This window comes from Halopseudomonas laoshanensis (genome assembly GCF_008365385.1).
In the GTDB taxonomy this organism is placed as follows: Bacteria; Pseudomonadota; Gammaproteobacteria; order Pseudomonadales; family Pseudomonadaceae; genus Halopseudomonas; species Halopseudomonas laoshanensis.
In genome coordinates this window covers 400,511-515,853 of record NZ_QOVF01000003.1, presented here as the reverse complement: position 1 = coordinate 515,853, position 115,343 = coordinate 400,511, and the positions used below count along the sequence as shown (strand labels likewise).

The window sequence follows — 115,343 nt, the reverse complement described above, 5'->3', positions numbered from 1 at the left end:
GATCAGTCAATCTACGCCTGGCGCGGTGCACGTCCGGAAAACCTGGCGCAGCTCAAGGAAGATTTCCCGAACCTGAAGGTGGTGATGCTTGAACAGAACTACCGTTCAACCAGCCGCATCCTCAAAGCCGCCAATACGCTGATCGCCAACAACCCGCACGTGTTCGAAAAGCAATTGTGGAGCGAGCTGGGCTACGGCGAGCCGATCCGCGTGATCCGCTGCCGCAATGAAGAAATGGAGTGCGAGCGCGTCGCCACCGACATTCAGACCCAGCACCTGAAGCACAAGCGCGACTGGAAGGACTTCGCCATCCTCTACCGCGGCAACCACCAGTCCCGCCTGCTGGAGCTCAAGCTGCAGCATCATCAGATCCCCTATCACCTCTCTGGCGGCACCAGCTTTTTTGCCCGCCAGGAGGTCAAGGACCTGATGGCCTACTTCCGCTTACTGGTCAATCCTGATGACGACAACGCCTTGCTGCGCGTAATCAACGTGCCGCGCCGGGAGATAGGTCCGGCCACGCTGGAAAAGCTCGGCACCTACGCCACTACGCGGCAAATCAGCCTTTACAGGGCCTGCAGTGAACTGGGTCTGGCCGAGCAGTTGGAGCCGCGCTATTGCGAGCGTCTTCAACGTTTCGGCCATTGGCTCGATGGCGTGCGCAAGCAGTGCACCCAGGGCGATCCGATCGAGGCGGTGCGCAGCATGGTCAACGATCTGGACTACGAAAACTGGTTGAGACAGAACTGCTCCAGCGACGACGTCGCCGCCAAACGCATGGGCAACGTCTGGTTTCTGGTCGAGGCACTGAAAAACACCATCGAGCGCGATGAGACGGGCAAGACCGACATCGAAGATGCCATCGCCAAACTGGTACTACGCGACATGCTCGAGCGGCACGAAGAAGAGGAGGACACCGATCGCGTGCAGTTGATGACCATGCATGCATCCAAGGGCCTGGAATACCCGCACGTCTTTATCATCGGCATGGAAGAAGAGATCCTCCCGCACCGCTCAAGTATCGAAGCCGACAGCGTAGAAGAGGAGCGACGCCTGGCCTATGTCGGCATTACTCGCGCCAAGCGCACGCTGACCTTCACCTACGCCGCGCGCCGCCGTCAGTTTGGCGAGGTGATCGACTGCCTGCCCAGCCGCTTTCTGGATGAGCTGCCCAGTGAAGATCTGGAGTGGGAAGGCACTGACGATGCCCCGCCCGAACAAAAGCAGGCCCGGGGCAACTCGGCGTTATCGGACATTCGCGGCATGCTTGGCCCGAAGAGCTGAACAGCAGCCACAAAAAAGCCACCCGCAGGTGGCTTTTTTCTTGGACAGCGCCAGACTTATCCGCAGCGCTGTTAGAGACCAGACATATGCTGAATGGCCGCCATGATTTCATCATCGGAGCAATCAGCACAGGTGCCCTTGGGCGGCATCGCACCCACACCGGCAATCGCCGATTGAGTCAGATCTTCCATACTACCAGCAGCCGCCAGACGTGCTTCCCATGCTGCAGTGTCGCCAGTCTTGGGTGCATCGAGAATCCCCGAACCATGGCACGCAGTGCAGTACTGACCGTATACAGCATCACCTGAACGCGGCTCGCCACCGCCAGCAGAAGCTACAGTGCCCGCTTCTTCAGCACAGGGGTCACCTGCCATGCACACAGTACCGACTGGCTTGAGGCGCTCAGCAATGGCGTCATTGATCGTGTTTGCAAAAGTACCACCGGTCACCAGAACAAGTGTGGCTGCACAAGCAACCAGGATTTTTTTCGCAGTTATCACTTAAACATCCTCATCATGGCTAATCCGTCGGGCTTGATAGTGATACCCGTATAGTGCGAGCGAGTATACCGGTAAACCCGCAGCCAACAAAATAGCATCTGTAACCGGCGACAACAGGCCGCAGTGCAACGGCGTTCCAGATGAAAATGCCCGCCTGTAAGCCGGGCATGGACGCCGACCTAATCAATGCGTATTATTGCGCCCCTGAAACGCACCCGTAGCTCAGCTGGATAGAGTACTGCCCTCCGAAGGCAGGGGTCACTGGTTCGAATCCAGTCGGGTGCGCCATACAAACGACAAGGCCCAGCAAATGCTGGGCCTTGTCGTTTGTATGGTGGATCGGATTGCAGATGAGAACCAAACGTTCGACAAATCCCACCGCGATTTTAGCGGTCCGCCAGCGACGGGGAGCAAAGCCAAAAGGACAGCTGGGAACTAAGGACGCAACGGCAGCGCAACGCCAATGGCAATAAACGCAGCACCACAACCTTGATTGAAACGACGTCCAACCTTGGTAAGCCACTTGCTGATGCGATTGGCCAGGCTGGCTACCACCAGTTCGATGCTGCATTCGACGATAGCGAAAGTGCCCGCCAGGACAACAAACTGAACCAGCAGGCTGCGAGACGGATCGATGAACTGCGGCAGAAAGGCGGCAAAAAACAGAATCACTTTGGGGTTACTGATGGCCGCCAGTGCGCCCTGGCGAAACAGCGAACCTGGAGATCTGGATGCTACAGCGATGTGGTCGGTTATACCGATGGGCGGTGAGCGCCAGACCTGTATTCCGAGCCAGACCAGATAAGCGCCGCCGACCCATTTGAGCACGGTGAGCCAGGCCAGGGATGCGTTGAGCAGGGCACCAATCCCGAACATCGACAGGGCAATGACGATGATAAAACCAATGCAACTGCCGAGGATGGTGTAAAGCGTCATGCGGCGGCCATGCAGCGCGCCATGCGTCAGCGCCAGCAAACCGTTTGGGCCGGGCGACAAGGACAAGCCAATAGCCGCCAGCAGGTAGATTAACCAGGTTTCAAATGCCATGGCCCAGTGGTGCTCCAAAGGTTGCTCATATGCAGGTTGCCAGTTCGCTTACCCATCACTCTCTGCGCTCAGCCAGTGCCTTCAGCTAAGCACAGCGTTGGAGCTGAGAGTCTGGCCGTTTCGGATCAAGACCTTGGGCATTTGAAGCGTGAACTCACTGCCCATGTTCGGGCCATCGCTTGAGGCTTCAATACTGCCACCATGTAACTCTATCAACTGTTTGACCAGCGCAAGACCAATACCCAGCCCGCCATGAGAGTGCGCGAGGTGACCTTCCACCTGTTCAAACATCCGGAAAATCGCGGCGGAGGCTTCAGGCGTCAACCCCAGGCCATTGTCAGCGACGGTGACGCGGAAAGCATCAGGCGTGTCTTCGACGGTGACATCGATGCGGCCGCCAGGCGGCGTGTATTTGGCGGAATTATTCAACAGGTTGGCGATGCATTGGGTGATACGCACCTGATCGGCCAACAGCTCGATGCGGTGATCTCCTAGGTGCAGGCTGAGAGCGTGGCCCTGCGCCTCGATCACTGGCCGGGCCATTTCTACTGCGGCCAGCACGGCATCGCGCAAGTCGAATGGCGCGGTGCGCAGCTCGATCTTGCCCTGGGTAATGCGCGAGGCGTCCAGGAGATCGTCCACCAGACGGAAGAGGTGCGTCATCTGATCCTGCATCAGGTTGCCGATGCGGTCTGCCTGCGGTCCTTCAGGCTTGCGCAGCAACAGTTGCAATCCGCCCTGCAGGGCAGCAATGGGGTTGCGCAGTTCATGTGCCAGCACGGCCAGAAACTCGTCCTTGCGCTTGTCAGACAGCTGTAACGCCTGCGCCTGCGCCTGAAGCAGGTCACGCTGCTCGGCAATCATCTGCCGCTGGCGGAAAATCTCGAAAAAGACCTCGGTCTTGCTGCGCAGAATGTCGGGCTCAATCGGCTTCTGAATAAAATCCACCGCCCCAGCTTCATAACCCTGAAAGCGGCGCTCCGCGCTATGCGTGCCTGCGGTGACGAAGATGATCGGGATACGTCGCGTACGCTCGTTGCCGCGCATCAGTTCGGCCAGTTCGAAACCGTTGAGGCCCGGCATCTGTACGTCGATCAGTGCCAGCGCAAAGTCGTGATGCAGCAATAGCTCCAGCGCTTCGTCACCGGATTTGGCCATCAGCAGTTCGAGATCATCGCGGCGAAGTAGCGCCTCTAGAGAGAGCAGGTTTTCCGAGAGATCATCAACGAGTAGAAATTTGACCGGCATCGTCATCCAGAGACACTCATCAGGTAGGCGGAAATGTCCGCGATAGACAAGACCTGCGCCTGCGGAGAAAACGCAATCGCAGTCTCGGGCATCGCCTTGGCGTAGGCATCCTCGGGATTCTGGACGATCACAGTACCGCCCGCTTTTGAAATGGCTTGCAAGCCTCTGGCTCCATCCTGGTTGGCTCCGGTGAGGATGATCCCGATCAACTCGGTACCCCATACCTCGGCCGCGCTTTCAAAGGCCACATCGATCGAGGGGCGCGAGAACAGCACTTCATCCTCATTCGAAAGCGCCAAGCTCGACTGGTCTTCGAACAGCATATGATAGTTGGGCGGAGCGAAGTAGATGACTCCGGGCTCTATCGGCTCCTTGTCTTCCACCTCGATCGCCCGGAGCCGGCATTTGGCATTGAAGATATCTGCCAGCACGCTGGGCTTGTGTGGCGGCACGTGCACAACCACGAAAATCGGCAACGGAAAAGTGGCTGGCAGCGCCGGCAGGATAAGTGACAGCGCTTCTAACGCGCCTGCTGAAGCGCCAATGATCACTGCGCCCTTGGCCGTGCTTGTCATGAGCCGGTCCTCTGGTAAATTTTCTCTTCTCGCACAAAATCGCGAAACGCGTCGGCATGCTCGGAGAACCTCAGGCTTTCCTTGGCGCCAAGCCCCAGAAAGGCGTTGCGCGGCAGGGAGTCCTTGAACAGGCCCACTGCACGGTCCTGCAAAACGCGGTCAAAATAGATCATGACGTTGCGGCAGGAGACCAAGTGCATCTCGCCAAACACCTGATCCGTCACCAGACTGTGGTCGGAAAACACCACATTGCGACGCAGGCTTTTGTCCAGCACGCAGCGGTTATAGCCGCTGTGATAGTAATCTGACAACGAGGTCTTGCCGCCGGCCTGCCGGTGATTTTCGGTGAACAGGCGCATCCGCTCGAGCTCGTAAACCCCGGCCTCGGCTTGGGCCAGAGCTTCGGAATTGATATCGGTAGCATAGAACAGCGTGCGCTCTTCCAGGCCCTCTTCGCGGAACAGAATCACCAGAGAATAGAGCTCCTCGCCGGTACTGCAGCCGGCAATCCAGACCTTCAACGAAGGATAGGTGCGCAGATGCGGCACTACGGTTTCGCGGATCGCGCGAAAATAGCTCGGATCGCGAAACATCTCGCTGACCTGCACGGTGAGGTAGCGCAACATGATCGGCAGCATCTGAGGATCATGCAGCACCCGCTCCTGCATGGCGGAAATGGTCGCAAATCCCAGATTATCCCGTGCCTGACGCAGCCGCCGCCGGATCGATGACATCGCATAGCTGCGAAAGTCATAGTGATAACGATGGTAGAGCGCTTCGAGCAACAGACGTATCTCGATGTCCTCGACCTTCTCAAAGGCCTCGGTCATTGCGGCATCCATACCCGTACCAACGACAGCAACTTCTCCACATCCAGTGGTTTGGCCATGTAGTCGTTGGCGCCCGCATCGATGCAGCGCTGTTGATCGTCCGGCATGGCTTTAGCCGTCAGCGTGATGACCGGCAACTTCTTCCAGTCCGGATTGTTGCGGATATGTCGGGTGGCTGTGAGGCCGTCCATGACCGGCATCATCACGTCCATCAGGACCAGGTCGATACGGCCATCGAGCTTGCTCTGCGCCTGCTCGAGTTTCTGCAAAGCCTCTTCGCCATTGCGGGCAATTTCAATGAGGGCGCCACGGGGCTCAAGGATATTGGTCAGCGCATATACGTTGCGCACATCGTCCTCGACGATCAGGATGCGCCGGCCTTCCAGCAGCGCATCGCGATTGCGCGCCTTACGGATCATCTTCTGCTGTTCGTCGGGCAGCTCAGACACCACCTGATGCAGGAACAGCGTCACCTCATCCAGCAGCCGCTCCGGCGACTTGGCACCCTTGATGATGATCGACTTGGAATAGCGGCGCAGCTTCTGCTCTTCTTCCCGCGCCAGCACCCGGCCGGTGTAAACGATCACCGGCGGGAAAGAGTGGGCGCTGTCCTGGCTGATGGTTTCCAGCAGATCAAAGCCGGAAGCATCCGGCAGAGAAAGGTCGAGCACCATACAGTCGAAGGTCTGCTCCTTGAGCAGCGCCAGGCACTCGACGGCCGTGCCTGCACAGATGGTTTCCACGTCATGCGAGGCAATCAGCTTGCTCACCGCTTCACGCTGAACTTCGTTGTCTTCGACGATCAGCACGCGCCGCAGGTTCTGCGAGACCTTCGCCTCGAGTGATTTCAGCACACCCACCAGCTGGTCGCGATGCACCGGCTTCAGCGCATAGCCAACGGCGCCCAGCGACATGGCGCGCTCGGAGTAGTCTTCGGCGGAGATGATGTGAACAGGTATGTGGCGGGTGCGCACGTCGCGTTTCAGCCGATCAAGTACCGACAGACCCGACTGATCCGGTAAACCCACATCCAGCACGATGGCACTGGGCATGAACTGCAGGGCCAGCTCCAGCGCTTCCTGCGCCGTGCCGGCGACCAGCGCCTGGAAGTTCGATTCCCGCGCCAGGTCGCGCAAAATCATCGCGAAGGAGCGGTCATCCTCGATGATCAACAGCTTGCGCGCAGTATCATCCAACCGCAGGCGGTCATCGTCGACCACGCCCGCCCGTGGCTGCCGCGCGGGCTCTTCTACAACTCTGGCCGCGGGCGCGGGCGCTGCTGGCAATGGCGATAGCGGCTGAATGTCCGGTGCCGGTATGCGCAACGCTGAAGAATCGTATAACCGCGGAATGATGACGGTAAAGGTACTGCCCGAGCCAAGCCGGCTTTTCAGCTGCAAGCTACCGCCCAGCAGACGTACTACTTCGCGGGAGATCGAAAGCCCGAGGCCGGTGCCGCCGAACTGGCGGCTGATGGTGCTATCGGCCTGATGGAAGGCCTGGAAGATTCGCTGTTGCTGATCATCCGCAATACCGATGCCGGTATCGGTCACTGATATGGCAATCTGATCGTCACCAAGCGGCCGCACCGTCAGCGCTACACTGCCCTTGGCGGTGAACTTGATAGCGTTGGCGAGCAGATTCTTGAGTACCTGTTCCAGACGCTGCGGGTCGGTTTCAATGACAGGCGCGACATCAGGCTGGACCTCAAGCGAAAACGCCAGACCCTTGTCGTTGGCCACGGGGTCGAACAGATGGCGCAGCGAGTTGACCATGCGCTCGACCAGCACCGGCTCGGGATGGATATCAACATGGCCTGCCTCGATTTTCGACAGGTCGAGAATGTCGTTGATCAGGTTCAGCAGGTCATTGCCAGAGGATTGTATGGTCTGCGCGTATTTCACCTGCTCGGCGGTGAGGTTTTCTTCAGAGTTGTCTGCCAGCAGCTTGGCCAGGATCAGCGAGGAATTCAGCGGCGTGCGCAGCTCGTGGGACATATTGGCCAGGAAGTCCGATTTATACCGACTGGCCTGTTCCACTTCCTGCGCCTTGAGCTGGATCGCCTCGTTGGCCTTCTCCAGATCATCGCGCTGGGTTTCCAGCTCCTGCGCTTGCTCTTCGAGCTGCGAGTTGGTCTGTTCCAGCTCGACCTGCTGCTGCTCCAAGCGCGCCTGAGACTCCTTGAGCGCTCTGCCTTGCTCTTCCAGTTCCTCGTTGGAAACGCGCAACTCCTCGCCCTGCACCTGCAACTCCTCCGCCTGACGCTGCATTTCATACAACAATGTGCGCAGACGCGTACGGTACTCGGCCGAGCTGATTGCCGTTGCAATAGTGTCCGACACCTCTTCCAGCAAAGCGAGAACGTGATCGCCCACCGGATACAGGAAGCCAAGCTCGAACAGCGCTTTGACCTCGCCATCCATCATCGCTGGCGCCAGCGCCAGATAGCGCGGTTTCTGCTGACCCAGGCTGGAGCCGAAGGCGATATAGCCATCCGGCACCTCGCCTACAGTGATCGGCCGGTGATCCTGCAGCACATGGCTGAAGAGACTGTCATGCTGATCGAAATGCGCCGGAAGGTTTACGTCGGTTGGCACACCGTGGCCGGCCAGTAGCGCATAGCGATCACCGTCCTTTACATAGAGAGCACCGGCCACCGCGCCCAGGTGGCTGGTGAGAAAGCGCAGAATATTCTGGCCCAGTTCCTGGGTGGACTGCTCCCCGATCACCTCAGACCCTAGACCCACCTGAGCACCTTGCAGCCACTGCTCGCGTCGACGCGCGAGTGTCGCGCTGCGCACCAACAGCGTAATGACAATCGTCAATACGAGACCCAGCGAGCCGGATAGCGCGCTGGTAATGAAGGCTACCGTGTAGGCATTGTTCATCTCCTCTACGCGCCGCGTTCGCACTTGAGTTTCCTCGTTGCGAAGTTCGGCAATCACATCGCGGATGGCATCCATCTCGGTCTTGCCGCTATCGGAATTGACCAGGCCAAGCGCTGCAATTTGCCCGTCGTCCCGGTACACGCTCAGTGTGCGTGCCAGCTCATTGAACTTGGAGGTGACGTAGCCGCGAAGCGTTTCAAAACGCAAACGCTGCGACTCATTATTGGCGACCAGCCCCTCAACCAGCGTAATCCGGCTCTGCACCTGGGATACCGCGCGGTGATAGGGCTCCAGATACTCCTCATCGCCGGTCAGCAAATAGCCGCGCTGCCCGGTTTCGGCATCCTGCACGTCCGCCAGCAGAAGGTCGATGGCGACGATGACATTGTGCGTCTGCACGACGCTCTGGTTGCTCGTTCTGAGCAGCTGGGTGGTATAAACAGCGACCACCGTGCCCAGTATGAAGATGACGAAGGCGACTGCCAGGCCGAGGGCAACTGTCGGATCGAGGCCAAGTGTGCCCTTGTTGTTCACGCTCGCGTTTTTTCTGTGCATTTGACTCACGCGTTATCAATATCAGCGTCAACGCACCAGGCGCTCCTTCGCAGCCGGGAAAAAGGGGCTGTTTAACGGAGCGGCACACCGCGCTGTCGATTTAGGTTTGTTTGCTGGACATTCCAGAATTGATTGACGCAGTCAACTGCTCCCGGCCGGCGGGCACAGTCTATCATCTAAAATCACCTGCAGAAGCGAGATTAGCCAGTTGAAGTCCACGCATTCCGACCTTGTGGCCTGGCGCAGAGCCTCAGCAGGCTTGGCTGGTTGATGATCAACCCTGGCTACGCGCGAAAAAAGCTCGGCGCTGATCCGCCGGCCTGATACAGCGATTTGACTACGCGCGATCGCTGACAGAACCGGGTCCGAGCACTTTCGCATACACCGATCTGTCAACATTGCCTCCGGACAGAATCACGCCGACCCTTTTCCCCACCATAGTTTCACGCTCTTGAATGAGCGCGGCCAGTGCCGCCGCACCGGCACCTTCGGCCAGGTTGTGGGTATCGGTGTAATACACCCGCATTGCTTCGGCAATCTCGCTCTCGCTCACTGATACGATCCGCGCCGCCGCTGCGCCGTAGATGGCGAAAGCGTCTGCAACTGGCTTGCGAACGGCGAGGCCGTCAGCGAAGGTATTCGCCGAGGCGGTTTCGCGTATGACGCCTGCGTCAAAGGACAGTTTTGCGGCCGCAGCTTCACTGGCCACCACGCCTACCACCTTGGTGTTCAGGCCCAACGCGTCGCGGGCGGCGATCACCGCGCAAATACCCGAGCCACAACCAATCGGCACGTAGAGGGTATCCAGGTCTGGCGCGGCCTCGAATAGCTCAAGCGCATAGGTGGCCACGCCTTTGACCAGCTCGATATGGAACGGCGGCACCAGGTAGAGATCATGCACATCCGCCAGGCGCGCAGCCTCTTCGCGCGCCTCATCAAAATCACCGCCGTACTCAACCACTTCTCCACCGAAGCCGCGCATGGCGTTGTTCTTTTCCAGCGAATTACCTTCCGGTACGACAATCAACGCCCTTAATCCCAGTGCACTTGCTGCCAGCGCCAGGCTTTGGCCATGGTTCCCGCGGGTAGCTGTGACCACACCCTTCACGTCTGGGTATACATGCTTGAGCCAGTGCATAAAGGTAATGCCGCCGCGCACCTTGAAAGCACCTGTAGGTGTGTGATTCTCATGCTTGACCCACACCGTACAACCCAACCGCTCAGCCAGCAAAGGCCAGGCGTACTGCGCAGTGGCAGGCATTACTTGGTATATGCGGCGAGCAGCTTGCTCGATATCGTCGCGATTCAGTCTGTGCATGAGAACCCTCCCTGAGGTTCTGTCCAGTCTAGGCAGGGGTGCGCAATGCTGGCTTTCAGAAAACCGACCTGACTTTTGTCGTCGCTCTCTACTACTATCATCTGCATGAGTCATCACAACCGTCTAAAGCCACAACGCCCAACTGAATCGGTACGTCGTATCGAGGCCGGGCCCTGGGCAGTTGAATTGCTGCCCGCTGCAGCCTACTCGACCCACTATGTAGCGGCCCAGTCTGCTATCGGATTTGCCTTTGACAGCCAGCGTGGGTTACACGCCATCGGTAGCGACCGTGTGCAGCCTTTCGCGGCGCGGCCCAACAGTCTGGCGTTCGTTCCTGCCGGCTGTGATGTGTTGTCAGAATCACCTGAAGGCGGTGAATACCTGCGGCTAATGCGCATAGACGGTACGCCGCTGGTGGGCGACCGTGCGTTCAACAATCGGATTGATCGGCAGGCGATTAACTTGGCGCAAACAATGCGCGGCGCGCTACTGCAGGCCCGCGTTGACGACGACTGGGAGGCATGGGCTCACGCACTGGCTGAACGGGCAAACCGCAGCGAAATCCCGGCTGCACCGCTCCAAGGCTCCATAACCAACAGGCGGATGCGTCTGCTGGATGAGTTCATTGACGCTGGCCTGGAAAGCACCCTGACGGTAAAGGCGATGGCGGATTTGCTGGGGCTATCCGAAGGTTATTTTATGCGCGCATTCAAGCAGGCCACGGGCAAAAGCCCGCATAGTTACCTGGTCGATCGGCGCCTGGCCAGAGCCCGCGCAATGCTGCTCGACTCAACCGCCAGGCTGTCGGAGATCGCCAACAGTTGCGGTTTCAGCTCTCAGGCGCACATGACGAGCGCCTTTAGGCAACGGCTGGGAACAAGCCCGGCAGAACTACGCAGAACCTGAAGTCGCGTCAGGGTGCTGCGACCGCAAACTCCAGCAACGCCGCATTCACCTGCGCGCAAGCTTCGCTCTGAATCCAATGGCCTTTACCAGGCAACATCAGAATCTGCAGGTCAGGGATGCGCCGACTCATCCTGTTTTGCAGCTGCTCTTTGCTGGCACCACGGATAACACTGTCGGCGCTGCCGACCAGAAACAGCACTGGGCAAGTGATCTGCGTGTCGCGGTATGGCTGCATCAAGCGCCAGTTTTCATCGAGGTTACGGTAATAGTTGATGCCGCCCGCAAAACCGCTGTGCCGGTAGGCGGCAACGTAATACGCCAGCGCCTCATCGGCCAGCCAGCTCGGCTGCTCCTGCGGCTTGCCCAACCGACCTATCCACCCGCCACCCTCATCTATTGAGCGGCCAAGCACGGGTGGATCTCGCGGTGTATCCGGTGAGCAATAGAGGGCGCGGAGAATACCCTCTGGATCGGCATCAAACTCGGCTTCCGCCACACCCGGCTGTTGAAAGTACAGCTGGTAGAAAAAGTTATCCTTGAAGTGCTCGCGCAACAGCGCAGTGGGAGGCTGGTCCGCTATCGGGTGTAGCGGGACGCTCATGTTCACCAGCCGGGAAACCAGGTCAGGGTGACGCAGGGTAAATTGCCAGCAATTGATCGCGCCCCAGTCATGGCCAATCAGCAATACTGCTGCTCCGCCGCTGGCCTCAATGAGTAATTCGCGCATGAAGTCGCAAATACGTACCACGTTGTAGTCGGCGATATTCGGCAGAGCCTCCGTCTGGCCAAACCCCGGCATATCCGGCGCGATGGCACGGTAACCGGCGTTGGCCAAAGCGACCATCTGTTGCCGCCAGGTAAACCAGCATTCAGGCCAGCCATGAATAAACAGCGCCACCGGTCCTTGGCCCAGGCTGGCAGCACGGGTGCGCAGGCCGGTGACGGTCCAGGTTTCATGGGTGATGTCTTCAACGGTGTACATACTTACTCCCAGACTGGTACTGGTGCTCAAAGTCTCAATGCTTGATCCGCTTCGTGATATCCCCAAGATCAGCCGATAGCGTGTGCAGGAGCTCGCTCGCCCGGGTAGTCCGTCCAACGTTCTCCTGGTTGGTCACGCCAATCGCGGTGATCTCGGTCAGATTGCGCGATATATCATTCACGACGGCATTTTGCTCCTCTGCGGCGGTGGCGATCTGGCGGTTCATGTCCCGAATGGCCTCAATGGCTCGGGTGACGTCATGCAGCATTTCCCCGGCTTCGGTGACCATGCGTACACCTTGATCACTGCGTTCCTGGCCCGCTTCGATGGCTTTGGCCGCTTCAATCGCGCCGCGTTGTACTGTATCAATAATCTCGTTGATCTCGGCGGTGGAAGCAGCCGTACGTTGAGCAAGCGTGCGTACCTCGTCAGCCACCACAGCAAAACCGCGCCCGGCTTCGCCGGCACGCGCTGCCTCGATGGCGGCATTCAAAGCAAGCAAGTTGGTTTGCTCTGCTACACCGCGGATCACGTCCAGCACTTTACCGATCCGGCCGCTGTCATTAGCCAAACGATTGATCACCTCAGCGGTATGCGTGATCTCACCGCGCATATCGGTAATGCTACGGATGGTCGTCTGCATAACGACCTCACCTTTACGCGCGGCCATATCTGCCGCATCGGCTGACTCAGCGGCAGTAGCCGCATGGGCGGCAACCTCGGCGGTAGTAGCGGACATCTCTTCCATCGCGGTGGCAACCTGGTCAGTACGAGTGAACTGCTCGCGAGTCCCGCCCGAAATAATGGTTGCTACGCTGTTGAGTTCGCCGCTGGCTTGGTCGAGCTCACGCGTACTGATCTCCAACTGGGCAAATGTAGCCACAAGAAAATCATCTAGTGTATTCGCTGCATCCGCCAATCTACCCAGTTCGTCTTCACGCTTGATGCTGGACTTGGCTCCCAGCCGACCTTCACTTAAAGCCGTGACCTGGTCGATTAGAGTTCGCACCGGGGCAACCATACTGCGGTCAATGCGCCAGATACTCAGGAAGGTCAAGGCAATACCGGTAAAAACAAGCATCAGGGTGCCGATCAGCACTGCGCGTGCAGCGCTCCTGGCGATATCCGCTGAGTCCTTCTCGGCTTGCTCTCGCAACCCGCTGACCAGCGAGTTCATCTGCTCCGAGGCTGCTCGGTCAATGCCTTTTACCGCCAAGTCACCGGCTTGCGGATCCTGACCCGAGGCCACGAAAGCCTGATAACCACTGCGGTATGCCTTACCCAGCCTAAGATGCTCTTCGCTTAGCGCCTCTACGCTGCCACGAGCTCCTTCCGGGAGACCTTCCAATGTGCTCAGCTTACTAAGCGTCGATTGAACCTCCCGCTCCTGTTGCTGGAAAGCCGTCCAATACTTGTCCAGCGCCGCTGGGTCCTTGCCCCGCAACAAGACATTCTTCCATTCCTGAACCTGAGTCTTGAACTGGCTATTAGCTCGCTCGATCAGCAGTGATGCCTGGACCGGGCCCGCAACGAGCTTGCCATATGAACCTACGCTCGAGGACAAAATACTTTGGCTTAATAAAGCGATGGCCGTAAGCAGCAGCAAACTGCCGGCAATCAGCGCTAATGTCTGTGCGCGGATAGATTTTCTGAGCATATGTTTCCCGGGTTAATCGTGGAGGTCTAGGGAGTTTTGCAGGCACCGCCGGCACGCGAGGATTATCGGCGCATGCTGCCCAAGCTTTAGAGCGTTTGTGATGAGAAAGACAGACGGTCGAGAAGATTTCCGAGGCACACTTGGTCCTGGCTGCGCACTGAACCGCCAATCAGTCTGCCCGAAATCCCCAGACCAACTGCACCATTCTTACTGCCACGATCAGATAAAAAGCCCATACCGCTAGCAGCAACAGCTTGTGGTAACGCATGCTGGCGACGCGGCGCAAGCCGTCGGTGACATTAAGAAACATCAGAAGCGCGGAAATCAGAATTAACCCCGCGCCGGCAACCTGCGTACCCAACAGGCCAACAAAAATCGTCTTTTCCGAATGCAGGGCGCTGGTACCCGCGGCAAACAACAGCGCACACACCAACAAATTTTTTACGTTATCGAACACCTTGGCGCAAAGGTCCTGCTCCAACAGATCAATGTATTTGTGCCATAGTTTTCTCATGCTCTACCTTTGCGCAACTGCAGGAAAAGAACGACGGAGATAGTTCAGGGTACTGCGCTGGTGGCGTCAACCCTCCAGCCTCCCCGAACCCTGTAAAGTGACTTAACGTGATCTGGCCTCAGGCTAGTTGTTGATGAAGGCGTTCAAGTCAGCAGCCAACCCTCTTATCGCCAACTTGAAGTCATTGGTGGTAATGGCCTGGGTGCTGTCCTCCAGGTTTTCGCCCCGCACTTTGCGTACGGTTTTCACCACCGCCTGGCCAGTGGATGCGTCGACCAGATTGGCCTCCAGAAACAGCTCAGTATTCTGGTCGCGATAGCCGGCTGCCCGGGAAACCGCGCCGGCGACAGCCGTTACCGGTAGTGCCTCATACCACTGCATACCTTCATTGGTGGCCGATACACCAGTTATCGCGGCATTCAGAACCAGGGTCCGGGATGCCGCAGGAGCGGTATTTGCGCTGGGCACCACGTTGTACTTCTGCGCCAATACGCCTTTTACGCTCGAGCTGGTGAGTGCCTGGAGCTCCTGCAGGGTCTGCAGGTTAACCCGGTCATCTGGCCTTGGAGCCGGGTAGAGCTCGAGTTGATCAAAGGCCACTGTGTCGTAGTTGTTCGGGCTGAAACCGTCGGCTACCCAGCGCATGACCGGTTGGCCATTTGCCGAAGTGGTTTCGCGCAAACCTTCATAGCTTGGCAAGAAGCCGGAGTATTGTTCCTCTTTGGTCACTTGCGAAGCACAACCACCAAGCAACATGCTGCTCAACCCAACGCCAATCAGAAACGTCCTTGAAATATTCATGCAGGTATCTCCAATGTATTACAGCTTTAACTGCAATCGCGGAAGACGGTTACCTGGAGCGTCGCTTGCTGTTGAAACAGCGAATTACTACCAACAGAGTGGCGTTCAGTCGTAGCCGGCATGTGCCGCTCAACTTCACATACCGCACCGGCGTACCTTCTGGCACGCCGCTGCGGGCTCGTGAAAACAAGTGTAGCTGGTCCGTTTCGTCTATCCAGAACTCACCCTTTACCCGCTACGATGGCCTGCTCAACCACCCGCGGCCGCGGCCAGAGCACAGCAGCCAAAACGATGGTGTAAACAATCGCGAACAGCACATAAGCGATGCGCGTGGAGAACAGCTCCGGAGTACTGGTCGGCAATGGCGACACACCCAGCCCGAACAGCACCAGAAAAACAATAAGCCCGCCGCCAAACACCTTCCCTTTGATACCGCCCAGAGCCGCATTGCCGGCGAACAGCAGGCTGACCAACAGCACGACGAGCGCGACCAGCCACAGGGCAGGACGCAGCTCGAACAGGATATAAGCCAGAGACGCCGCCACCCCGCCGAGCAAGTTGACCAGCACCAGACCCAGCGCGGCGCGCGGGCCCATATCCAGCTCAAGCTGACCGAGCAACGAGGAAACAGTGATCGGAACGACCAGCGCCGTGGCCAACCGTGAGTCGCTCAAACAGAGGGTAACGATGGCCAACAGAATCCCCGCGCTGGCCATCGCCTGGCGGATTACCACAGTAGCCGTATGGGGAGCTGCGATCGGCGCATTGGCCTGTTCACCGCCCGGGTCTGGCAACAATGCATGGGCTACCCACGCCAGCAATATGCCCAGGCTGATGGCTTTGGCCAGTAACAGCACGATTGACTCACCCAGGTCAGGATGCAGGATATCCAGCAACGGCACAGCAATGGCGATCACCAGCATCAGGGCCGGCCCGGCACCGCCCAGTTGCCGGCCCTGGGCGATAAAGCAGGCGAAGTAAAACAGCCAAAGCAGCGGTAACAGGATCCATGGTCGCTCTCGTAGCACGCCGGTCAACAACACCAATAGCGCGCCGGCAAGCAGAACAATCACCACTGTCATCAACCCTTGACGCAGGGTTAAGGGGCGGCGGCTGGCCAGCAGGAATTGTGTCGCAAACAAGGGGGCGAGTAAGGGTAACGGCCCGCCTAGAACCAGCCCCAGGCAAAATCCCCCGGTCACCGCCAGGGCGACGCGCAAGCCCTGGCGCCTGGCCCGCCTGAGTTCCAGCTGCGGTTGGCGGTCAGTTGACATAGTTGAGCCAGGCCCCGAGGCGCGCGGTGAACGCGCCCAGCCAATTGGTCAGAGGGTTGTCATCAGTATAAATCACCACAGTCACCTGCGATCCGTAGCGCGGGCCAACGGGATGAGGTTCTTCAACTATCAAGCGCACCGGAAAACGTTGCGGGTCGCGCACCCAGCCGCTTTGGTTACGCACCGACGGCAGCGCGGTGTGGCTACTGCCTTCCTGCGACACGCCCCAACCGACGCTTTCAACGCGCCCCTTGAAAACACGGCCGGGTAACACATCAAACACCAGCTCTGCAGGATCATCGGCCTGCACGTGCTCCAGGCTGTTTTCCTTGAAGGCGGCTGATACCCAGACAATGTCGGTGTCGATAAATGTCAGAGACGGCTGACCCACGCTGACCACCTGACCCACCGCAAGTTGCAGGTTGGTCACCACCCCATCTGACGGCGCGACGATGTCGGTGCGCCCCAGCTCGAGCCGGGCTTTTTCCAATGCAGCCAGGGCCTGCTTAAGTTGCGGGTTGTCGCTGCCTTCCGCCCCTAACTGTTGTCGCGCGCGCTGCAAGTCAGCCTGGGCTTTGCTGACTGCGGCCTCGGCGGAACCCAAGGAGGCGTCGGCATCATCCTGGCGCGCTGTAGCAAATACACCACGCTCGACCATCTGTGCCACGCGTTTGGCTTGCTCGCGTACGTTATCGCGCTGGGCACGGGCAGACACCAGCATCGCCTGGGCAGCATCCACTGAAGCCGTGTTGGCGCCGATTGCCTGACCCGCCTCCTCCAGCCGCGCCTCAGCCTCCCTGACAGCCAGTCTGTAGGGCAGAGGGTCTACACGAAACAATAATTGGCCGGCCTTTACCCGCGCGTTGTCGAGCACTGCTATTTCGGTGACTCGACCCGATACCTCGGGAGCCATGTTGACCACGTAGGCCTGCACCACTGCCTGTGACGTCGATGGCGTGCGCCGCTCCATGACGATGGACACGGCGAATAACAGCACAATCAGGATCACCACGGTCAAGGCAACGCCTCGTAGCGGGTTGGCTGGAGCCGCTTTCTTGGGCGGAGGCTCGTGGGCAATCGCAGTCTCCGTAGGGTCGGGCGCATTCAGTGTGTCGGCCATATATACACCTGCTAGGCATACAAAAATGGGTAATGCGGTTGGCTTCGGATCTGACCGGCGCAGACTCAGACCGCATCGGCGTTGATCACCCGTGCCTTACGGATAAACAGCGCGCGCAGCTTTTCCCAGAAGTTGCCACCGAGCACAAAGAAGCTGCTGATCAACAGCACATCACCTAACAGCTGCAATGCCCAGCTATTGGGCCGCAGGCCAGGTGCCAGGGCGTCAATATAGGGTTCGAGAAACGACGACACCAAAGGCAGACAAAACATCACCAGGCCAATCCGGTAGCGGGTTGCACTGACCTCGACATCGCTACTGGGAGCGAGATCGGAGACGTAACCGAACAGATGCTTTTTCAGCTCCTGAAAACCGGCCTTGCCCATGACCGCGATCACCAGCAGCAGAAGCACCTTGTTGATGATGAACAGCGCTCCAGTCAGAGCGGCAATGCGCGAGCCTGGCGCATCCGCCATCGCCGCGAGCGGCACCAACAGCCACAGGATGGGCATTAAACAGAGAAAGCCAATGCCTAGCTTGAAGCGCCACTTAGCGGATTTTGGCGCTTCCGAAATATGTGCCGTGATCATGATGTATTACCTGTTAAGTAAGGGTTGTAGATAACTGATCTTTCCCCCAGCACCTCAAAATGCACCGCGCAAAAATACGCTCACTTTTTCTTATGAGCTTGATGAACAGCGCCAGGCTGTGTTGCTGGCCGCTTGTGTGATTTCCGCGGCCAGTTGCCGCAAATTCTGTTGATGGGCGATCACGATCTCGTCAATGCTTACGCCCGCAGCTGTCTGCAGCCTGCTGCGGCAATACAACAGTGGCCTGGCATCAGTGTCCAGATCTCGCAGACGCCAATTGACGTCAATCAGCGCGTACTGCCCGGGGAGCGAATCCAGACGCTGGACATCCAGGCGTACCGAAACCTTGCGTGCGGCGCCTTGATCGGGTAATTGCTGCGCCAGGGCACTGCGCATTTCATCCACCAGGCTCGCCCCCCACCAGTGGCCCTCCAGAATGGCCAGACTGCTGTCGCTTTGGCGCACGACAATCTGCTGCCGGTCCACCTGAGGCGGTATACTGATGGTTTCGATCTGCACCTCAACATTGCCCCTCTGAACGGCGCTGGCTGACTGGGCCGAAGTCGAAGTGGGCGACAGGGTGTGGAACTGAATAGGATCACTGCGGCAAGCAGCCAGCAGCAGCACCGCGGCGGCGAGCATGATCTTCCGTGGAAAAGCCATGGGCGATGCTCCTTCATTCAATTGGACGGCGCTCGCAGCGGCGCCGCATTCTCCGGTCGGCCACGAATCAGCGACTCCGGATGACGTCCCAAATACTCCGATAGCTCACGCAGGGAGCGCGAGGTACGACCTAGCTCCTCCAGCATTTGCGTCAGCTGTTCCCGTTGCGGAGAGTCCTCGGCGAGGGTCGAGCTGGCCGACTCCAGGGCTTTGCTGGCTTCGGTCAAGGTGGAGGTAACTCCAGGCAAGGTGCTGGCGTTGATCTGCGCCAGCACCTGGCGCAACTCGACCAGGCTGCTATCGAGGTTCCCCGCAATGCGGTCCAGCGGCAGATTGCTGATCTTCTCGACCACAGACTGCAACTGTTCCTGCACCTGTTCGAAGTCGCCTGGAATGGTGGGGATGGTCACCGGACGTGCGCTCGGATCAAACACCACTTTCTCTGCATTCGGATAGAAATCGAGCGAGATAAACAGCTGACCAGTCAGCAGGTTTCCGCTACGTGCCTGCGCTCGCAGCCCGTTATCAATAAAGCTGCCCATAAGCCGAACACCGGCGGCTTCATCGTTGGGGTCATGATTGAGCGCCTTAAGCATTTTTGCGTGTGCCAGGCCAAGGCGCTGCGGATAAATCACAATGCCTACCTCTAACGGAAAGCTGCGTTCTGACGGGTCGAAGTCCAGGTTGACCGTCACCACTCTGCCGATGTCGATGCCAAGAAATTCGACCGGAGCACCCACCTTTAGTCCGCGCAATGCCTGGTCGAAACGCAGGCTCAGATACTGAGCTTTGCCGTCGGGTGGAGCCAAAGCAGCCTGTTGGTCATCGAACAGCTCAAAGCCGCTGTTTTCTTCGGCCGGTTGATCATTGGGGCTGTAGTCTGGAGCGCGGAAGGCAATGCCGCCCATCAAAATGGACGAGAAGGATTCGGTTTGTACCGCAAAGCCGTTGGCATCCAGCCTGACGTCGATACCACTGGAATTCCAGAAGCGGGTGTTTTTAGTCACATAGGCATCATTAGGCGCATGCACAAACACTTCGATGCTGACGCTTTTGCCGTCAGCGTCCAGAGCGTAAGCCACCACCTGACCGACCGGAATCTTGCGGTAGTAAACCGGTGAGCCAATGTCCAGCGAGCCCAGATCTGTGCTGCGCAGGGTAAAGCGCTTGCCCGGCTCACCATAGGTAATGGGCGGGGGCGTTTCCATGCCTTCGAAGTGCTTTACCAGGGTAGTCGACTGGCCGATATCGGCGCCGATGTAGTCGCCGGAGAGCAGCGTATCTATACCGGAGACACCGCTGGCACCAATGCGCGGTCGCACTACCCAGAACTGTGAGTCCGCGCGGGTAAAGCTCTGTGCTTCCTTGGCCAGTTTAATGGTGGCATTGACGCTTCTCTGATCCTCACTCAACGCCACATCCGAGACGTAGCCAATCACCACATTGCGGTATTTGACCTGGGTCTTGTTCGCGGTCAGGCCGCTGCCGGTTTTGAAGGTCACCGTGATCGTGGGCCCAACCTGCAAGACGTTATGCACCACCAAGGAAATACCCACCAGTACCGCCACTATGGGCACGATCCACACCAGCGACACCCTGAAGCGGCGGGTTTTGACGACAGCATTGCCAGGGGGGCGAGATTCGTCAGTGGCTTGCGATTCCATTCGCGACCTCCCGCTGTGTCGGATTTTCCCAGATCAGGCGTGGATCGAAACTCATGGCCGAGAGCATGGTAAACACCACTACCAGGCCAAAGAACAGGATGCCCACGCGTGGTTCGATATCCGCCAGGCCGTGGAATTTCACCAGCGCAGCAACCAGCGCGACCACGATCACATCGAGCATCGACCAGTAGCCAATCAGCTCGATAAAGCGGTACAGCCTGGAGCGTTCCCTGCGCGCCCAGTAGCTGCCCCGTTGCGCCGTCACCAGTAGAAGCGACAGGACGGCGAACTTGACCCCCGGCACGGCAATACTGGCGATAAAAATGATCAGCGCAATATCCCAGGCGCCATGCTGCCAAAAGTCCAATACCCCGCTCATGATGGTGCTGTCGGCGCCATTGCCGAGCATGGTGGTGTTCATCACCGGCAGCACATTGGCCGGGATGTAAAACACCAGTGACGCCAGCAAGAACGCCCATGAGCGCGACAGTGAGTTGGTCTTGCGTGCGTGCAGCGGGGCGCCGCAGCGCTCACAGAACAGGGGTAGCCCGGACATGTCACAGCTCTTGCCGCAGCTATGGCAGAGGCAAAGGTTCAGGTCGCTGGCTAGCGTCGGCGTGTTCAAGGCAGGTCCCAAAGCTCGCGCACATCGCGACCGGCAACCGGGATCAACAACACGCTGAGCGCGGCCAGCGCAAACAAGCCGACGCCTGGCAACACGTCCAGCATGCCGGCGAGTTTGAATACCGCTACCAACGCGCCCAGCAAACACACCTCCAGCATGCTCCAGGGCCGCAGCGATTCGAGCCAGCGCATGCACAGCTTGAAGCCCGGAGCACGCTTGCGGGCCAGGGCGAAGCTGAGCACCCAGGCCAGCCCGAGCAATTGAAAGATGGGGGCGATGATGATGGAGATAGCGGCTACCAGCGCGATGAACGTAATCGGCCCGACGCTGAGCGCCAGCACCGAATCCCACAACGTGGCACTGTTTTTCTGCCCTTGCAGGCTGATGGTCATGAGGGGATAAAAGTTGGCCAGGATCCAGAGCACGCCGGCGGTAATCGTCAGCGCAAGCCGCTGGTCGATCGGCATACCACTGGCACGCTGCAGCACGCCACCGCAGCGCGAGCAAAGGGCGGTCTGATGCTTGGCGAGAGCAACCCTTTCAAACACGCAATCGCAGTGTTCACAGATGATCAACTCGTCGCAGTTCGCCATGGATATCACCCGCAAGCGATGTCAAGCAACAGGGGCCGCGATCGTCGTCTCAAAGGGAAAAGGCGCGCACTGCTTATGCGGGTAAAATAACAGTAGACCCTGGAATTGAATTCGTCGAATGGTGCCCGGAAGATTTAATCCAGGCGTCATGAAACCGGCTTTCGAAGCCTTTACTCGCTCATACAAATTGCGAGCCTCAGCCGCGTCGCCTTAGTCGCGCAAAGTATTTGGACAGAGTTTGTCAGCCATACAAGCTTAACTCTCAGACCGCCCCGTCCCTTCCCGATCACGCAGATACCTCTTCGCCAACGGAAAGGTCGGCAACCATGACTCACGGCGAATAGCCCAGCTTTCCTAGGTAGGCGTCAGCTGGTCAGGTTTATCCAGACAACCCAGATGCACTTCGATTTCGTCATCGCTGCGCGCGAAAACAGAGGAGCCACAACGGGGACAAAAGAATCTTCCGGCATAGTCGCGGGTTTCGCCCTCGATCGTTACCGCCTCTGCCGGGAACACCGCCGAGGCGTAAAACAGCGCGCCATGATGCTTGCGGCAATCGAGGCAGTGACAAATCCCAACTCGATAGGGCCGTCCCGACGCCAGGATGCGAACGTCGCCGCACAGGCAACCGCCAGTGAATTGCTCCATGCTGCGTCTCCTCATGAACTGGATGGAAGCTGAGCCTTACCTGAGCTTAGCCGAAGCTTGACGACCCCCGGAGAGCTTATTGCGGAGAGCGACGACTGCGCACCTGCGCCAGACGTCCGTCTACAAAGCGCAAGTGATAGTACATCCCGTTCTGCGGTCCATAGACCCAGCGTTCGACCGGCACCGCGTTGGGTACCAGTGCGCCATAACCATCCACTTCGGCAGGCTCGCGGGCGCGGCTGTCGGGTTCACCGCACTTGCTCAGTACGCTCTGGATGTCTTCCGCAGTGCTCAGAATGCCGTCCGCACAGCGCATCGACGCCCAGGCGGATGACGCCAACAGCATGCCAACGACAACAGCCATCGTTCGTAAAATAAGCACCGGTTATTCCCCTTGTCCTGAACGTTGAACCCATGGCGATAGTCTATCCTGATAGTAAGCGCGCACTTTCACCACGACGCAACATAACAAAAAGGATGTCGCCGATGAGTAATCCTGTAGCGGTCAAGTTCGAGCGCGTACTCGCGCGCAAGGACGTACTCGCCCTGGCTTTTGGCGCGATGATTGGTTGGGGCTGGATTGTGATGACCGGATCCTGGATTCAGTCTGCCGGCAGTTTGGGCGCTATCACCGCCTTCGTGGTTGGCGGCATCGCGATTCTGCTGGTGGGCCTGACGTATGCGGAACTGGCTTCGGCCATGCCCCAGGTGGGTGGCGAACATGTGTATAGCTATCGTTCATTGGGGCATTTCCCCTCCTTTCTCTGTACCTGGAGCATCGTGCTCGGTTACATCAGCGTAGTGTCTTTCGAGGCGGTGGCATTGCCCACAGTAGTCGAGCATCTGTTCCCCAATTATTCAGTCGGCCATCTGTGGACCGTCGCCGGCTGGGAGGTGGAGGCAACATGGGTCGCCGTCGGGGTCGTCGGCTCACTGGTGATGATGTGGATCAACTACCTGGGCATTCGCATGGCGGCGCTGGTGCAGAAGGTGGTGACACTGCTGATTCTGGTCGTGGGCATCATGTTTATCACCGGCGCCATGTTTACTGGTGACAGCGCGACCATGGACCCGCTGTTCAGTGTAGAGAACGGCGTGGTGGGCGGCATCATGATGGTGATGATCATGGTGCCGTTCATGTTCGTTGGCTTTGACGTGATTCCGCAGGCGGCCGAAGAGATCAATCTACCCTTCCGGGAAATCGGCCGCGTGCTGATGTTGTCGGTATTGATGGCGGTATTCTGGTACGCGCTGATCATTTTCGGTACCTCGATGATGCTGACACCGGCTGCGCTGGCGCAGAGTTCATTGGCCGTGCCGGATGCAATGCAAGCGGTATTCAACGCACCCTGGGCCGGTAAACTGATGGTATTTGCCGGGATTGCCGGGATCATCACCAGCTGGAATGCGTTCTATATCGGAGGCTCCAGAGCCATTTATGCCCTGGCGCATTCGGGCATGCTCCCGGCGTTCCTGGCCAAACTGCACCCCAAATACAAAACCCCCGTGAATGCGATCCTGATGATCGGTGTGCTATCAAGCATCGCACCCTTCTTCGGCCGCCCGGCACTGGTTTGGCTGGTCGATGCCGGTGGGTTGGGTATCGTCATTGCCTACTTCTTTGTCGCGCTATCTTTCCTGGCGCTGCGCCGGAAAGAGCCGAACCTGGATCGCCCCTTCAAGGTACCGGCGGGCATGCTGGTCGGCAGCATTGCCTTGATTGCCTCTCTCGGGATGATCACTCTGTACATGCCCGGCAGCCCGGCGGCCTTACTTCCAGTGGAATGGGTGGTGTTTGCCGGCTGGATGCTGCTCGGTCTGGGCATGTATGCCTGGTCCCGCAAGCGTTATGGCGTGGCTTACTCGGATGCAGCGATGCGCCGGGAATTGGAGCAGTAACGGCGCAATATCAGTCGCTATCTACGCGATGGTGTGCCTTGGCACAGGTGAGACTGGTCATATCGGGCAACGCTTCCGCACTGGTCGCTGCTTGCCCGATACTCTATGCTCCGAGCTGATTTTTCAGCGATCCGCAGATACTGCCCATGACCAGAACATCCATCCAGAATGAACCGCCCGGCAAAACCAGCCGCACCCCCCAGCAAACACGGGGCCGTGCGCGGGTGGAGGCGGTGCTGGATGCCTGTGCGATTTTGTTATGGGAGGAGGGACCGGGTGAGCTGACGATGCACAAGCTGGCCAAACGGGCCCAGACCTCGATCGGCTCGCTGTATCATTTCTTTCCGGATAAAGACGCAGTGATAGATGCCCTGTGTCAGCGTCATCTCACCGCAATGAACGGCATTACCCGCGAACTTGACCAGATTTCATCAGCTCAGTGGCGCGATATGAGCCCTCAGGCGGTAATCGAAAGCCTGGCCCGGCCATACTTTCAATATGTCGATACCTACCCTGAGATGCTGGTCATCATCAGCAACTCCCTGGGCAGCAAGATTGAAGGCGCGCCCGACTTGCGGCTATCGATTCTGGCCAACTATGAAAAGGTACTGGAACTGCGCATGCCCAAACTGGACACCGCGCTGCTGAAGACGATCAGCTACGTGCTTTTCAACATCCCGGTCGGGGCGTTGCAATCACTGCAGGAAAATAATCAGTACCGGGAGCGCGTACTGCGGATGGAATTGATTCATGCCATGGTCGCTTACCTGCAGACCATTGAAGCCCAGCACGCTGGCGTTTGCTAAAGCTTCAGAGCTGCGGCCGCTCAGGCCGTCTGCAACGCAGGGCTCAACCGCAACATATCCAGAATACCGTCGGCCAGGGTTTCCGCCTTGGCGCCCAGATCCAGGCCCACCGGCACCAGCAACCACTGATCCAGTACGCCGGTAATAAAGGCGTGAACGCAGCGGCTGGCGACTACCAAATCCAGTTTTTCAGGCAACTGCCCCTTGGCCACCGCGTTGCCCAGACTTAACTCAATATTGTGGTTATATTCCCGGCGGAAGTCCTGCATCCATTGGCGCAGGTTACCGAGATCTTCGGTGTACTCACATTTGTGAAATAGAATCTCGCTGACGCGGCGTACCTCCGGGTCAGTCGCGGCGCGGCGGAAGACGGTGACCAACAAATCACGCAGGCGCCCCAGAGGGTCGGGTTCGTTGGGGCTGCGGCTGGCTTCACTGAGCGGCTGCAAGGGTATGTTGACGCGTTCGAGCAGCGCTCCAACCAGTTCGGATTTGTCTTGAAAGTGCCAATAAATGGCGCCGCGCGTCACCCCGGCCGCAGTGGCAATCTCTGCCAGCGAGGTGCGCGAAAGACCCTTGCGATAAAAGCACAGCTCCGCCGCGGACAGTATCTGGTTCCGGGTTTCCTGCGCCTCTTCTTTCGTCCGCCTTACCATCTGCTTTGTCATCCAGTCATCATTGATGCTCGTGTAGCCTGATTTACCGGGGCTGCCACGCAAGCGATTTATGTTAACTAATGTTATGGGTATTTACAAACATTCATGTACGTAAGTATATTACCCATCAACTCGGCCTGACTTTTTTCTGGCCACCAGTACACGCACTGCATCCTTCGAGGATTTTTTTCATGCTTAGCCCGATTTCTGCGCGGACCGCGCTCTTTCCACTGCTGGCGGTCATTGGGCTGTTGAGCGCCTGCGGGCAGCAGGACACCCCGGCTGCCGAGCAGCCCGACGCAGCGCAAGTTGTGGAAGTAGGCGTGGTGACGCTGGCGGCCGAACCCTTTGAGTTGACGACGGACCTGCCAGGCCGAACGGCGGCCTTTCGCATGGCCGAAGTGCGCCCCCAGGTAGACGGCATCATCCAGAAGCGTCTGTTTGAGGAGGGCAGCGAAGTCAAGGCTGGTGAGCAGCTGTACCAGATCGATGCGTCGGTCTACCGCTCCGCCCTGAACAGCGCAAAAGCCGCCCATTTATCCAGCAAAGCGCTCAGCGACCGTTACGAGCAACTGATCGAAGATCACGCGGTGAGCCGCCAGGAGTATGACGAAGCCCGCGCCAGCAGCCTGCAAACCCAGGCCGCGCTGGAGCGTGCCGAGATCGATTTGCGTTATACCCAGGTCAGAGCGCCCATCGATGGGCGTATCGGCCGCTCGGCGGTCAGCGAAGGCGCGCTGGTGAACAACGGCCAGGCCGCAGCAATGGCGACTATTCAGCAGCTGGACCCTATCTATGTGGACGTAACCCAACCCGCCCGCGACTTGCTGGCGCTGCGCCGTGATCTGGACGAAGGTCGCCTGCAGAAGGCCGGTGACAACGCGGCCCAGGCGACCCTGCAAATGGAAGACGGCAGCGTTTACCCGCATCAGGGCACGCTGGAATTTTCTGAAGTATCGGTCGACGCCGGCACCGGCTCGGTGACCCTGCGCGCAGTATTCCCCAACCCGGACAATATGCTGCTGCCGGGTATGTTCGTGCACGCCCAACTGGTTGCCGGTACCCGCTCGGAGGCCATTCTGGCGCCGCAGCAAGGGATTACCCGTACACCCAGAGGCCAGGCCACGGCGCTGGTAGTCAACGCCGACAATATCGTCGAGCTGCGCGAAGTACGCACCGAACGCACGGTGGGTAATCGTTGGCTGATCAGCGAAGGGCTGAATGACGGTGATCGGCTGATTACCGAAGGCCTGCAGTTCGTCAAACCTGGCGCCGAAGTCAAGGTGGTGCCGGCAGGCAATGTGTCTGAGCCCGCACCTGCCGCTGGCCAGGAAGGATAATCCGCATGCCACGTTTCTTTATTGACCGTCCGATCTTCGCCTGGGTGATCGCCCTGGTGATCATGCTCGCTGGCGGCCTGGCGGTGCTCAGTTTGCCAGTCAACCAGTACCCGAGTATCGCCCCGCCGGCGGTAGGCATCTCGGTAAGTTACCCCGGCGCATCTGCACAAACGGTACAGGACACAGTGGTTCAGGTGATCGAACAGCAGCTGAACGGTATTGATGGTCTGCGTTATATCCGCTCGACCAGCAACTCCGACGGCAGCATGGAAATCACCGTGACCTTCGACCAGGGCGTGGACCCGGACATCGCTCAGGTGCAGGTGCAGAACAAGCTGCAGCTCGCTACACCACTACTGCCGCAGGAAGTCCAGCAACAAGGCATCCGCGTGACCAAGTCGGTGCGCAACTTCCTGATGGTCATCGGCGTTGTCTCCACCGATGGCAGCATGAACCGCGACGACCTGGCCGACTACATCATTTCCAACCTGCAGGACCCGGTATCGCGGACGGATGGCGTGGGCGACTTCCAGGTATTCGGCGCGCCTTATTCCATGCGCGTCTGGCTGGACCCGGCCAAGCTGAATAACTTCCAGCTCACGCCCACCGACGTCAGCGCCGCGATTCAGGCGCAGAACGTACAGATTTCCTCCGGCCAGTTCGGTGGTCTGCCAGCCGTGCCCGGGCAACAATTAAGCGCAACCATCATCGGCAAAACCCGCCTGCAAAGTCCGGAGCAGTTCCGTGAGATATTGCTCAAAGCCAATCCAGACGGCTCGCAAGTTCGTTTGAAAGATGTCGCCCGCGTCGAACTGGGCGCGCAGAACGCGAATATTTCCGCCCAGTTCAACGGCATGCCGGCCTCCGGTCTGGCGATCAAGCTGGCCACCGGTGCCAACGCGCTGGACACCGCTGCGGCGGTCAAGCAGACCATTGCCGATCTGGAGCCGTTTTTCCCGCCCGGTATGAAGGTCGAATACCCCTATGAAACCGCGCCGGTTGTGTCAGCGTCGATCACAGGTGTGGTGCATACCCTGCTCGAAGCGGTAGTGCTGGTGTTCCTGGTGATGTATCTGTTCCTGCAGAACTTCCGCGCCACGCTGATTCCGACGCTGGCGGTGCCGGTGGTGATTCTTGGCACCTTCGGTGTGCTTTCGGTATTCGGCTTTACCATCAACATTCTGACCATGTTCGCCATGGTGCTGGCCATCGGTCTGCTGGTGGATGACGCCATTGTGGTGGTCGAGAACGTCGAGCGCGTGATGGCCGAGGAGGGCCTGTCGCCGGTGGAAGCGACGCGCAAGTCGATGGATCAGATTCAGGGTGCGCTGGTGGGTATCGGCCTGGTGCTCTCGGCGGTATTTATCCCCATGGCTTTCTTTGGTGGCTCAACCGGGGTGATCTATCGCCAATTTGCGATCACCATTGCCTCGGCGATGACGCTCTCGGTGCTGGTGGCAATGATCTTTACCCCAGCGCTCTGCGCGACCATGCTCAAGCCGATCCCCAAGGGCGGCCACCATGAGAAACGCGGTTTCTTCGGCTGGTTCAACCGTACCTTCAATCGCGGCGTCGGCCGTTACGAGCGTGGCGTCGCCAGCATGCTCAAGCGCAAGACGCCCTACGTGTTGTTGTATCTTGTCATCGTCGCGGTCATGGCCGTGCTCTTCACCCGCATTCCCACGGCTTTTCTGCCGGACGAGGATCAGGGCGTGCTCTTCGCCCAGGTGCAGACCCCAGCCGGCTCTACCGCCGAACGTACCCAGCAGACAATCGACACCATGCGCGATTACCTGCTGAACGAAGAAGGCGATGTAGTGAACTCGGTGTTTACCGTCACCGGTTTCAACTTTGCCGGCCGCGGGCAGAACTCGGGCATGGCCTTTATCGGCCTTAAGCCCTGGGATGAGCGTACGGACCCCGAGCTCAGCGTATTTGCGCTGGCTGAACGGGCGCAGGCGAAATTCAACACTTACCGTGATGCCATGGTTTTCGCCTTCGCCCCCCCCGCGGTGATGGAGCTGGGTAACGCCACCGGCTTCAACCTGTTCCTGCAGGACAATGCCGGGGTCGGTCACGACACCTTGATGCAGGCGCGCAATCAACTGCTCGGCATGGCCGCACAACATCCCGCACTGATGGCTGTGCGCCCCAACGGCCTGGAGGACGAGCCGCAATATCAGTTGACCGTGGACGACGAAAAGGCTCGCGTGCTCGGCGTGTCACTTGCCGAAGTGAACAGCACCCAATCGATTGCCTGGGGCTCCAGTTACGTCAACGACTTCATCGACCGCGGCCGGGTCAAGCGCGTGTATTTGCAAGGCGAGGCCAGCGCGCGCATGGGCCCCGAGGATCTGGGCAAATGGTTTGTACGCAACAGCAGCGGCGAGATGGTGCCGTTCAATGCCATCGCCAGTGGTGAATGGATCTACGGCTCACCCAAGCTGTCGCGCTACAACGGTGTCGCTGCGATGGAAATCATGGGTGAGGCCGCGCCCGGCTACAGCACCGGCGACGCCATGGCGGCGATAGAAGAGATCGCCCAGAAGTTGCCGCAAGGTATCGGCGTGGCCTGGACCGGCCTTTCCTACGAAGAGCGTATCTCCGGAGATCAGGCGCCGATGCTTTATGCGCTGTCCTTGCTGGTGGTATTCCTCTGTCTGGCAGCGTTGTACGAGAGCTGGTCAATTCCGCTGGTGGTGATGCTGGTGGTGCCGCTGGGTGTGATTGGTGCGCTGATGGCCACATTGGGCCGCGGCCTGACCAATGACGTGTTCTTCCAGGTAGGACTGCTGACCACCGTCGGTCTGACGGCGAAGAACGCGATTCTGATCGTCGAGTTTGCCAAGGATCTGCACGAGCAGGGCATGAGCCTGTTTGACGCCGCCGTGGAAGCCTGCCGCATGCGTCTGCGACCGATCATCATGACCTCGCTGGCCTTCACCCTCGGCGTCGTGCCCCTGGCCCTGGCCAGCGGCGCGGGAGCCGGCAGCTCACATGCTATCGGTACTGGCGTGATCGGCGGCATGATCACCGCCACGGTGCTGGCGATCTTCTGGGTGCCGCTGTTCTTCGTAATGATTTCATCGCTGTTCGGCGGCAGAAAAGCCAAGGCCGATGACACCGAGTCGACCACCCAGGAGGTCGCGCCATGAAGCTTATTCTGATGGCCAGAAACCTGGCGGGCGCTAGCCTGATTCTGGCGCTGGCTGGCTGCTCAATGATACCCGACTACCACCGCCCGGAATCTCCGGTAGCCAGCGGCTGGCCGCGGGGTGAGGCCTACGCCACCGCCTCCAACGAAGCGCTGGTCGCGCCGCCATTATGGCAAAACTTCTTCCGCGATCCGCAGTTGCGCAATCTGATAGGGGTAGCGCTGGAAAATAACCGCGACCTGCGCGTGGCCGCCTTGAATGTGGAAGCCACCCGCGCGCTGTACCGCATCCAGAGCGCCGACCGGCTGCCCAGCTTGAGCGCCGACGCTGCCGGTAGCCGCACGCGTACACCGTCGGACCTCAGCGGCACCACGCAAAGCGGCATCACCAGCCAATACAGCGCCACACTCGGTGTTGCCTGGGAGGTCGATCTGTTTGGCCGAGTCGCCAGCCTGCAGCAACAGGCACTGGAAGAATATCTGGCCACCGAGGCCGCACAGCGCAGCGTGCAGACCAGTCTGATCGCCAGCGTGGCCAATACCTACCTGCTCTGGCAGGCGGATCAGGCTTTGCTGGAAGCTACCCAGGACACCTTGAAGACCTATGATGAGAGCCTGCGGGTGACCCAGCGCAGCTTCGATGTCGGCATCGCCTCGTCACTCGAGCTGACCCAGGCTCGCACCGCGGTGGAAAACGCGCGCAGCAGCCTGGCCCGCTACACCCGGCTGGTGGCCGAGGACCGCAACGCTCTGGCGCTGCTGATAGGCCAGCGCATACCGGTGCTGCCCGCCGAGCGCCCGCAATTGAACACAGACCTGCTCGCCGAGGTACCGGTCGGCCTGCCCTCAGATGTGTTGCTGCAACGCCCGGACATCCTCCAGGCCGAGTACGCCCTGCGCGGCGCGAACGCCAACATCGGCGCCGCACGGGCGGCCTTCTTCCCCAGCATCAGCCTCACCGCCAATGCCGGCAGCGCCAGCAGCCAGCTGTCAGGCTTGTTCGACAGCGGCTCAGAGTATTGGAGCTTTTCACCCAGCATCAGTGTGCCGATTTTTAATGCCGGGCGCCTGCAGGCAAACCTGAACTACGCCGAAGTAATTCGTGATGTGCGCGTAGCCGAGTATGAAAAAGCCATCCAGATCGCCTTCAGCGAAGTGGCTGACGGCCTTGCCGCACGGGAAACCTATGTAGATCAGGTCGCCTCGCAGCAGCGCTTGCTCGACGCCAGTGAGGACTACTTCCAGATCGCCGAACGCCGCTACCGCAGTGGCGTAGACAGCTACCTGACCCTGCTCGATGCGCAGCGCCAGCTCTTCACCGCTCGCCAGCAACTGATCACCGACCGGCTGAACCAGCTGGCCAGTGAGGTTGATCTGTTTCGCGCGTTAGGCGGGGGCTGGGCAGGCGAAGGCGACCAGCCCGAGTAAATCAGCGCACGCACCAGGCAACCGCCTGCTCACGGCATTACCCTGAGCAGGAGGCCTGTCAACCGACTGATCGACCGGTCATTCAGGCACCAAGACCAGCGCCAGCCAATTCAGGGCGTTTTTCTCGAATGGGCATATGCACCACCGCGGCTCCCACTGCCAATGCAATATCGGCGTACCAGACCCAGTTGTAGCTGCCGGTCAGTTCGAACACATAGCCACCCAGATAAGCGCCCATAAAGCCGCCAACCTGATGCGCGAGCATCAGCACGCCGAACAGCATGGCCATATTCGCCGTGCCAAACATCTTGGCCACCAAACCGGCGGTCGGCGGCACGGTAGAGAGGAAAGTGACCCCCATCACGGCAGCAAAAATCAGGATGGTGGCAGGCGTCATGGGCGCAAACAGAAATCCCAGCACCGCAAAGCCGCGTGTCATGTAGATCAGAGACAGCAGTGATTTCATGCGCCACTTGCCCACCGCCCAACCTATGGCAAGGCTACCGACAATATTGAACAAACCTACCATAGCCAGTGCCCAGCCACCGACGGCGGGTGGCATACCACAGGCTTCGATCACTCCTGGCAGGTGGGTTGCCAGAAACGCCACGTGAAACCCGCACACCATAAAGCCGACCCCCAGCAAGCAGTAGCTTGGCGTTGCCAGTGCCTGACGCAAAGCTTGCCGCGCAGTTAGCACGGCTTTGCCTGATGCCGCTGCCGCCGCTGCGGCCATCGCGTTGGAGTTACCCTTGAGCACCCAGATCGCCGGCAGTGCCAGCAACGCAAACACACCCAACCACTGCATCGAGGACGCCCAGCCAACTGTCGCGGTCAGCCCAACGGCAATCGGGGCCATGGCAAACTGCCCAAAGGAGCCGCCGGCGTTGACGATACCTGTCGCCAGGCCGCGTCGGTTTTCAGGCACCAGCCTGGCACTCGCCGCCATCAATACCGAAGGGCCAGCCATGCCGGCGCCCCCGGCAGCCAATATACCGATGGCCAGTATCAGGCCCAGCGTTGAGGTCATCAGCGGGGTGATCACCGTTCCAACAACAATCAGCAGCAGCCCGAGACAGATCACCCGCCCGGTACCGATACGATCTGCTACTGCCCCGGCAAAGGGTTGCGTTAACCCCCACCATAGCTGCCCAAAAGCAAACGCCAGACTGATGTTGCCAATGCCCAGACCGGTGGCGGTATTCATTGACGATAGATAAAGCCCCATGGTCTGGCGCACACCCATGGTCAGGGCGAAGGTACCGGCGGCGGCAAGCAGGACTAACCAGAAGATCTTTTCTGATGAACCGCCAGGTTTTGTCTGACCGCTGCTTTCGTTCATTGATGCCCCCTTTATCGACCTGCCGGCCCGGCTTTGGCCGCGCTTGCTATGTTAATCGTGAGCGGCAACGCCCGCTATGTGTAGGCGCGTATTTGTAAGCGCTTATACGTAAACCCCAATGCCGACGATGGCCACGCCAAAGTATCAGCGAGCATCTTATGATTTCTGGATTATATTTGACATCCTGTTAGGATGTTAACTAACATCCAATATGTTCGAGCGTTCCATCAGAGGAGTAACCCCCATGAGCCTGCAATTCATTTTTGATTACCGAAGCCCCTATGCCTATCTGGCCAACAGCCAGCTCAAAACCCTGCCCGTACCAGCTGAGTACATATCAGTGGATATCGTCGCGGTGATGGATATTGTCGGCAATCAGCCGTCGCCAAAATGCCCGGCCAAAGCGCGCTATTCCCGTATGGACGCCGGCCGCTGGGCGCGTATCTATGGCGTTCCAATGAACCCCAACGCCGCAGCGATGCAAGCCATGAGCAGCGGCCAGATCGAGCCGGACCTGTTCTCGCGCGCCGCCCTGGCGGCGGCGGATCTGGGCGTGTTCGATACCGTCCATGACGCGCTCTTTACTGCCTACTGGGGTATCCCGGTGGACCTTGCTACGCCCGAAGGCCGCATTGCATTCCTGCGCGCCAACAGCGTTGACGCTGATATCTGGCAGCGTGCCGAGGAGGAAGATATTCGAGGCCGTCTGAGTGACAACGTTACCAACGCAGCACAACGCGGGGTATTTGGTGCACCGACCTTCTTTGTCGGTGACGACATGTTCTTCGGTAATGATCGCCTGGCATTCGTGCGTGATGCTTTGGCACAAAACACGCTCAACGAGGAGAATCACCATGAGTAAGCCACTTGCCATCGTAACCGGCGTAGGCCCAGGCACCGGCTCGGCGATTGTGCGGCGCCTGGCTGCAGCGGGCTATCGCGTTGCCATGCTGGCACGTAATCAGCAACGGCTGGACGAGCTCGCAGCGCAGGTCCCTGACAGCCACGCCTTTGCCGTCGATGTGACCGATACCGCGGCACTGGAAACCGTCTGCGCTGCAGTTGAAGCCCAATTCGGCAGCCCCGAAGTGTTGGTGCATAACGCCGTGGGCGGCGCCTTCGGCAATTTTATGGAGGTGGAGCCGACGGTGCTGGAGGCCAACTTCCAGACCAACGTGATGGCCTTGATGCATCTTGCCAGACGCTATGCACCCATGATGCTCAGCGCTGGCAAGGGCAGTATCATCGTGACCGGCAATACCTCGGCGCTGCGAGGCAAAGCCCACTTTGCCGGGTTCGCCCCGACTAAGGCGGCACAACGCATTCTCGCCGAATCGATGGCACGGGAGCTCGGGCCCAAGGGCGTGCACGTCGCTTATGTGATCATTGACGCCGTCATTGATGTGCCCTGGACGAGGGAGCGATACCCAGCCAAACCGGATGATTTCTTTATCCAGCCTGACGCTATCGCAGGTGAGGTGCTACACCTGATTCAGCAGCCGAAAAGCGCCTGGTCATTCCTTGCGGAGGTACGTCCCTATGCCGAGCCCTGGTAGCAAATAGCCCTTGTTGCCAGGGACGGCAGCCCTTACCCTCCCTTTTATTTCAGCCAAGGACAACCCTATGGGACATTCGCGCGCCAGCAAACAGCAGAGCCACGAGCACATCGTTTCTACCGCCGCGAAGCGTTTTAGAGAGTCCGGCGTCGACGGGGTCAGCATTGCCAATCTGATGAAAGAAGCCGGCTTGACCCATGGCGGCTTTTACAAGCATTTCACCTCGCGGGATGATCTGGTAACGGAGGCGCTAGAGGTTGCGCTGGCCAGCTCCCGCAAGCGTTACAGCTCTGGCGGCGATGCCGCGTTCGAGTCCTTTGTAACGGGGTATCTGAGCATAAAGCATCGTGACAATCCTGGCGAAGGTTGCGCAGTGGCCGCCCTTGCCAATGATATTCCGCGGGCGCGAGGCGACAGCAAAGCACTCTTCACTACCCATCTTGAACGCTCTTTCGATTGGATAGCTGATCTGCTGGGTGCGGAGCATCCCGATGCGCGAGCGCGCGCTATAGTCGCCTTCAGCACCATGGTAGGCGCCCTCGGATTCGCCCGCGCGCTGGATAATGAAGCGCTTTCGCAAGAGGTTCTGGACACGGTAAAGGATTATCTGCTCCGCCATCTACAGGCTGAATAGAGCGGCGAAGCAACAGGCTCACGAGCGCTGTTAGCCCTCCCGCTCATGTTTTTCAGCCACCGCTAAAGCGGCACCCGCTCCCACGCCCAAACCGAGCCCGTCAACGCGACAATAACAACCCCGGCCGGCATCACTACCCGCTGGTAAAACCAATGCCTGCGCAGCAAAAAAATTACCGGCAAGACCGCCAGCACCACTACCAGTTGGGCCAGCTCCACGCCTATATTGAAGCTCGCCAGCGCAATCAGGCGTGAGGAGGTGTCACTCATGAAGTCCGCGAGCACACTGGCAAAGCCAAAGCCGTGGATCAAACCGAAACCGAAGCCCACCAGGTACCTGCGCTGGCCCAGGAAGGGCCAGACGATATTGACTGCGGCGGCAACAATAGACAACGCGATAAAGGTTTCAACCCACTCGATAGGCAACCGGACGACGCCCAGGGTGGCGATTACCAGAGTGACTGAGTGGGCGACAGTGAACGCGGTAACAATCAGCGCGACGTCCTTCACCGCTTTACTGAGCTTGTCTTCTACTACCCAGCGACCCCTTTCGCGCCGCACCGCGGCCGGCAGCAGCAACGCCAGCAGAAACAGCATGTGATCATAGCCAATCCACAAGTGCACCATTCCTTCCCAGATGAATTCCGCGGCGGTTTGCCAGATACCAGGCTCATGGGCAAACGTCAGCGTTCGTTGGTCTGGGCTGAGTACTGTCAGTCGATCACTGCCCTCGATACGCGTCATGACCAGAGCGCGATGTAATGGGTCCTGGTCAAAAAACAGGTTGTAGTTCAAATCCGAGGCAATGATGGCTGAGCTAAAACAGTCAGGCCGAAACGTCACAACCAGATAGTTGCCGTCGCTGTGTTGCGTCATACCAGCCATACGCCAGTCCACCTGGCATTGCAGATCGCCTGCCATGATCAGCAGTTGTGTTGTCAAGTAGCGCTTTATACTGGCTTGGCGATCCAGCACTTCGCCCCAGCGCACTTGTCCGTCGCCATCCCCGTCAAGCGTCACAGTCCGGGCCAAATCTACCAATGCGATATCCAGCCGGCCAGGGGCATCAGCTACAGCCGGCTGCCAATACAGAAAGCTGTCGCTTGCCTTGTGGGCATGTGCGCTACCGGCCATGAGGAAAGCCAGCAGCGCTATGATGATGGCACTTTTCATAATGTACCTCGGTCGTCGTCGCTCAGGGCATCGAGAACCACTGGCTCATCCGCAACAGCTGCCGCGCGCACCAACAGCTCGCGATCCGGCTGGGCGCGCTGAGTCTCCCAGTTGGCTCGAGCCACGACAAGCGCAGCATCAGCATCGCCTTTCACATCAAGCAGAAAACGGCCGTACTCCCAATGGTGCAAAAAGTCCCCGCGCCAGCGTGCTTCGGCAAACCGGTCCTCCAGTTCGGCTACCAGCGTTTCCTGTTCCGGATGGTCCAGACGCGTCATGGCGATAGCGTGCAGCACTGCAAGGGTGTCGACGTCGTTAAATCCACGGGTTAGCTCAAGTGCTTGCTCATGCTGACCCTCGGAGAGCAGCCAGTCGGCATACCGCGCACGTCGATAGAGATCATCCGGGTTTTGCAGAAAACTGCGTTGCCAGTAGGCTCCGGCCTGTGGCAGCTCAAGGCGCTCGGCCATTTCCGTCAGGGTGAGCAGAGCGTAATCACGCTCAGTAGCGCTGGCACTGGTGGACTGCTCAAGTGCCTGACGCAAACGGTCAAAGGCTTGATCGGGCCGAGCGGCAAAACTAGCCAATTCCTGTTTACAACTTGCAGCCAGCAGGTTGGCACTGCCTTGCCCGAGCTGCTCGCAGGCCCGCCCGGCTGCTACAAGGTCATTACGCACGAGTGCGATGCTGTAGCGGGTAAGCCAAGCCTGACGGTTGCCTGGCTGGAGCGCCAACACCCGATCCAGATCGGCCTCTGCCTGATCGAAACGATGCAAACGTTGATGAATTGTTGCGCGCATCAGATACACATCAGCGGTCCATTGCGCCTCGGATAAACGCCTCAGCAACCCATCGGCCAATCCCAGCGGCCGCGGACTGCCCGTGGCCCGGGAAAGCTCAATCAGCGCGCGCAGCTCTTGCACTACGGCGGTGGCGGAAAGCAACGCTGCAGGCAACGCAGCGCTTGCCGCAGCGGCTGTTGCGGTTTCCTCGGCAGAGAGAACCACCAAATCACGCGGCGGCATATCAACCCTGGTGCCTATGGCGCTCCCCCATGCGATCAGGGGAAAGCCCAGGAGACCGAGGATAAAAAGAACGCCGGGGCGCCTGCCCCGGCCTCCCTTATGGCTCACCGAGAAGATCATCGAACGCCCCTTCGTTGTCCTGATCGTCGTAGGTAATAGCAAGCCCGTTGATTGCCAACGGATCGGCCGTGTCGCTGGTGCTGGCAAAGATATCCTTGACCAGCGCCGTAAACGAGGTCGGCTGAATCCCCGGATCACCACCGCCGACATCCCCGCCACCCCCGTTATTGCTACTGCCGCCACCGCCGCCACCGAGACAACCAGTGAGCAGCAGTCCGCTCAGGCTCAACAAACACAGTGTCTTGATCATGCTCATGTCAGTCGCTCCTTAGTTAGGCGCGCCGGGTAGCGGCGTGCTCAGGTACGGGAAGGTTGACTGCAGGCTGGAGGGATCCACCTGGACGCCGTCGGTGAAAGGCGCCTCATTGTTAGGTGCAACATTCTGGTCGGCAATCAACGCGCCCATCGCCACCCGCAGGGACACGTCAACGACGTCGTCAATCGGTCTGCGGCCATTGGGAAAGCCAGCGTTGTCGCTACCAAGAACACCAAGATCATTTTGAAACCCGGGCTGGGTTACTTCGATTTCCGGGTTAAGGCGCAACATTTCAGACGCGACCACACCCTCTGGCTGGTTCACTGCTGGGACCCCGGTGAGAAACGCCGTGACCAGGTCGCTACGTGGGAACTGATTCGGGGCTACGGCAGTTCCCGCGAAGAGTATCTCCAGCAGTTCAGGCAGTGTTGGGTGCGTTACGTAGGTAGCAAATTGACCATCATCCTTCGGCTCACTGGCGTTGAACGCATCTTTGTCTTTGAGGCCAATGACGACTTCATTAACCAACGGCATGCCCAGACGCGATACCTGAGTGTAGGCCCCGCCTTGAATGCTGGCGCCTTTGCCATCGGCTGTGGGCTGAGGATTAAGGACGCGCGCCTGGCGCAAGCTGGCTGTGGTCCAGGCGCCGATGACTTTCTGGTTGTTGCTGTTGGCTGCTGTGCCGGTCAGACAGGAAGTTGGAACCTCCAAGGCTAAAGAGGTGACGTTCTTGTCGGCCAGGTCGTTGCGTTCTGCATTGCGTCCACCTAGCGGATTGGTGTTAACCAAGTCGAAGATTTCGCCAAGGTTGACGGCAAAAGCCTCCTTGCGTTGGCCGACAAACACCCGCGCAGTACCGTTACAGCCGGGAATAATGGCATCGTAGATGTGGTCGTTGGCGTAGGCTTCATAATCGCTGAAGGACTTATTGCCTATGTTGTCCACTGGCTTGTTGAAGGTCGCTGACTGGTCGAACGCGTTCATTACCGTTTCAGTGGTGCCGGTGCGTCGGTCACCGCGAATAACACTCACTTCATAGGTTTGCCTAGTCTGCACAGCGTCGGTCTGGTCGGCCGCCGGTCCGATGCCACCGATATTTTTAAGCGGTACCGATACCTGGCGGGTATCACCGTTATCACCAATAGTCAGTTGCAGGTCCTGCTTTACGTCGGTCAACTTGAAGCGAAAGGTGATGTCTTCCTCTGCGTTACCGGTGTTGTCGACATGGATTTCATAGATCGCATTGCCGTCCAGGTCGAAATAATTCGGCCCGCCATAAGCGTCCTGCAGAGGCAGATAGTTGGCGATCAGCGTGACCGTGTCTTCGCGGCCAAGCTCATAACTGCGGAACATGTAGAAGTCCGTCCCGTCGACCTTGGGCACCTCAGTGATAAAAGGCGCCTCGCGGTGACTGGAGGCCAAGCTGACAGCCGAGCCAAGACCTGCGCCAAGCACCACAGTCGCCAGTACGGATTTTGACAGTAAGGAACGTGCGTAATGCCGATTCATATGTATTCCCTTCTCGTTTGTTGTTGGTTACCTCCATGAAGTTACGCAACGACTTGGGAAACGGATGCAGCAAAACTATTTTTTATTTCATGCGCGAGCAATTAGCAGGGCAAACTCCGCCCGACAGCAGGATGGGAAGGTGTTGGAATACGCACAGGGAACTGGCTGCCAGCCGGACGCGAGCTAAACACGTGCCGGCGAAGCAGCCCTGGAACTCCTGCAGATCAGATGTCTGCCAGCACCCCCTGCGCAACCACCGGGCCGGTGGGCAGCCCAGTTGGCGAACCGCCGGGCGGCTCTAGCGAAATAGCGAAAACGCTGCTCGCATTCGCCAGCGTCCCAAGCTCTACGGGAACAGCCAGACGCACTGCGCCATCGGCAGGCAGCAAGCCAAGCGACTGCGGAGGCAAATCGCCAGAAATCAGCCAGAGTTCGGCTGCCCGACCGTCGAGCGCAATGTCCCCGACTGGGACTACGATCAGGCTGCGCCGGCTGGCATCCAAGGTCGCGGTGTAAACCATCTCGCCGTTGTCCAGTTGCAGCGCGGCCGTCAGCATCGTACCTGCGGGTTGCATTTCGTCTTCAGCAGGCAGCATCACTACCAACAAAACTGCCATGATCAGCGCTGCGGCGAGTCCCGCAGCAGAGAACCCACGCCAGAGTGCCAAACTACTCCAGATGGTGCTGGTTGGTTGAGGCTCGGCAACAAGGGCGCGGGGCTGTACATGCCCGAGGCTATCGCGGATGCGAGCCCAGGCATAAGCTGGCGGCGCCTCATCTGTAATTTCTCCCAGCATCGGCGCAAGGCGCTCATGCCACTCGGTCAGCCGCTGCGCGTACTCCGGGGCAGAGGCAAGCTGCGTTTCGACGAATTGCCGCTGATCAGCATCCAATACGCCCAGCGCATATTCCGCCAACCGCAGATCGTCATCTTCGCTTAATGATTGGGTTGTGTTCATTGCTCCAGGCACGCCTTGAGGCTCAGCAAGCCACGTCGAATCCAGCTCTTCATGGTGCCAAGCGGCACGCCCGTGCGAGCTGCAAGATCATGATAAGTACAACCGTCAAAGAAGGCTGTTCTGATAACGGTACGGTGCTGGTTCTGCAGTCGGGCAAGGCAGTTGGCCAGCCGCAGCTGATCACTGGCGAACTCGACCGGGTCAACTCCCTCCGGCTCCGGCAATTGGTCAGGGTCGATCATGTCCGTATGCCGCTCAACACCACCCAGCCGCAGCCGGTCGATGCATTTGGAGCGTGCGATCGTGGTCAGCCAGGTAATCGGAGTGCCCCGCGCCTCGTCGAACTGTGAAGCTTTGTTCCAGATCGTCAGATAGATTTCTTGCAGCACATCTTCGGCATCGCTGCGTTGCACCAACATGCGCTTACAGATACCGAAGAGCTTGGCACTGGTGAGGCGGTAAAGATGTTCGAATGCCTGCTGATCACGTCGCCCGGTTGCCAGGAGCAACGGGCCTAAACCGACTGGGTCTTGCGCTCTGTCAGTTGCCACCATTGTTTTACCCTGGCTGGTTTAACTGCATTGCTCGTTTATGGGCCGTAATCTAGCAGCAATCTAGAATCCCGACTACCCGAGCTGGCCAGTGGCCTGGAATTAGCTGGACTGCTCAGAAAATCTCACCACCATCCCTCGCGCATCCAACTGCCGTACATCCACTGGCCTGCCGTCCTGGTCCATGATCACCAAGCCAATGCCAGTGCCATTCCAAACACGCTCACCGGAGCTCGCCTGATCAGGATCACGCGGAGTGATCTGCATGCGGCGGCGTTTGGTCAGCCAGTTGAGTGGCGACCAGGGCGCATACAACCATCGGTTAAGGCGGTCGAACCAGTCCAGCAGTGAGACGGGAAAGGCATTCTTCAGGCCGCTGCTGGTGATCTGCCATATATGCGGGCCCCGGTCGCGGTGGCGAATGCGGATGTCGTAGACGTAGGAATAATGCACATCTCCGGAGAGTACGACGAAATTACCCGGGGTGCGCGAATGGCGGAAAATATTCAACATGACCCTGGCCGCGCCACGATGGGCCATCCAGTTTTCGGCGTCGACCAGCAGCGGTTTGCCCACCAGGGTAAACAGCTTCTGTACCCCTTCGATCAGCTTGACGCCAAACATGGGCGCTGGCGAGACGATCACAACGCCTTTCTTGTCCAGCATGCGCTGTTGCATCTCGGTCAGCGACTCCCAATCCATCAGCCCTGAGGGGCGTCCAGGGCTACGCTCACTGCGCCAGCGGCGGGTGCGGGTATCCAGCACGATCAGATGGGGCGTGCCCGGGACTTGATATTCCCAGGCATGGAAGCGCAACAGGTTGTCGATCGTGGCGTCCTGAGCAGCCGCATCCAGCCAACCGCTCTCGTTGGCACTGCCCAATAGACTTTCCAGCTCAGCCAGGGGTTTGCTGACCCGGTCTGGATCATTACCCCAGGCCTGGCAGAGCAGATAGGCCACCAGGGCATTACCGATGATGCGCCGGGAGAACGGGTGCCCGTAGGCGGTGCTTTCCCAGTCGGCGGTCAGATTCCAGTCGTCGGTCACATCGTGATCGTCGAAAATCATCAGGCTCGGCATGTGCGCCAACAGCCGCGCTACCTGGGGCAGGCCATCAACGAAGTCGTTGATGATCTCCTGCTCTTCCCGATATGCCTCTTCCTGCTCCTGCGCCAGTACAGGCTTGCCCTGCCGATCAATCAGCCGCCAGGGCACCGGCGACCAGACCAACAGATACATCGCCAGCACTTCACTCAGGGTCATCAGGTGATTGCGCGCATGGGTCGAGGTGAACACCGGCTTTTTCACACCGCCGAAGAAACGTTCGCGCAGTGCCACGTTGCCCTGTACATCAGGCAACAGTTGTTCACGCTGATAGTAGCTTTTGTCACTCTGATAGAGCGCCTGGCTATCATCCACCGTAGCGCCTTCAAGCTTCTCGTCATACAGGCCGAGACGTTCGATTAACCGGTGTATCGCTACCAGCATCGGCCCCGCGACATCGTCGGAGTACACCTGATCTCCGGTCATCAACAGCCAGTCAGGCCGTTGCTCCGGATCCAGCAGCCGCTCGCCAAGCCACTCTTCGGCCCGCACCAAACCATCTTTGCCGGCAAAATGTGGCTTACGGCAGGAGCCATGCAGCAGTTGCCGATTGCTGCTGGGGATGACGAAAGACAATGTCTCCTGCCCTGGATAGCGTAATTCCGGCATAACCGCAGCCAGGCTCTGTTCACCCGCGCCATCAGTCCAGAGCAGGTCGTAGCTGATCAGCTGATCGACCGGCAGCGGCTGCGGCAGTGCGTAGTCAAGCAGCTGCACGTGAGCATGCCGGCCGATCGATAATATCTGGCCCTGCCCCTTTCCTGCCTCAGCATCACCGTCGCTCAGGCCGTGCCGAGAGTGACTGCCACCCTCGGGCTGCACACTAAGCGTCATGGCCAACGGCTGGCTGGTGACCAGCCAGATCAGGATGCGATCAGGTGATAGACGGCGTAGCACCGGGCCGGCCAGGATTGCAGGCAGCTCGGTTGAAAGCGGGGTGGGTAGGGTGACGATGGTCAAGCCTCTCTAATCAAAGACCTGCCCGGGCAAGAACCGGGGCAGGATCACTTCATGAATACAGGCAACAGCTCAAGTGGTGGAGTATGAACGACTCAGGCGGCTACCCGTGCCTGCTTTTCCAGCTCGACCTTGAGAGCCGGATCCAGCGACAGCTGGCGCGCCAGCTCTTCCAGATAGGAGCGCTCCATAAAGTTCTCCTCATCAACCATCAGCAGGCTGGCCAGATACATCTCGGCGGCCATCTCCGGCGTGGTGGCCGAGCCGGCGATATCCTTGGGCTCCAGCGGCTTGTTCAATTCCTGGTCGAACCAACGCTGCAAATCAGGATCCTGCGTCAGCTTGGCGACCTCGCCATCGATCAGTTCGCGCTCACGGGCGTCTATGTGCCCATCGGCCTTGGCAGCGCCAATCACCGCACGCAAAATCGCATGGCTGTGCTCTTCCGCTTGCGCGGCCGGCAAGCGATCGACGGTTTGTGGCTCGATCTGGCGCTGCTGGTCGCCATTTTGCTGCTGCCAATTGTTGTAGGCCTTGTAAGCGACCACACCAAGCGCGGCCAGGCCGCCATAGGTGATCACCTTGCCGCCCATCTTGCGCGCCTTTTTGTTACCCAGCAACATGCCTATGGCACCCGCTCCGAGCGCGCCACCTCCGGCACCTGTCAGCAGGCCGCTCAGCGAAGAAGCGCCCTTGCCGGAGGATTGCCGATGCGTATTGCCACTCTGAGCGCCGCCCTGGGAGGAAGAACCGCCTTGCAGCATTTCGGTACCGGATTTGAGCAACTGGTCAAGCAAGCCTCGTGTAATCATGTGTGCCTCTGTCGTAAGAGTGAACTATCTATAGGATGCTATTTTCGAAATATTAGTTCGATTATCCACAACAAACTTAACTCAGTCTTAAAACCGTCTTTTGGCTGAGATCACCACACCAGCAGGTGTAACTTCAAGGCACTCGCTTTCATGTAGTGGCACTTTGCCTTATTCTGCATCTGCGCGAGGCTTGCAACCAGCCAGCTATACTGCCCATAGTGCCCGTTACTTAGCAGGCGCTTTGCCCGGATGCTTCTATGATTGATTACAGCAAAAAACGTTTTCTAGTCGTCGATGACTTTTCTGAATTTCGTACGTCCGTTATCGGTATGTTGCGGCTGATGGCGGTTAAACAAGCCGACTCCGCGCCACGCGGCGAAGATGCGATCGCGATGTGCCGCAACACTCAATATGACGTGATACTGCATGACTACAACCTGGGCGCCGGCAAGAATGGTCAACAGGTACTGGAAGAGCTGCATCATTTGAAGCTGATCAGCCCGCACTGCATTTTCGTCATGTGTACCGCCGAAAGCAGCCAGGCGATGGTCATGAGCGCGCTTGAGTGCGAGCCGGACGCCTACCTGACCAAACCTTTCAACCGCGCCAGCCTGCAACAGCGGCTGGATAAGCTGGTGGAGCGCAAGACCGCGCTCAAGCCGATCCTCGATGCACTGGCAAAACAGGACCATCGCGGTGTGCTTGCCGCCTGCGAAAAGGTCACTCTCGAACACAAACGCTTTGCGCCGCAATGCCTGCGCTATCAAGCCAATGCCCTCAAGGCCCTCGGGCAACGTGCTGAACTGGAAAAGCTGCTGCAGGCCCAGGTGACTGACCGCCCAATGCCCTGGGCGCTGATTGCCCTGGGCAACCTGTGGCTGGAACAGGGCAAGCTGGAACAGGCCTTGGAGCTGTTCCGGTCGGCGATCAGCCAGTTCCCGATGCTGCCGGCACTGTTCGATGGGCTGGCCGCAGTGATGGCCGCCATGGGCGAGCCCAAACAGGCGCAGGAGTATATCGAGCAGGGCATAAAGATCTCGCCGAACAGCCTGCAGCGCCAGCAGTCGCTGGGCAAACTGGCCAAGGCCAATGGCGACTTCGACAATGCAGTGCGGGCCTACCGACAGGCCGTGGACCTGGGCCAGAACTCGCAATTTCGTGACCCGGAAAGCCATCTCGGGCTGGCGGCCAGCCTGAATGAGCAGGCCGGCGACCAGGCACCTAACCCGCGCGCAGTACTGGAAATCCGCAAGACCCTCGGCGACTTGGGCAAAAGCTGGAAGGGCGATGCCAACCTGCAGGTACGCGCGCAGCTGATGGAAGCCAGTACGCTGATCAAGACCGGTGACCAGCGCGAGGCCGACAAGCTGATTCAGCAAGCCAGTACCCAGCTTGGCGAACTGAATACCTTCTTCTCCGCCGAAGTGGCGCTTGAGGTAGCCGGGCAACTTAAAGCGCTGGGCCAGGAAGAGCAGGCCAAGGGTATCCTGCACACCTGTGCGGAAATGTATGGTGACGATGCCAAGGTTATGCAATCGATCGCCGAACAAACCGATGACCCGGCCATTCTGAACGGCGGCAAGGCTGCGCAGGAGCTTAATCGACAGGGCATCCGTCTTTATCAGCAAAAGCAGTTCGCCGAGGCTCTGCCGTTATTCCGCGAGGCGCAAACATTGCAGCCGCGCAATATCAGCTTCGCGCTGAATACCGCCCAGTCACTTCTGCGCATGCTTCTGGCGCAGCCCGATCCTGAGCTGAAAGCGCAATGCCTGGACTGCCTGGACCAAGTGCGCAGCATGCCTGCCAGCGATGCACGGTATGAGCGTTATCAAAAACTCTGTAACACGGTAGCCGGTCTGTGAGCGACGATCTGCAGAACAAACCTGAGGGGCTGGATTTTTCCACCGTGATCGCCTCTACCGTGCACGACATGAAAAACTCACTAGGCATGTTGATGCAGGCTTACCAGCAATGGTCTGCGGATCTGCCCGCGGACTTGACCGACAACCGCGAACGCGGAGTGATCGAGTACGAGTCCCTGCGTCTGAACGGCATGCTGGTGCAGATGCTCAGCCTGTACAAACTGGGGGTCAATCAACTGCCCATGCGCCCGGCCTGGATGGAAGTGGAGGATTTTCTTCAGGCGCAGCTGGCGCGGCACAACGAGATTCTCGGTTCGCGGCACATCACCGGCAGCTATGAGGTCGAGGAGGACGGGCAGCTGGCCTTTTTCGATGCCGAACTGGTCGGCTCGGTGGTCGGTAATGTGATCAATAATTCGATCCGCTATGCCCGCTCGGCTATTCATCTCAAGGCCTGGACCGAGGACGAGCAACTGGTGCTGTCCATCAGCGACGACGGTCAGGGCTATCCGCCCAGCATGATCGAGGACCAGTCCGATTATGTGTTGGGCATCAATATGAGTACCGGCAGTACCGGGCTGGGTTTGTATTTCGGCCAGCGCATCGCCGAACTGCATCAGCGCAACGGCCAGCAGGGGCATATTCAACTGCTGAACGGCGGACCATTGAACGGCGGCGAATTTCGCATCTATCTGCCGTGACGCTAACGGGGCATCATGCGCACACCGTCCAGCTCGCTGAGCGGCCGCGGATGGCCTAAGTGATAGCCCTGCGCATAGTCCACGCCGATCTCGGTCAGGCACTCGAGGATTCCCGCGCTCTCGACAAACTCGGCCACCGTGATCAACCCCATCTCATGGCCGATGGTATTGATCGAGGCGACCATGGCGCGGGCGATCGGGTCGGTTTCAATATCTTTGACGAACACGCCGTCGATTTTCAGGATGTCTACCGGTAGGGTTTTCAGATAGGCAAAAGACGACAGGCCCGAGCCAAAGTCATCCAGTGCAAAACGGCAGCCAATCGCCTTGAGCCGTTGCATGAAAATCACCGCGCGGCTCAGATTGGCAATCGCACTGGTTTCGGTCAGCTCGAAACAGATGCACTCGGCCGGCACCTTGTGCCGCGCCAGGGTTTCCAGCACAAACTCCAGAAAGCTTTCCTCGCCCAACGAGGCCGCGGACAGATTGATCGAATAATTGCCCGGGTTACCAGCTATCCGCCGCGAGTAATCCCCCACCCAGGCGAGAAAGTTACCTACTACCCAACGATCAATCGCGGTCGCCAGTGCATAACGCTCTGCCGCAGGCATAAAGGCGCCTGGCGGGATGATGCGCCCGTCTTCGGCGAGCATGCGCACCAGCACTTCGTAACTGGGTACCGCGTCCTGCTGCTTCACGCAAACGATGGGCTGCACGTAGAGGCGCAGCCAGTCGCCATCCAGCGCCTGGCGCAAGCGGTTGACCCACTGCATTTCACCACGCCGCTCAAGCAATTGCTGATCGTCTGCCTGATAAATGTGAATCCGGTTGCGTCCGGCATCCTTGGCGGCGTAGCAGGCGCTGTCAGCAGCGCTGAGCAGGCTACCCAGGGTTTCTCCCTGCTCGACCTGTACCAGGCCGATGCTGACGCCCACCGCAAAGGTCTTGCCCTCCCAGCTAAAGCGGAACTCTTCAACCAGCGCGCGCATGCCATCGACAATCGGCACCGCCTCTTCCAATGGGCAACCCGCCAGCAGCAAGCCGAACTCGTCACCGCCGAGCCTGGCGAGCACGTCGCTACTGCGGATGCGGCTCTGGAACAGTTTGGTCAGTTGCCGCAGCAATTCGTCTCCCGCTGCATGCCCGCAGGTATCATTGACGATCTTGAACTGATCCAGGTCCATATAGCAAAGCACCTGGTCGCCACGCTCCTCCGCCGGGATCAGCAGTACCGCGAGCAGGCGCCGCTCGAATTCGGCGCGATTGGTCAGCCCGGTCAAAGTGTCGTGGGCAGCCTGATGGGAGAGTTCGCGGGCCAGCCGACGATTGGTGGTGACATCACGGAAGGTCAGCACCGCGCCGATAATATGCCCTTCGGCATTTCGGATTGGCGCTACGGCATCCTGAATTGCCACATCGGTACCATCGCGTCGGCGCAGCAGCAGCACATTGGCTTCCTGACCCTGCAACCCCTGGCGATAACGGCGCAACAAGGCGGTCACCGGATTCCCCAGAGGTACGCCGGTAAACTCGTCAAACAGCCGGTAGATATCCTCCAGTGGCCGACCGCGTGCCTGTTCGCCATCCCAGCCGGTCAGCTTTTCAGCGACCGGATTCAGGTAGTTGATGCGGCTATCCGGTCCGGTAGTGATCACCCCATCACCAATCGAGGCCAGAGTGACCTGCGCCAGCACCTTTTCCTGAAACAGTTGTTGCTCGACGCGGCGCCGCTCGGTGATATCGCGGATCATGCAGGTCAGCAAATGCTCATCCTCATGCCCGCGGCTGACCGTCAGCTCGGCAACGAACTGCTCGTGCCCATGGCGGCTGAACAGCACTTCCTGTTTCAGCTCACCTCCAGCCAGCGGTTGCGGCAGACCCTTCCAATTATTCTCGGCCACCAACCGCTGCAGCGGCTGGCCGAGCAAATCCGCTGATGCCAGGCCAAACAGCCGCTCTGCCCCTGGATTGCAGCTCGCCAATACCCCCTCGGGCGAGCAGGTGACAATGCCGTCACGGATATCGCGGATGATTGACTGTGTAGTGCCCACCGCGGCTTGCAGCGCACGGATCACCTTGTTGTACTGACCGGCGATCTGACCGACTTCGGTAAAGGGCTCAACCGGCACTTCCCGGGCAAAATGGCCATCACGCTGATGCGTGGCCATAGCTCCAAGCAGCTCGACCAGTTCTGTGCGCGCGCCATGCTCCGAGACATTCAGGCCCACCACTTCATCTTCCGCGCTGACGCGGATGGGCACTATGCGGTTAAGCAGACGCAGCACCGCCCAGGTCAAACCGAAGGCCCAAAGACCGGCCACCAGCACGCCCTGACCCTGAACCATAAGCTGCTGCCAGCGGCTCAGCCCGGTACCCAGCAGGTCCAGATCGGCAAACAGCGCCAGTGCCAGCGTGCCCCAGATACCGGAGGCTAAATGCACCGGTACCGCGCCGACCGCATCATCGATTTTCAGGCGATACATCAATCGGTCAGCCAGGTACATGACCACCGCGCCTGTGAGGCCAATCAGCAGTGCCGCGCCGGCATCAATCACATGCGCGCTGGCGGTAACCGCGACCATGCCAGCGATCAACCCGTTAAGCGGATAGACCGGGTCCACATGTCGCCAGCGCAGCCAGGACAGGATCATTCCGCCGAGGATCCCGGCGACGCCGGCCAGTACGGTATTGGCGATGATGCCAGGCACACTGTGGTCAAAGCTGAAAGTACTGCCACCGTTGAAACCAAACCAGCCAAACATCAACAACAATGCGCCGAGCATGGCCATTGGCAGATTCGAGCCGGGCATACTGCGGCCGTGCCGGCCAAGCTCATAACGCCCCTGGCGCGGTCCGAGCACCAGCACAACCGCCAGCGCGATCCAGCCACCGACACTGTGCACCACGGTAGAGCCGGCAAAGTCGACGAAGCCCTGTTTGGCCAGCCAGCCCTGACCCTCGCTGAAACTGCCGCCCCAGGCCCAGTGGCCGAAGAACGGATAGATCACCCCGGCCGCCAGCACGGTCACCAGCAGGTAGCCGCTGAAGCGCATGCGCTCGGCGGCAGCGCCGGAAACGATGGTCGCGGCGGTGGTGCAGAACATGGCCTGGAACAGGAAGAATGCCGACTGCCAGGTATCCAGGAAAGAGAGCATGACAAAACCAGTACCAAACCATCCATGCTCACTGGCACCAAACATGATGCCGAAACCGAACAACCAGTACAGCAGGATGGCGACACTCAGGTCAGCCATGTTCTTCACCGCCACATTGATGGTGTTCTTGCTGCGCGTGAGACCCGCTTCGAGGCAGAGAAAGCCCAACTGCATGTTAAACACCAGGCCGGCGCAGAGCACGACCCAGAGTACATCTATCATGGAGACTGGCATGGCCCATCCTGCTGGCTAAATGAGCAAACTGGCACAATGATGGCGCGGCCAAACGAAAAAGCCGGTCTTTGTGCTGCAAAAAGAGGCATCGAGACAGACAAGCGGGCTGATCGGCTCAATACAGTGCAACCGATGCAGTTTCTATACCAAGGGTAGGGGGCGTTGCTGGAACAGGGTGTTGCGGAGATAGAACCCCCCGCCGCCCTGTGCAGGGGCGGCGGGGGATCAGGGTCTTACTCGGCGACGCGAACCAACTGCTTACCGAAGTTCTTGCCCTTGAGCATACCCTTGAATGCGTCTACGGCATTATCCAGGCCTTCGGCGATGGTTTCACGATATTTGATCTTGCCTGAGGCAATCTGCTCGGCCAGATGCGCGGTGATTTCCTGGTGCTTGTCCTGCCACTCGGTGACCAGGAAGAAGCGGTGTTCGGGCTTGTCTTCCATGGCGCCAAAGACGTGAAAAGGTGTTTCAACCTTGCTCGCATCTTCGGCGTTGTAAGCCGACACATAACCACAGATCGGCACGCGTGAGCCGCTGTTCAGCAGCTTGGCGACGGCGCGGGTGACAGCACCACCGACGTTTTCAAAGTACACATCAATGCCGTTGGGGCAGGCATCCTTCAGGTCTTGCTCGAGATTGCCGGCTTTGTAGTCCACGCACTCGTCAAAGCCCAGCTCTTCAACTACATAGCGGCACTTCTCTTCCCCGCCAGCAACACCGACCACACGGCAACCCAATTGCTTGGCGGTCTGACCCACTACAGTGCCAACCGGACCGGAAGCGGCTGAAACCACAACCGTTTCGCCAGCCTTGGGCTTGCCGACATATACCAGGCCGCAATAGCCGGTACGTCCAGGCATGCCGGCGACGCCGAGATACGCCTGCAACGGAATGCCGTGATCCTGGACCTTGTAAACCATGGGCGCATCGCCGGGGATGATGCTGTATTCCTGCCAGCCGGAATAGCTGGTGACCACATCGCCAACCGCATAGTTGGGCGACTTGGATTCAACCACGCGGCCGACGCTTTCACCGACGATAGGCGCACCGATTTCGATCGGATCCATATAACCCTTGCTGTCGTTCATGCGCGGACGCATGTAAGGGTCCAGGGACAGCCACAAGGTCTTGATCAGTACTTCGCCGTCTTTCAGATCACGAACCGGCTCCTGCTTGATGACCAGGTCGCCATCCTTGATTTCGCCCTGTGGGCGTTGGTTAAGTACTACTTTGCGATTGCTGTAGGCAGACATGAAAAGCCTCGACTGGTTGAAAACAGAAAAAAGGGGCAAGAACGCCCTGACCCACAGAGCATAAACCAGGCAGCCGCCAAATCACGGAACATCGCGGCATTATTCATCGGGCTGATTGCTTGCTAGTTGGCTATCCGAAACCGGGGTCGCGGTCGATCAGCTGGTTGCGCCCCGATGCCTTGCCGCGATACAGACGTTGATCGGCGCAACGGTAAAGCTCGAACGCAGTTACGCCATCCACACCCATCTGCGCCAAGCCGAAGGTTGCCGAGAGCAGGATCTGCTGGCCCTGGTGCTCCAATGGCGTAATTACTATCTGCCGGCGCAGGCTTTCCACCAGTTCCTGACCTGCCCGCGCGTCGGTATTGCGCAGCAGGATGCCAAACTCCTCGCCGCCCAGCCGGCCCAGAGTGTCGGTGCGCCGCAGGCGTTGCGCAATACAGGCGCAGATGTGCTGCAAAGCCGCATCTCCAACGTCGTGGCCCCAACGATCATTGACCTCCTTGAAAAAATCCACGTCCATCATCACCAAGACCAATCCGGAGCCACTGCGCGCAGCCTCATCCACGCTTCGCTCCAACGCCCGCTGAAAGCTGCCGCGGTTGGCCACCCCGGTCAGTGCATCCACTTCGGCCAGATGCTCAAGCGCCCGCTGAGCCAACGCCCGTCGGGACTCGTACAGGTGTACAAACAATAGAATCAGCAGACCACAGAGCAAGGAGTTGCCCAGATCGATCAAGCCGGCGGCGTCTGCCGGAACGCCGAAGCGGTAAAGATAGGCCAGCGCTGCTGCGCTGATAAATGGCAAGGCCAACAGCAGGCCCGCGAGGCGGCCCAACAACAGGTAGGACAGGATGGGAATCAGATATACCCAGACGAACGCTGTATGCGACGCGTCGGGCATGAAAATGATGTAAGTCAGAAAGCAGTAAAGCGGAAGCAGGTAGAAGTAGATCCATATGACCGGTCGCACTGCGCTGGCAACCCGCCAGCTGCACCAGAGCAGCACCGCGCAAGAGACCAGCTCGAACAAACCCAGGAGATAACGCCCGTAACTCAGCTGCAGCACCCCGAATGCGCCCAAAGTGATACTCGAGGTGAGAAACACCACCCGCATCAGCGCCCGCTGATCATTCTCTACCAGGCCGGTAGCGCCAGCCTTGAAGGCCACGCTGAGCGAGCGGGACTGCCATGGAAACATGGTTCTGATCTCTTTTTCATCGAGTATAGACCCACATCCTGCATTCCGGCAGCCGCGTCAGCCTTGCGCCAGCTCGGCCAGGTGTTCGTCCTTGAGCCGTACATAATTGGCCGCGGTGTAGGTGAAAAAACTGCGCTCTTTATCGGTCAGCGGTCTGACCTGCCGCGCCGGGCTGCCCATATACAGATAGCCCGACTCCAGCGTGCGTTGCGCCGGCACCAGACTGCCGGCACCGATGATCACCTCGTCTTCAACCACCGCCCCGTCCATGACAATACTGCCCATACCCACCAGTACCCGGCTACCAATCGTACAGCCATGCAACAAAACCTTGTGTCCGATGGTCACATCATCACCGACAAGTAATGGATAGCCGTCCGGATTAAACGGCCCGGCGTGAGTAATGTGCAGCACGCTGCCATCTTGCACGCTGGTGCGCGCGCCGATACGAATGCGGTGCATATCGCCGCGGATGACCGTCAACGGCCACACCGAGCAGTCATCGCCCAGCGCCACATCGCCAATCACTACCGCAGACGGGTCAACAAAGACCGCCTGCCCCAATTGCGGCGACTTGCCGCTCAGCGTGCGTACATTCATGCTCTGTCTCCATTAACGAAAGCTCTTGTCACTATTAATAAAATCCAGTGGCCGTGCCAAGCGCTCCCATATTCAATAAGATACATACTATGACTCAGTCACCCATTTCAGGAAACTTCATGACCTCGTCCAACCCGCTTCTGCAACCCTACGACCTGCCTCCCTTCAGCAGCATCCGTGCCGAGCACGTCAAGCCTGCCATCGAGCAGGTTCTGGCAGACAGTCGCGCGACGCTGGCTCGACTGCTGGATAACCCACCGGCGCAATGGACCTGGTCCAACCTGATCGTGCCGCTGGACGATATGGGCGAAAAGCTCGGCCAGGCCTGGTCGCCAGTGCGCCACCTCAACTCGGTAATGAACAGCCCCGAGCTGCGCGATGCCTACAACAGCTGCCTGCCGCTGCTGAGTGAATTCAGCACCGAGATGGGCCAGAACCAGAAGCTGTTTGCCGCCTATCAGCAACTCGCCGAAGGCGAAGCCTTCAGTCAGCTGGATCAGGCGCAGCAGACGATCATCGAGCATGCGCTGCGTGATTTCCGTCTATCCGGTATCGCGCTGCCAGCCGAGCAGCAAAAGCGCTACGGCGAGATGCAAATGCGCCTGTCGGAGTTGCAAAGCACTTTCTCCAACCAGTTGATGGATGCCACCCAGGCCTGGACCAAACAGATTACCGACGCAGCCCAGCTAGACGGCCTGCCGGAATCCGCGCTGGCGCAGGCGAAACAGGCGGCCGAAGCCAAAGAGCTGGATGGCTGGCTGCTGACGCTGGAATTCCCCAGCTATTACGCCGTGATGACCTACGCCCATGATCGCTCCCTGCGCGAAGAGGTTTACACCGCGTACTGCACGCGTGCGTCAGAGGTCGGCCCGCAAGCCGGCGAATATGACAACGGCCCGCTGATCAGCGAAATTCTTGCCCTGCGCCAGGAGCTCGCGGAGCTGCTGGGCTTTGCCAACTTTGCCGAGCTGTCGCTGGCAACCAAGATGGCCGAAAGCACCGATCAGGTCGTCAGTTTCCTGCGTGATCTGGGCACCCGCAGCAAGAACTTCGCCGGCCAGGACCTGGCCGCGCTGCGCGAATTTGCTGCCGAGCGCGGCTGCAACGATTTGCAAAGCTGGGACGTCGGTTATTACGGCGAGCAATTGCAGCAGCATCGCTATGCAATTTCCCAGGAAGAGCTCAAGCCGTACTTCCCGGTCGATACTGTATTGACCGGCATGTTCTCGGTGGTCGAGCGGCTGTATGGCATCCAGCTGCGCGAAGTCAGCGAGTTTGATCGCTGGCACAAGGATGCACGGCTGTTCGAAGTACTCGAGCAGGGCGAGGTGATTGGCCGTTTCTTCCTCGATCTGTACGCACGCAGCCACAAGAACGGCGGCGCCTGGATGGATGGCTGCCGTGATCGCCGGTTGCTGCCTGACGGCGAACTGCAGCGGCCGATCGCTTACCTGGTGTGCAATTTCACCCCGGCGGTCGGAAGCAAACCTGCGCTGCTGACCCATGACGAAGTGACCACACTGTTCCACGAGTTTGGCCATGGCCTGCACCACCTGCTGACCCGAGTCGACTATCCAGCTGCATCCGGCATTAACGGCGTGGCCTGGGATGCCGTCGAGCTGCCCAGCCAGTTTATGGAAAACTGGTGCTGGGAGCCCGAAGGCCTGGCGCTGATTTCCGGCCACTATGAAACCGGGCATCCGCTACCCCAGGATCTGCTGGACAAGATGCTCGCCGCGCGCAACTTCCAGTCCGGCCTGGGCATGCTGCGCCAGGTAGAACTGTCATTGTTCGATTTCCTCCTGCACCTGCGCGAGAAGCCAGACCAGACGGTGCAACAGGTACTCGATCAGGTACGCGCCGAAGTATCGGTATTCCCGCCACCGGCATTCAACCGTTTCCAGAACGGGTTCGGGCATATCTTTGCTGGTGGTTACGCGGCCGGTTATTACAGCTACAAGTGGGCTGAAGTACTCTCGGCTGATGCCTTCTCACGCTTTGAAGAAGAGGGTGTGCTGAATACCGAAACGGGCAAGGCCTTCCGCGACAACATCCTGGCCCGTGGCGGTAGCCGTGAGCCGATGGAGCTGTTCGTTGCCTTCCGCGGGCGTGAGCCGAGCATCGACGCCCTGTTGCGCCACAGCGGATTGACCGGGGAGGCTGCATGAGCGGCACTCCGACCATCAAGCGCTTTATCGCCGGCGCGGTCTGCCCGGCGTGCAGCGCGATGGATACCATCCGCATGTATGAAGTTGACGGGGTGCCCAATCGCGAATGCGTCAGCTGCGGTTATGCCGATACGCTGGATGAACGCGGTAACTCGGTACCGCGTGAAGTGCCCACCCGGGTGACCAAGGCCAAGGAGCCTGCAGCGCCCAAGAGCCAGACGGTGCAGTTCTTCCCCAACCCGCGGCTGAAAAAGCCCTGAACCTCCGCAGGCTGGCTGGCGACTGACTAGCTAGCTGGCCTCGCGAAGGCGAATTTCCACGCCCAGTTGCCGGGATAGACACGGCCAGTTCTGCCAGAGGGCAATACGTCCACGTTGCGCGATGATCTGGCGAAAATCGGCAAAATCCTTGCTGCTGAACAGGCTTTCCGGCGCCAGCCCCTCGACTGCGGTATCCACTGCCATATCCAGCTGATTGGCAAAGGCATCGCCGAGTAACTGATGAACAATGACATTTGCCCGCGTGGTATCCAGCGGCAATAACGGCTCGCCGCCGTGGGCGATGTAGCGATCGTTGATTTCCTCGACCAGGCGATGCACCAGATAGGCTTCATCCAGCAACGCCAGCATGCCTTGATGATCGGCCGGCAGATCAGGCGGCTGCAGAAAGAAGGCCTCGGCGACCTTGAGCACCGGCAGCAGCTGCGTGCGCATATTGGCTGACTCGGCTACCGCCTGCGCGGCCTCCAGCGTGTCCGGCACCTCGGCGATATAACCTTCGGCAAAGCGGTGCAGGGTATCCAGCGGATCACTGCCGGGTTCGATAGCCGGATGCAGCTGCTCCATCTGCCCGCCGAGCCAACTGCGCAGGCTACCCTGCTGCAGCTCCTGCTGTTCAGCCACACGGATTCGCTCGCGTAACGCTGCAATATTCATAAGACACTCCCGTAAATACCAGAAACTGGTCGAGATGGAGATCGCTGGCGATCCGTCTCAAGCTAGCAGAGCACTATGATATCGTCAAAGTGGCTCAGGGTGAGGCAATAGAATGAAATGCAGAGACTTTTGCCCTCTTACCGCTGCCGGTTTGCGGCGGCCGCTGCTAACACAAGGCTACATGTGCAGCCTTGACAGATATCAAAAATAAAGCTTTCCGGGGATTGCCTTAGAAACTGTCAGGTCTATACTCAACGGGTCTGGCAGTTTTTTGGGGGGCCAGTCAATCCCGCTTGAGCATGCCGCTTCAACGGCCCGTCCGAGCAGTGCATTGCCACGTGTTTATTCAGTCCTGATGACTTTCTAAATGCACTTCCCCCCGCTACCAGAGCTGAATAAAAAAAATAAGGGGAACCGGGAATGTTGCGACAAGCAAGCGCCTGGCTGAGTGGTCTGTTATTGCTAGCACTCAGTGGCACCGTAAGCGCCGGATGGGCATTTAATATGCGTGAGGGGGTGACTGACATCAGTCGCTCGGTCTTTGATCTGCATATGTTGATCTTCTGGATCTGTGTCGTGATAGGCGTGATCGTCTTCGGCATCATGTTCTGGTCGATGTTCATGCACCGCAAATCCAGGGGCGCCGTCCCCGCCAAGTTTCACGAGAACGTCGGCGTTGAAGTTCTCTGGACCATCATACCGCTGCTGATTCTGGTGGGCATGGCAGTACCCGCGACCAAAACCCTGATCGAAATCTATGATGCCGAAGAAGCTGATATCGACATCCTGATCACCGGTTATCAATGGCGCTGGCAGTACAGCTACCTGAATGAAGACGTTGCTTTCATGAGCAACATGGTTACCCCCCGCGAAGAAATCGACAATCTTTCCCCCAAGAATGAAAACTATCTACTCGAAGTAGATGAGCCTCTTGTGGTGCCGGTTGGCAAGAAAATTCGCTTTCTGGTCACTGCGGCAGACGTTATCCACTCCTGGTGGGTACCTGCTCTGGCAGTGAAGAAAGACGCGATTCCCGGCTTCGTCAACGAAGCCTGGACGCGCATCGAGGAGCCAGGCATTTTCCGTGGTCAATGCACCGAGCTTTGCGGCCGCGACCATGGCTTCATGCCGGTAGTGGTTGAAGCCAAGTCGCAGGAAGACTACGACATCTGGCTGGCGGAGAAAAAAGAAACCGCCGCCCGCGAAGCCGAGCTGCGCGAGAAGGACTGGACGCTTGAAGAGCTGATGGAACGTGGTGAGCAGGTTTACTCACGCTCCTGTTCCTCCTGTCACCAGCCTGGTGGTGAAGGTTTGCCACCGATGTTCCCCGCACTGAAAGGCAGTGAAATTGCGCTGAATGATGTCGCTGCGCACATCGATATCGTCGTCAATGGCAAATCCGGCACCTCGATGGCCGCGTTCGGCCCACAGCTGTCGGAAACCGATATCGCTGCGGTAGTCACCTACGAACGTAACGCCTGGGACAATGACACCGGCGACATCGTAGCACCGCTCGACATCCTCAATTTCAAGAATAGCCAATAGGAGACCATCATGAGTGCAGTGATTGATCACCATCACGCCGACCATGCCCATGGTCCGGCCAAAGGTTTGATGCGTTGGGTTCTGACCACCAACCACAAGGACATCGGCTCGATGTACCTGTGGTTCAGTTTCGCCATGTTTTTGCTTGGCGGCACCATGGCCATGGTTATCCGCGCAGAACTCTTCCAACCCGGCCTGCAACTGGTGCAGCCGGAATTCTTTAACCAGATGACCACCATGCACGGCCTGATCATGGTCTTCGGTGCGGTTATGCCAGCGTTTGTTGGCCTGGCCAACTGGATGATCCCGATGATGATCGGCGCGCCGGACATGGCGTTGCCGCGCATGAACAACTTCAGCTTCTGGCTGCTGCCTGCGGCCTTCGGCCTACTGGTGTCGACCCTGTTCATGGAAGGCGGTGGCCCGAACTTCGGCTGGACCTTCTACGCTCCGTTATCGACCACTTACGCGCCAGACAGCGTGACCTTCTTCATCTTTGCCATTCACCTGGCGGGTATCAGTTCGATCATGGGCGCGATCAATATCATCGCCACCATTCTCAACCTGCGCGCCCCAGGCATGACGCTGATGAAAATGCCGCTGTTCGTCTGGACCTGGCTGATCACCGCTTTCCTGCTGATCGCGGTCATGCCGGTACTGGCGGGCGTGGTCACCATGATGTTGATGGATATCCACTTCGGCACCAGCTTCTTTAGCGCTGCAGGTGGCGGTGACCCGGTGATGTTCCAGCACATCTTCTGGTTCTTCGGTCACCCCGAGGTGTACATCATGATCCTGCCGGCATTCGGCGCGGTCAGTGCGATCATCCCGGCGTTCAGCCGCAAGCCCCTGTTTGGTTACACCTCGATGGTGTACGCCACCGCAGCGATCGCGTTCCTGTCTTTCGTGGTCTGGGCTCACCACATGTTTACCGTGGGCATTCCGCTGACCGGCGAGCTGTTCTTCATGTACGCCACTCTGCTGATCGCCGTCCCCACCGGGGTCAAGGTGTTCAACTGGGTGAGCACCATGTTCCGCGGCTCGCTGACCTTCGAAGCACCGATGCTGTTTGCCATCGCCTTCGTCATTCTGTTTACCATCGGCGGCTTCTCCGGCCTGATGCTGGCGATCGCTCCGGCGGATTTCCAGTATCACGATACCTATTTCGTAGTCGCGCACTTCCACTACGTACTGGTGCCGGGCGCGATCTTCGGCATCTTTGCCTCGGCGTACTACTGGCTGCCGAAATGGACCGGCCACATGTACGACGAAGTCTTGGCCAAGACGCATTTCTGGATGAGCTTTGTCGGCATGAACATGGCGTTCTTCCCGATGCACTTTATCGGCCTGGCCGGTATGCCGCGGCGGATACCGGACTACAACATGATGTTCGCCAACTTCAACATGGTTTCGTCAATTGGCGCCTTCATGTTTGGTGCTACACAGTTGCTGTTCCTGTTTATCGTGATCAAGTGCATCAAAGGCGGCCCCAAGGCAGCAGCCAAGCCTTGGGAAGGCGCGGAAGGTCTGGAGTGGACGGTCGCCTCGCCGGCGCCCTACCACACCTTCAGCACCCCACCTGAAGTGAAGTAAGGGGACAGCCATGAGCGAAGGCATCACTACAAAACGTCTGATCAGCCGCCTGTTGCTATTGGTGGTGGGCATGTTCGGCTTCGGCTTTCTGCTGGTGCCTATCTACGACGTGATGTGTGATGCCTTCGGCATCAACGGCAAGACCAATGCAAGCGCCTATGAAGGTGGCGATGGCAGCGTGGATGAAAACCGTTCGGTAAGGGTCCAGTTTATTTCGACCAATGCCGAAGGCATGGCATGGACGTTCGGCCCACAGGCCAACGAGCTGACCCTGCACCCTGGTGAAACGCATGAAATGATGTTCACCGCGCATAATCCGACCAGCAAGCCGATGATTGCCCAGGCAATCCCCAGCGTGTCACCGTCCAAGGCCGCGGCCTATTTCCACAAGACCGAATGCTTCTGCTTCACTCAGCAGATGTTGCAGCCCGGTGAAACGGTGGAAATGCCCGTACGTTTTATCGTAGATCGCGAGCTGCCGAGCGAAGTTCACCGGCTCACGCTGTCCTATACCCTGTTTGATGTGACTGAGCGCATGGCCGAGACCTTTGATCTTGATCTGGCCGCCGTGCACAGCAACTGAATTTTGACTGCCTGATAAGGAGAACAACAGATGGCGAGTCACGACACCACTTCAACACATGAAGAATATTACGTACCGGCGCAGAGCAAATGGCCGATAGTAGGCTCCATCGGCTTGCTGACCTCGGTATTCGGTGCCGGCACCTTGATGAACTCCAGCGGCGAGAGCGGCCTGTTCATACTGCTGGCTGGCGCACTGATCATTACCTGGATGTTCTTTGGCTGGTTCGGCAACGTTATTACCGAGAGCCACCAGGGCCTGTACAGCGCGCAAATGGATCGCTCGTTCCGCATGGGCATGGGCTGGTTCATCTTTTCCGAAGTGATGTTCTTCGCGGCTTTCTTCGGCGCCCTGTTTTATGTGCGTACTTTTGCCGGCCCCTGGCTGTCCGGTGAGGGCGATAAGGGCATCAGCAATATGCTCTGGGAAGGCTTTCAGTATTCCTGGCCACTGATGGCCAACCCCGATCCCGCTCTGTTTCCGGGGCCGGAGGAAACCATCAGCCCTTGGCAGCTACCGCTGATCAACACCATTCTGCTGATCACCTCCAGTGTCACCGTGACCTTCGCCCACCACGCTCTGCGAGCAGGCAAGCGGGGTGCCCTGAAGAACTGGCTATTGCTGACGGTGGTGCTGGCCGTAGTGTTCCTCAGCCTGCAGATTGCCGAATACGTGCACGCCTACCAGGACCTGGGGTTAACCCTTAACTCGGGGATCTATGGTGCTACCTTCTTTATGCTCACCGGTTTTCACGGCGCCCACGTGTTTATGGGCACGCTGATTCTCACAGTGATGCTGGTGCGGGTGCACAAGGGCCATTTCACCCCGGAAAACCATTTCGGTTTTGAAGCGGCCAGTTGGTATTGGCACTTCGTCGATGTGGTCTGGGTTGGTCTGTTTATCTTCGTCTATATATTCTGACGTGATACCTGGCCCCTCCCGGGGCCAGTTTTCAGTGCAGCCAGGGCGTATTCCAGGCAAACTGGCCTGACCAGAAGCCGTAGGCAATCAGCAGCAGTATCGCTACCGTCAGACCAATCCGCACACTCAAAGCAGTAACCAGACGACCTGAACCGTCGGTATCCTTGACCAGAAAGAACAGGCCGCTGAACAAGCTGACGATGACCGCCAGCAGCAAGACCAGAATGGCCAGTTTCAACCACATAATCGAATATCCATGCTTGTTAGGGTTTGTGCATTATAGACCCTGTCGTTAATCAAGGTTGCCATGTCTGATTCCGCCAAACGCTTCGCCCCCGGCTGGCCCCTCTGGATATTCCTGCTGGCCTTTCTGCCATTGCTGATTATCCTCGGCTTCTGGCAACTGGACCGTGCCGAAGAAAAGCGCGCAATGCAGGCCCAGATGGATGCCAACCGCAGCGCGGTAGCCGAAACCCTGGAACAACTACAACAGCAATCTGATCCCAGCTGGCGCCCGTTATACCTGCAGGGCCGGTTTGACCCCGAGCGCATCTGGCTACTGGACAATCGTATCCGTGGCGGCAAGGCCGGCGTAGAGGTGCTGCAGGTGTTTGACGATCATGCCTCCGGGGATAGCCTGATCGTCAACCGCGGCTGGATACCCTGGCCCGACCGGCGCCAGCGCCCTACTGTAGCCACACCTGACCAGGACGTACAACTCGACGCAGAAGCGCTACCCAGCGCAGAACAAGGCTTTACCCTGGGGCAAAGCGGCGGCACATCTGACTGGCCCAAGCTGATATCGCGGGTGGATCTGGAGAGCATGGCCGCAGGGGTGGAGCGCCCATTGCTCGGCTGGACTGCGCGGCTGAAAACCGGCAGCCAGGCCGCTTTCAAACTTGACTGGCCGGCACTACCCATGACCGCCAGCAAACATACTGCCTATGCGGTGCAATGGTTTGCGCTGGCCATAGCATTACTGGCACTCTTTATCTGGGCTGGATTCCAGTCTGAACATCGGGGAAAAAATAACAATGAGTAGTAGCGATACCTCACCCACAACCGCTAAAAAGCCGCGCGGGCAACTGAAACTGCTGGCGATCTTCGCCGTGGTGATCGGCCCCATCGTGATTGCCGGCATCATGGCCAAAGTCGGTTACGAGCCGCAAAGCAATACCAACCGTTCCGACCTGGTTGAGCCACAGATTCAGCTGGAAGACTGGCAGTTGGCAGCTGACCCTGTCGGTTATGGTTCGCCTTGGCGCGTTCTGGTTACCAGCCCGCAAGCGTGCGAGGAAGCCTGCCTGCAATTGCTGCACGAGGCGCGTCAGATCAATGTTGCCCTCGGCCGCGAAGCCGGCCGAGTGAAACATATGCTGGCACTGGCAACACAGCCCCCTGCAGAGCTGCTGGAACAACTGGAGTCCGAGTACCCGCGTCTGGAAAAAGGTACGCTGGATTCCGCTGCCTACCAGAACAGCCTGAACCAGCATCCGCAGGAATGGCAGCAGGGCCCGCAATTATGGGTCGTCGACCCACTGGGTCGAGTGGTGCTGCATCAGGACGCGGACAAACCGGGCAAGCAGTTGCTTGACGATCTGAAACATCTTTTGAAAGTATCCAAGGTAGGATAAAGGTCATGCGTAAACCAGGTTACCTGTTTGCCGTCGGCGCATTGGCGCTAGGGTTCGTAGTGGTGATTCTCGGTGCCTACACTCGCCTGGTGCATGCCGGCCTGGGTTGTCCGGACTGGCCGGGTTGTTATGGTTTTCTCGGCGTACCGCGCAGCGACAGTGCCATTCAGCTAGCCGAGATGCGCTTTCCCGATGACCCGGTGGAAGTTTTCAAGGCCTGGGCCGAGATGATCCACCGCTATGCCGCCGGGATCCTGGGCCTGGTCATCCTCGGCCTGGCCCTGATGAGCCTGCGGCAAAAACGCGTGCCGGGTTATCCGGTGGGCCTGAGCTTCGGTCTGCTACTGCTGGTAGTCTGTCAGGCGCTGTTCGGCATGTGGACGGTAACACTGAAATTGTGGCCACAAGTCGTCACCGCGCACCTGCTTGGTGGCTTCGCCACCCTCAGTCTGCTGATGCTGCTGTGCCTGCGCCTGCACGGCGGCTTTCACCCGATGGGCCCCGCCAAAGCAATCGCCAAACTACGATTCCTTGCCCGACTGACGCTGCTGGTGGTCATCGCGCAGATCACCCTCGGTGGCTGGACCAGCACTAATTACGCCGCCGTTGCCTGCGTGGACTTTCCCACTTGCCACGGCGAATGGTGGCCAGAGATGGACTTCGCCGCTGGCTTTCACCTGTTCCACGAAATAGGGCCCAATTACCTAGGCGGCATGTTGCTCGGTGAAGGCCGCACGGCCATCCATTTCACCCACCGGCTCGGCGCCATTGTCACCAGCCTGTTTGTGCTATTGCTGGCCTGGAAGCTGATGGACCGGCGCATGCCTAAATTGGCCGGATTGCTTACCCTGGTATTGATAACCCAGGTCGGTCTGGGCATCACCAATGTGCTGGCGCATTTGCCGCTGGCCGTCGCCGTTGCCCACAATGCTGTGGGTGCTACTCTGCTGTTGGTCGTGGTGGCTATCAACTATCGCTTGCGTGCGCCTGCTGCAGATGCCATTTTCAGTACCGAGAGGTCTAGCTCAAGGCTGGCCAGCCGCTGACGGCTGGCGCATACTGGGCGCAGGTTTTTCCAGAACAAAGCCTGACCAGAAGAACAATGACAGGCGCCTCAGGCGTCGGGGGAAGCACTGATGACCGTTATGAGCAACACCGCACAGGCCAGCGCCGGATGGCGCGACTACCTGGAGCTGACCAAGCCCAAAGTTGTGGCACTGATGATCATCACTTCGGCCATCGGCATGCTGCTGGCTACCGAAGGCATGGTGCCCTGGAGCGTGTTGTTGCTGGGTAATCTGGGCATCGCCCTATGCGCCGGTTCGGCGGCTGCGGTCAATCATCTGGTGGATCGGCGTATCGATATCCATATGGCGCGCACCCAGCGTCGGCCGATGGCTCAGGGGCGGGTCAATCCGCTCAATGCCATGCTCTTTGCCCTGGTACTCGGCGTTGCCGGCATGGGCATTCTGCTGCAATGGATCAACGCCCTGACTGCCTGGCTGACACTGGCTTCGCTGCTCGGCTACGCGGTGATCTATACCTCGTTTCTCAAGCGCGCCACGCCTCAGAATATCGTCATCGGCGGTCTCGCTGGCGCGGCTCCGCCCCTGCTGGGCTGGACCGCGGTTACCGGGCAGATTGATGCCGAAGCATTGTTGCTGGTACTGATCATTTTTGCCTGGACGCCACCGCATTTCTGGGCACTGGCCATTCACCGCAAGGAAGAATACGCCAAGGTCGACATTCCGATGCTGCCCGTCACCCATGGCGAGCGGTATACCAAGCTGCACATTCTGCTTTACACCTTTATTCTGCTCGCCGTCAGCATGCTGCCTTATGTGATTCACATGAGCGGCATCATCTACCTGACCGTGGCGCTGGTACTCGGCGTGCGCTTTATCGACTGGGCCTGGGCAATGTGGCGTGACAGCCGTCCGCATGCAGCCATCAAGACCTTCAAGTTTTCCCTCTGGTATCTGTTGTGGATATTCGTCGCGCTGCTGGTTGATCATTATGTAGGGGTTGCCGGATGGCTTTAAGCGGCGTGCAAAAAACCGTTCTAGTGACCCTGGCAGTGATTGCCCTGGTCATCGGCGCTATTGTCCATAAAGTCACCCGTCCAGTAGCACTGGATCGTGAGCAATTGTCGCAGTCAGGCATATTTCTGTTCGACAGCCCGCGCAGCCTGCCCGAGGTAGAAATGCTGTCTGCCGCTGGTGGTAGCTGGGGCAAGCAGGACCTGGTCGGACAATGGGATTTGCTGTTCTTTGGTTATACCTTTTGCCCGGATATCTGCCCGACCACCATGGCCGACCTCAAGCAACTGGTTGACGCGCTACCAGAAGCCTCTGCTGAGCAACTGCAGGTGACCATGGTCAGCGTTGATCCGAATCGCGACACGCCCGAGCAGATGCAGCAATACCTGGGCTTCTTCAAAGCCGGTTTCCACGGCGCGACCGGGAACCCGGAAGAGCTGGCCAAGCTGGCACGGGCGTTATCCATCGCCTATATCGAGCCGGACACCAGCAGCGAGAACTATCTGGTCGACCACAGTGGCCAGGTGGTGATCGTCAATCCGGAAGGGCAATACGTTGGATTCCTGCGGCCGCCGCTGAAGCCGCAGGAGTTGAGCCAGTGGTTGCCGCGAATCATGACTCCCTGATCGACGCGTCTTTTACACCGATCTGAGCTGTTGCCGGCCCTCCGGCAACAGCCTTGTTTCTCGCCAGACGAATCACCTTCCCAGCCTTGCCCGATACACCGTCGGCCTGCCCGTCTTTCTGTGATCCCGCCCGCGCCTTGCTTAGCAACACCGGAATCAACTTGCCCTCGGTCAGCCCCTTCCAGAACCGCAGCGGCATATGCGCCTGCATGACCTTGCGGTTCAGCCGTGCCGGATTGAAGATACTCGCGTAGTAGGTTTCCCACAGCGCGTCATCCTTGCCCCGCACCGCCTCGGCCCGTACTCGCCACTCAGGTGGACAGGGCTGACGGTAATGCAGCTGCTGGCCGTCATACCAGACCGCATCGCGGGGCGTGGCGATCAGCCAGCGTTGCCGCCCCAGACGTTCGGCGAAATGCATGCTGGCACTGGCGAGGATGTCATGCGCGGGCTCATGCCAGGCCACATAGTCCAGATCGGCATCAGCGGGCAGCGGATGAAAACGCAAGAATGCATGCAGGTGATGCGCCTCGCGACTGGCCGCCTTGATCCGCCGGTGCAGTTCGCTACCGTCCGGATCACCCGCCAGCATGGCTTGCCGCTCACCTTTGACCACCCGCCAAAGCACTCGATACAGCAGATTCCAGCGGCCTGGCGCTCGGTAGCGAGCGGCACTCTCGAGCTCCGTGAGCAATGCCGCCGGTACGCGCAACCTTTGCACCGGCTCGCCGTAAGCGGGCAGCGGCTCCGCAGCGAACAGCTGGCGATGGTCTTCATCTTCCCAGACTACTTCGTGCGGCGGCACGCCCTGCACCAGCAGTTGCCGGGCCTGATCGCGCCAGCATGCAAAATCGTCTTCGCAGCAGAGTACCCGCATGGTCTTCCTCAGCCCCAGAGCGCCATCTGCGCCGGTTGATCGCTTAATTGGCGGCGCAGCAGGCTGGATTCCACCGTGTCCTGACGCGGGCGATAATCGCTGGTGACGATAAACGGCCGGGCCTTGTCCATCACGCAGCGCATCCGCAGCAGGTCTTCAAAGCGGATGCGCTTGAGCCGGCGCAGGCTGACTATGCGCTGCGCCGAGCGGATACCAATGCCTGGCACCCGGGCGATCATCGCCGGCTCTGCCAGGTTCAGATCGATCGGAAACTGCGCCCGGTTAACCAGCGCCCAAGCCAGCTTGGGGTCGATATCCAGCGGCAGATTACCCTGCGCGCCGACCAACTCGCCGGCCTTGAAGCCATAACTGCGAAGCAGGAAGTCAGCCTGATATAACCGATGCTCGCGTAATAAAGGCGGCGCCTGGAAAGGCACCGAGGAAGGGCTGTTGGGGATCGGGCTGAATGCCGAATAGTAGACCCGGCGCAGACGATAATCGCCGTACAAGGCTTCGGCGGTATGCAGAATGCGGCTGTCATCACTGGCATCGGCACCGACGATCATCTGCGTGCTTTGCCCGCCTGGGGCAAACCTGGGCGCACGCTTATCTGCGCGTGATTCATTCGATGCGCTATCGATGGTACCCATGGCGCCGGTAATGCTCCCGATCAGCTTTTCCGGTGCCAGACGAATCAGGCTGTCCGGGCTCGGCAGCTCGATATTCACGCTGAGCCGGTCGGCATAACGCCCGGCCTCTTCGATCAGCGCCGGGTCCGCTTCGGGAATGGTCTTGAGGTGGATATAGCCGCGGAACTGATGTTCTTCGCGCAGCAACTTGGCCACGCGGATCAACTGCTCCATGGTGTAATCCGGCGACTGGATAATGCCCGAACTGAGAAACAGCCCGCTAACATAATTGCGCTGGTAGAAATCCAGCGTCAGCTTGACCACTTCCTCCGGCATAAAACGCGCCCGCGGCACATCACTGGAGCGGCGGTTGACGCAGTACTGGCAGTCATACAGGCAGAAGTTGGTCAGCAAAATTTTCAGCAGCGAGACGCAGCGGCCGTCCGGAGTATAGCTGTGACAGATGCCCATGCCATTGGTCGCGCCGATGCCGTCCTTGCCGCGGGAGCTGCGCTTGGGCGCGCCACTACTGGCGCAGGACGCGTCATACTTCGCTGCATCGGCCAGAATGGTGAGTTTTTCGATTAGCTCCATGTCACACCTATATACTGTATATAAATACAGCATAAGCGTTGTCGGCGCATTGCTCAACCAGGCTGCATAGCCGGTTACATAATGGCAGCGCCGCGGGCTTAATCCGGACCCTGGAAAAGCTCGCCTTCGACCACCAGTACGGTTCGCCCTTCAGCTGTGCGCGGCAGATCCCAACCTCCGGTTAGCGCGCCGAACGAAGGCAAGACACTGACCTGATCACGAAACCAGAACACCGGCGCACGTAGCCGGTCAGCGGCCACCTGCAAGGTCAGCACCGGGTGCAGATGCCCGGCCAGCACATGACGCCCCGGTACCTGCTCGGGCTCATGGCGCAAACGGAACGGCCCCAGATCCAGATGATCGTGCCAGCGCAAACCGATATCCACCCCTGCGGCGTGCCGGTCGTGGTTACCTACAACTGCCTCCACCGACACCGCCCGGTGCTGCGCCAGCCAACCGGGGAACATATCCAGAAATGGCTCGCCGGGCATCGGCCGATGGTGGAAAAAATCGCCGAGTACGATCAACCGTTGAGGATTGAACTCCTCAAGCAGATTGGTCAGGCGATGCAGGTCATCGCGGCTCTGGCCGCTGGGCACCGCCAGACCGCGCCGGCGCATCAAAGCCGCCTTGCCGAAATGCGTATCGGCGACCAGCAGTGCAGACTCGGCGGGATAGAACAATGCGCAGTCACCATGCAGCACCACTTCGGCGCCGGCCAACTGCCAATTCAGGGTACGACTCATGGGCGTCTCTTTGGTTTACGTGCTGCGTGCTTCTCGAGGCTGGCCATCATGCGTTGAACGCGCTCGCGCCAACCCTCGGTGCTGATTCTATTACGCTGGCGCTCGACCCACAGCGGGAAAGCCAAAGGCGAGAAACGTTCCAGGGACACCAACAGCAGCTGTTGCTCGGCTGCGCGTTCCAATACCGCCCGCAGCCGCTGAATCTCCAGCTGATCTTCCAGGACTTCACGGCTGGCCTGGGCCAAAAGCCGGTGTTCGGGATCGTAGCGCTGCAAGGTGTCGTACAGCAGACCGCTGGAAGCCTGCAATTGCCGGTCGCTCTTGCCTCGACCGGGAAAGCCCTGAAACACCAACCCGCTGACCCGGGCGATATCGCGGAATTGCCGACGCGCCAACTCGCCGGCATTCAGCGCGGCCAGTACATGATCGAGCAAATCTTCAGGGTCGAGCAGTGAATGCCAATCCGCCTCTGTCAGCTCCGGCAGCTTGGCCGAGGTGAGCAGCTCCAGGCCGTAGTCGTTAACCGACAGCGAGAAGGTCGCTGGCGTCAGTTGCCCTAGTCGCCAGGCCAGCAGCGCGGCCAGACCTTCGTGGGCCAAGCGCCCGGCAAAGGGGTAAACAAACAGATGCTGACCCTCGCGCGAGCTGCAGCGCTCGATCAATAGCCGCGCGCGACTTGGCAGCGCCGACTGCTGCTTCTGCAATTCCAGCACCGGGGCAACCGCCTGGACCTCCGGGTCGGTATACAGCCCGGCCTGCACTTCCTCGAAAATCTCCAGCACGCTGTCGGCCAGTTCGCTGGAGAGCGGCAAGCGCCCGCCGTACCAGCGCGGCACACTATGCCGGCGGGTTTTCGCCATGCGCACATAGGCCACCAGGTCACGCACCTTGACCAACTCCAGCGCGCGCCCGGAAAACAGAAACACATCGCCAGGCTTGAGCCGGGCGATAAAGGTTTCTTCGATACTGCCCAGACTGCCACCCTTCATAAAGCGCACCTGGATCTGCGCATCACTGGTGATAGTGCCTATCGCCAGCCGGTGGCGGCGGGCAATGCCGGTATCCTCGACGCTGTAACGACCGTCCTGAATCACCACACGCTGGAACTGCGGGTAATGCTCCAGCACCGGCCCGCCCTGAGTAATAAACAGCAGGCACCAGTTGAAGATCTCCTCGTCCAGCCCGGCAAAAGCATGAGTGCTGCGCAGCTCGGCGAACACCTGTTCAGGAACAAAGCCGGGGCCGGCCGCCAGGGTCACCAGATGCTGCACCAGCACATCCAGGCTCAATCGTGGTGGCCGCCTTGCCTCAACCCGGCCCGCCTCCCAGGCCCGGCGTACAGCGGCGATTTCTACCAGTTCCAAAGCATGACTGGGCACACAAAGAATTTCACTGGCGGCGCCCGGTTGGTGACCGGAGCGGCCGGCGCGTTGCATCAGCCGCGCCACCCCCTTGGGGCTACCGACCTGCACAACCCGATCCACCGGGGAAAAATCCACACCCAGATCCAGGCTCGATGTGCAGACCACGCAGCGAAAATCGCCCTGGCGCAAACCGTCCTCGATGCGCTTGCGTAATTTGCGGTCGATTGAACCGTGATGCAGACCCAGTTCAGTCAGCCATTCCAGCCGCGCCTTGAGAATCGCCTCAAACCAGAGTTCAGCCTGGGAGCGGGTATTGGTAAACAGCAGCGAGGTCTGGCCCTCGCCCAGATAATCCAGCACACCCTCCAGTTGCGACAGGCCCAGATGGCCCGCCCAGGGAAAGCGTTCGACATTGGCCGGGCACAGGCCGCGAATGGTCAAAGGTCTACTCTGGGTACCGGCAATGCGCTCGCCCGGTTCCGCTCCTTCGCCGAGCAACACCGCCATGGCTTCATCCAGGTTACCCAGGGTCGCCGACAGGCCCCAGACCGGCAGCTGCGAATGCCGCGCGCGCAACCAGGCCAGACATAACTGCAGCTGCACGCCGCGTTTGTTACCCAGCAGCTCGTGCCACTCATCCACGATCACCGCATCCAGATGCTTGAAGCTTTCTTCAGCATTGCGGTAGGAGAGCAGCACCGAGAGGCTTTCCGGGGTAGTGATCAGGGTTTCCGGCAGTTTCCGCCGCTGCCGGGCGCGTACGCTGGCGCTGGTGTCGCCAGTGCGGGTTTCGACCTTCCAGTCCAGGCCCAAAGCATCGACCGCCTGCTGCAGATGCCCGGCGGTATCGCTGGCCAGTGCACGCAAGGGAGTGATCCACAGAACCCGCAGGCCGCCAGTACGTACTGGCTTATCCAGCGCGTCGGACACCGGGCCTAGCCAGGCGGCAAGGGTTTTACCTGAGCCCGTAGAGGCATGAATCAGCCCGCTGCGCCCGGCACGAAAAGCCTGCCACGCCTGGCGCTGAAAGGGTGCAGGCGTCCAGCCCTGTGCAGCGAACCAGGCCTCGACCGTAGCCAGGCCGTCCACTGCGCCCTTGTCTGCCGCGGGCTTAGCCGCCATACAGACGCAGCAGGTCCTTCACCTGCTCCAGGGTATCGGCTTCGGCCACCGGCTTGTCCTGACGCCAGCGGGAAATCCGCGGGAAGCGCAGCGCGATGCCGGACTTGTGCCGCGGCGAGGGTTGAATGCCTTCAAAGGCAATCTCCAGCACATGCTCGGGTTTCAGCGAACGTACCGGGCCAAATTTCTCCACGGTGTTACGGCGTATCCAGTGATCGAGCTTCTGGATTTCCTTGTCGGTCAGGCCTGAATAGGCCTTGGCGATCGGCACATAAGCATCGCCATCGCGCACCGCCAGGGTGTAATCGGTGTACAGATTGGCCCGGCGACCGTGGCCAGGTTGGGCGTAGAGCAGCACCGCATCAATGGTCAACGGCTCGATCTTCCACTTCCACCAGTCGCCGCGAATCCGGCCGCTGCGATAGGGGCTGTCCAGACGTTTGAGCATTAGCCCTTCGACCATGCGTTCGCGACTGCTTTCCCGCTGCGTGGCCAGCGCGGTCCATTCTTCAGCACTGACGCTGGGGCTGATGCGGATAGCGCTCTCGGCGTTATTAGCCAGCAGCTCCTGCAACAGCGCTCGGCGTTCGCGCAACGGCCGTTCGCGCCAGTCCTGCTGCTGATATTCCAGCACGTCGTAGGCCAGGAATATCACCGGCACCTCGCGCAGCATTTTCTCGCCAATGGTTTTGCGCTGGATGCGCCGTTGCATTTGCGAGAACGGCAGCACCTCGGTATCCCAGGCAAGAATTTCACCGTCAAGGACCACTTCCGGCAGATCTTCTGCGGCGGCTTCCACTTCCGGGAAGCGGCCGTTCATGGGTTCCTCGCCGCGCGACCAGAGCCAGATGCCACCCGGCCGAGCGATCAATTGCGCGCGGATACCATCCCACTTCCACTCGGCCAGCCAGTCCTGCAAATCACCGAGCAATGCCGGCTCGCCCTCGAGCGGCGAGGCGAGGAAAAACGGGTAGGGCTGGCCTTCGCGCTCCTCTCGATGCTCTTCATCGAACAGCGCGGTAAAAAAGTCAGCGGTGGGCTCGAACTCGCCGATCAAACGCCGTGCAATCAAAGCCCGGGGCAGGTCACCCAAGGATGCCAGCGCTCGCTCAACCAGCCCGCGTGATACGCCCACGCGCAAACTGCCGGTCAGCAGCTTGTTATAGAGAAAGCAAGCCGGGCGCGGCAGGCTGCGCCAGTGGGCCACCACATGCACCCGTTGCTGCTCTTCCTCCAGCTTGCGCAGGCCCAGGATGGCCTGCTCGATCCAGCCTGCCAGGGACCCTTCGACAGCCCGTCGCTCACCGTCATCTTCCATCAGCAGGCTGATGGTTTCGGCCAGATCGCCAACGTGCTGATAAGTTTCTTCCACCAGCCAATCCGGCAATCCGGTTGCTTCAGCCAGCCAGTCACGCAATTTGCGCGGTCCGATCAGACGCTTCATCCGCCGTCCGGCGAGTATGTAGACAGCCCAAGCCGCATCGGCTGGCGGCGCATCGCGGAAGTAGGCAATCAGCGCATCCAGCTTGACCTGGGTGCGGGTGGTGGCGTCGAGTTCGGCATACAGATCGGCAAAGGCCTGCATCAATCGTCCTCGCCGCCGTACAGGGTGGTCAGCGCGCGGGCATCGATGCCCTGGTGTTCACGCAGGTAGCGCACCAGATCATCACTGCGGCCATGCGTGGTCAACACGGTACTGGCACCGCAGTCACGAATGGTATTGAGCAGCGCCGGCCAATCGGCATGGTCACTGAGTTCAAAGCCCTGATCGTAACCACGGCGGCGACGATTGCCGCGAATGCGCATCCAGCCAGAAGCAAATCCAGTGCTGGCATTCTTGAAGCGACGCATCCAGGGCGAACCGGCAGCCGAGGGCGGCGCCAGGATCAGTTGACCGTTGAAGGTTTCGTCGCGGGGCAGCTCGGACACTGGCTGGGTCGGCAACATCGCCACATCGGCCTCACGATACAGCTCGGTCAGCGCGACCATGGCGCCATGCAGGTAAACCGTGCGGTCAGTGTGCGCGGCCAGCGCCGCCAACACTCGCTGCGCCTTGCCAAAGGCATAGGTAAACAGGATGCACGGCCGGTCGGGGTTACCGGACCACCAGTCCCACATTTGCTGGCCGACCTCTTCCACCGGCGGCCAGCGGTAACAGGGCAGGGCAAAGGTCGCTTCGGTAATCAGCGTATCGCAGGGCACCACTTCAAAAGGTGCGCAGGTCGGATCGGCATCGCGTTTGTAATCACCACTCACCACCCAGACCCGGCCGTCATCGTGAGCCACGCGCACCTGCGCCGAACCGAGTACATGCCCGGCCGAATGCAGGCTCAGAGTGATAGGGCCGAAGCGTCGTTGTTCGCCGTATTCCAGCCCGGTAAATTCATGTTCGCCCAAGCGATGGCGCAGGATCGGCACGCTCAAATGCTGGGCGTAGTACTGCTGATGACCGGAACGGGCGTGGTCGGCATGCGCGTGGGTGATCACTGCCGTGGCCACCGGCCGCCAGGGATCGATGTGAAAATTGCCAGCAGGGCAATACAGCCCTTCGTCGGTGGGAATCACCAGAGGATCATGCATGCAAGGGTGCGCTCATTGGTCCGTGTCCATTTCAGCCTATCCGAGAAATGGGACAACAGGATCGCCGAGCTGTTACAGCGGATGTAACGGAGCGGCCGGCTAGGTGCGACCGGCCAGGCCCGGCCAGGCTCTCTCTATGCAGGGCTGCTCAGGCCCGGCGCGGAACGCTGACCGCAAGCATGAAGAACAGCGCGGCGCAGACCACGATCGACGGACCTGCTGGCGTATCCAGGTTCCACGACATCGCCAGCCCACCCATCACTGCCAGACAGCCCAGCACGCTGGCGCCCATGGCCATTTGCTCTGGCGTGCGTGCATGGCGCTGAGCCGCCGCCGGCGGGATGATCAGCAGCGAGGTGATCAGCAGCACACCGACGATCTTCATTGCCACCGCGATGACGATGGCTATCAGCAGCATCAGCGCCAGGCGGATCGCCGTGACCGGCAAACCTTCCACGCGGGCCAGCTCCTCATGCACGGTGACCGACAGCAGCCGGCGCCAGAGCAGGGTCAGTAACACCATCACTATCACCAGCCCGCCGAGCATCCAGTACAGATCCTCGCGACCGATGGCCAGCAGGTCGCCGAACAGGTAGGCCATCAGGTCAACGCGCACGTTATCGGTCAACGCCAACACCACCAGGCCTAGCGACAGGCTGCTGTGCGCCAGAATGCCAAGCAGCGTATCGCTGGCCAGCCACTGCTTGTGCTGCAGAGCGACCAGCAGAACGGCCAAGAGTACGCAGCCGAGCGTCACTGCGAGAGTGAGGTTGATATCCAGCAGAATGCCCAACGCAATACCCAGCAGCGCCGAGTGCGACAGGGTATCGCCAAAATAGGCCATGCGCCGCCAGACCACGAAGGAGCCCAGCGGGCCAGCCACCAGAGCCAGGGCAAGGCCGGCCATGAGCGCATAAATCAGAAAGTCAGGCATGCTTGCAGTCAGGTCCGTGCTGGTGGCTGTGTGATGTATGGGAAGGCAAGGCATCCACTACTTCACCATGCAGATCATGGTCGTGATCATGGTGGTGGTTGTACACCGCCAGGGCGCTGGCCTGCTCGCCAAACAGCGCGACAAAAGCCGGGTCCAGGCTGACCTGTTCGGGATGGCCGGAACAGCATACGTGGCGATTCAGGCACACCACCGTGGTTGTGGTCGCCATCACCAGATGCAGATCGTGCGAGACCATCAGCACGCCGCAGTTATAGCGGTCGCGCAGGCGGGTAATCAGTTGGTACAACTCAATCTGACCGTTTACATCCACACCCTGCACCGGCTCGTCGAGCACCAGCAAGTCCGGATTACGCAGCAATGCCCTGGCCAGCAATATGCGTTGCAACTCGCCACCGGAGACCTGTTGCAACGGCCGCTCAAGCAGATGCCCGGCGCCTACATCCTCCAGCGCCTGCAGTGCCTCGCTGCGCTTGGCACCCGGCGCCAGCAGCAAAAAGCGCATGACTGTCAGCGGCAGGGTCGCATCCACCTGCAACTTCTGCGGCATATAGCCGATGCGCATGCGGGGCTGGCGCTGCACCTTGCCCGAGTCCGTCTTGAGCAAACCCAGCACGACTCGCACCAGGCTGGTTTTACCCGCGCCGTTGGGGCCAATCAAGGTGACGACTTCACCGCGCTTGACGCTGAGGCTGACCGATTCCAGCACCGGGTTGCCATGCAGCCGCAGGCTGACATTACTCAGACTGAGCAGTGACTCGCTCATGCTGCCGCCTGGCACTGCGCGCACAGACCGGTGATTTCTACGGTTTCGCCCTCGACCTGAAATCCGAAGCCCTTGGCACTGGCGGCGATGGCGTCCTGGATGGAACTGTTATCCAGCTCGATAGCGATATGACACTGCCGACAAATCAGAAACTGACCCTGATGTCGGTGCTCCGGGCTGGCGCAGCCAATAAAAGCATTCAGCGACGCAATGCGATGGACCAGACCCTGCTCCAAGAGAAAGTCCAGCGCCCGGTATACGGTTGGGGGGGCTGCACGTCGGCCATCTTCTCGCGCCAGCGTATCAAGAATGTCATAGGCGCCCAGTGGCTTGTGACTGTCCCAGACCAGCTCCAGCACCCGTTTACGCAGCGCGGTAAAACGCACGCCGGCGCGCTCGCACAAGTGTTCGGCCGCCGCCAGCGCGTCATGCACACAGGCGTCGTGGTCATGCGGTTGGTGCGGATCATGGGGCAGGCTGAGATTGCTCATGGCGGGCTGGCCTTCAAAGGGAGTCTGGTCAACGGCTTTACTGCTGTTATCATATAACAATTACGCCCCCGGAGATATTTCCATGCTGTTGCGCTTAATGCTCTTGCTGCTTTGCAGTCTGGGCCTGTCTTTTCCTGTGCTGGCTGACAGCGCCAAGGTGCTGACCACCATCAAACCGCTGCAGCAGATCGCCGCGGCGGTGATGGACGGCGTCGACACTCCGGCGGTGTTGCTCCCGCCCGGCAATTCGCCGCACAACTACGCTCTGCGCCCGTCAGACCGCCGTGCGCTGTTGAATGCCGAGCGCATCTACTGGATCGGCCCCGAGCTGGAGCTGTTCCTGGAAGAGGTGCTGGGTCGCCAGGGCAACGCCCAGGCGCTGCTGCATCTACCGGGCATGCGGGTGCGCGAGCAACTGCAATCCATTAACTTCCAGGAAGATGAAAGCGAGCACAATCATGGCCATGATCACGGTCATGACCACGACCACGGCGCACTGGATTCACATATCTGGCTGTCGCCAGACAACGCGGTGCATATTGCCCGATTTATGGCCGCGGATCTGGCCAATCTGTATCCGCAACATGCGGATCAGTTGACTGCCAATGCGGAGGCTTTCGTTGAACGCCTCAGTGAGTTGGACGCGCGCCTGAAAGAGCGCCTGGGGCCGCTGCAGGATCGGGCGTATTTTGTCTTCCATGATGGCTACGGCTATTTCGAGGACCATTACGGCTTGCGCCCGCGCGGCATTTTCAGCCTGTCCCATGAAGTGCAGCCGGGAGCGCGGCATATCAATCTGTTGCGCCAGCAACTGCAGAAAGCCGGGGCCAGTTGCGTATTTACCGAACCGCAATTCACCCCGCGTCTGGTCGATAGCTTGACCCAGGGCCTGCCCGTTGAAAAAGGCGAACTGGATCCATTAGGTGGCGGCGTTCAGATCTCTGCGCGCGGTTACGAGCAAACCTTGAGCTCGCTTGCCGAGCAGATGGCCAACTGCCTGGAAAAACTCTGAACAGGTGCCGCCGCTAGCTGCGGCGGGTTGCCTGCGAGGCTTGCATCACCCGTTCGGCTGGAACCCGTAGTTGCTGGAAAAGATAAGCTTTGAATTCCGCTGACCACGGCTGCCGTTCCAGCGCCCCGGCCATGCAGTTGAGCCAGGCATCGCGCTCGGCCTCATCGATGCTCCAGTGCGCGTGAAAGCTGGGTAAATTGATCTGCCCGTAGCGCTCCAGATAGAGCCGCGGCCCGCCTAGCCAGCCGCACAAAAACCGGGTGAGTTTGTCCCGCGCCGAGCTCAGATCCTCGGCATGCAACCTCCGCACCGCCACGGCATCAGCATGCTCATCCATTATCTGGTAGAAATCATCCACCAGTTGCCGCACCCCCTCATACCCGCCGGCAGCCTGGAATGAGGCGTCTTGTTGACCGTATTGCAGCATATTGATCTACCCCTCTATGACCGATGTAGCCTGGCGGTGATCGCAACCCGCCAAGGTAAAGATTCGAAACGCTTGCTCTAACGCGGCGCCTCGGCTTTGTTTGAGCGAGACGACAGGGCAGAATGAGCTCATACCTGTTCAAGAGATAACCATCATGACCCTGCGTATCGGCATCGATCTGGGTGGCACCAAAACCGAACTCGTTGCGCTCGATACTGAAGGCCAGGAGCGCTACCGCATCCGCGTACCGACCCCTTCCAACGACTACGCGGCGCTGATCGCCTGCATAGTCACTCTGGTCACCGACGCTGAACACCAGCTCGGCGCCAGCGCCAGCATCGGCATAGGTGTACCCGGATCGCCGTCCCCGGCCACCTCACTGATGCGCAATGCCAATACCCAATGCCTGAACGGCAAGCCTTTTCAACAGGATCTGAGCGACGCGCTGCAGCGCGAAGTACACCTTGCCAACGATGCCAACTGCTTTGCCCTGTCGGAAGCGATTGACGGCGCTGGCCGGGGCGCCCAGGTAGTGTTCGGCGTCATTCTTGGCACCGGCACCGGCGGCGGCGTGGTGATCAACCAGCAGGTGCTCAAGGGTCGCAACGCGATCGGCGGGGAATGGGGCCATAATCCGTTGCCCTGGCCCACGGCCGCCGAGCTGCCTGGTATTCAATGTTTTTGCGGCAAACGCGGCTGCATTGAAACCTTCGTCTCCGGCACCGGCTTCGCCCGTGACCACCAGTTGCAGACCGGCGAAAAGCTGTCCGCTCTGGAAATCACCCAGCGGGCCGACGCCAGCGACCCACAGGCTCTGGCCACCCTGGCGCGTTACTACGACCGCCTGGCCCGAGCGCTGGCCAGCGTGATCAACGTGCTGGATCCAGACGTAGTGGTATTGGGCGGCGGTATGTCGCGCTACCAGCCGCTGTATCTGCAATTGACCCAGCGCTTACCCAGTTATGTGTTCTCGGACTGCTTCACCACGCCGATCCTGCCTGCCGTGCATGGGGATGCCAGCGGCGTGCGCGGCGCGGCCTGGCTCTGGCCGGGTTAGAGCGCCAAGGGTAAGCCGATACTCACTTTGCCATGGCCTTCCAGCACCCGCAGAAAATGCTCTGGCTCCTTGACCAGCACACCGCTCTGGCCGCTGTGCTGATCTGCCGCCAATTGCCGCGAGAGCCAGAAACGCAGCGCTGCCAGGCGCAGCACGTCGGCCCAGTGTTCAGCTTCGACCGGCGTGAAACGTCGGATGCCGGCGTAACCGGCCAGCAGCGCGTGGGTGCGGCCGGAATCGAGGCGCTGGCTCTCGTCCATACACCAGTCATTCACGCAGATGGCCACATCATAAAGCGTCCAGCCACTGGCGGCGTTGTAGAAATCGATCACGCCACTCAGATGGTGGCCGTCAAACAGTACATTGTCGCGGAACAGGTCGGCATGCAGCACCGCCTCAGGCAAATGCGGCGGCGTTTGCAGCCAGCTGTCGATAACGCCGCGCAGCGGCTCAAGCATCGCCTGCTGGGCATGCAGCAACTGTTCACCGAGATGCCGCTGCATCCACGGCAGGCCACGGTCAGTTTCGCGCAGTAAGCCACTTTTTTCCGTGCTGTTGTGCAGCCGGGCCAGCGTCTGACCGACGGCCTGGCAATGGCTGGCATCCGGCTGGGCTACATGCTTGCCGGGCAGCCGCGGTTGCAGCAGCGCGGGCCGACCGTTGAGTTGCTGCAGCGCCTGGCCCTGTTGATCCGACAGCGCGTAAGGCACTGGGAGATCATCGGCGTGCAGGTGCTCAAGCAATTCGATAAAGAACGGCAGATCGTCCACCGGACCACGCTCGACCAGCGTCAGCACGAACTCGCCGCGCTCACAACTGACGAAAAAATTGCTGTTCTCGCTGCCACCGCTGATGCCTTCATGGCTCAGCAGACGACCGAGATCGTAGCGCGTTAGAAAAGCTTCAAGCTCAGCCCGGCTGACCTCGGTAAATACAGACATGGACCGCCCCTACCACTCGAAAATTTTCCACGACGGGATGCGCAAGCCTTCCGGCTGATCGGAACGGGCAAAATTACCATCGTCGTCGACCGCTACCAGATAATAGGGAGCACCATTCTTCGGCGTGATCTTGATCGCGTACAGGAATCCATTCAGGCGGTACTCCTCAACAGTACGGTCACCTTCCGTGCGAATGGTTACCTCAGGCTCGCCGGGGGCGTCCTGTGCCTGAGCTGAAAGGCTGACCGCAAAGGCCAGACCAATCACCGCCAATCCGCGGCCGAGTGTGCTTATCATGATAAAGTTGTCCTATCGTGGAATGATGCTCTTATTCTAGTCTCTTTTACCTATGGAAATGTTGACCTGACGCATGACTGACAAAGCCCCCCTGATCCTGGTGGATGGTTCATCCTACCTTTACCGGGCCTTTCACGCCCTGCCGCCGCTGACTACGTCCAAGGGTTTGCCCACCGGCGCAGTAAAAGGCGTGCTGAACATGCTCAACAGTCTGCGCAAACAGTATCCGCGCAGCCCCTTTGCCGTGGTCTTCGACGCCAAGGGCAAGACCTTCCGCGATGAGCTGTTTGAAGATTACAAATCCCACCGCCCGCCGATGCCCGACGATTTGCGCCTGCAGATCGAACCTCTGCATGCCAGCGTCAAGGCCCTCGGCCTGCCGCTGCTGTGTGTGGATGGCGTGGAAGCGGATGACGTGATTGGTACCCTGGCCCGGCAAAGCGCGGCGGCCGGCTGCCCGGTGGTGATTTCCACCGGCGACAAGGACATGGCCCAACTGGTCGATGAACACATCACCCTGGTCAACACCATGAGTGGCACGGTGCTGGATATTCCGGGCGTGCACGAGAAGTTCGGCGTCGGCCCGGAATGCATCATCGACTTTCTCGCGCTGATGGGCGACAAGTCCGACAACATTCCCGGCGTCCCGGGCGTGGGCGAGAAAACCGCCTCCGGTCTGATTACCGGTATCGGCGGCGGGCTGGACATGATCTACGCCAACCTCGATAAAGTGCCGGAGCTGACCATCCGTGGGGCGAAGAAGCTGCCGGAGAAGCTGCTGGAGTTCAAGGAGATGGCTTATCTCTCCTACCAGCTGGCAACCATCAAGGTAGATGTGGAGCTGGATATCCGCGCTGACGCGCTGATGCCCGGCAAACCTGACCGCGAAGCGCTGATGGCGCTGTACCAGGAGCTGGAATTCAGAAGCTGGGTAGAGGATCTGTCGCGCGAGGCCAAGGCCGTCGCGCAAGGCGCGGCTAGCGCACCCGTCGAAGCCACCGCTGCTGAAGTGAAATACGAGATTGTTCTCGATCAGGCTGGCCTGGAGCGTTGGTTGGACAAGCTGCGCAGCGCCGATCTATTCGCATTCGACACCGAAACCACCAGCATTCACGCGCAGAAGGCGGAGCTGGTAGGCGTATCGCTAGCCGTCTCGGCCAATGAAGCAGCCTATATTCCGGTGGCCCACAGCTATATGGGCGTGCCTGACCAGCTCGACCGCGACGCCGTGGTTGCCGCACTCAAGCCGCTGCTGGAAGACCCGAACAAAGCCAAGGTCGGGCAGCACGCCAAGTACGACATGAACGTGCTCGCGCATTACGGCGTCGAGATGCAGGGGATCGCCTTCGATACCATGCTTGAGTCCTACGTACTTAACTCCACCGCGACCCGTCACGATATGGACAGTCTGGCGCTGCGGTATCTCGGCCATAGCACCATTCATTTCGAAGACATCGCCGGCAAGGGCGCCAAGCAGCTGACCTTTGATCAGATCGCGCTGGAGCAGGCCGGACCTTACGCCGCCGAAGATGCCGATATCACCTTACGTTTGCACCAGACACTCTGGGCCAAGCTGGAAGCCGAGCCGAGTCTAGCCAAGGTGCTGCGCGAGATTGAAATGCCGCTGGTGCCAGTGCTGGCACGGATCGAGCGCTACGGCGCGCTGGTCGATGCCAAGCTGCTGGGCATCCAGAGCATCGAGCTGGGTGACAAGATGACAGCTCTGCAACGCGAAGCCTTCGAACTGGCCGGCGAAGAGTTCAATCTGGGCTCACCCAAGCAGCTGGGTACCATTCTGTATGAAAAGCAGGGCATCCCGGTGATCTCCAAGACCGCCAAGGGCCAGCCCTCGACCGCCGAGGCGGTGCTGGCCGAGCTGGCAGAGCAGGGTTATCCGTTGCCTCAGGTGATCATGCAGTACCGCACCCTGAGCAAGCTCAAGAGCACCTACACCGACCGCCTGCCGGAGCAGATCAACCCGCGCACCGGGCGTATTCACACCAGCTATCACCAGGCCGTCGCGGCCACCGGACGGCTGTCGTCTTCTGATCCGAACCTGCAGAACATTCCGATTCGGACCGCCGAAGGCCGGCGTATTCGCCAGGCCTTTGTCGCACCCAAAGGCTACAAGCTGGTAGCGGCGGACTATTCGCAGATCGAACTGCGGATCATGGCCCATCTGGCCCAGGATCCTGGACTGCTGCACGCTTTTCAGAATGGCCTGGACGTGCACAAGGCTACCGCTGCCGAGGTCTTCGGTGTGGAGCTGGATGAAGTCAGCAACGATCAGCGGCGCAAGGCCAAGGCGATCAACTTCGGCCTGATCTACGGCATGAGCGCCTTTGGTCTGGCTAAACAGATTGATGTCGATCGTAAACAGGCTCAGGCCTATATCGACCGCTACTTCACCCGCTACCCAGGCGTACTCGGCTATATGGAGCGCACTCGAGCTCAGGCTGGCGAGCAGGGCTTCGTCGAAACCCTGTTCGGTCGACGCCTGTACCTGCCGGATATCAATGCCAAGAATCAGGCGCTACGCAAAGGCGCCGAGCGCACCGCGATCAACGCGCCGATGCAGGGTACCGCAGCGGATATCATCAAACGGGCGATGCTCACGGTTGATGCCTGGCTGGCGGAGTCTGGCCTCGACGCCCGGGTGATCATGCAGGTGCACGACGAACTGGTACTGGAAGTGCGCGAGGATCAAGTGCCGCAATTGAGCGAAGGGCTGCGCACCCATATGGCTGCTGCAGCCGAACTGGCGGTGCCGCTCGTGGTGGATGTCGGAGTGGGTGACAACTGGGATGAGGCGCACTGAGATAGCGCTGAAACCCCTGTTACAGAGGCCTCAAAAACTATTTTCAGTATTTTTGAATTTTTATTGAACTTAGATTGAACGGGGCCGGTCAGAATCTGTGAAAGGCCAGTCAAGCCCTTCATGCTCCTAGATGTGATTTAGTGTTGGCAGAAATACCGGGTAATCTCTCCTAGCACGCCCGGTTATTAGACCTCGAACTTTCCCTCCCCATAGAAGTTCGAGGTTTTTTTTGGTCAGGCGTAATGGCTATTCGCCAGCTTGGTTTTCCTGCTCGTCATCCGATTCCGCCTGCAACTGATCATCTACCGCGTCTGCTTCCTCGTCCTGTTCAGAGAAAAGCCAGCTATCCAGCACGGTGTAGGCCTCATCCAGACCCTGGCGCTTGGGTGCTGAAAACAGCTGCACCGAGGCGCGATTGCCGTATTCCTTGCGGACGATGGTCTGCACCTTCAACAAGGTATTCTTCGCTGCGCCAAAAGCCAGTTTGTCGGCTTTGCTGAGCAGGATATGCGCGGGCAGGCCGCTGACGTCGCTCCACTCAAGCATCATCCGGTCAAAATCGGACAGGGGATGGCGAATGTCCATTACCAGCACCAGACCCACCAGTGAATTACGCTCGGTCAGATAAGCGTCCAGGTGCTGTTTCCAGTGCTCCTTGAGCGCCAGCGGGACTTTGGCGTAACCGTAACCGGGCAGGTCCACCAGGCGGCGTTGCTCGTCGAGGCCAAAGAAATTGAGCAGCTGAGTACGCCCAGGGGTTTTCGAGGTGCGTGCCAGGCGCGCGTGGGTCAGGGTGTTCAGCGCGCTGGACTTACCCGCATTGGAACGCCCGGCAAAAGCGACCTCGTAACCGCGGTCCGCTGGGCATTGGGTCACTTCGCTGGCGCTTTTGATAAAGGTGGCCTGCTGACAGAGTGTGACCAGATGTTTTGTTGCGGGTGGAGCTGAAGACATGAGAAATCCGTTACGCTGCGGGCTGATTGGGCCAGATGACGTTCACCTTGGCCATCGCCTTAGTATATACTGCTGCGGTTTTATAACGCGAAAGCTTACTGCGACGTTCTGTACATTGCGTCGCTCACGCGCGACAGATAGCATTGGGCAATAAATTCCATCCCGCTGCTGTGGACTGTCTGGCGTGGAATAAACGAGGCATGCTGTTGCGTCACACAAGGTCTTAAGGCCGGACGCTCAGACAAGGCCCACTCTTTCAGCCGTAATTGGATTAGCCGATGAATAAATTACTCGTTAGCCTGGTGTTATCCCTCGGTATGGCCGGTACGGCCTACGCACAAGAAATACTCGTGGGCGATGCAGAAGCCGGTGCCGGCAAAGTGGCCATGTGCGGCGCTTGTCACGGTCCCGACGGCAACAGCCCTTCTGCAGAATTCCCGAAAATCGCCGGGCTTGGGGAAAAGTACCTGTACAAGCAGCTGAACGATATCAAGAATGGCGACCGCGTTGTCGTCGAGATGACCGGCATGCTGGATGATTTCGACGAGCAGGATCTGCGCGATATCGCTGCCCATTTTGACGCCCAGAAAACCGCTGGCGGTGTGGCGAATGACGCCGGACTGGTAGCCCGCGGTTCAGAAATCTACCGTGGTGGCGATCTGGAAACCGGCCTGCCAGCTTGCACCGGCTGCCATTCACCTACCGGCCTGGGTAACGACCCTGCTGGCTTTCCGCGTCTGAGCGGCCAGCACGCAAAATATATCGCCAAGCAGCTGACCAACTTCCGCGAAGGCGAGCGCAGCAACGATGGCGAGTCGATGGTTATGCGCACGATTGCCAGCCGCTTGAGCAACAAGGATATCGAAGCGGTCTCCGCCTATATCCAGGGTTTGCGTTAAGCTCGGCAGCCCCTAGGGGTCATATGTTATGTTGCCGGTTGTTTCCACCGGCTTCACTTGAGGGGTGGCTTAGGTCACCCTTTTTTGTGCCGGGGAATTTTTTCATCCCGATCATAGTCTTACACACAGAACAATTCAGTCGGAGAGAATTACATGCGCGTATTAATGACAGCAGGCCTGCTCTGGTTACTGGGTAGCTTTGCGCTGCTGCAAGCACAGGAAGCCGATTACCAGGCCGGTGAGCATTATATCGTCCTACCTGCCCCGGCCACCACGGCTGACCCCGAGAAAATCGAAGTTGCCGAGCTGTTCTGGTACGGCTGTGGCCATTGCTTCCAGTTTGACCCGATCATCAGCGAGTGGAAGGGCAGCCTGGCTGAAGACGTCAGCTTCCGTGAAGTACCGGCCATGTTTGGCGGCGCCTGGAATACTCACGCACAGCTGTTCTACACGGTCGAGAGCCTGGGCAAGCTGGAAGAAACCCACAGCGCCATCTTCAATGCAATTCATCGGCAGAATAATCGTCTGGCCGATAAAGACGCGATGATCGAGCTGCTCGCCGACTACGACATCAGCGCAGAAGAGTTCAACAAGGCCTGGGGCTCATTCGGTGTGCGTAGCAAAATGGAGCAGGCGACCCGTCTGGCCAAAGCCTATCGCGCCACCGGCGTTCCCACACTGATCGTCAACGGCAAGTACCGTATCGAAGGCGCCATGGTTGGTGGCTTTGACGAGATGCTCAAGGTTGCCGAGTTCCTGGTAGACAAGGAACGTCAGGCCCTCTAGGGCTAGCTCATGGTCAAGCCCATCGTTCCGCCAAGACGCCGCTCCCTGCATGGCTTGATGCTGCCGGGCAATCTGCAGACCAATCATCTGTGTGACTGCCCGGATGGCGCTTTGCCCGAGGTGATGCGCCTGCTGAGCTTCAATATTCAGGTGGGCATCAACACACAGAAATACCATCACTACCTGACGCGTAGTTGGCAGCATTTGCTGCCACATAACGGCCGACACCATACGCTGGGCGAGATTGGAAAAGTGCTGAATGACTTTGATCTTGTCGCACTGCAGGAAGTGGATGGTGGCAGCATGCGTTCGGGGTACGTCAACCAGGTCGAGCATCTGGCCCGCGAAGGTCAGTTCCCGTACTGGTATCAGCAGCTCAACCGCAACCTGGGGCGCTTTGCCCAGCACTCCAACGGCTTGCTTAGCCGTTATGCGCCGGAATTGCTGGAAGATCACAAGCTGCCAGGCTTTATGCCCGGCCGTGGGGCGATCCTGACCAGCTTTGGCAAGGGCAAGGACTCACTGCTGGTGGTGATGATGCATCTGGCCCTGAGTACCAAGGCCCGGGCCAACCAACTGGCTTATATTCGCGAGAGGATCAGCGATCACAAGCATGTGGTGTTGATGGGCGACATGAATACCCATGCCGAAGATCTGCTGGAACACTCCCCGTTACGCGGCAGCAACCTGCACACAGCAACGCTGCCAGGTACCTATCCAAGCTGGAAACCGGCACGCGTGCTGGATCATATCCTGATCAGCCCAAGCCTGAGCATTGAGCGCGTCGATGTACTGCCCAATGCCATTTCTGATCACTTGCCGGTCTCCATGCATATCCGGTTACCGCATGCACTGTGCAATCCTGGTTAACAGTTTCGCCTTCTGGATCTGAGCTCCGGCTAGTCATAGCCGCGGTTTGCCCTATAATCAGCAGGTAAACCGAAGCAGGTATGCTCATGTCCGATAGCCGCACCCCTCTTACCGCTACTAACATCAGTAATGTTAGCCCCCCATTCGACCAGTCAATTCAGGAAGAACTGCTCAAACGAGGGTTGGTCCGACTCAGTATTGCGGCTGACGGCATGGACCCACTGCTGGACAAACGGTTGAAAGAGTTGCGCCTGGCGCTGCGCAATGACGCTGCTCCCCAACTGCTTGCCGAGCTGATGCCCGACCTTGAACGGGCCGTGCTGGCAGCCGATGCAGCCCGCCAGGAGCGCCTGGAGAAGGTCACCAGTGGATTGCATGCGCTGATTCGTCAGCTGCAGAAACAGCCCGCGCCTGAAGATATTTCCAAAGCCCTGCAGCAAATGGCCAAGCGCCTGGACCAGCCCATCGAATACGCTTCAAGCGTACCCGAGCTGCTCAGCGAAGTGGTCAGCCTGCAAGCCAGCACGCTTGGCTCGGAACTCACAGGGACCAGACCTGCCGGCCTCTGGTCGCGGCTTTTCGGTAACGCCGCAGTGACGCCTATCAGTACTTCATCAGCGTTGAGTGCCGCTGAGCAGTCCAAATCCTTGCCAGATGATGAGCTTGCCCCTGCATTTTCCGACCCAGCCGGCGTGCTCGCTGGTGAGGAGCAGAACTACTCGCAGGTGGCCGCGCATATTGAAACCATACTGCTTAACCTGCTTGGCGAACTGCAGGTGCTCGACAGCCAGCAGACGCGGTGTGAGCAATTGCGTGAGCGGGTGACCAAGGGCCTGAACTGGTATGAGCTGGCTGCGGCCATGGACGAGTTGGCGGCGCTGGTCATGGGCGCTCAGCAAAGCCGCCAGGCCGATTTTGAGCGTTACCTGCAGCAGCTCAACAGCCGCCTGGCGCAGTTCCAGGGCAACATCGAGCAGGCGCATGAATCCTACAACGAATCGCGCGAGGTCGGGCGTGCGCTGGAAGGCAGCATCCGCGAGCAAGTGGAAGAACTGCATGTGGATGTGCGCCAGGCAACCGAACTGGAAAGCCTCAAAGCCAACGTTGAAGCGCAACTGAATGCGCTACTGAGCAATGTCGAACGCTCCAGACAACTGCGTGACGATCAGGAAACGCTTGTTGCCGGCCAGCTGGACACCATGGTGCAGCGCATTCAGGTCATGGAGGTGGAAGCACAAACCTTCCGCAACCACCTGGAAGAGCAGCGCCAGCGAGCGATGATCGACAGCCTGACCGGCATGGCCAATCGCGCCGGCCTGCAGAAACGCATGGAGGAAGAGTTCGAACGCTGGCAGCGCTACGGCGGCGAGCTACTGATGGCAGTGCTGGATGTGGATCATTTCAAATCGATCAATGACCGCTTTGGCCACCTGGCTGGCGACAAGGTACTGCGCCTGATCGCCCAGCAACTGTCGCGACGTCTGCGCAAGAGTGATTTCATTGGCCGCTTCGGCGGTGAAGAGTTTGTGTTGCTGATGCCCGGTACTACCGTAGAGCAGGCCGCTTCGGCGCTCGAAGCGCTGCGCCAGGGCATTGAAGAAAGCCCGTTTCACTTCAAAACCGAGCGCGTCACCATCACCATCTCGGTCGGTTACACCGCGTTCAAGCGCGACGACACTCTGGATGAGGTATTCGGCCGCGCTGACCGGGCGATGTACCAGGCCAAGGAGCAGGGCCGCAATCGGATCGTATCGGCTGACTGAGCACGCGCTGCAAACCGGGCCAGACCCAATCAGCGCGACCAGATTGCGACATACCGCCCCTCCGGATCGTGCTGCTCAACCTGTTTGGCGAGGTTAAATACGCGTCCGCCTCGGGGGTCATGCCCAACCCCAGCGATATAAGCCCAATTACCCCAATTGCTGGCTACGTCGTAATCCACCAGTTGCTGCTGGAACCAGGCAGCGCCCAACCGCCAATCCTGTTGCAGATCGTGAACCAGATAGCTGGCAACAATCTGCCGCGCACGGTTGGACAGAAAGCCGCTGGCATTCAACTCGGTCATGCAGGCATCGATAAACGGCTGGCCTGTCGCGGCATTGCGCCATTCGTTGAAACGCTGATCATGCCCTGTCGGGGGACTCCCCGCATGGAAGCCGCCGCGCCGAAAAAACCGTTTGCCGTGCAACCTCAGGCTCAAGCGAAAAAACTCCCGCCACAGTAGCTCGAACCATAACCAGTAGGTGGACTCGTTTGCGCCGAAGCGCGCTTCGTGGCAGCGCAGCGCGAGCACAATACTGCGCGGTGACAGACATCCGTGTGCCAAGGCCGCAGACAGCTTGGACGAAAAGTACCGACCGTGCAGTTGATTGCGCGTGCTTTTGTAGTGCCTGATCGCCCGGCTGCGCCAGAGATAATCATGCAGCCATTGTTTCGCAGCCGTCTCTCCCCCTGGATATGGCAGGGAGGAACGGGCTTCACGGGCAACAGGGCTGAGCCCTAGATCAGTGATGCAAGGCACTCCGGCAACAAGGCCCTGCGCCCCTGCGGGCCAACCCGGTAGTCGGTCCGGCGTCGCCAAAGTGTCGATAGCGGGTGGATATTTTTCCACCTGATGACGAAAGCGGGTGAATACCTGAGGCAATTTCTCCTCGGTAAAGGGCAGGTCCTCCAGCGCAAACAACGCATTGCTCTGGCGCAGCATAACTTGCGTGCCTTCAGGCAATGCGGCGGTTACCCGGCCCAGCAATGCCTGCTCATCCGGCGCGTGCTCATCATGGCTGACAACCCGGTCGATACCCAGCTGCGCGCACAGCTGTGGAAGAATGTGTTCGGCGCTGCCGATTCTTACCAGCAGCCCCGACCCCAACTGCTGCAGCGACGCATGCAGATCTACCAGGCTTTCCAGCAGAAACGTGGTGCGGCGCGCACCGCAGGCAGTGATGCCATGTCGGTCAGGTACGAACTCGGCAGGATCGAGACAATAGACTGGCAGGCAGGCATCGCTGCCCAACGCCTCCAGCAGCACCGGGTTGTCGTCTAACCGCAAATCGCTTTTGAACCAGACCAGCACAGACATCTTTCAATCCTGTATTTCCTGTACTTATCTTATACATTAAACATAATATGCATAATATTATTACCGATAGCGAGACGTCAGAAAATGCCTAACCTGCCTGTGCCCCCTCTTCCATGCCGCGGATGCCTGGCTGACTGCCCGAACCGGGCTAGCTGCCAAGGCAAGCCCTGGCGCAAAGATTTTTCCGGCCGCACTCAGGCGCCACCGGCGACCCGGCACTGACATAGCTGCATCGCAGGCCCGCCGCATGCTAGTCTCCCGGCTGACCCCAACCGGCCAGGATCTGCCCGCATGCCTCTACGCCTATTGCCGCTTGTATATCTGTTGTTGTGGCTGACCGGCTGCACCAGCGGGCTGAAGATCGATACTCGCTATAATTCCCCAAACCACGACAGTCGCGTGCAGTACTTGGTGCTGCATTACACCTCGTCAGGCTTTGAGCGTTCGCTTAATCATCTATTGGCTGGCGAAGTCAGCAGCCATTATCTGATTGGTGCAACGCCGCCAATTGTTTACCGGTTGGTGGACGAGAACCGGCGTGCCTGGCACGCCGGTGACAGCAGCTGGCAGGGTCGCACCTGGCTGAACAGCACCAGTATTGGCATCGAGATCGTTCACCCTGGCTATACCGATACTCCGGCAGGTCGCGTCTGGCACCCTTGGCCACAGGAACAGATCGATGCATTGATTCCGTTGCTGAAAGACATATTGCAGCGTCACGGGCTAGGCCCGGAACGCGTGGTTGGCCATAGCGATATCGCCCCACAACGCAAAGTGGACCCCGGCCCATTGTTCCCCTGGCGGCAATTGGCGGATGCCGGCGTGGCGATCTGGCCCGAGCAGCAGAAGGTCGAACACTATCAACGGCAACTCGGCGGCCAAACACCGCCTGTGCAGTGGTTCGAGATGGCGCTGGAGCAATTCGGATACAACCTGGCGCGAACGCCCGAGCAGGTCAATGCCAGCAAAAACCTGTTGGCCGCCTTTCAGATGCGCTTTCGGCCGGCCCGTTTTGATGGTGTCGCCGATGCTGAAACCGCGGCAATTCTGGCCGCGCTGGTACCGCAAACGGTCAACTCGCCGCTATGGTGCAACCCCGCAGCGCAAAGCATGACGCCGGCCGCACCGTCAGCTCTAGCGCCGTGCGCCCAACTTAACCGCTGAGAAACGGAACCGACCCCAATGCTTAATGGAATCTGGCTGAGCTTCTTCCTTGCCGCCTTCGCCGCCGCCCTCTGGCAATGGCTGGGTTTGGGCGACGCTGAAGTATTCAGCCGACTGGTCGCGGCGTTATTCGATATGGCGCGATTGAGTGTCGAGATTATTCTCGTGCTGGTGGGCACCATGACCCTGTGGCTTGGGTTTCTGGCGATTGCTGAAAAGGCCGGTTTGATCCGCGTATTGGCCAGAGTGCTGGATCCACTATTTCGCCGCTTGATGCCCGAAGTGCCCAGCGGCCACCCGGCGCTAGGGCATATCAGCATGAATTTCGCCGCCAATATTCTCGGCCTGGACAATGCCGCCACGCCGATTGGCATCAAGGCCATGCACTCGCTACAAAGCCTGAATCCGATAAAGGATACCGCCAGCAATGCGCAGATCCTGTTTCTGGTACTCAATTCCTCGTCATTGACCCTGCTACCGGTAACCATCTTCATGTACCGCGCGCAACAGGGCGCTGCCGATCCTACCGCGGTATTCCTGCCGATTCTGCTGGCGACTACCGCGTCGAGTCTGGTGGGCCTGTTCAGCGTTGCGCTGATGCAACGCCTGAAACTCTGGCATCCGGTGGTGCTTGCTTACCTGATTGGCGGCGGCCTGGCGCTCGGGTTGTTGCTGACGGCACTGGCAGGCATGTCCGCCCAGGCCCTGGCTGCCACCTCGACGCTGGTCGGCAACCTTACGCTGTTCGGCATCGTCATTGCCTTCCTGGCAATTGGCGCGCTGCGCAAGGTCAATGTGTACGACACCTTTATAGAAGGCGCCAAGGAAGGTTTCAGCTTTACCATTTCCCTGTTGCCGTTTCTCGTTGCCATGCTGGTGGCCGTCGGCGTGCTGCGTGCCAGCGGCATACTGGATGCCGGGCTCGACGGGATTCGCTGGATGGTCGAAGGCCTGGGCTGGGATACGCGCTTTATTGATGCCTTGCCGACTGCCTTTATCAAGCCGCTATCCGGCAGCGGGGCGCGGGCAATGATGATCGAAACCATGGATACCTTCGGCGTCGACAGCTTTGCCGCGCTGATGGCCGCGACCTTTCAGGGCAGTACTGAAACCACGTTTTATGTCCTGGCCGTGTATTTTGGCGCCGTAGGTATCACCAAAATTCGCCACGGCCTGGGCTGCGCCCTGCTCGCCGACCTGGCCGGCATGCTCACCGCCATTGCCGTCTGCTACTGGTTTTTTGGTTAGCGCCGCGGCCCGACTATTTGCCCCAAGACGACCCCAGGCGCGCGCTCTTTCCCCGCCAGCCATCTGACCTTGAGTGGCATGGCCTTGTGCCAAACAGGCTATTTCAATCGCTGTAACAAAGTTGTCACACAGAGCCATTACTGTTCTCACATCGGCAAAACAAACCCGGTACATAACGTCAAAATGGAGACACACGTGATGAAATTGAAGACAGCTCTTACCACTGCGGCACTCGCGGTCAGCATCGCTGCCGTATCTGCCCCAGCCATGGCTCGCGATACCATCAACATCGTCGGCTCATCCACTGTTTATCCGTTCGCAACCGTTGTTGCCGAGCGTTTTGGTCGTAACACCGACTTCCCTACACCTAAGCTCGAGTCCACTGGTTCCGGCGGCGGTTTGAAGCTGTTCTGTGACGGCGTGGGTACTCAGCACCCCGATATCACCAACGCTTCGCGTCGCATGAAGAAGAGCGAGTTCGACAACTGCCAGGCCAACGGCGTTAAAGAAATCACTGAAGTACGTATTGGCGCTGACGGCATCGTGATTGCCCAGTCCAATGAAGCAGACAAGATGAACCTGACCCTGGAGCAGGTTTACCTGGCACTGGCCAAGGAAGTTCCAGATCCCAAGGGCGGCGACAAGCTGATTGCCAACCCCTACAAGAAGTGGAGCGATATCGATTCCAACCTGCCAGACATGGCGATCAACGTAATGGGCCCGCCTCCTACTTCCGGTACCCGTGACGCCTTTGTTGAAATCGCGATGGAAGGCGGTTGCAGCAAGTTCGACTTCATCAAATCAATGGAAGAAGACGCCTTCAAGACCGCTTGCCACAGCATGCGTGAAGACGGTCCCTTCGTTGAGGCCGGTGAAAACGACAACCTGATCGTTCAGCGCCTGGCTCAGGACAAGAGCACTCTGGGCATCTTCGGTTACAGCTTCCTGATGGAAAACGAAGGCCAGATCCACGCTGTCACAGTTGACGGTGTAGCGCCCACGCCTGAGACCATTTCCGGTGAAGAGTATCCTGTTGCTCGCTCGCTGTTCTTCTACGTCAAGAAAGCTCACGTAGGTGTGGTACCCGGTATTGAAGAATATGTTTCCGAGTTCACCAGCGAAGGCGCCTGGGGCGACAACGGTTACCTGGTTGATGTAGGTTTGATCCCCAACCCGCGCGACCGTCGTATGGCCACAGCCAAAGCAGTTAAAGAGCTGACGCCGATGACCGGTAACGAACTGTAAGAAAAGCTACAGCTCGAAACGTCAGGGATGACAAAGGAGAACGCGGGCTACTCAGCCCGCGTTCTTTTCTTACGTTTGCGTGATTATTTTTGCTCGGCAAACTGGCAGACTACCCGCCACAGCTAGCTCAATTACGCCATCAACACAGAGACTGTTATGCAGACGGCCCATCTTTTGCTCTTGATTTTGGTGCTTACCCCCATCGCCTACAGCCTGGCACTGATGCGTTCCAGGGCCGTAGCCGAGCCACTTGGCGGCATCCGCAATCTCAAGGCGTTACCCTTTTACTATGCGGCGCGGGCTGCACTTTGGTGTGCGATTCCCGCGCTGATCGTTTTAGCCTTATGGGCGGCATTTGAAAGCAAGGTGATTCAGGGCATCGTCATCGCTTCGATGCCAATGGACGTCTGGCCGGATTCCGCCGGCAGAGCCAGCCTGGTGCTGTCCCAGATCAGCAACGTTGCCGCTGGCAGCCTCAATGCTAACAGCGTGCCCGAGCACATTGCTGAAGCGGCCAAAGTGTTGGAGGGTTTGCGCGATCGCAGCGATAACTTCAAGGCCATGCTGGTCGTGTTGATCGCCATACTTGGCGCTGCATTCGCTTGGACCCGAGTAATGCCGCATATCAACGCCCGCGAGAACGTCGAGCGCACATTACGCTGGATATTCTTTCTCTGTGCCGCAGTGGCCGTTCTGACGACCGCAGGGATTGTGTTCTCGGTCCTGTTCGAGACCCTGCGTTTTTTCGAAAGAGTGCCGATCACTGATTTCCTGTTCAGTACCAGTTGGAGCCCGCAAACTGCTTTGCGAGCTGACCAAGTAGGTTCTGATGGCGCTTTCGGTGTCATTCCGTTGTTTACCGGCACTTTGTTGATTTCCGCAATTGCATTGCTGGTAGCTGTGCCCACCGGGCTGCTCTCAGCGGTTTATCTGTCTGAATACGCCAGCAAGCGCGCCCGTTCCATCGTCAAGCCCTTGATGGAGATGCTGGCTGGTATCCCTACCGTGGTTTACGGCTTTTTCGCCGCCCTTACAGTGGCGCCGTTTATCCGCGACCTGGCCAGCATGGTCGGCCTGGAAGCCTCGTCTCAAAGTGCGCTGGCGGCAGGACTGGTCATGGGCATCATGATCATTCCCTTCGTCTCGTCGCTTTCGGACGACGTTATCAACGCCGTGCCGCAATCCATGCGCGATGGGTCTCTGGCACTGGGCGCCACTCAGTCCGAAACGATGAAGAAGGTCATTTTCCCTGCCGCGCTGCCGGGCATCATTGGGGGCATTCTGCTGGCCGCTTCGCGAGCCATTGGTGAAACCATGATTGTGGTGATGGCCGCAGGTCTTGCAGCCAATTTGACTGCCAACCCGCTGGAGTCGGTGACCACCGTAACGGTACAGATCGCCACACTGCTGGTCGGTGACCAGGAGTTTGACAGTGCCAAGACGCTTTCCGCGTTCGCCCTTGGCGCACTGCTGTTTATCGTCACTCTGGCGCTTAACGTGGTAGCTCTCAAAATCGTTCGCAAATATAGGGAACAGTATGACTAATCAACGTTCTCAGGCGGAAATCGTCCGCAGCTCGCTGAAAAAGCGTTATCGCAAGGAGCGCCGTTTTCGGGTTTATGGCCTGGTCGCGATCTTTATCGCGCTGGCGTCGCTGGTCATTCTGTTCGCCGACATCATCAACAAGGGTCATACCGGTTTTATCAAAACCACGATTACCCTGGATGTGACGTTGGACTCCGAGCAGATGTACCTGACCGATCCAACGGATGAAGAACAGCGGTCAATGGCTGACTTTATTGCGCCCATCATCACTGCGCTGGAGGAAAAGATCCCGGGGACGGAAAGCGCTGCAGACAAACGTGAGCTGCGTCGTCTGGTGGGAAATTATGCTGCCAACGACATCAGTGACCGGTTACGCGCGGACCCTGAGCTTCTGAATACCACTGAGACCTTCGTCTTCCAGGCGCATGATCAGGTGTCTGTCTACGTCAAACATGCAGACAACCCCAGCTACAGTGTTCGCCTGTCAGAGCAGCAACAACAATGGGTGGACTACCTGATGGAAGAGGGTGTGATAGGCACCAGCTTCAACGACACCCTGTTTAGCCGTGGTGATTCGCGCGAGCCCAGCAACGCCGGCATCCTTGGCGCGATCGTTGGCTCGCTGCTGACAATGCTGGTGACGCTGGTGATTGCGTTCCCTATGGGTATCGCAGCGGCGGTGTATCTTGAAGAGTTCGCTCCGCAAAACAAGATCACCGACTTTATCGAGGTAAATATCAACAATCTGGCGGCAGTGCCTTCGATCATCTTTGGTCTGCTTGGCCTGGCGGTATTTATCGGCCTGTTCGGTATGCCACGCTCGGTACCCGTAGTCGGCGGCCTGGTACTGGCGTTGATGACGCTGCCAACCATCATCATTTCCAGCCGCGCGGCAATCAAGAGCGTACCGCCCTCAATTCGCGAGGCAGCGGAGGGCATCGGCGCCTCGAAGATGCAAGTGGTTCTGCATCATGTAATCCCCCTGGCGATGCCGGGCATGCTCACCGGCTCCATCATCGGTATGGCCCAGGCCCTGGGTGAAACCGCACCGCTGCTGCTGATCGGCATGGTCGCGTTTATCGTTGATGTACCTGACGGCTTTTTTGATTCCGCCACCGTGCTGCCGGTGCAGATTTACCTGTGGGCAAGCAGTTCGGAGCAAGGCTTTGTGGAGCTGGCATCGGCCGGCATCATGATCCTGCTAACTTTCATGATCACGATGAACGCATTGGCCATCTGGCTGCGCAAACGCCTTGAACGCCGGTGGTAAAGGAGATAATTATGAGCATCAATGAAACCATTACCAGTGAGGCTGGAATGCACAAAGAAACGATTATTCCAGTGCAGGATCCGATTGCAGAATCCAAGCGTGAAAACATTCATGTCGAAGAAGGCAAAACCGTTGGCACGCCCTATTCTGATGACCCCAAGTTCAAGCTGCGCAACGTCGAAGTCTTTTATGGTGAAGCCCGGGCCATCAAGAACATCAGCCTGGATATTTCCCGTAATGAGGTGATTTCTTTTATCGGACCCTCAGGCTGCGGCAAGTCGACCTTTTTGCGCTGCCTGAATCGCATGAACGACAGCATCGACATCTGCCGGGTCAAAGGCGACCTGTTGCTCGATGGTGAAGATATCTACCGCTCCAAGAACGATGTAGTGGAACTGCGAGCGCGGGTCGGTATGGTGTTCCAGAAACCCAATCCGTTCCCCAAGTCCATCTATGACAATGTCGCCTACGGCCCGCGTATTCATGGCCTGGCGAACCGCAAGTCCGAGCTTGATGACATTGTGGAAAGCAGCCTGCGCAAGGCCGGCCTGTGGGACGAAGCCAAGGACCGTCTGGACGGCATGGCTACCGGCCTGTCCGGCGGCCAGCAGCAGCGCCTGTGTATCGCCCGTGCGATCGCAGTAAGCCCCGAAGTCATTCTCATGGATGAGCCATGCTCGGCGCTAGACCCCATCGCCACTGCCAAGGTGGAGGAACTGATTGCCGAGATGTCGGAAAGTTACACTATCGTTATCGTTACCCACTCCATGCAGCAGGCCGCACGTGTATCCAATCGCACTGCGTACTTCCACTTGGGGCATCTGGTAGAAGTGAATGAAACCACCAAGGTATTCACCTCCCCGGAACACGACCTTACCGAATCCTATATTACCGGTCGCTTTGGCTAACCCTGGATTGTTGGACACTGGAGAAGCGTTATGACAGATAAAAAAGACGATGTGTACGGCGATCACATTTCCCACAAGTTCAATGATGAACTGATGGATCTGAAATCCGAGTTCCTCAAGATGGGCGGCATGGTCGAGTCCCAGGTTGAGCGGGCCATCCATGCCCTGGTCGAGAACGACGGCCATCTGGCCGATGAAGTGCGCGCCGGCGACAAGAAAGTCGACCGCATGGAGATGGACATCGACGAAGAGGCAACGCTGATCATTGCCCGGCGTCAGCCCACCGCCCGCGATCTGCGCCTGGTTATTTCGGTGATCAAGATGGTCGCGGATCTGGAGCGGGTTGGCGACGAGGCGAAGAAGATTGCCAAGTTTGCCATCAAACTCTCGGAAGAGGGCCAGGCGCCACGCGGCTATGTGGAAGTGCGGCACATCGGCGATCACGTGCTGAGCATGTTGCGTGACGCACTGGATGCCTTTGCCCGCCTGGATTCCGAGCAAGCGCTGCGGATCATGAAGGAAGACAAGCGCGTTGATGAAGAATACCAGGCAGCCACGCGCTCCTTGCTGACCTTCATGATGGAAGATACCCGCAATATCTCCCGTTGCATGTCGGTCATGTGGGTATTGCGCGCGCTGGAACGGGTCGGCGACCACGCCTGCAATATCGCCGAGAACGTGATCTTCATGGTCAAGGGCGAAGACGTGCGTCACACGCCAGTGGAAGAAGCCGAGAAAGTAGTCGGGCGCTGATCCGAACGCGCAGATCGGGTGCCGCCAGGCTAACTGAGCGGCACTGTTTCTCCTGTCGGCTGTCCTAGTGATTGAGGCGCCATTGCCCTGATATGCAAACAGGAGTCATCATGAGCTTTCCATCGGCAGTCACTCGTTCCCTTGGCATCACTGCATTGGCGGCCCTGTTTGCCGCCCCCGCCCTGGCCCATCATGGCTGGTCCTGGGCTGAAGAAGATCAGATGCAACTGACCGGCACGGTCAGCGAAGTGCGCATCAGCCCTCCGCACCCCTCGATCGAGCTGGAAACCGAAGATGACGGTCAATGGCGCATCGAACTGGGCAAACCCCGTGGCACCGCACGTGCCGGTTTTGACCAGGACTCTGCCAAGCCCGGCGACGAGATTACGGTTATCGGCAACCGTTCCCGTGACGCGGCTGAAAAACGCATGAAGGCGGTGCAGGTTATCGTCGGTGACAAGACCTACGATATCTACCCCGAGCGTGTGCAGAACTGATCGGGCGTCGCGCCTGAATGGAAGACAGTCTCTGGTCAGCACTGCCGGCGTTGCCGCCGGCTGAATGGCTGCGCCGCTCCAACCTGGCCTATCTGCTGGTCAACGCGGCGCATATTGCCGGGCTGGGGATGCTGCTGGGCAGCATTATCACTCTGGATATGCGCCTGCTGGGCCTGTTTCGCCAGGCGCCGTTACAGCCGCTGGCTCAGGTACTGAGCCGTACAGCTGCCGGCGGGTTGGTATTTGCCATTATCACCGGCACCTGGCTGTTCCTGGTCAACGCGCCCGAATATGTAGGCAATAACGCGTTCCTGAGCAAACTGCTGTTGGTAAGCCTGGCCGTTGCCAACGCGACATTCCTGCACTCTCGAAGGCATTGGGCATTGGCCTTGCAAGAGGGTCAACCAAACCTGCCGGTACGTATTCATGCGTTACTCTCGCTACTACTCTGGCCGGCCGCACTGGTTGCCGGGCGCTGGATCGGCTTTCTCTAGGCGGGCATATGCTGCTTCCTGCCGTTAGTTTGCCCGCGAACCTGACTCTCACCCTGGCCCTGCGGGTATGGCCGCGCCCCTTGGCGGACTGTTAAGCTGGCTGCCTATTCCGACTGGACATACCCATGCCCGCCCCGCGTTTCGATCAACTCCACCGTCAGCCAGGCCCGTTCTTTCTGGCACTGGGCGGTACCGGCATGTTCGGCGCGAATTTCTACCTGTTCGGTTCTGGGGGGCAGTGGATTGCCGTCGATTGCGGCTTCGCCCTGCAAGCCACGCCAGGCGGCAGTAATCAGGTCTCGGTCCCTAGCCTGGAGGCCCTTGAGAAGTACGATATCAAGCTCTCGGCGCTGCTGATTACCCATGGGCATGAAGATCATATTGGCGCGATTCCGCACCTGTGGCGGCAATTGGACTGCCCGCTGTACGCGAGCCCGTTTGCCGCCCGGCTGATTCGTAACAAGCTTGACCCCAATCTGACCTGGCCGCGTCTGCAGGAGATAAAGCCGCTCGAGCCCATCGGCATCGGCGCCTTTCAGGCCGAGTGGATCCCCGTCACGCACTCGATCCCCGAGTCCCATGCGATTGTGCTCGAAGTAGCAGGCAAACGTATTTATCACAGCGGCGACTGGAAGCTGGATAATGACCCGGTGGTAGGTGAGTTGACCGCCCAGGCGCGCCTGCAGGCGATTGGCCGAGCGGGGGTGGATGTAATCATTGGCGACTCGACCAACGCGCCGGTAACCGGGGCCAGCCGATCCGAAGCCGCGGTGCAGAACGGGCTGCAGGATGCCATCCGTCCCTGCCAGCAACGGGTCGTGGTGACCTGTTTCGCCAGCAACCTGGCGCGCCTGCATAGCCTGGCCGAGATTGCCTTCGATGCGGGCCGCTATGCCGGACTGCTGGGCCGCAGTTTGCTGACCATGCATAGCGCCGGCCGCGCGCAGCGCTACCTGAACGCGCAACCCGGCTTTATCGGGCCCTGGGAGCTCGGCTTCCTGCCGCGCGAGCAGCAGCTATGGATCTGTACCGGCAGTCAGGGCGAACCGGCAGCCGCGCTGGCGCGCCTGTCGAGCGGTAGCCATCCGCATTTGAGCCTGGAAGCGGGTGATACTGTGCTGTTTTCCTCGCGCCTGATCCCTGGCAATGAAGAAGCCCTGGCCCGGATCAAGGCCGGCTTGAAAGCGCAGAACGTGCACGTGATCGATGATGACATGGCGCCGATCCATGCCTCCGGCCATCCGCCCCAGGAAGACCTGCGCACACTCTATGGTTGGCTGAAAGCGCGCTACCTGCTGCCGGTGCACGGTGAGCTTTACCACCAGAAGGCGCATATGGAGTTTGGCCGTAGCCTGGGACTCAGTGGCCTGGTACCCAGCAATGGCGAGCTGATCGATCTCAGCTCCCAACCCTGCAAGGTTGCCGATCTGCCCTGGGGGCTCTCGGTACCAGCCGGCAGAAAATAGCGCGCCGCGGCTTCAGAAAGCTTCCTTGATCTGCTCCCACATCATGCCCATCGCCAGCAGCGGTGCGCGCAAGTGTTTGCCGCCGGGGAAGGTCATGTGCGGTACCCGGTCGAACAGCTCGAAGCCGCTGCTGGCCTGGCCGCTAATGGCCGCGCCCAGCAACTTTGCCGCCAGGTGCGTGGCATTAATACCGTGGCCGGCGTAGGCCTGGGCATAAAAGACGTTGGCCTGCTCCGGCAGCTTGCCGATTTGTGGCAAGCGGTTGGCGCCTATGCCGATCATACCGCCCCACTGATAGTCGATTTTAACCTCGGCCAACTGCGGAAACACCCGCAGCATCTTCGGCCGCATATAGGCGGCTATGTCCGCCGGGTCACGCCCGGAGTAATGACAGGCACCACCAAACACCAGGCGATGGTCAGCGGACAAGCGGTAATAATCCAGCGCCACGCGCTGATCACACATAGCCATATTCTGCGGGATCAGGGCACGTGCGCGCTCCTCTCCCAGCGGTTCGGTAGCAATCACATAGCTGCCGGCGGGCAGCACCTTGCCACTCAGTTGGGGCTGCAAATCACGCAGATAGGCATTGCACGCCAGCACCAATTGGCCGGCGCTGACCGTTCCGCTGGCTGTGTGCACTCTGACTCTGGGGCCGTATTCGATGCCGGTTACCTGCGACTGCTCAAATAAACGCACACCCAACTGCTGAGCAACTACCGCTTCACCCAACAACAGATTGAGCGGGTGCAGATGGCCGGAGCCCATGTCTGTCATCGCCCCGGCATAGAAGTCGGAGCTCACCACCTGATGCACCTCGGCGGCTTCAAGAATGCGCATCTCTGCGCCATAACCGAGCTCGCGCAGCTCCTGCATCTCGGCGCGAAAGGTATCCAGATGTCGCGGCTTGTTCGCCAGGTCGGCGTAGCCCCAGGTCAGATCGCAGGCGATATCGTGCTTCTCGACCCGGCGCTTGACCAACTGCACGGCTTCCAGCCCCATCAGTTTGAGCTCGCGCACACCCTGCTCACCGATCACATTGGTGAACTGCTCCAGGCCATGGCCGACGCCGCGAATCAACTGCCCACCATTGCGCCCACTGGCACCCCAGCCGATCTGGCTGGCCTCCAGCAACACCACTGACAACCCGCGTTCGGCCAGTTCGATAGCAGTATTGACCCCGGTATAGCCGCCGCCGACTATGCACACATCTGCCTCCACAACCCCAGCAAGGGGCGGGCAGTTCAGACGCATATTGGCGGAAGCGATATACCAGGAAGGGGCTGGCTGGTTTTGCGGAGTAAGAGAAAGCATCGAACGGTCCGTTTGAAATAGCGAATTAATGTAAATTAAATTTTACGCAGGATAGCACTAATCACTTTCCGGTACAGGGATCGCCAGGCTTTCCTTGATCTCTTCCATGACGATATAACTCTTTGACTCCCTTACGCCGGGCAGTTTCAACAGAATATCGCCGAGCAACTTGCGGTAGGAAGCCATTTCCGAAATGCGCGCCTTGATCAGGTAATCAAAATCACCCGAGACCAGATGGCACTCCAGCACATGCGGCAGCTTGATCGCTGCACGACGGAACTCGTCAAAGATATCCGCCGACTTGGAAGACAGGCTGATTTCGACAAATACCAACAGGCTGGCCTCAAGCTTCTGTGGATTGAGCTGAGCGCCATATCCCAGAATGAACTTCTCCCGCTCCAGGCGTTTAACCCGCTCCATGCACGGCGTGGTGGACAAGCCGACCCGCTCACCGAGGTCCACATAGGACATTCGTCCCTCGGCCTGCAGCAGCCGCAGAATATGCCGATCGATCTTGTCCAGCTCCCGACTTGAAGCTCTACGTGTTTTCATGAAAAAACTCTTCCAGTCGGATTAATTCAGAATAAATCACTGCACTTTACCTTTTTTTCAAACCAAGCCACTGCTCAACAGCTCTTAGAATAGCAATATCGCCCACATGGGCAAATTGCCTTTTCGGTTTGAGACGGAGTGAAGGTCATGCACGTAATGATTCTCGGCAGCGGCGTTATTGGTGTGACCAGCGCCTGGTATCTGGCCAAGGCCGGGCATCAGGTCACGGTGATCGACCGACAGCCCGGCCCTGGCCTGGAAACCAGCTTCGGCAACGCCGGCATGATTTCCCCCGGTTACTCTGCGCCCTGGGCCGCGCCGGGCGTACCGGTCAAGGCGCTGAAATGGATGGCTGCGCAGCATGCGCCCCTGGCCATCACCCCTACCGCCGATCCCCACCAGTATCGCTGGATGATGCAGATGCTCGGCAACTGTACCCAGGCCCGCTATGCGGTGAACAAGGAGCGGATGATGCGCCTGGCCGAATACAGCCGGGACTGCCTGATGGGTTTGCGTGAGGAAGCCGGGGTCGAGTACGAACACCGCGAAAAGGGTACCCTGCAGCTGTTCCGCACCCAGAAGCAACTCGACGCCGCCGCGCAGGACATGGCCGTGCTGGAGAGTTGCGGCGTACCTTATCAACTGCTCGACCGCGCCGGTTGCGTCAATTACGAACCGGGCCTGGCGCCCAGCGCCGAGAAGATCGTCGGCGGTTTGCGGCTCCCGAATGATGAGACCGGAGACTGCCATCTGTTTACCACCAGCCTGGCGGCCAAGTGTGCGGAGCAGGGCGTGGTATTCCGCTATAACCTGAATATCCAGGAACTGCTTACCGACGGCGATCGCATTACCGGTGTACTCGCCGATGATCAGGTGCTGCAGGCCGATAGTTACGTTCTGGCGTTGGGCAGCTACTCGCCGCAACTGCTGCGCCCCCTGGGCATCGAGGCGCCGATTTACCCGGTCAAGGGCTACTCGCTGACCCTTCCGGTGGCCAACGATGCCATGGCGCCGGTGTCCACGGTGATGGATGAAACCTACAAGGTGGCCATGACGCGCTTTGCCGATCGCATCCGGGTTGGCGGCATGGCCGAACTGAGCGGATTCGACAGCAGCCTGCGGGCCAAACGCCGCGCTACACTGGAGATGGTGGTCAGCGACCTGTTTCCCCAGGGCGGACAGTTGCAGGAGGCGAGTTTCTGGACCGGTTTCCGGCCGATGACTCCGGACGGCACGCCGATTATTGGAGCCAGCCCGTTGCGTAACCTGTTCCTGAACACCGGCCACGGCACACTCGGCTGGACCATGTCCTGCGGTTCAAGCCAACTGCTGGCCGATCTGATCGGCGGCCGTACCCCGGCCATTCGCACCGAGGGCCTGGGCCTGGACCGTTACACCACTCACAAGGAGATTCGCCGGCATGTCAGTACAGCGCTTGCACACTAATCAACGCATGAGCCAGATCGTTATCCACCAGGACACCGTCTATCTGGCAGGCCAGGTGGCGGCCGATGATGATCTGGACAAGAACGCGGAAACGCAGACCCGCAGCACCCTGCAGGCCATCGAAAAACTGCTGGCCGAGGCTGGCACTGACCAGACGAAAATCCTCTCGGTGACCATCTACCTGAAGGACATCAATGCCGATTTCGAGGCAATGAATCGGGTCTGGGATGAATGGCTGCCGGAAGGCACTGCACCCGCTCGCGCAACCGTGCAAGCGCTGCTCTGCGAGCCGGAAATTCTGGTAGAGATGTCGGTGATCGCCGCGGTCTGAACGGCATCCTCTCGGTGACCCTGATTCCCGTGCGGCATCCGGGTCTGATAATCTAGGCCCTGGCGGGGCTGTCCAGCCCCGTATTTTTTACAAGAAGCCAGCATGCGCCCAGCCCACGCCCTGATCGATCTCGACGCCCTGCGCCACAACTATCGGTTTGCCAAAAGCCTAAGCAAAAGCCGCGCCTTTGCCGTGGTCAAGGCCAATGCCTATGGCCATGGCGCGGTGGAATGTGCCCAGGCCCTGGCTGATGACGCCGATGCCTTTGCCGTCGCCTGTATCGAAGAAGCACTGCAGCTGCGCGCCGCCGGGATTCGACAGCCGATTCTGCTGCTGGAAGGCTGGTTCGAAGCCAGCGAATTGCCGCTGATCGTCGAGCACCAACTCTGGAGCGTAGTGCACCACCACGGCCAGGTGCAGGAACTGCTGGCTGCTCAGCTCGGCACGCCGCTGCATATCTGGCTGAAACTGGATAGCGGCATGCACCGCGTGGGCTTTTCTCCCGCGGAATATGCCGGCCTCTGGCAGCAACTGGAGCGCAGCCAGAACGTTGCCAGCCTAGCCAGCATGACGCATTTTTCCCGCGCGGATGAACCTGAAACCGGCCGCACCGAAGAACAGCTGGCCACCTTCCAGCGCGTGACCCGGGATCTGAAGGGCCCAACCAGCCTGTGCAATTCGCCGGGCGTGCTGGCCTGGCCACAAGCCCACGGCGATTGGCTGCGGCCGGGCATCATGCTCTATGGCGCGACACCCTTTGAGTTCGAACAGGAACATGCTGCCCGGCTCAAACCGGTCATGCAGCTGCAATCCAAGGTTATCGCCGTGCGCGAATTGCCCGCCGGCGAGCCGATTGGTTATGGTTCACGCTTCATCACCCAACGACCCACCCGGGTTGGCGTGGTTGCCATGGGCTATGCCGACGGCTACCCGCGCCACGCTACAGACGGCACGCCGGTACTGGTCGACGGCCAGCGCAGCCAGATAATCGGCCGGGTATCGATGGACATGCTCACCCTGGATTTGACCGACCTGCCGCAATCCGGCCTGGGCAGCAACGTGCGCCTGTGGGGCGAGGGCTTGAATGCCAGCGAAGTTGCCAGCCACGCCGGCACCATTGCCTACCAACTGTTCTGCAATCTCAATCGCGTGCCGCGTCGCTTTATTTCTTCGACTTCTTCTTTTTCCACTTGAGCGTGAACAGGTCGTTGCGACGGTCCTTGAGATTGGTCACCGAACCTTCGTTGCGCACCAGCTTCAAGCGGTTGTAGTCCAGGTCGGAGAAGAAAATCATCTCGGTATTTGGCGTGGTTTCGTTGAGCACCGCGTCGTGCGGGAACGGGAAGTCCGACGGCGAGAATACCGCCGACTGAGCATACTGAATCCCCAGGTTCTCGATAGATGGCACGTTGCCGACGCTGCCACAGAGCACCACGTAGCATTCGTTCTCGATGGCCCGGGCATGGGCGCAATGGCGCACGCGCAGATAGCCGTTCTTGGTGTCGGTCCAGAAGGGTACGAACAGCAGATCCATATCCTGATCGGCCAGCAGCCGTCCCAGCTCCGGGAATTCAACGTCGTAACAGATCAGAATACCAACACGGCCGGCATCGGTATCGAACACCTGCAGATCGTCACCACCCTGGATAATCCAGTCGCGACGCTCCTGCGGCGTGATATGCAGCTTGGCCTGACGCTCTTCGGAGCCATCGCGGCGCAGCAGATAGGCAACGTTGTACAGTCGTCCGTCCTTGCCTTCCTCCACCATGGAACCGGCAATGATGTTGATGTTGTAACTGACCGCCATGCGCAACATCTCCGAACGGAAACGCTCGGTAAAGCTGCTCAGGAAACGAATCGCTTCGACATCATCGGTCTGGTCACGCAAGCCCATCAAAGGCGCATTGAACAGCTCGGGGAACACTGCAAAATCACTGCCGTAATCCGACAGCGCATCAACGTAATACTCTACCTGTTCCAATACCGCTTCGACTGACGCAAAACGCCGCATCTGCCACTGCACAGCACCTACACGCACCTGAGTACGGTTGATCTGCAGCAGCGATTCATGCGCTTCGTAGAGAATGTTGTTCCACTCAAGCAGCGTGGCATAGCCCATGGACTTCTTGTCTTCGGGCAGGTAGCGGCGCAGCAGTCGCTTGACCTGAAAGTCATTGGACAGCTGGAATGACAGGATCGGGTCATGTACTTCCTTGCGATCCACCGCCTCGATGTATTCGCTCGGCTTCATCTCATCGGCATGCAGGTGATAACCGGGAATGCGACCACCGGCCAGAATCGCCTGCAAATTCCGCGAGCGGCACAATTCCTTGCGCGCCTCATACAGCCGGCGGCCAAGGCGGTGACCGCGATACTCGGGATCGATCAGTACATCCAGACCGTAGATGGCGTCGCCATCGGCCTTGTTCGGGATAATCTCGGTGGTGCCGATCAGATCCTGGTACCGATGCGGGTCGGAAAACACGTCGTAATCGACCATCACGCTCAGTGCCACGCCGATCAGTTTGTCGGCATCCACCAACGCCAGTTGGCCGTCAGGAAAATCGCTGATCAGTCGCGAAATGGTCTTTTTTGGCCAGGCACCGCCAATATCGTCATATACCTTGTCCATCAGCACCTTGAGCTGCGGGTAATCACTGGGTTGCAGTGTGCGCAGGGTAAGGTGCAGGTCTTCCAGATCCATTCGGCAATCCTCATTTTCTATCATGGCAAACAATCGGCCATATGACCGCGTATGTTAACAGGTGTTCAAGCATCCCCGTTGATGCGTTGTAAATTCTGAACAGTCATGCAATCATTCTGGCCATTACCCGCTGAGCTGCTTGGAGGAATCGATATTGGACGTGGGTGCCCGACTCAAAACCATAAGAAAGCTCAAGGGCCTGTCCCAACGTGAACTGGCCAAACGAGCAGGCGTGACCAACAGCACTATTTCCATGATCGAGAAAAACAGCGTCAGCCCTTCGGTAAGCTCGTTAAAAAAGGTGCTGGCTGGCATCCCGATGTCGCTGGTGGATTTCTTCTCACTTGAAGTCGAAGACGACAACCCACGCAAGGTCGTCTACCGTGCCGAAGAACTGCTGGATATCGGCGCCGGCGAGGTGACCATGAAACTGGTCGGCAAGGGCCACGCCAACCGCGCGTTCTCCTTCCTCAACGAAACCTATCCACCCGGCTCCGATACCGGCCCGGACATGCTCAATCATGACGGCGAAGAAGCCGGCACTGTGGTCAGTGGTCAGCTCGAAGTGACCGTTGGCAACGAAGTGTTCGTACTGGATACGGGCGACAGTTACTACTTCGACAGCAATCAGCCGCACCGCTTTCGTAATCCCTTTGACGTACCCTGCCTGCTGATCAGCGCGACCACGCCGGCCAACTTTTAAGCCATTCCGAGCACTGCCGGGGCGGCGCAAGCCGTTCCCGGCCGCTGGCCACTCCCGGCACGGATAAAACAGTCTAAACTGGGCCCTGCGTAACCTTACCCAGGAGCTATACCCATGCCTGACGGCCATTCCCAGACCCTGTTAATCGGCGGCAACGCCCACGGCTCGGTGAGCCTGATGGCGCGCATGGCCAACCGCCACGGCCTGGTGGCCGGCGCTACCGGCACCGGCAAGACCATTACGCTGCAAATCATGGCGCAGGCCTTTTCCGATCTGGGTGTGCCGGTTCTGGTGCCGGATATCAAAGGCGACTTCTCCGGTATTGCCAAGCCAGGCGTGCTCAGCGACAAGCTTCAGCAGCGCGCGGACAAGGTCGGTCTGGGGCCCCTTAGTGCGCTGGGCGCACCCACCGTTTTCTGGGACGTTCACGGCGAGCATGGCCACCCCCTGCGGTTGACCATCAGCGACTTCGGACCGGTGATGCTGGCACGGCTATTGAATCTGAACGAGACCCAGAGTGGCGTACTGCAGATCCTGTTTCGGGTGGCCGACGATAACGGGTGGCTGCTGCTGGATCTCAAGGACCTGCGCGCCATGCTCACGCATATCAACGAGCAACGCGCCGAGATTGGGCCGCGCTATGGCAACGTGTCCGCCGCCAGCATCGGCGCCATCCAGCGCGCGCTGCTGAACCTCGACAATCAGGGTGGCGAGAAGCTGTTCGGCGAGCCAGCGGTGACCCTGGAGGACTTCCTGCAAACCGATGCTCAGGGCCGCGGCGTCGTCAATATTCTGCACGCAGCGCGGCTGTACCGGGACAGCCCACTGGCCTACTCGAGCATTCTGCTGTGGTTGCTTTCCGAATTGTTCGAGCAACTGCCGGAGGTCGGCGATGCGGACAAACCCCGCTTCGTGCTGTTCTTCGACGAAGCTCACCTGCTGTTCGCCGATACGCCAAAAAGCCTGGTGGACAGGATCGAGCAGGTTGTGCGGCTGATCCGCTCCAAGGGCGTGGGTGTTTATTTTGTTACTCAGAGTCCACTGGATGTGCCAGAGTCCATCCTCGGCCAGCTCGGCAACCGCGTGCAGCACGCACTCCGAGCCTTTACCCCCAGGGACCAGAAGGCGGTACGCAGCGCCGCGCAGACCTTCCGCAGCAATCCCGAGCTGAACACCGAGCAGGCCATCACCGAACTCGCGGTCGGCGAAGCGCTGGTTTCCCTGCTGGACGAAAAAGGCGTTCCCACCCCGGTGCAGCGCGTGCTGATACGGCCGCCGGTAAGCCAGATGGGCCCCATCAGCGATCAGGAACGTAGCGAGATCATCAGCACTTCAGTGCTGGCGGGCGTCTACGACCGAGAGCTGGATCGTGAGTCGGCCTACGAGATTCTGCAGGCTCAGGCAGAAAAGGCGCTATCGGAGGAAACCGCAAAGACCCGCCCTCAGGAACAGGCGCGAGCCGCGTCCAAAGCGCGTAAACCGGCTGCCAGAGCAACCTCAACCTGGACCGATATGGCCAGCTCCCTGGGCCGTAGTGCGGCCAGAGCATTCGGCACCCAGTTGGGCCGGCAAATTCTGCGCGGCGTGCTCGGCTCCCTCAAGGGCCGTTGAGAGAGCCAGCATCAATCAGCCTCAGTAGGGTGGGAAACCGCCCAGAATCTTGGTGACCATTTCCTGAATCTGCTGCGAACGCTCTGCTGGTGTCAGGGGAGTGCTGCGCAACTGTTGCTCGTCACTGCCGCGCCACACCAGTTGACCATCGTCGAGCAGATCGATTTGCAGGGTTAAGACCTGGTAGTCCACCGAGCGCGTTTCAGCATAACCGGGACCACCGCCCCAGCCACCACCCCAACCGCCCCAGTAAGTACCAAAGGAGCCGCCATAACTGGTAGTGACGTTATCTTCGCGCATCTCGCTGATCACATAGACCTTGACCTGCAGATCTGGCTCTTGGCCGGGCTGAACCGGGCGCAGGCCACGGACATCCAACTGGCCGCTGACCGCATCGCGGATACGCTGGGTAGTCAGATCGCTCTGGATACGCGGGTCGCTGGCCGGCGTGTAACTCACCGCCTCTTCTGCCCAACTCCAGTCCCGGTACTGGGTGAAATCACGGTTGGTGTCGAAATCGCGCTGGATTGGCGCTGCCTGACAGGCTGCCAGCAGCAACACAGCGACCCCGAGCGTGAGAGATTTGGTTGTGGAGTGCAGTCGAGAAGCAAACATTAGAATCACCCGCCATAGGCCGATAGGGAACATTGCTTTGCAAACACGCCTGTGTGCGCACGCCCTTGCAAATACAGTACTACGGCATCAGACCTACAATACCGCGTTGCGGTTCGCAGCGCTCTGTTACCAGACGCGTCACAACGGCAGGGCCAGATAAAAATGCGCGCCCTGACCGGGTTTGGACAGTAGGCCCATGTAACCGCCATGCAATTGCACGATCTCCTTGCATAGTGCCAACCCCAGCCCAGCCCCGCCTTTCTTGCCGCCGACCTGTACAAAGGGTTCAAAAACCCGGGCCTGCTGGCTGTAGGGAATACCCTCGCCGTTGTCTTCAACGCCGATAATCACCCGCTCCGACTTGCGCCGCGCACGCAGCACTATCTGGCCACCGCTGTCCGTGTGGCGCAGGGCGTTGCCGATCAGGTTGTCCAGCACGCGCTCAATCTGCAACCGGTCCAGCTCGACCTTGGGTAGCTCGCCTTCGGTTTCGATGGTGATGGAGATATCTCGCTCGCCCGCCTGACCGGTAAAGCGCTGCTGGGTATTGATCAGCAACGGCTCCAGATCACAAGGGGCCGGATCGATCTTCTGCAGTCCATTCTGATAACGCGAGAAATTCAGCAGATCGTTGATCAGCCGCACCAGACGACGCATTTCCTCGTCCACGGTGTTCATCAGATCCGATTCGCGGCTGCCGGGCTGCGCATTGGCCCCTTCTTGCAGCAGCGCGAAGGCCATATGCATGCCGGCTACCGGCGTGCGTAACTCGTGGGAGGCGCGCAGTACGAATTCACTGCGCACGCGCTCGAATGCACGTTGCTCGGTTACGTCGCGCAGCACCATCACCGCGCAGACGAAATGCCCTTCATTATGGATAACCGACGACAGGCTGTAGCTGAGCATGCGGGTTTCACCGTCAGCCTCGATCTGTAGATCCTGCTCGCCGTGCTCCTGATAATCATCCTTGAGCAGCTTGTGCAGTTGCTCATCCAGCTCCGGCAAACCCAGCACCTCACCCAGATGCTGACCCAGGTGACGCTCATCACAACCCAACTGGCGCTGTGCTACCGGGTTGATATGCTCGATACGCGCCGCGCAATCGAAGATCAGCAGGCCGTCGTCGATACTGTCCAGCACTGCCTGCAAGCGTTTCTGCTCGGCCTGTAGCGCGGCGATGTCGCTATTGCGAAATTCTTCCAGCGATGCGGCCATAAGTCCGAAACGCTTGGCCAGGGTCGACATTTCGGCGATCGGCGAAATAGGCAGCACCACCTTGAAATCGCCTTTACCGATGCGGTCAGCGGCCCTGGCCAATGACTCAATTGGCCGACCAAAGCGCTGGGCGATGCTGTTGGCGGTAATCAGGCCGATCAGCAATACCGCCACAGCGATCAAACCCATCAGCCCGGCAACCAGCCGGGCTCGTTCGCGGGAGCTGTCTTCGGCCGCTTCCACCTGGGTCACGTAGCGCATCTGCACGGCGCTGATGCGGTCACGCATGGCATCCACCGCCCGGCCAAACTCGTCGTTGCGCAGCAGCTCGCGGCGTACGGTGAACGGCTCGCTGATCAGCAGGCTGTAGGTCGCGTAGGCATGCCGGATTTCCTCGGTGGCCTGTACATCAGCCTCGTTCATCGCGCTGGACGCGGCGGTGTCGAGCCAATTACGGAAGTGCGCATCGGAAGCCGCCAATGCACCGCGATCCAGGTCTTCAGCCAGCAGCAGCGTCACCTGGCGACTCAGTTCATGGCTGAGCCCGAGGGTTGCCTGGATGATGCTCAGATTCCGCGTCATCGCGGTGTTCTGCGTCTTGGTCAGATGCAGCACACTGAACAATCCCAACAGCAAGCCGACTACCGCGACCGTCAGCAGCGCGCTACTGCTGAGGAACAACCGGCTGCGCAATTTCATAATGCCAACTGCTTGCGCTTGCGATACAAGGTGGAGGCGTCAATGCCAAGGGTCTTGGCGGCCTGATCCAGAGTTTCACTGTTGGCCAATACTGCCGCGATATGCGCCCGCTCGAGCTCGTCGAGACTCAGCTCATCACCCACCCGCGGCGCACTATTGAGTGCTGGACCGCTGAAACCCAGGTGACTGACCTGCACCTGGTCATCGGTGCAGATAATGCTCGCACGCTCGATGACGTTGCGCAGTTCACGAATGTTGCCCGGCCATGAATAGCTCAGCAGCGCGGTCATGGCCTCTTCAGTGAAGCCCCTGGCCGGCGTACTGTAGGCCTTGACGAAGCGCAGCAGGAAGCGTTCAGCCAGCTCGGCAATATCTTCCACACGCTCACGCAGTGGCAGCAATGTCAGGGTGATAACGTTCAAGCGGTAGAGCAGATCCTCACGGAACCGGCCGTCGTCGACCATATCCTTGAGGCTGCGGTTGGTCGCGGCAAGAATCCGCACATCCGCTTGACGGGTGACCGGATCGCCGACCCGTTCAAATTCCTTGTCCTGGATGAAGCGCAGTAACTTGGGTTGCAACGTAAGCGGAAAATCGCCGATCTCGTCGAGAAACAAGGTACCGCCATCGGCCTGACTAACCCGCCCGAGCGTGTTCTCACTGGCGCCGGTAAAAGCGCCCTTGGTATGACCAAAGAGCTCACTTTCCATCAGCTCCGAGGACAGCGAAGGGCAGTTAATGGTGACAAAGGACTTTTTCCCGCGCTGGCTCCACTTGTGCATCGCCTTGGCCAGCTCACCCTTGCCGGTGCCGGACTCGCCGAGAATCAGAATGTTCGCGTCAGTAGAGGCCACCTGCCGTGCGGTATCGAGAATCGCCATCATCGCTGGCGATCTCGAATCCAGGCCCTCCTGCGGCTTGCCAACCTGGCCCTCGAGCTGCTCGATACGCGCCACCAATTGGCGTGCCTTGAGCTGCTTGGCCGCGCTCATGCGCAACTGCTCCGGGCTGCATGGTTTGACCAGGTAATCCGAAGCGCCGGCCTGAATGGCGTCGACCGCGGTATCCACTGCCGAGTGCGCGGTGACTATGACCACCGCCATCCACGGCGCCAACACGCGCATCTGCGCCAGCACATCCAGGCCGCTGTCTTCACCCAGACGCAGATCCAGGAAACACAGATCGAACACGTGCTGCTGCAGCAGCGCCTCGGCCTTGGAGGCCGAGTTGGCTGTGGATACCTGATAGTTCTCATCTTCCAGGCAATAACGGAAAGTGCGCAAAATAGCTGATTCATCATCAACCAGAAGAATACGTCCGCAGGGTTGTTCCGCCGGTTCCATTTTCCGCTCCTGACCTCTTTCCGGAATTGCTTGTAAAAGTCGTGCAAGTTGCACGGCATCAAGACCGCGATCATGCAGCCTGCATGCCACCTAGTGCCAGCACTTTTTTGTATCTTACTGATTTATAACATAATTAATTGGCATTTCAGGTTGGCACAGCGCTTGCGATAGTAACGGTACGACTGGGAAACAGTCATTTTGCGATAAAAATTGGAGAATAACGATGTTCAAACTAAAAACTCTCGCCCTGGCCACTGCTACTGCCGGCATCATTGCCCTGTCCCCCATGACCGCATTCGCTGACGACGGCGACACCAGCCGCCAGTTGAGTGAAGCCCGTCAAGAGGGTTCCGTGGTCACTGCTATCGCACTGAACCGCCACCTCAACCCCTTCAAGATTGACGTTGAAGTTGAAAACGGCACCGCTGTACTGACCGGTGAAGTTGAAAGCGACGTTGATCGTGATCTGGCTGAAGAAGTTGCCATGAGCGTTGATGGCGTTCAGAAAGTCGACAATCAACTGACAGTTGATCGCGACGCCGAGCGCAATGAGCGTGACGACAAGTCCATGTCTCAGCGTTTCGACAACGCAACCACCACCGCCAGCGTCAAATCCAAGCTGCTGTGGAACAGCAACACCGAAGGCCTGGACATCAATGTCACCACCATGAACGGTGTCGTTACTCTTGATGGTGTTGCCCAGTCTGAAGAAGCCAAGGACCTGGCCGAGCGTCTGGCTGCCAACACTGATGGCGTGCGTGATGTAGAGAACAACATCACTGTCAGCGCTGAAGCCACTACTGCTGCCAAGGCGCAGAACACTGCTGACGATGCTGGCGACGCAATCAGCGACGCCTGGATCACCAGCAAAGTGAAATCCACTTATCTGCTGAGCAGCAACCTGGATGGCCTGGATATCACCGTTGAGACCAAGAACGGTCAGGTTACTCTGAGCGGCACCGTTGATACCGCAGCCGAGAAAGAGCTGGCAGTTGAAACCGCACGCAACATCCGCGGTGTGACAGATGTAAACGCCTCTGCTCTGAACGTAGCGGGCTAAGAACCAAACCACCGGCCAATTCCGGCCGGTGGCTGCCGTATTCGCCGCCACAAGCGACGTGATGCACCTGGAGAACGACGATGACCAACAAGACCGCACAACTGAACGAACTGATTGAGATCACCCGCGACGGACAGCGTTTTTATGAGCATGCCCGTGAAGAGGTGAAGGATATCGGCTTGCAGAACCTGTTCAGTGACATGGTGCTGGCGAAAACCGAAGTGATCCAGGCGCTGTCGCTGAAAGTGGCGGCCAATCATGAGCAGCCAGCCACGGGTGGCACCTTTGCCGGCAAATGCCGCCAGATCTACGCCGATACCCGTGCAATGATTTCCAGCGATGAAGATGCAACTTACATCGCCCAATTGGAAGAGGCCGAGGACCGTATTCTGCATGCGTTTGAAGACGCACTGGAGGCTTCCGAGGCCGATGTACGCACACTGCTGGTACTGGAAATGCCCAAAGTTCGGGCCTGCCATGACCGCATGCGCGCACTGAAAAAAGCAACAGAGTAATAGAAGGCAACACCAAGGCAGCTCGGGCGCAGTTGGCCTGGAGCAGCCTGAATGGCTGGTCCTAAGCTGGCCTTGGCGGGGCGCAAGCCCTATTTAAGGAGAAACACTATGCTGAGTTGGGCTGTTACTTTTCTTATTATTGCCATTATCGCTGCGGTACTGGGCTTTGGTGGTATCGCAGGCACCGCAACAGGGATCGCCAAGATTTTGTTCCTGGTCTTCCTGGTGCTATTCGTGGTTTCACTGATCCTGGGTCGACGACCTAAGGTTTAGTAGCACCACAAAAAAACGCGCAAAACTCAAAAACCGCTTCCCTGGGGAGCGGTTTTTGCGCATCTGCAGTTTGAGTTTTGTGGTCTAGCCGGCAATGGGGGACCCCGGGGCTCCAGCCAACGCCCGGTACACATTGACCATCGCCAACACCACGTCCGTTTTACTCTGCACCAACCGGTCACGCATCGCGGTCAGCTCCTGCTCGGCGGTCAGCAGTTCGAAATAACCGATAAAGCCCTGATCATAGCGGTCACGTGCCTGTTCCACCGCCTGGGTGGCGGCGTCGGTGGCGCTTTGCAGCAAAGCAGCACGTTCGTGCGACTGCTGGTACCGCAACAACCAGGTTTCAGTCTCTTCCAGAGCCAGCAGCACTGTCTGCCGGTAATCGGCCAGCAACTCAGCGGACTGAGCATCAGCTGCATCGATGCGCGCCTGTACCTGGGCCCGGTCGAGGAAGCTCCAGTCAATCCCCAGTGCCACACGTCCCCTGCTTGCGCCGCCAGTAAACAGGTCCGAGCCATTGCCGGCCAGCGAACCTATCAGGCCGTCCAGGGTAAAGCGCGGGAACAGATCAGCGCTGGCCACGCCAATACGGGCGCTGGCCGCCGCCAGCCGACGTTCGGCGGCCTGAATATCCGGTCGTCGGCGCAACACCTCGCCCGGGCTGCCCGCCGCGATCGATGGACGACTGTCGGGCAGATCCGCAGGAACATGCAGTAAAGGCACCAGCGCGGTAGGCGTCTGCCCGGTCAGCACGCCGATGCGGTGCATTTCTGCGCCGATACCCGCCTTCAACTGCGGAATCACCGCCCGTGTGGCATCCAGCTGGGCACGCGCCCGCACCTGATCGAACAGTGTGCCGCGGCCGGCATCCAGGCGCGCGCTGACGATATCCAGCGATGCCTGCTGCAAACTGACGTTCTCTTCAGCGACCCGCAGCTGTTGCTGCAGACCACGCAGCTGGAAATAGCTGCTGGCCATCTGGCCTGCCAGCGCTACCTGCAATGTCTGCCGGTCCGCACCCGCCGCCTGCAGTTCGGCCTCACTGGCCGCGGTGGCGCGACGCAACCGCCCGAACAGGTCCAGTTCCCAACTCAGCGCGACACCGGCCTGGTACAGCTCCACACTGCGCTCATCCGGCTGGGTACGTTCCACCTCCGCCAGCCGCTGCCCGGCAACACCGGCGCCCGCAGTAACGCTCGGCAACTGATCGCGGCGCGAGCCACGCAACAGTGCTTCAGCCTCCTGGTAACGCGCCAGCGCCGCTTGCAGGCTCTGGTTTTCCGCCAGGGTTTGCTCGATCAGACCTGCTAACAGGGGGTCGTCAAACCCTTCCCAGAACAGCTGCTCATTGCTCGCCACAGCCGTGCCTGCGGTGTCAGCCGGCGCTTGATCGTGGGCGAACTGCTGCAACTGCACCGGCTCCGGGGCCTGGTAGTCCGGGCCTACTGCACAGGCACTGAGCAGCGCTGCCATCGTAAAGAGTCCTGCCAGCTTACTCATGTGATTCTCCTTTCAGTTGCCCTTTCAATTCTGCACCAGCCGTTTCTGGCTTATCTTCAAAACGCTTGGCCAGCGTCCTCAGGGCGACATAGAACACCGGGGTCAGCAGCAGGCCGAACAGGGTCACACCGATCATCCCGGTAAACACGGTGATGCCCATGGCGTTTCGCACCTCGGCACCCGCTCCGGTTGCCAGCACCAGCGGCACGACACCGGCAATAAAGGCCACCGAGGTCATGATGATCGGGCGCAAACGCAGACGGCTGGCCTCCAGTGCGGCGCTAACGGTATCGCGGCCCTGCAATTCCAGTTCGCGAGCGAACTCGACGATAAGGATCGCGTTCTTGCACGCCAGCCCCATCAACACAACCAGGCCAACCTGGACGAAAATGTTGTTGTCACCACCGACCATCCACACGCCGAACAAGGCGGCGAGCAAGCACATCGGCACGATCAGAATCACTGCCAGCGGCATCACCCAGCTTTCATACAGCGCCGCAAGCACCAGGAACACCAGCAGCAGAGCCAGCGGGAACACCACCATGGCGGCATTACCCTGGGTCACCTGCTGGAAGCTCAGGTCGGTCCATTCCAGCGTCATGCCGGCTGGCAACACCTCATCTGCTACGCCCATGACCGCAGCCAAGGTTTGCGCCGAGGACAGCAGGCTCGGGTCGGACTGGCCAATCAGGTCCGCGGCCGGGTAACCGTTGTAGCGGATCACCGGGTCTGGCCCGAAACTCTCGCGCAGCGTGACCATGGTATTGAGCGGCACCATCTCGTTGTTGGCGTTGCGGGTATAAAGGTGGTCGATGTCGCTCGGGTTATCGCGGAACTGCGCATCCGCCTGGGCCATTACCCGGTAGGTACGGCCGAACAGGTTGAAGTCGTTGATGTACTGCGAGCCGAAATACAGCTGCAGGCTGCCGAACAGATCATCCAGTTGCACGCCCTGGGCCTTGGCCTGCATACGGTCGACATCGGCATCCA

General features: G+C 59.1%; 105 protein-coding genes, 1 tRNA gene and 1 pseudogene (2 of these 107 running past the window's edge). 49 read left to right on the top strand and 58 right to left on the bottom strand.

The window, feature by feature from the left end; all coding sequences use genetic code 11:
- Window positions 1–1,284, top strand: the 3' portion of a protein-coding gene (gene rep / locus DT594_RS13195; protein WP_149333083.1) for a DNA helicase Rep. The gene continues 729 nt to the left of window position 1, outside the view; only the last 1,284 of its 2,013 coding nucleotides appear in the window; its start codon lies off the left edge, out of view; its stop codon occupies window positions 1,282–1,284.
- A gap of 71 nt (window positions 1,285–1,355) precedes the next feature.
- On the opposite strand, the gene DT594_RS13190 is transcribed toward rep, so the two are convergent.
- On the bottom strand, window positions 1,356–1,784 hold the full coding sequence (locus tag DT594_RS13190; RefSeq protein ID WP_425460554.1) for a c-type cytochrome: 429 nt from the start codon (window positions 1,782–1,784) through the stop codon (window positions 1,356–1,358).
- A 211-nt stretch (window positions 1,785–1,995) separates the two neighbouring features.
- Between DT594_RS13190 and DT594_RS13185 the strand changes: the two genes are divergently transcribed.
- Window positions 1,996–2,072, top strand: a tRNA-Arg gene (locus DT594_RS13185).
- 147 nt (window positions 2,073–2,219) lie between these two features.
- Here DT594_RS13185 and DT594_RS13180 read toward each other — a convergent pair.
- The 6 genes from DT594_RS13180 to DT594_RS13155 all read right to left on the bottom strand — a co-directional run bounded on the left by DT594_RS13180 (window position 2,220) and on the right by DT594_RS13155 (window position 10,245).
- A complete protein-coding gene (locus tag DT594_RS13180) occupies window positions 2,220–2,831 on the bottom strand; it encodes a LysE family translocator (RefSeq protein WP_149333082.1) in 612 nt (203 codons plus the stop codon).
- Between the two features lie 81 nt (window positions 2,832–2,912).
- Window positions 2,913–4,079 (bottom strand): hybrid sensor histidine kinase/response regulator, encoded by a 1,167-nt coding sequence (locus tag DT594_RS13175; protein ID WP_218574516.1) that lies wholly within the window; start codon window positions 4,077–4,079, stop codon window positions 2,913–2,915.
- 2 nt (window positions 4,080–4,081) lie between these two features.
- On the bottom strand, window positions 4,082–4,654 hold the full coding sequence (locus DT594_RS13170) for a chemotaxis protein CheB (protein WP_149333080.1): 573 nt from the start codon (window positions 4,652–4,654) through the stop codon (window positions 4,082–4,084).
- Window positions 4,651–5,484 (bottom strand): CheR family methyltransferase, encoded by an 834-nt coding sequence (locus tag DT594_RS13165; RefSeq protein ID WP_149333079.1) that lies wholly within the window; start codon window positions 5,482–5,484, stop codon window positions 4,651–4,653. The genes DT594_RS13170 and DT594_RS13165 overlap by 4 nt, the downstream gene beginning before the upstream one ends.
- A complete protein-coding gene (locus tag DT594_RS13160) occupies window positions 5,481–8,927 on the bottom strand; it encodes a response regulator (protein WP_149333078.1) in 3,447 nt (1,148 codons plus the stop codon). Before DT594_RS13160 ends, DT594_RS13165 begins: the two co-directional genes overlap by 4 nt.
- Before the next feature lie 337 nt (window positions 8,928–9,264).
- A complete protein-coding gene (locus DT594_RS13155; protein ID WP_149333077.1) occupies window positions 9,265–10,245 on the bottom strand; it encodes a threonine dehydratase in 981 nt (326 codons plus the stop codon).
- Between the two features lie 105 nt (window positions 10,246–10,350).
- On the opposite strand from DT594_RS13155, the gene DT594_RS13150 reads away from it, so the two are divergent.
- The gene (locus DT594_RS13150; RefSeq protein WP_149333076.1) at window positions 10,351–11,151 is read left to right on the top strand and encodes a helix-turn-helix transcriptional regulator; all 801 of its coding nucleotides are present in this window, start codon (window positions 10,351–10,353) and stop codon (window positions 11,149–11,151) included.
- A 7-nt stretch (window positions 11,152–11,158) separates the two neighbouring features.
- Here DT594_RS13150 and DT594_RS13145 read toward each other — a convergent pair whose 3' ends face one another.
- The 13 genes and pseudogenes from DT594_RS13145 to DT594_RS13085 all read right to left on the bottom strand — a co-directional run bounded on the left by DT594_RS13145 (window position 11,159) and on the right by DT594_RS13085 (window position 22,664).
- Complete coding sequence (locus DT594_RS13145; RefSeq protein ID WP_149333075.1) at window positions 11,159–12,133, bottom strand: alpha/beta fold hydrolase; 975 nt, start codon at window positions 12,131–12,133, stop codon at window positions 11,159–11,161.
- Window positions 12,134–12,167: 34 nt separating this feature from the next.
- Entirely contained in the window at window positions 12,168–13,790 is a 1,623-nt protein-coding gene (locus DT594_RS13140; protein ID WP_149333074.1) for a methyl-accepting chemotaxis protein, read from the bottom strand.
- Window positions 13,791–13,959: 169 nt separating this feature from the next.
- Window positions 13,960–14,304 carry a hypothetical protein gene (locus DT594_RS13135; RefSeq protein WP_149333073.1) on the bottom strand — a complete coding sequence of 115 codons (345 nt, stop codon included), beginning with the start codon at window positions 14,302–14,304 and terminating at the stop codon, window positions 13,960–13,962.
- 123 nt (window positions 14,305–14,427) lie between these two features.
- A complete protein-coding gene (locus DT594_RS13130; RefSeq protein ID WP_149333072.1) occupies window positions 14,428–15,105 on the bottom strand; it encodes a DUF3313 domain-containing protein in 678 nt (225 codons plus the stop codon).
- A 221-nt stretch (window positions 15,106–15,326) separates the two neighbouring features.
- Window positions 15,327–16,379 (bottom strand): DUF2955 domain-containing protein, encoded by a 1,053-nt coding sequence (locus tag DT594_RS13125; RefSeq protein ID WP_149333071.1) that lies wholly within the window; start codon window positions 16,377–16,379, stop codon window positions 15,327–15,329.
- On the bottom strand, window positions 16,369–17,499 hold the full coding sequence (locus DT594_RS13120) for an HlyD family secretion protein (RefSeq protein ID WP_149333070.1): 1,131 nt from the start codon (window positions 17,497–17,499) through the stop codon (window positions 16,369–16,371). Before DT594_RS13120 ends, DT594_RS13125 begins: the two co-directional genes overlap by 11 nt.
- Window positions 17,500–17,564: 65 nt before the next feature.
- The gene (locus tag DT594_RS13115; RefSeq protein WP_149333069.1) at window positions 17,565–18,089 is read right to left on the bottom strand and encodes a transporter suffix domain-containing protein; all 525 of its coding nucleotides are present in this window, start codon (window positions 18,087–18,089) and stop codon (window positions 17,565–17,567) included.
- 90 nt (window positions 18,090–18,179) lie between these two features.
- On the bottom strand, window positions 18,180–18,752 hold the full coding sequence (locus tag DT594_RS13110; protein WP_149333068.1) for a PqiC family protein: 573 nt from the start codon (window positions 18,750–18,752) through the stop codon (window positions 18,180–18,182).
- Window positions 18,753–18,769: 17 nt separating this feature from the next.
- Window positions 18,770–20,416, bottom strand: a complete 1,647-nt coding sequence (locus DT594_RS13105) for a PqiB family protein (RefSeq protein WP_149333067.1) — start codon at window positions 20,414–20,416, stop codon at window positions 18,770–18,772.
- Entirely contained in the window at window positions 20,397–21,041 is a 645-nt protein-coding gene (locus tag DT594_RS13100) for a paraquat-inducible protein A (RefSeq protein ID WP_149333066.1), read from the bottom strand. Before DT594_RS13100 ends, DT594_RS13105 begins: the two co-directional genes overlap by 20 nt.
- Window positions 21,038–21,634 (bottom strand): paraquat-inducible protein A, encoded by a 597-nt coding sequence (locus DT594_RS13095; protein WP_149333065.1) that lies wholly within the window; start codon window positions 21,632–21,634, stop codon window positions 21,038–21,040. The genes DT594_RS13100 and DT594_RS13095 overlap by 4 nt, the downstream gene beginning before the upstream one ends.
- 255 nt (window positions 21,635–21,889) lie before the next feature.
- Window positions 21,890–22,282, bottom strand: a pseudogene (locus DT594_RS13090) (GFA family protein).
- Window positions 22,283–22,358: 76 nt separating this feature from the next.
- Window positions 22,359–22,664 carry a DUF2845 domain-containing protein gene (locus DT594_RS13085; protein WP_246164634.1) on the bottom strand — a complete coding sequence of 102 codons (306 nt, stop codon included), beginning with the start codon at window positions 22,662–22,664 and terminating at the stop codon, window positions 22,359–22,361.
- A 104-nt stretch (window positions 22,665–22,768) separates the two neighbouring features.
- Here DT594_RS13085 and DT594_RS13080 point away from each other — a divergent pair, with 104 nt between their 5' ends.
- Window positions 22,769–24,181 carry an APC family permease gene (locus DT594_RS13080; protein WP_149333064.1) on the top strand — a complete coding sequence of 471 codons (1,413 nt, stop codon included), beginning with the start codon at window positions 22,769–22,771 and terminating at the stop codon, window positions 24,179–24,181.
- A gap of 146 nt (window positions 24,182–24,327) precedes the next feature.
- Window positions 24,328–24,987, top strand: coding sequence for a TetR/AcrR family transcriptional regulator (locus tag DT594_RS13075; protein WP_149333063.1), 660 nt, complete (start codon window positions 24,328–24,330; stop codon window positions 24,985–24,987).
- 20 nt (window positions 24,988–25,007) lie between these two features.
- Here the strand turns inward: DT594_RS13075 and DT594_RS13070 are convergent, their stop codons facing one another.
- Window positions 25,008–25,643 (bottom strand): TetR family transcriptional regulator, encoded by a 636-nt coding sequence (locus DT594_RS13070; protein WP_149333162.1) that lies wholly within the window; start codon window positions 25,641–25,643, stop codon window positions 25,008–25,010.
- Window positions 25,644–25,834: 191 nt separating this feature from the next.
- On the opposite strand from DT594_RS13070, the gene DT594_RS13065 reads away from it, so the two are divergent.
- The 3 genes from DT594_RS13065 to DT594_RS13055 are packed head-to-tail and all read left to right on the top strand — an operon-like array spanning window position 25,835 to window position 31,565.
- Window positions 25,835–26,983, top strand: coding sequence for an efflux RND transporter periplasmic adaptor subunit (locus DT594_RS13065; RefSeq protein ID WP_149333062.1), 1,149 nt, complete (start codon window positions 25,835–25,837; stop codon window positions 26,981–26,983).
- A 5-nt stretch (window positions 26,984–26,988) separates the two neighbouring features.
- Window positions 26,989–30,138, top strand: coding sequence for an efflux RND transporter permease subunit (locus tag DT594_RS13060; RefSeq protein ID WP_149333061.1), 3,150 nt, complete (start codon window positions 26,989–26,991; stop codon window positions 30,136–30,138).
- Window positions 30,139–30,149: 11 nt separating this feature from the next.
- A complete protein-coding gene (locus tag DT594_RS13055; RefSeq protein WP_149333161.1) occupies window positions 30,150–31,565 on the top strand; it encodes an efflux transporter outer membrane subunit in 1,416 nt (471 codons plus the stop codon).
- A gap of 82 nt (window positions 31,566–31,647) precedes the next feature.
- On the opposite strand, the gene DT594_RS13050 is transcribed toward DT594_RS13055, so the two are convergent.
- Entirely contained in the window at window positions 31,648–32,907 is a 1,260-nt protein-coding gene (locus DT594_RS13050) for an MFS transporter (RefSeq protein WP_149333060.1), read from the bottom strand.
- Between the two features lie 244 nt (window positions 32,908–33,151).
- Between DT594_RS13050 and DT594_RS13045 the strand changes: the two genes are divergently transcribed.
- The 3 genes from DT594_RS13045 to DT594_RS13035 all read left to right on the top strand — a co-directional run bounded on the left by DT594_RS13045 (window position 33,152) and on the right by DT594_RS13035 (window position 35,097).
- A complete protein-coding gene (locus DT594_RS13045; RefSeq protein ID WP_178091519.1) occupies window positions 33,152–33,769 on the top strand; it encodes a 2-hydroxychromene-2-carboxylate isomerase in 618 nt (205 codons plus the stop codon).
- On the top strand, window positions 33,762–34,463 hold the full coding sequence (locus DT594_RS13040) for an SDR family NAD(P)-dependent oxidoreductase (RefSeq protein ID WP_149333058.1): 702 nt from the start codon (window positions 33,762–33,764) through the stop codon (window positions 34,461–34,463). The genes DT594_RS13045 and DT594_RS13040 overlap by 8 nt, the downstream gene beginning before the upstream one ends.
- Window positions 34,464–34,530: 67 nt before the next feature.
- On the top strand, window positions 34,531–35,097 hold the full coding sequence (locus DT594_RS13035) for a TetR/AcrR family transcriptional regulator (RefSeq protein ID WP_149333057.1): 567 nt from the start codon (window positions 34,531–34,533) through the stop codon (window positions 35,095–35,097).
- A 62-nt stretch (window positions 35,098–35,159) separates the two neighbouring features.
- On the opposite strand, the gene DT594_RS13030 is transcribed toward DT594_RS13035, so the two are convergent.
- The 8 genes from DT594_RS13030 to DT594_RS12995 form a co-directional block, all read right to left on the bottom strand.
- On the bottom strand, window positions 35,160–36,269 hold the full coding sequence (locus DT594_RS13030) for a HupE/UreJ family protein (RefSeq protein ID WP_149333056.1): 1,110 nt from the start codon (window positions 36,267–36,269) through the stop codon (window positions 35,160–35,162).
- Window positions 36,266–37,294, bottom strand: a complete 1,029-nt coding sequence (locus DT594_RS13025) for a tetratricopeptide repeat protein (RefSeq protein ID WP_149333055.1) — start codon at window positions 37,292–37,294, stop codon at window positions 36,266–36,268. The genes DT594_RS13030 and DT594_RS13025 overlap by 4 nt, the downstream gene beginning before the upstream one ends.
- Window positions 37,295–37,391: 97 nt before the next feature.
- Complete coding sequence (locus DT594_RS13020) at window positions 37,392–37,670, bottom strand: hypothetical protein (protein WP_149333054.1); 279 nt, start codon at window positions 37,668–37,670, stop codon at window positions 37,392–37,394.
- 12 nt (window positions 37,671–37,682) lie between these two features.
- Window positions 37,683–39,182 carry a DUF4331 domain-containing protein gene (locus DT594_RS13015; RefSeq protein WP_149333053.1) on the bottom strand — a complete coding sequence of 500 codons (1,500 nt, stop codon included), beginning with the start codon at window positions 39,180–39,182 and terminating at the stop codon, window positions 37,683–37,685.
- 224 nt (window positions 39,183–39,406) lie between these two features.
- On the bottom strand, window positions 39,407–40,141 hold the full coding sequence (locus DT594_RS13010; RefSeq protein WP_149333052.1) for an anti-sigma factor: 735 nt from the start codon (window positions 40,139–40,141) through the stop codon (window positions 39,407–39,409).
- Complete coding sequence (locus DT594_RS13005) at window positions 40,138–40,695, bottom strand: sigma-70 family RNA polymerase sigma factor (RefSeq protein WP_149333051.1); 558 nt, start codon at window positions 40,693–40,695, stop codon at window positions 40,138–40,140. Before DT594_RS13005 ends, DT594_RS13010 begins: the two co-directional genes overlap by 4 nt.
- Window positions 40,696–40,794: 99 nt before the next feature.
- On the bottom strand, window positions 40,795–42,756 hold the full coding sequence (locus tag DT594_RS13000) for an alkaline phosphatase D family protein (RefSeq protein ID WP_246164633.1): 1,962 nt from the start codon (window positions 42,754–42,756) through the stop codon (window positions 40,795–40,797).
- A gap of 92 nt (window positions 42,757–42,848) precedes the next feature.
- Window positions 42,849–43,565, bottom strand: a complete 717-nt coding sequence (locus DT594_RS12995; RefSeq protein ID WP_149333050.1) for a tellurite resistance TerB family protein — start codon at window positions 43,563–43,565, stop codon at window positions 42,849–42,851.
- Between the two features lie 257 nt (window positions 43,566–43,822).
- Between DT594_RS12995 and DT594_RS12990 the strand changes: the two genes are divergently transcribed.
- Both DT594_RS12990 and DT594_RS12985 read left to right on the top strand, forming a co-directional pair.
- Entirely contained in the window at window positions 43,823–45,427 is a 1,605-nt protein-coding gene (locus tag DT594_RS12990) for a tetratricopeptide repeat-containing response regulator (RefSeq protein ID WP_149333049.1), read from the top strand.
- An 8-nt stretch (window positions 45,428–45,435) separates the two neighbouring features.
- The gene (locus DT594_RS12985) at window positions 45,436–46,128 is read left to right on the top strand and encodes a sensor histidine kinase (RefSeq protein WP_425460557.1); all 693 of its coding nucleotides are present in this window, start codon (window positions 45,436–45,438) and stop codon (window positions 46,126–46,128) included.
- A gap of 2 nt (window positions 46,129–46,130) precedes the next feature.
- Here the strand turns inward: DT594_RS12985 and amt are convergent, their stop codons facing one another.
- From amt to DT594_RS12965, 4 genes are all read right to left on the bottom strand, one after another.
- A complete protein-coding gene (gene amt / locus DT594_RS12980) occupies window positions 46,131–49,517 on the bottom strand; it encodes an ammonium transporter (RefSeq protein ID WP_149333048.1) in 3,387 nt (1,128 codons plus the stop codon).
- Between the two features lie 233 nt (window positions 49,518–49,750).
- A complete protein-coding gene (locus tag DT594_RS12975; protein WP_149333047.1) occupies window positions 49,751–50,773 on the bottom strand; it encodes an NADP-dependent oxidoreductase in 1,023 nt (340 codons plus the stop codon).
- Window positions 50,774–50,903: 130 nt separating this feature from the next.
- On the bottom strand, window positions 50,904–51,974 hold the full coding sequence (locus tag DT594_RS12970; protein ID WP_149333046.1) for a GGDEF domain-containing protein: 1,071 nt from the start codon (window positions 51,972–51,974) through the stop codon (window positions 50,904–50,906).
- 57 nt (window positions 51,975–52,031) lie between these two features.
- Window positions 52,032–52,574 (bottom strand): gamma carbonic anhydrase family protein, encoded by a 543-nt coding sequence (locus DT594_RS12965; protein ID WP_149333045.1) that lies wholly within the window; start codon window positions 52,572–52,574, stop codon window positions 52,032–52,034.
- A gap of 119 nt (window positions 52,575–52,693) precedes the next feature.
- Between DT594_RS12965 and prlC the strand changes: the two genes are divergently transcribed.
- Complete coding sequence (gene prlC / locus DT594_RS12960; protein WP_149333044.1) at window positions 52,694–54,742, top strand: oligopeptidase A; 2,049 nt, start codon at window positions 52,694–52,696, stop codon at window positions 54,740–54,742.
- Window positions 54,739–55,002 carry a YheV family putative zinc ribbon protein gene (locus DT594_RS12955; RefSeq protein ID WP_149333043.1) on the top strand — a complete coding sequence of 88 codons (264 nt, stop codon included), beginning with the start codon at window positions 54,739–54,741 and terminating at the stop codon, window positions 55,000–55,002. Before prlC ends, DT594_RS12955 begins: the two co-directional genes overlap by 4 nt.
- A gap of 30 nt (window positions 55,003–55,032) precedes the next feature.
- Here DT594_RS12955 and DT594_RS12950 read toward each other — a convergent pair whose 3' ends face one another.
- Window positions 55,033–55,677 (bottom strand): hypothetical protein, encoded by a 645-nt coding sequence (locus DT594_RS12950; protein WP_149333042.1) that lies wholly within the window; start codon window positions 55,675–55,677, stop codon window positions 55,033–55,035.
- 420 nt (window positions 55,678–56,097) lie between these two features.
- Between DT594_RS12950 and coxB the strand changes: the two genes are divergently transcribed.
- The 4 genes from coxB to DT594_RS12930 are packed head-to-tail and all read left to right on the top strand — an operon-like array spanning window position 56,098 to window position 60,319.
- Window positions 56,098–57,222, top strand: coding sequence for a cytochrome c oxidase subunit II (coxB, locus tag DT594_RS12945; protein WP_149333041.1), 1,125 nt, complete (start codon window positions 56,098–56,100; stop codon window positions 57,220–57,222).
- Between the two features lie 9 nt (window positions 57,223–57,231).
- On the top strand, window positions 57,232–58,815 hold the full coding sequence (ctaD, locus tag DT594_RS12940; RefSeq protein ID WP_096345330.1) for a cytochrome c oxidase subunit I: 1,584 nt from the start codon (window positions 57,232–57,234) through the stop codon (window positions 58,813–58,815).
- Between the two features lie 10 nt (window positions 58,816–58,825).
- Entirely contained in the window at window positions 58,826–59,398 is a 573-nt protein-coding gene (locus tag DT594_RS12935; protein WP_096345331.1) for a cytochrome c oxidase assembly protein, read from the top strand.
- Between the two features lie 30 nt (window positions 59,399–59,428).
- Window positions 59,429–60,319: a cytochrome c oxidase subunit 3 gene (locus tag DT594_RS12930; protein ID WP_149333040.1), complete on the top strand. Its 891-nt coding sequence runs from the start codon at window positions 59,429–59,431 to the stop codon at window positions 60,317–60,319.
- 31 nt (window positions 60,320–60,350) lie between these two features.
- Here DT594_RS12930 and DT594_RS12925 read toward each other — a convergent pair whose 3' ends face one another.
- Entirely contained in the window at window positions 60,351–60,563 is a 213-nt protein-coding gene (locus tag DT594_RS12925) for a twin transmembrane helix small protein (protein ID WP_149333039.1), read from the bottom strand.
- Between the two features lie 63 nt (window positions 60,564–60,626).
- On the opposite strand from DT594_RS12925, the gene DT594_RS12920 reads away from it, so the two are divergent.
- The 5 genes from DT594_RS12920 to DT594_RS12900 all read left to right on the top strand — a co-directional run bounded on the left by DT594_RS12920 (window position 60,627) and on the right by DT594_RS12900 (window position 64,618).
- A complete protein-coding gene (locus tag DT594_RS12920) occupies window positions 60,627–61,361 on the top strand; it encodes an SURF1 family protein (protein WP_149333038.1) in 735 nt (244 codons plus the stop codon).
- Window positions 61,354–61,953 (top strand): hypothetical protein, encoded by a 600-nt coding sequence (locus DT594_RS12915; RefSeq protein WP_149333037.1) that lies wholly within the window; start codon window positions 61,354–61,356, stop codon window positions 61,951–61,953. Before DT594_RS12920 ends, DT594_RS12915 begins: the two co-directional genes overlap by 8 nt.
- A gap of 5 nt (window positions 61,954–61,958) precedes the next feature.
- Window positions 61,959–62,999 carry a COX15/CtaA family protein gene (locus DT594_RS12910; RefSeq protein WP_149333036.1) on the top strand — a complete coding sequence of 347 codons (1,041 nt, stop codon included), beginning with the start codon at window positions 61,959–61,961 and terminating at the stop codon, window positions 62,997–62,999.
- Between the two features lie 90 nt (window positions 63,000–63,089).
- Window positions 63,090–63,995: a heme o synthase gene (gene cyoE / locus DT594_RS12905; RefSeq protein ID WP_394240858.1), complete on the top strand. Its 906-nt coding sequence runs from the start codon at window positions 63,090–63,092 to the stop codon at window positions 63,993–63,995.
- Window positions 63,986–64,618: an SCO family protein gene (locus tag DT594_RS12900; protein ID WP_149333035.1), complete on the top strand. Its 633-nt coding sequence runs from the start codon at window positions 63,986–63,988 to the stop codon at window positions 64,616–64,618. Before cyoE ends, DT594_RS12900 begins: the two co-directional genes overlap by 10 nt.
- Here the strand turns inward: DT594_RS12900 and DT594_RS12895 are convergent.
- The 9 genes from DT594_RS12895 to DT594_RS12855 all read right to left on the bottom strand — a co-directional run bounded on the left by DT594_RS12895 (window position 64,605) and on the right by DT594_RS12855 (window position 74,739).
- Complete coding sequence (locus DT594_RS12895; protein WP_149333034.1) at window positions 64,605–65,495, bottom strand: TIGR03915 family putative DNA repair protein; 891 nt, start codon at window positions 65,493–65,495, stop codon at window positions 64,605–64,607. The two genes, DT594_RS12900 and DT594_RS12895, sit on opposite strands and share 14 nt — an antisense overlap.
- Window positions 65,496–65,503: 8 nt before the next feature.
- Entirely contained in the window at window positions 65,504–66,718 is a 1,215-nt protein-coding gene (locus DT594_RS12890; RefSeq protein WP_149333033.1) for a putative DNA modification/repair radical SAM protein, read from the bottom strand.
- 98 nt (window positions 66,719–66,816) lie between these two features.
- On the bottom strand, window positions 66,817–67,464 hold the full coding sequence (pdeM, locus tag DT594_RS12885) for a ligase-associated DNA damage response endonuclease PdeM (RefSeq protein WP_149333032.1): 648 nt from the start codon (window positions 67,462–67,464) through the stop codon (window positions 66,817–66,819).
- Window positions 67,461–69,950, bottom strand: coding sequence for a ligase-associated DNA damage response DEXH box helicase (locus DT594_RS12880; protein WP_149333031.1), 2,490 nt, complete (start codon window positions 69,948–69,950; stop codon window positions 67,461–67,463). Before DT594_RS12880 ends, pdeM begins: the two co-directional genes overlap by 4 nt.
- A complete protein-coding gene (locus tag DT594_RS12875; RefSeq protein ID WP_149333030.1) occupies window positions 69,940–71,535 on the bottom strand; it encodes an ATP-dependent DNA ligase in 1,596 nt (531 codons plus the stop codon). Before DT594_RS12875 ends, DT594_RS12880 begins: the two co-directional genes overlap by 11 nt.
- Entirely contained in the window at window positions 71,535–72,530 is a 996-nt protein-coding gene (locus tag DT594_RS12870; protein WP_149333029.1) for a ligase-associated DNA damage response exonuclease, read from the bottom strand. The genes DT594_RS12875 and DT594_RS12870 overlap by 1 nt, the downstream gene beginning before the upstream one ends.
- A gap of 148 nt (window positions 72,531–72,678) precedes the next feature.
- Window positions 72,679–73,464, bottom strand: coding sequence for a zinc ABC transporter permease subunit ZnuB (gene znuB, locus DT594_RS12865; RefSeq protein ID WP_096345344.1), 786 nt, complete (start codon window positions 73,462–73,464; stop codon window positions 72,679–72,681).
- Complete coding sequence (gene znuC / locus DT594_RS12860) at window positions 73,457–74,248, bottom strand: zinc ABC transporter ATP-binding protein ZnuC (protein WP_149333028.1); 792 nt, start codon at window positions 74,246–74,248, stop codon at window positions 73,457–73,459. Before znuC ends, znuB begins: the two co-directional genes overlap by 8 nt.
- Window positions 74,245–74,739: a Fur family transcriptional regulator gene (locus tag DT594_RS12855; RefSeq protein ID WP_149333027.1), complete on the bottom strand. Its 495-nt coding sequence runs from the start codon at window positions 74,737–74,739 to the stop codon at window positions 74,245–74,247. Before DT594_RS12855 ends, znuC begins: the two co-directional genes overlap by 4 nt.
- An 82-nt stretch (window positions 74,740–74,821) precedes the next feature.
- Between DT594_RS12855 and znuA the strand changes: the two genes are divergently transcribed.
- Complete coding sequence (gene znuA / locus DT594_RS12850) at window positions 74,822–75,751, top strand: zinc ABC transporter substrate-binding protein ZnuA (RefSeq protein WP_149333026.1); 930 nt, start codon at window positions 74,822–74,824, stop codon at window positions 75,749–75,751.
- A 13-nt stretch (window positions 75,752–75,764) separates the two neighbouring features.
- On the opposite strand, the gene DT594_RS12845 is transcribed toward znuA, so the two are convergent.
- Window positions 75,765–76,178 (bottom strand): group II truncated hemoglobin, encoded by a 414-nt coding sequence (locus DT594_RS12845; protein ID WP_149333025.1) that lies wholly within the window; start codon window positions 76,176–76,178, stop codon window positions 75,765–75,767.
- 154 nt (window positions 76,179–76,332) lie between these two features.
- Between DT594_RS12845 and DT594_RS12840 the strand changes: the two genes are divergently transcribed.
- Window positions 76,333–77,235: an ROK family protein gene (locus tag DT594_RS12840; RefSeq protein WP_149333024.1), complete on the top strand. Its 903-nt coding sequence runs from the start codon at window positions 76,333–76,335 to the stop codon at window positions 77,233–77,235.
- Here the strand turns inward: DT594_RS12840 and DT594_RS12835 are convergent.
- Both DT594_RS12835 and DT594_RS12830 read right to left on the bottom strand, forming a co-directional pair.
- Complete coding sequence (locus DT594_RS12835; protein WP_149333023.1) at window positions 77,232–78,176, bottom strand: homoserine kinase; 945 nt, start codon at window positions 78,174–78,176, stop codon at window positions 77,232–77,234. The genes DT594_RS12840 and DT594_RS12835 overlap by 4 nt on opposite strands.
- A 9-nt stretch (window positions 78,177–78,185) precedes the next feature.
- The gene (locus DT594_RS12830; protein WP_246164638.1) at window positions 78,186–78,470 is read right to left on the bottom strand and encodes a DUF2782 domain-containing protein; all 285 of its coding nucleotides are present in this window, start codon (window positions 78,468–78,470) and stop codon (window positions 78,186–78,188) included.
- 76 nt (window positions 78,471–78,546) lie between these two features.
- Here DT594_RS12830 and polA point away from each other — a divergent pair, with 76 nt between their 5' ends.
- Complete coding sequence (polA, locus tag DT594_RS12825; RefSeq protein WP_149333021.1) at window positions 78,547–81,291, top strand: DNA polymerase I; 2,745 nt, start codon at window positions 78,547–78,549, stop codon at window positions 81,289–81,291.
- Window positions 81,292–81,537: 246 nt separating this feature from the next.
- On the opposite strand, the gene yihA is transcribed toward polA, so the two are convergent.
- Entirely contained in the window at window positions 81,538–82,245 is a 708-nt protein-coding gene (gene yihA, locus DT594_RS12820) for a ribosome biogenesis GTP-binding protein YihA/YsxC (RefSeq protein WP_149333020.1), read from the bottom strand.
- Window positions 82,246–82,523: 278 nt separating this feature from the next.
- Here yihA and DT594_RS12815 point away from each other — a divergent pair, with 278 nt between their 5' ends.
- From DT594_RS12815 to DT594_RS12800, 4 genes are all read left to right on the top strand, one after another.
- Window positions 82,524–83,144 carry a c-type cytochrome gene (locus tag DT594_RS12815; protein ID WP_149333019.1) on the top strand — a complete coding sequence of 207 codons (621 nt, stop codon included), beginning with the start codon at window positions 82,524–82,526 and terminating at the stop codon, window positions 83,142–83,144.
- Window positions 83,145–83,297: 153 nt separating this feature from the next.
- Complete coding sequence (locus DT594_RS12810) at window positions 83,298–83,930, top strand: thiol:disulfide interchange protein DsbA/DsbL (protein ID WP_246164632.1); 633 nt, start codon at window positions 83,298–83,300, stop codon at window positions 83,928–83,930.
- Between the two features lie 9 nt (window positions 83,931–83,939).
- A complete protein-coding gene (locus DT594_RS12805; RefSeq protein WP_425460553.1) occupies window positions 83,940–84,800 on the top strand; it encodes an endonuclease/exonuclease/phosphatase family protein in 861 nt (286 codons plus the stop codon).
- Between the two features lie 86 nt (window positions 84,801–84,886).
- The gene (locus DT594_RS12800) at window positions 84,887–86,563 is read left to right on the top strand and encodes a GGDEF domain-containing protein (RefSeq protein WP_178091518.1); all 1,677 of its coding nucleotides are present in this window, start codon (window positions 84,887–84,889) and stop codon (window positions 86,561–86,563) included.
- A 29-nt stretch (window positions 86,564–86,592) separates the two neighbouring features.
- Here DT594_RS12800 and DT594_RS12795 read toward each other — a convergent pair whose 3' ends face one another.
- The gene (locus DT594_RS12795; protein ID WP_149333017.1) at window positions 86,593–87,879 is read right to left on the bottom strand and encodes a DASH family cryptochrome; all 1,287 of its coding nucleotides are present in this window, start codon (window positions 87,877–87,879) and stop codon (window positions 86,593–86,595) included.
- 291 nt (window positions 87,880–88,170) lie between these two features.
- Here DT594_RS12795 and DT594_RS12790 point away from each other — a divergent pair, with 291 nt between their 5' ends.
- The 10 genes from DT594_RS12790 (at window position 88,171) to DT594_RS12745 (ending at window position 98,469) form a co-directional block, all read left to right on the top strand.
- Window positions 88,171–89,043 carry an N-acetylmuramoyl-L-alanine amidase gene (locus DT594_RS12790; protein WP_149333016.1) on the top strand — a complete coding sequence of 291 codons (873 nt, stop codon included), beginning with the start codon at window positions 88,171–88,173 and terminating at the stop codon, window positions 89,041–89,043.
- An 18-nt stretch (window positions 89,044–89,061) separates the two neighbouring features.
- Window positions 89,062–90,291: a nucleoside recognition domain-containing protein gene (locus tag DT594_RS12785; protein WP_149333015.1), complete on the top strand. Its 1,230-nt coding sequence runs from the start codon at window positions 89,062–89,064 to the stop codon at window positions 90,289–90,291.
- A gap of 198 nt (window positions 90,292–90,489) precedes the next feature.
- Window positions 90,490–91,536, top strand: coding sequence for a substrate-binding domain-containing protein (locus DT594_RS12780; RefSeq protein ID WP_218574515.1), 1,047 nt, complete (start codon window positions 90,490–90,492; stop codon window positions 91,534–91,536).
- 156 nt (window positions 91,537–91,692) lie between these two features.
- A complete protein-coding gene (gene pstC, locus DT594_RS12775; protein WP_149333013.1) occupies window positions 91,693–93,081 on the top strand; it encodes a phosphate ABC transporter permease subunit PstC in 1,389 nt (462 codons plus the stop codon).
- Window positions 93,074–94,351, top strand: coding sequence for a phosphate ABC transporter permease PstA (gene pstA, locus DT594_RS12770; RefSeq protein ID WP_149333012.1), 1,278 nt, complete (start codon window positions 93,074–93,076; stop codon window positions 94,349–94,351). Before pstC ends, pstA begins: the two co-directional genes overlap by 8 nt.
- Before the next feature lie 11 nt (window positions 94,352–94,362).
- Window positions 94,363–95,259: a phosphate ABC transporter ATP-binding protein PstB gene (gene pstB, locus DT594_RS12765; RefSeq protein WP_218574514.1), complete on the top strand. Its 897-nt coding sequence runs from the start codon at window positions 94,363–94,365 to the stop codon at window positions 95,257–95,259.
- A gap of 30 nt (window positions 95,260–95,289) precedes the next feature.
- Window positions 95,290–96,012 (top strand): phosphate signaling complex protein PhoU, encoded by a 723-nt coding sequence (gene phoU / locus DT594_RS12760; RefSeq protein ID WP_149333011.1) that lies wholly within the window; start codon window positions 95,290–95,292, stop codon window positions 96,010–96,012.
- A 110-nt stretch (window positions 96,013–96,122) separates the two neighbouring features.
- Window positions 96,123–96,509 carry a DUF6152 family protein gene (locus DT594_RS12755; RefSeq protein ID WP_149333010.1) on the top strand — a complete coding sequence of 129 codons (387 nt, stop codon included), beginning with the start codon at window positions 96,123–96,125 and terminating at the stop codon, window positions 96,507–96,509.
- A 17-nt stretch (window positions 96,510–96,526) separates the two neighbouring features.
- Window positions 96,527–97,003, top strand: coding sequence for a DUF2214 domain-containing protein (locus tag DT594_RS12750; protein WP_149333009.1), 477 nt, complete (start codon window positions 96,527–96,529; stop codon window positions 97,001–97,003).
- 125 nt (window positions 97,004–97,128) lie between these two features.
- Window positions 97,129–98,469: a ribonuclease J gene (locus DT594_RS12745; RefSeq protein WP_149333008.1), complete on the top strand. Its 1,341-nt coding sequence runs from the start codon at window positions 97,129–97,131 to the stop codon at window positions 98,467–98,469.
- A 12-nt stretch (window positions 98,470–98,481) separates the two neighbouring features.
- Here DT594_RS12745 and DT594_RS12740 read toward each other — a convergent pair whose 3' ends face one another.
- Together DT594_RS12740 and DT594_RS12735 are read right to left on the bottom strand one after the other, a co-directional pair.
- Window positions 98,482–99,783 carry an NAD(P)/FAD-dependent oxidoreductase gene (locus DT594_RS12740; RefSeq protein ID WP_149333007.1) on the bottom strand — a complete coding sequence of 434 codons (1,302 nt, stop codon included), beginning with the start codon at window positions 99,781–99,783 and terminating at the stop codon, window positions 98,482–98,484.
- 57 nt (window positions 99,784–99,840) lie between these two features.
- Entirely contained in the window at window positions 99,841–100,335 is a 495-nt protein-coding gene (locus DT594_RS12735) for an Lrp/AsnC ligand binding domain-containing protein (protein WP_096345366.1), read from the bottom strand.
- A 147-nt stretch (window positions 100,336–100,482) separates the two neighbouring features.
- Here DT594_RS12735 and DT594_RS12730 point away from each other — a divergent pair, with 147 nt between their 5' ends.
- From DT594_RS12730 to alr, 3 genes are all read left to right on the top strand, one after another.
- A complete protein-coding gene (locus tag DT594_RS12730) occupies window positions 100,483–101,781 on the top strand; it encodes a D-amino acid dehydrogenase (protein ID WP_149333006.1) in 1,299 nt (432 codons plus the stop codon).
- Complete coding sequence (locus DT594_RS12725; RefSeq protein ID WP_149333005.1) at window positions 101,756–102,112, top strand: RidA family protein; 357 nt, start codon at window positions 101,756–101,758, stop codon at window positions 102,110–102,112. Before DT594_RS12730 ends, DT594_RS12725 begins: the two co-directional genes overlap by 26 nt.
- 102 nt (window positions 102,113–102,214) lie before the next feature.
- Window positions 102,215–103,306, top strand: coding sequence for an alanine racemase (gene alr / locus DT594_RS12720; protein WP_149333004.1), 1,092 nt, complete (start codon window positions 102,215–102,217; stop codon window positions 103,304–103,306).
- Here alr and DT594_RS12715 read toward each other — a convergent pair.
- Window positions 103,275–104,816 (bottom strand): bifunctional GNAT family N-acetyltransferase/carbon-nitrogen hydrolase family protein, encoded by a 1,542-nt coding sequence (locus DT594_RS12715; RefSeq protein WP_096345370.1) that lies wholly within the window; start codon window positions 104,814–104,816, stop codon window positions 103,275–103,277. The genes alr and DT594_RS12715 overlap by 32 nt on opposite strands.
- A gap of 154 nt (window positions 104,817–104,970) precedes the next feature.
- On the opposite strand from DT594_RS12715, the gene DT594_RS12710 reads away from it, so the two are divergent.
- Both DT594_RS12710 and DT594_RS12705 read left to right on the top strand, forming a co-directional pair.
- Window positions 104,971–105,519, top strand: a complete 549-nt coding sequence (locus DT594_RS12710) for a cupin domain-containing protein (RefSeq protein ID WP_096345371.1) — start codon at window positions 104,971–104,973, stop codon at window positions 105,517–105,519.
- A gap of 114 nt (window positions 105,520–105,633) precedes the next feature.
- Window positions 105,634–107,130, top strand: coding sequence for a helicase HerA-like domain-containing protein (locus DT594_RS12705; protein ID WP_149333003.1), 1,497 nt, complete (start codon window positions 105,634–105,636; stop codon window positions 107,128–107,130).
- 21 nt (window positions 107,131–107,151) lie between these two features.
- On the opposite strand, the gene DT594_RS12700 is transcribed toward DT594_RS12705, so the two are convergent.
- The 3 genes from DT594_RS12700 to algB all read right to left on the bottom strand — a co-directional run bounded on the left by DT594_RS12700 (window position 107,152) and on the right by algB (window position 111,002).
- Window positions 107,152–107,745, bottom strand: a complete 594-nt coding sequence (locus DT594_RS12700) for a DUF4136 domain-containing protein (protein WP_149333002.1) — start codon at window positions 107,743–107,745, stop codon at window positions 107,152–107,154.
- A gap of 138 nt (window positions 107,746–107,883) precedes the next feature.
- Window positions 107,884–109,659, bottom strand: coding sequence for an ATP-binding protein (locus DT594_RS12695; RefSeq protein WP_149333001.1), 1,776 nt, complete (start codon window positions 109,657–109,659; stop codon window positions 107,884–107,886).
- Window positions 109,656–111,002 (bottom strand): sigma-54-dependent response regulator transcription factor AlgB, encoded by a 1,347-nt coding sequence (gene algB / locus DT594_RS12690; protein ID WP_149333000.1) that lies wholly within the window; start codon window positions 111,000–111,002, stop codon window positions 109,656–109,658. The genes DT594_RS12695 and algB overlap by 4 nt, the downstream gene beginning before the upstream one ends.
- Before the next feature lie 223 nt (window positions 111,003–111,225).
- Between algB and DT594_RS12685 the strand changes: the two genes are divergently transcribed.
- From DT594_RS12685 to DT594_RS12675, 3 genes are all read left to right on the top strand, one after another.
- A complete protein-coding gene (locus DT594_RS12685) occupies window positions 111,226–112,062 on the top strand; it encodes a BON domain-containing protein (protein WP_149332999.1) in 837 nt (278 codons plus the stop codon).
- A gap of 80 nt (window positions 112,063–112,142) precedes the next feature.
- Entirely contained in the window at window positions 112,143–112,577 is a 435-nt protein-coding gene (locus DT594_RS12680) for a PA2169 family four-helix-bundle protein (protein ID WP_149332998.1), read from the top strand.
- 108 nt (window positions 112,578–112,685) lie between these two features.
- Window positions 112,686–112,850, top strand: coding sequence for a DUF1328 domain-containing protein (locus tag DT594_RS12675; protein ID WP_022962111.1), 165 nt, complete (start codon window positions 112,686–112,688; stop codon window positions 112,848–112,850).
- An 84-nt stretch (window positions 112,851–112,934) separates the two neighbouring features.
- On the opposite strand, the gene DT594_RS12670 is transcribed toward DT594_RS12675, so the two are convergent.
- Together DT594_RS12670 and DT594_RS12665 are read right to left on the bottom strand one after the other, a co-directional pair.
- A complete protein-coding gene (locus tag DT594_RS12670) occupies window positions 112,935–114,353 on the bottom strand; it encodes an efflux transporter outer membrane subunit (protein ID WP_149332997.1) in 1,419 nt (472 codons plus the stop codon).
- On the bottom strand, window positions 114,346–115,343 hold the 3' end of the coding sequence (locus tag DT594_RS12665) for an efflux RND transporter permease subunit (protein ID WP_149332996.1). The gene runs 2,191 nt beyond the window's last position; the window shows 998 of its 3,189 coding nt (coding positions 2,192–3,189); the start codon falls outside the window, past its right edge; it ends in the stop codon at window positions 114,346–114,348. The genes DT594_RS12670 and DT594_RS12665 overlap by 8 nt, the downstream gene beginning before the upstream one ends.

Coding starts and splice junctions, on each gene's coding strand:
- DT594_RS13180 (WP_149333082.1), bottom strand. CDS start 2,831: ATGGCATTTGAAACCTGGTTAATCTACCTGCTGGCGGCTATTGGCTTG.
- DT594_RS13175 (WP_218574516.1), bottom strand. CDS start 4,079: ATGCCGGTCAAATTTCTACTCGTTGATGATCTCTCGGAAAACCTGCTC.
- DT594_RS13170 (WP_149333080.1), bottom strand. CDS start 4,654: ATGACAAGCACGGCCAAGGGCGCAGTGATCATTGGCGCTTCAGCAGGC.
- DT594_RS13165 (WP_149333079.1), bottom strand. CDS start 5,484: ATGACCGAGGCCTTTGAGAAGGTCGAGGACATCGAGATACGTCTGTTG.
- DT594_RS13160 (WP_149333078.1), bottom strand. CDS start 8,927: ATGCACAGAAAAAACGCGAGCGTGAACAACAAGGGCACACTTGGCCTC.
- DT594_RS13155 (WP_149333077.1), bottom strand. CDS start 10,245: ATGCACAGACTGAATCGCGACGATATCGAGCAAGCTGCTCGCCGCATA.
- DT594_RS13150 (WP_149333076.1), top strand. CDS start 10,351: ATGAGTCATCACAACCGTCTAAAGCCACAACGCCCAACTGAATCGGTA.
- DT594_RS13145 (WP_149333075.1), bottom strand. CDS start 12,133: ATGTACACCGTTGAAGACATCACCCATGAAACCTGGACCGTCACCGGC.
- DT594_RS13140 (WP_149333074.1), bottom strand. CDS start 13,790: ATGCTCAGAAAATCTATCCGCGCACAGACATTAGCGCTGATTGCCGGC.
- DT594_RS13135 (WP_149333073.1), bottom strand. CDS start 14,304: ATGAGAAAACTATGGCACAAATACATTGATCTGTTGGAGCAGGACCTT.
- DT594_RS13130 (WP_149333072.1), bottom strand. CDS start 15,105: ATGAATATTTCAAGGACGTTTCTGATTGGCGTTGGGTTGAGCAGCATG.
- DT594_RS13125 (WP_149333071.1), bottom strand. CDS start 16,379: ATGTCAACTGACCGCCAACCGCAGCTGGAACTCAGGCGGGCCAGGCGC.
- DT594_RS13120 (WP_149333070.1), bottom strand. CDS start 17,499: ATGGCCGACACACTGAATGCGCCCGACCCTACGGAGACTGCGATTGCC.
- DT594_RS13115 (WP_149333069.1), bottom strand. CDS start 18,089: ATGATCACGGCACATATTTCGGAAGCGCCAAAATCCGCTAAGTGGCGC.
- DT594_RS13110 (WP_149333068.1), bottom strand. CDS start 18,752: ATGGCTTTTCCACGGAAGATCATGCTCGCCGCCGCGGTGCTGCTGCTG.
- DT594_RS13105 (WP_149333067.1), bottom strand. CDS start 20,416: ATGGAATCGCAAGCCACTGACGAATCTCGCCCCCCTGGCAATGCTGTC.
- DT594_RS13095 (WP_149333065.1), bottom strand. CDS start 21,634: ATGGCGAACTGCGACGAGTTGATCATCTGTGAACACTGCGATTGCGTG.
- DT594_RS13080 (WP_149333064.1), top strand. CDS start 22,769: ATGAGTAATCCTGTAGCGGTCAAGTTCGAGCGCGTACTCGCGCGCAAG.
- DT594_RS13075 (WP_149333063.1), top strand. CDS start 24,328: ATGACCAGAACATCCATCCAGAATGAACCGCCCGGCAAAACCAGCCGC.
- DT594_RS13070 (WP_149333162.1), bottom strand. CDS start 25,643: ATGGTAAGGCGGACGAAAGAAGAGGCGCAGGAAACCCGGAACCAGATA.
- DT594_RS13065 (WP_149333062.1), top strand. CDS start 25,835: ATGCTTAGCCCGATTTCTGCGCGGACCGCGCTCTTTCCACTGCTGGCG.
- DT594_RS13060 (WP_149333061.1), top strand. CDS start 26,989: ATGCCACGTTTCTTTATTGACCGTCCGATCTTCGCCTGGGTGATCGCC.
- DT594_RS13055 (WP_149333161.1), top strand. CDS start 30,150: ATGGCCAGAAACCTGGCGGGCGCTAGCCTGATTCTGGCGCTGGCTGGC.
- DT594_RS13050 (WP_149333060.1), bottom strand. CDS start 32,907: ATGAACGAAAGCAGCGGTCAGACAAAACCTGGCGGTTCATCAGAAAAG.
- DT594_RS13045 (WP_178091519.1), top strand. CDS start 33,152: ATGAGCCTGCAATTCATTTTTGATTACCGAAGCCCCTATGCCTATCTG.
- DT594_RS13040 (WP_149333058.1), top strand. CDS start 33,762: ATGAGTAAGCCACTTGCCATCGTAACCGGCGTAGGCCCAGGCACCGGC.
- DT594_RS13035 (WP_149333057.1), top strand. CDS start 34,531: ATGGGACATTCGCGCGCCAGCAAACAGCAGAGCCACGAGCACATCGTT.
- DT594_RS13030 (WP_149333056.1), bottom strand. CDS start 36,269: ATGAAAAGTGCCATCATCATAGCGCTGCTGGCTTTCCTCATGGCCGGT.
- DT594_RS13025 (WP_149333055.1), bottom strand. CDS start 37,294: ATGCCGCCGCGTGATTTGGTGGTTCTCTCTGCCGAGGAAACCGCAACA.
- DT594_RS13020 (WP_149333054.1), bottom strand. CDS start 37,670: ATGAGCATGATCAAGACACTGTGTTTGTTGAGCCTGAGCGGACTGCTG.
- DT594_RS13015 (WP_149333053.1), bottom strand. CDS start 39,182: ATGAATCGGCATTACGCACGTTCCTTACTGTCAAAATCCGTACTGGCG.
- DT594_RS13010 (WP_149333052.1), bottom strand. CDS start 40,141: ATGAACACAACCCAATCATTAAGCGAAGATGACGATCTGCGGTTGGCG.
- DT594_RS13005 (WP_149333051.1), bottom strand. CDS start 40,695: ATGGTGGCAACTGACAGAGCGCAAGACCCAGTCGGTTTAGGCCCGTTG.
- DT594_RS12995 (WP_149333050.1), bottom strand. CDS start 43,565: ATGATTACACGAGGCTTGCTTGACCAGTTGCTCAAATCCGGTACCGAA.
- DT594_RS12990 (WP_149333049.1), top strand. CDS start 43,823: ATGATTGATTACAGCAAAAAACGTTTTCTAGTCGTCGATGACTTTTCT.
- amt (WP_149333048.1), bottom strand. CDS start 49,517: ATGCCAGTCTCCATGATAGATGTACTCTGGGTCGTGCTCTGCGCCGGC.
- DT594_RS12975 (WP_149333047.1), bottom strand. CDS start 50,773: ATGTCTGCCTACAGCAATCGCAAAGTAGTACTTAACCAACGCCCACAG.
- DT594_RS12970 (WP_149333046.1), bottom strand. CDS start 51,974: ATGTTTCCATGGCAGTCCCGCTCGCTCAGCGTGGCCTTCAAGGCTGGC.
- DT594_RS12965 (WP_149333045.1), bottom strand. CDS start 52,574: ATGAATGTACGCACGCTGAGCGGCAAGTCGCCGCAATTGGGGCAGGCG.
- prlC (WP_149333044.1), top strand. CDS start 52,694: ATGACCTCGTCCAACCCGCTTCTGCAACCCTACGACCTGCCTCCCTTC.
- DT594_RS12955 (WP_149333043.1), top strand. CDS start 54,739: ATGAGCGGCACTCCGACCATCAAGCGCTTTATCGCCGGCGCGGTCTGC.
- DT594_RS12950 (WP_149333042.1), bottom strand. CDS start 55,677: ATGAATATTGCAGCGTTACGCGAGCGAATCCGTGTGGCTGAACAGCAG.
- coxB (WP_149333041.1), top strand. CDS start 56,098: ATGTTGCGACAAGCAAGCGCCTGGCTGAGTGGTCTGTTATTGCTAGCA.
- ctaD (WP_096345330.1), top strand. CDS start 57,232: ATGAGTGCAGTGATTGATCACCATCACGCCGACCATGCCCATGGTCCG.
- DT594_RS12935 (WP_096345331.1), top strand. CDS start 58,826: ATGAGCGAAGGCATCACTACAAAACGTCTGATCAGCCGCCTGTTGCTA.
- DT594_RS12930 (WP_149333040.1), top strand. CDS start 59,429: ATGGCGAGTCACGACACCACTTCAACACATGAAGAATATTACGTACCG.
- DT594_RS12925 (WP_149333039.1), bottom strand. CDS start 60,563: ATGTGGTTGAAACTGGCCATTCTGGTCTTGCTGCTGGCGGTCATCGTC.
- DT594_RS12920 (WP_149333038.1), top strand. CDS start 60,627: ATGTCTGATTCCGCCAAACGCTTCGCCCCCGGCTGGCCCCTCTGGATA.
- DT594_RS12915 (WP_149333037.1), top strand. CDS start 61,354: ATGAGTAGTAGCGATACCTCACCCACAACCGCTAAAAAGCCGCGCGGG.
- DT594_RS12910 (WP_149333036.1), top strand. CDS start 61,959: ATGCGTAAACCAGGTTACCTGTTTGCCGTCGGCGCATTGGCGCTAGGG.
- cyoE (WP_394240858.1), top strand. CDS start 63,090: ATGACCGTTATGAGCAACACCGCACAGGCCAGCGCCGGATGGCGCGAC.
- DT594_RS12900 (WP_149333035.1), top strand. CDS start 63,986: ATGGCTTTAAGCGGCGTGCAAAAAACCGTTCTAGTGACCCTGGCAGTG.
- DT594_RS12895 (WP_149333034.1), bottom strand. CDS start 65,495: ATGCGGGTACTCTGCTGCGAAGACGATTTTGCATGCTGGCGCGATCAG.
- DT594_RS12890 (WP_149333033.1), bottom strand. CDS start 66,718: ATGGAGCTAATCGAAAAACTCACCATTCTGGCCGATGCAGCGAAGTAT.
- pdeM (WP_149333032.1), bottom strand. CDS start 67,464: ATGAGTCGTACCCTGAATTGGCAGTTGGCCGGCGCCGAAGTGGTGCTG.
- DT594_RS12880 (WP_149333031.1), bottom strand. CDS start 69,950: ATGGCGGCTAAGCCCGCGGCAGACAAGGGCGCAGTGGACGGCCTGGCT.
- DT594_RS12875 (WP_149333030.1), bottom strand. CDS start 71,535: ATGCAGGCCTTTGCCGATCTGTATGCCGAACTCGACGCCACCACCCGC.
- DT594_RS12870 (WP_149333029.1), bottom strand. CDS start 72,530: ATGCATGATCCTCTGGTGATTCCCACCGACGAAGGGCTGTATTGCCCT.
- znuB (WP_096345344.1), bottom strand. CDS start 73,464: ATGCCTGACTTTCTGATTTATGCGCTCATGGCCGGCCTTGCCCTGGCT.
- znuC (WP_149333028.1), bottom strand. CDS start 74,248: ATGAGCGAGTCACTGCTCAGTCTGAGTAATGTCAGCCTGCGGCTGCAT.
- DT594_RS12855 (WP_149333027.1), bottom strand. CDS start 74,739: ATGAGCAATCTCAGCCTGCCCCATGATCCGCACCAACCGCATGACCAC.
- znuA (WP_149333026.1), top strand. CDS start 74,822: ATGCTGTTGCGCTTAATGCTCTTGCTGCTTTGCAGTCTGGGCCTGTCT.
- DT594_RS12845 (WP_149333025.1), bottom strand. CDS start 76,178: ATGCTGCAATACGGTCAACAAGACGCCTCATTCCAGGCTGCCGGCGGG.
- DT594_RS12840 (WP_149333024.1), top strand. CDS start 76,333: ATGACCCTGCGTATCGGCATCGATCTGGGTGGCACCAAAACCGAACTC.
- DT594_RS12835 (WP_149333023.1), bottom strand. CDS start 78,176: ATGTCTGTATTTACCGAGGTCAGCCGGGCTGAGCTTGAAGCTTTTCTA.
- polA (WP_149333021.1), top strand. CDS start 78,547: ATGACTGACAAAGCCCCCCTGATCCTGGTGGATGGTTCATCCTACCTT.
- yihA (WP_149333020.1), bottom strand. CDS start 82,245: ATGTCTTCAGCTCCACCCGCAACAAAACATCTGGTCACACTCTGTCAG.
- DT594_RS12815 (WP_149333019.1), top strand. CDS start 82,524: ATGAATAAATTACTCGTTAGCCTGGTGTTATCCCTCGGTATGGCCGGT.
- DT594_RS12810 (WP_246164632.1), top strand. CDS start 83,298: ATGCGCGTATTAATGACAGCAGGCCTGCTCTGGTTACTGGGTAGCTTT.
- DT594_RS12805 (WP_425460553.1), top strand. CDS start 83,940: ATGGTCAAGCCCATCGTTCCGCCAAGACGCCGCTCCCTGCATGGCTTG.
- DT594_RS12800 (WP_178091518.1), top strand. CDS start 84,887: ATGTCCGATAGCCGCACCCCTCTTACCGCTACTAACATCAGTAATGTT.
- DT594_RS12795 (WP_149333017.1), bottom strand. CDS start 87,879: ATGTCTGTGCTGGTCTGGTTCAAAAGCGATTTGCGGTTAGACGACAAC.
- DT594_RS12790 (WP_149333016.1), top strand. CDS start 88,171: ATGCCTCTACGCCTATTGCCGCTTGTATATCTGTTGTTGTGGCTGACC.
- DT594_RS12785 (WP_149333015.1), top strand. CDS start 89,062: ATGCTTAATGGAATCTGGCTGAGCTTCTTCCTTGCCGCCTTCGCCGCC.
- DT594_RS12780 (WP_218574515.1), top strand. CDS start 90,490: ATGAAATTGAAGACAGCTCTTACCACTGCGGCACTCGCGGTCAGCATC.
- pstC (WP_149333013.1), top strand. CDS start 91,693: ATGCAGACGGCCCATCTTTTGCTCTTGATTTTGGTGCTTACCCCCATC.
- pstA (WP_149333012.1), top strand. CDS start 93,074: ATGACTAATCAACGTTCTCAGGCGGAAATCGTCCGCAGCTCGCTGAAA.
- pstB (WP_218574514.1), top strand. CDS start 94,363: ATGAGCATCAATGAAACCATTACCAGTGAGGCTGGAATGCACAAAGAA.
- phoU (WP_149333011.1), top strand. CDS start 95,290: ATGACAGATAAAAAAGACGATGTGTACGGCGATCACATTTCCCACAAG.
- DT594_RS12755 (WP_149333010.1), top strand. CDS start 96,123: ATGAGCTTTCCATCGGCAGTCACTCGTTCCCTTGGCATCACTGCATTG.
- DT594_RS12750 (WP_149333009.1), top strand. CDS start 96,527: ATGGAAGACAGTCTCTGGTCAGCACTGCCGGCGTTGCCGCCGGCTGAA.
- DT594_RS12745 (WP_149333008.1), top strand. CDS start 97,129: ATGCCCGCCCCGCGTTTCGATCAACTCCACCGTCAGCCAGGCCCGTTC.
- DT594_RS12740 (WP_149333007.1), bottom strand. CDS start 99,783: ATGCTTTCTCTTACTCCGCAAAACCAGCCAGCCCCTTCCTGGTATATC.
- DT594_RS12735 (WP_096345366.1), bottom strand. CDS start 100,335: ATGAAAACACGTAGAGCTTCAAGTCGGGAGCTGGACAAGATCGATCGG.
- DT594_RS12730 (WP_149333006.1), top strand. CDS start 100,483: ATGCACGTAATGATTCTCGGCAGCGGCGTTATTGGTGTGACCAGCGCC.
- DT594_RS12725 (WP_149333005.1), top strand. CDS start 101,756: ATGTCAGTACAGCGCTTGCACACTAATCAACGCATGAGCCAGATCGTT.
- alr (WP_149333004.1), top strand. CDS start 102,215: ATGCGCCCAGCCCACGCCCTGATCGATCTCGACGCCCTGCGCCACAAC.
- DT594_RS12715 (WP_096345370.1), bottom strand. CDS start 104,816: ATGGATCTGGAAGACCTGCACCTTACCCTGCGCACACTGCAACCCAGT.
- DT594_RS12705 (WP_149333003.1), top strand. CDS start 105,634: ATGCCTGACGGCCATTCCCAGACCCTGTTAATCGGCGGCAACGCCCAC.
- DT594_RS12700 (WP_149333002.1), bottom strand. CDS start 107,745: ATGTTTGCTTCTCGACTGCACTCCACAACCAAATCTCTCACGCTCGGG.
- DT594_RS12695 (WP_149333001.1), bottom strand. CDS start 109,659: ATGAAATTGCGCAGCCGGTTGTTCCTCAGCAGTAGCGCGCTGCTGACG.
- algB (WP_149333000.1), bottom strand. CDS start 111,002: ATGGAACCGGCGGAACAACCCTGCGGACGTATTCTTCTGGTTGATGAT.
- DT594_RS12685 (WP_149332999.1), top strand. CDS start 111,226: ATGTTCAAACTAAAAACTCTCGCCCTGGCCACTGCTACTGCCGGCATC.
- DT594_RS12680 (WP_149332998.1), top strand. CDS start 112,143: ATGACCAACAAGACCGCACAACTGAACGAACTGATTGAGATCACCCGC.
- DT594_RS12675 (WP_022962111.1), top strand. CDS start 112,686: ATGCTGAGTTGGGCTGTTACTTTTCTTATTATTGCCATTATCGCTGCG.
- DT594_RS12670 (WP_149332997.1), bottom strand. CDS start 114,353: ATGAGTAAGCTGGCAGGACTCTTTACGATGGCAGCGCTGCTCAGTGCC.